Annotated in this window: 106 protein-coding genes and 1 other RNA gene (2 of these 107 running past the window's edge); 63 read left to right on the forward strand and 44 right to left on the reverse strand. The window is 48.7% G+C overall.

The features are described 5' to 3' along the window. The 4 genes from ASG24_RS07445 to pip all read right to left on the reverse strand — a co-directional run. Positions 1–523, reverse strand: partial view of a YfiR family protein gene (locus ASG24_RS07445; RefSeq protein WP_082488028.1) — the 5' portion only. 146 nt of this gene lie to the left of the window's left edge; the window shows 523 of its 669 coding nt (coding positions 1–523); the start codon lies at positions 521–523; the stop codon falls past the left edge of the window. 217 nt (positions 524–740) lie between these two features. Then, positions 741–2,246 carry a tetratricopeptide repeat protein gene (locus ASG24_RS07450; protein ID WP_055869719.1) on the reverse strand — a complete coding sequence of 502 codons (1,506 nt, stop codon included), beginning with the start codon at positions 2,244–2,246 and terminating at the stop codon, positions 741–743. Positions 2,247–2,365: 119 nt separating this feature from the next. Further along, on the reverse strand, positions 2,366–3,652 hold the full coding sequence (locus ASG24_RS07455) for a YhjD/YihY/BrkB family envelope integrity protein (RefSeq protein ID WP_055869722.1): 1,287 nt from the start codon (positions 3,650–3,652) through the stop codon (positions 2,366–2,368). 24 nt (positions 3,653–3,676) lie between these two features. Continuing rightward, positions 3,677–4,720, reverse strand: a complete 1,044-nt coding sequence (gene pip / locus ASG24_RS07460; protein ID WP_055869725.1) for a prolyl aminopeptidase — start codon at positions 4,718–4,720, stop codon at positions 3,677–3,679. A gap of 320 nt (positions 4,721–5,040) precedes the next feature. Here pip and ASG24_RS07465 point away from each other — a divergent pair, with 320 nt between their 5' ends. The 5 genes from ASG24_RS07465 (at position 5,041) to ASG24_RS07485 (ending at position 10,784) form a co-directional block, all read left to right on the forward strand. After that, positions 5,041–6,906 carry a PQQ-dependent dehydrogenase, methanol/ethanol family gene (locus ASG24_RS07465; protein WP_055828310.1) on the forward strand — a complete coding sequence of 622 codons (1,866 nt, stop codon included), beginning with the start codon at positions 5,041–5,043 and terminating at the stop codon, positions 6,904–6,906. 244 nt (positions 6,907–7,150) lie between these two features. After that, positions 7,151–8,029 carry a quinoprotein dehydrogenase-associated putative ABC transporter substrate-binding protein gene (locus tag ASG24_RS07470; RefSeq protein ID WP_055869729.1) on the forward strand — a complete coding sequence of 293 codons (879 nt, stop codon included), beginning with the start codon at positions 7,151–7,153 and terminating at the stop codon, positions 8,027–8,029. A gap of 221 nt (positions 8,030–8,250) precedes the next feature. Further along, entirely contained in the window at positions 8,251–8,733 is a 483-nt protein-coding gene (locus ASG24_RS07475) for a cytochrome c (RefSeq protein ID WP_055828306.1), read from the forward strand. A 144-nt stretch (positions 8,734–8,877) separates the two neighbouring features. Then, positions 8,878–9,390, forward strand: coding sequence for a cytochrome c (locus ASG24_RS07480; protein WP_055828303.1), 513 nt, complete (start codon positions 8,878–8,880; stop codon positions 9,388–9,390). A 68-nt stretch (positions 9,391–9,458) separates the two neighbouring features. Then, positions 9,459–10,784: an NAD(P)/FAD-dependent oxidoreductase gene (locus tag ASG24_RS07485; RefSeq protein ID WP_055828300.1), complete on the forward strand. Its 1,326-nt coding sequence runs from the start codon at positions 9,459–9,461 to the stop codon at positions 10,782–10,784. Positions 10,785–10,858: 74 nt separating this feature from the next. On the opposite strand, the gene lplT is transcribed toward ASG24_RS07485, so the two are convergent. The 8 genes from lplT to moaA all read right to left on the reverse strand — a co-directional run bounded on the left by lplT (position 10,859) and on the right by moaA (position 19,339). Continuing rightward, entirely contained in the window at positions 10,859–12,028 is a 1,170-nt protein-coding gene (gene lplT / locus ASG24_RS07490) for a lysophospholipid transporter LplT (RefSeq protein ID WP_055828297.1), read from the reverse strand. A gap of 21 nt (positions 12,029–12,049) precedes the next feature. Further along, the gene (locus ASG24_RS07495; RefSeq protein ID WP_055869733.1) at positions 12,050–13,444 is read right to left on the reverse strand and encodes a PhoH family protein; all 1,395 of its coding nucleotides are present in this window, start codon (positions 13,442–13,444) and stop codon (positions 12,050–12,052) included. An 11-nt stretch (positions 13,445–13,455) separates the two neighbouring features. Then, positions 13,456–13,917 carry a peroxiredoxin gene (locus tag ASG24_RS07500; RefSeq protein WP_055870446.1) on the reverse strand — a complete coding sequence of 154 codons (462 nt, stop codon included), beginning with the start codon at positions 13,915–13,917 and terminating at the stop codon, positions 13,456–13,458. 101 nt (positions 13,918–14,018) lie between these two features. After that, positions 14,019–15,497, reverse strand: coding sequence for a HAMP domain-containing sensor histidine kinase (locus tag ASG24_RS07505; protein ID WP_055869735.1), 1,479 nt, complete (start codon positions 15,495–15,497; stop codon positions 14,019–14,021). Positions 15,498–15,500: 3 nt separating this feature from the next. Further along, positions 15,501–16,292: an energy transducer TonB gene (locus ASG24_RS07510; RefSeq protein WP_055869738.1), complete on the reverse strand. Its 792-nt coding sequence runs from the start codon at positions 16,290–16,292 to the stop codon at positions 15,501–15,503. A gap of 86 nt (positions 16,293–16,378) precedes the next feature. Then, complete coding sequence (gene glp, locus ASG24_RS07515) at positions 16,379–17,647, reverse strand: gephyrin-like molybdotransferase Glp (protein WP_055869743.1); 1,269 nt, start codon at positions 17,645–17,647, stop codon at positions 16,379–16,381. A gap of 132 nt (positions 17,648–17,779) precedes the next feature. Beyond that, positions 17,780–18,328 (reverse strand): molybdenum cofactor guanylyltransferase MobA, encoded by a 549-nt coding sequence (gene mobA, locus ASG24_RS07520; RefSeq protein ID WP_055869746.1) that lies wholly within the window; start codon positions 18,326–18,328, stop codon positions 17,780–17,782. Beyond that, positions 18,329–19,339, reverse strand: coding sequence for a GTP 3',8-cyclase MoaA (gene moaA / locus ASG24_RS07525; protein WP_055870448.1), 1,011 nt, complete (start codon positions 19,337–19,339; stop codon positions 18,329–18,331). 121 nt (positions 19,340–19,460) lie between these two features. Here moaA and ASG24_RS07530 point away from each other — a divergent pair, with 121 nt between their 5' ends. The 5 genes from ASG24_RS07530 (at position 19,461) to ASG24_RS07550 (ending at position 25,648) form a co-directional block, all read left to right on the forward strand. Further along, positions 19,461–19,940: a formate dehydrogenase subunit gamma gene (locus tag ASG24_RS07530; RefSeq protein ID WP_055869749.1), complete on the forward strand. Its 480-nt coding sequence runs from the start codon at positions 19,461–19,463 to the stop codon at positions 19,938–19,940. Then, positions 19,933–21,498 carry an NADH-quinone oxidoreductase subunit NuoF gene (locus tag ASG24_RS07535; protein ID WP_055869752.1) on the forward strand — a complete coding sequence of 522 codons (1,566 nt, stop codon included), beginning with the start codon at positions 19,933–19,935 and terminating at the stop codon, positions 21,496–21,498. Before ASG24_RS07530 ends, ASG24_RS07535 begins: the two co-directional genes overlap by 8 nt. A 17-nt stretch (positions 21,499–21,515) precedes the next feature. Continuing rightward, on the forward strand, positions 21,516–24,437 hold the full coding sequence (gene fdhF, locus ASG24_RS07540; protein ID WP_055869754.1) for a formate dehydrogenase subunit alpha: 2,922 nt from the start codon (positions 21,516–21,518) through the stop codon (positions 24,435–24,437). After that, positions 24,437–25,333, forward strand: coding sequence for a formate dehydrogenase accessory sulfurtransferase FdhD (fdhD, locus tag ASG24_RS07545; protein ID WP_055869758.1), 897 nt, complete (start codon positions 24,437–24,439; stop codon positions 25,331–25,333). The genes fdhF and fdhD overlap by 1 nt, the downstream gene beginning before the upstream one ends. Positions 25,334–25,429: 96 nt before the next feature. Continuing rightward, a complete protein-coding gene (locus ASG24_RS07550; RefSeq protein WP_055869761.1) occupies positions 25,430–25,648 on the forward strand; it encodes a formate dehydrogenase subunit delta in 219 nt (72 codons plus the stop codon). A gap of 25 nt (positions 25,649–25,673) precedes the next feature. On the opposite strand, the gene ASG24_RS07555 is transcribed toward ASG24_RS07550, so the two are convergent. From ASG24_RS07555 to trxA, 4 genes are all read right to left on the reverse strand, one after another. Beyond that, the gene (locus tag ASG24_RS07555; protein WP_055869764.1) at positions 25,674–27,341 is read right to left on the reverse strand and encodes a glycosyltransferase family 39 protein; all 1,668 of its coding nucleotides are present in this window, start codon (positions 27,339–27,341) and stop codon (positions 25,674–25,676) included. Between the two features lie 135 nt (positions 27,342–27,476). Further along, complete coding sequence (gene rpmE, locus ASG24_RS07560; protein ID WP_055828263.1) at positions 27,477–27,677, reverse strand: 50S ribosomal protein L31; 201 nt, start codon at positions 27,675–27,677, stop codon at positions 27,477–27,479. A gap of 102 nt (positions 27,678–27,779) precedes the next feature. Then, positions 27,780–29,039: a transcription termination factor Rho gene (rho, locus tag ASG24_RS07565; RefSeq protein WP_055828259.1), complete on the reverse strand. Its 1,260-nt coding sequence runs from the start codon at positions 29,037–29,039 to the stop codon at positions 27,780–27,782. An 80-nt stretch (positions 29,040–29,119) separates the two neighbouring features. Continuing rightward, a complete protein-coding gene (gene trxA / locus ASG24_RS07570) occupies positions 29,120–29,446 on the reverse strand; it encodes a thioredoxin TrxA (protein ID WP_019883507.1) in 327 nt (108 codons plus the stop codon). Positions 29,447–29,696: 250 nt separating this feature from the next. Between trxA and ASG24_RS07575 the strand changes: the two genes are divergently transcribed. Then, on the forward strand, positions 29,697–30,218 hold the full coding sequence (locus tag ASG24_RS07575) for a TlpA disulfide reductase family protein (RefSeq protein ID WP_055869768.1): 522 nt from the start codon (positions 29,697–29,699) through the stop codon (positions 30,216–30,218). Here the strand turns inward: ASG24_RS07575 and ASG24_RS07580 are convergent. The 3 genes from ASG24_RS07580 to ASG24_RS07590 all read right to left on the reverse strand — a co-directional run bounded on the left by ASG24_RS07580 (position 30,205) and on the right by ASG24_RS07590 (position 31,556). After that, positions 30,205–30,498 carry a DUF3579 domain-containing protein gene (locus ASG24_RS07580; RefSeq protein ID WP_055828253.1) on the reverse strand — a complete coding sequence of 98 codons (294 nt, stop codon included), beginning with the start codon at positions 30,496–30,498 and terminating at the stop codon, positions 30,205–30,207. The two genes, ASG24_RS07575 and ASG24_RS07580, sit on opposite strands and share 14 nt — an antisense overlap. A 29-nt stretch (positions 30,499–30,527) precedes the next feature. Next, a complete protein-coding gene (locus tag ASG24_RS07585) occupies positions 30,528–31,097 on the reverse strand; it encodes a BON domain-containing protein (RefSeq protein WP_055828251.1) in 570 nt (189 codons plus the stop codon). Positions 31,098–31,199: 102 nt separating this feature from the next. After that, positions 31,200–31,556, reverse strand: coding sequence for a YraN family protein (locus tag ASG24_RS07590; RefSeq protein WP_055828248.1), 357 nt, complete (start codon positions 31,554–31,556; stop codon positions 31,200–31,202). 86 nt (positions 31,557–31,642) lie between these two features. Here ASG24_RS07590 and rsmI point away from each other — a divergent pair, with 86 nt between their 5' ends. Then, complete coding sequence (rsmI, locus tag ASG24_RS07595; RefSeq protein WP_055869771.1) at positions 31,643–32,491, forward strand: 16S rRNA (cytidine(1402)-2'-O)-methyltransferase; 849 nt, start codon at positions 31,643–31,645, stop codon at positions 32,489–32,491. A gap of 21 nt (positions 32,492–32,512) precedes the next feature. Next, positions 32,513–33,553, forward strand: a complete 1,041-nt coding sequence (gene pyrC / locus ASG24_RS07600) for a dihydroorotase (protein ID WP_055869775.1) — start codon at positions 32,513–32,515, stop codon at positions 33,551–33,553. A gap of 67 nt (positions 33,554–33,620) precedes the next feature. On the opposite strand, the gene ung is transcribed toward pyrC, so the two are convergent. Then, complete coding sequence (ung, locus tag ASG24_RS07605) at positions 33,621–34,304, reverse strand: uracil-DNA glycosylase (RefSeq protein ID WP_055869778.1); 684 nt, start codon at positions 34,302–34,304, stop codon at positions 33,621–33,623. A 93-nt stretch (positions 34,305–34,397) separates the two neighbouring features. Between ung and rnpB the strand changes: the two genes are divergently transcribed. After that, positions 34,398–34,765, forward strand: an RNA gene (gene rnpB / locus ASG24_RS09100) — RNase P RNA component class A. On the opposite strand, the gene ASG24_RS07610 is transcribed toward rnpB, so the two are convergent. Then, positions 34,760–35,089, reverse strand: coding sequence for a glutaredoxin family protein (locus ASG24_RS07610; protein WP_055869780.1), 330 nt, complete (start codon positions 35,087–35,089; stop codon positions 34,760–34,762). The genes rnpB and ASG24_RS07610 overlap by 6 nt on opposite strands. A 387-nt stretch (positions 35,090–35,476) precedes the next feature. Between ASG24_RS07610 and mraZ the strand changes: the two genes are divergently transcribed. The 21 genes from mraZ to ASG24_RS07715 all read left to right on the forward strand — a co-directional run bounded on the left by mraZ (position 35,477) and on the right by ASG24_RS07715 (position 58,722). Then, on the forward strand, positions 35,477–35,923 hold the full coding sequence (gene mraZ, locus ASG24_RS07615; protein ID WP_055869784.1) for a division/cell wall cluster transcriptional repressor MraZ: 447 nt from the start codon (positions 35,477–35,479) through the stop codon (positions 35,921–35,923). Next, positions 35,920–36,906, forward strand: a complete 987-nt coding sequence (gene rsmH / locus ASG24_RS07620; protein WP_055828233.1) for a 16S rRNA (cytosine(1402)-N(4))-methyltransferase RsmH — start codon at positions 35,920–35,922, stop codon at positions 36,904–36,906. Before mraZ ends, rsmH begins: the two co-directional genes overlap by 4 nt. Positions 36,907–36,915: 9 nt before the next feature. Beyond that, on the forward strand, positions 36,916–37,218 hold the full coding sequence (gene ftsL, locus ASG24_RS07625) for a cell division protein FtsL (RefSeq protein ID WP_055869787.1): 303 nt from the start codon (positions 36,916–36,918) through the stop codon (positions 37,216–37,218). A gap of 19 nt (positions 37,219–37,237) precedes the next feature. Then, on the forward strand, positions 37,238–38,965 hold the full coding sequence (locus tag ASG24_RS07630) for a penicillin-binding protein 2 (RefSeq protein ID WP_055828229.1): 1,728 nt from the start codon (positions 37,238–37,240) through the stop codon (positions 38,963–38,965). Further along, a complete protein-coding gene (locus ASG24_RS07635) occupies positions 38,962–40,389 on the forward strand; it encodes a UDP-N-acetylmuramoyl-L-alanyl-D-glutamate--2,6-diaminopimelate ligase (RefSeq protein WP_055869790.1) in 1,428 nt (475 codons plus the stop codon). The genes ASG24_RS07630 and ASG24_RS07635 overlap by 4 nt, the downstream gene beginning before the upstream one ends. After that, positions 40,386–41,768, forward strand: coding sequence for a UDP-N-acetylmuramoyl-tripeptide--D-alanyl-D-alanine ligase (gene murF, locus ASG24_RS07640; protein ID WP_055869793.1), 1,383 nt, complete (start codon positions 40,386–40,388; stop codon positions 41,766–41,768). Before ASG24_RS07635 ends, murF begins: the two co-directional genes overlap by 4 nt. Before the next feature lie 8 nt (positions 41,769–41,776). Then, positions 41,777–42,880: a phospho-N-acetylmuramoyl-pentapeptide-transferase gene (gene mraY / locus ASG24_RS07645; protein ID WP_055828222.1), complete on the forward strand. Its 1,104-nt coding sequence runs from the start codon at positions 41,777–41,779 to the stop codon at positions 42,878–42,880. A 36-nt stretch (positions 42,881–42,916) separates the two neighbouring features. Further along, entirely contained in the window at positions 42,917–44,287 is a 1,371-nt protein-coding gene (gene murD, locus ASG24_RS07650; RefSeq protein WP_055869797.1) for a UDP-N-acetylmuramoyl-L-alanine--D-glutamate ligase, read from the forward strand. Further along, positions 44,272–45,438 carry a putative lipid II flippase FtsW gene (gene ftsW, locus ASG24_RS07655; RefSeq protein ID WP_055869800.1) on the forward strand — a complete coding sequence of 389 codons (1,167 nt, stop codon included), beginning with the start codon at positions 44,272–44,274 and terminating at the stop codon, positions 45,436–45,438. Before murD ends, ftsW begins: the two co-directional genes overlap by 16 nt. Then, positions 45,435–46,535 (forward strand): undecaprenyldiphospho-muramoylpentapeptide beta-N-acetylglucosaminyltransferase, encoded by a 1,101-nt coding sequence (gene murG, locus ASG24_RS07660; protein ID WP_055869803.1) that lies wholly within the window; start codon positions 45,435–45,437, stop codon positions 46,533–46,535. The genes ftsW and murG overlap by 4 nt, the downstream gene beginning before the upstream one ends. Then, a complete protein-coding gene (murC, locus tag ASG24_RS07665; protein WP_055869806.1) occupies positions 46,532–47,926 on the forward strand; it encodes a UDP-N-acetylmuramate--L-alanine ligase in 1,395 nt (464 codons plus the stop codon). Before murG ends, murC begins: the two co-directional genes overlap by 4 nt. Beyond that, complete coding sequence (gene murB / locus ASG24_RS07670; RefSeq protein ID WP_055869809.1) at positions 47,923–48,813, forward strand: UDP-N-acetylmuramate dehydrogenase; 891 nt, start codon at positions 47,923–47,925, stop codon at positions 48,811–48,813. Before murC ends, murB begins: the two co-directional genes overlap by 4 nt. After that, positions 48,810–49,742: a D-alanine--D-alanine ligase gene (locus ASG24_RS07675; protein WP_055869811.1), complete on the forward strand. Its 933-nt coding sequence runs from the start codon at positions 48,810–48,812 to the stop codon at positions 49,740–49,742. The genes murB and ASG24_RS07675 overlap by 4 nt, the downstream gene beginning before the upstream one ends. Positions 49,743–49,745: 3 nt before the next feature. Continuing rightward, the gene (locus ASG24_RS07680; RefSeq protein ID WP_055828194.1) at positions 49,746–50,450 is read left to right on the forward strand and encodes a cell division protein FtsQ/DivIB; all 705 of its coding nucleotides are present in this window, start codon (positions 49,746–49,748) and stop codon (positions 50,448–50,450) included. 38 nt (positions 50,451–50,488) lie between these two features. Continuing rightward, on the forward strand, positions 50,489–51,727 hold the full coding sequence (gene ftsA, locus ASG24_RS07685) for a cell division protein FtsA (RefSeq protein WP_055828192.1): 1,239 nt from the start codon (positions 50,489–50,491) through the stop codon (positions 51,725–51,727). Between the two features lie 84 nt (positions 51,728–51,811). Continuing rightward, positions 51,812–52,981 carry a cell division protein FtsZ gene (gene ftsZ, locus ASG24_RS07690; protein ID WP_055829113.1) on the forward strand — a complete coding sequence of 390 codons (1,170 nt, stop codon included), beginning with the start codon at positions 51,812–51,814 and terminating at the stop codon, positions 52,979–52,981. Between the two features lie 79 nt (positions 52,982–53,060). Beyond that, on the forward strand, positions 53,061–53,996 hold the full coding sequence (gene lpxC, locus ASG24_RS07695; protein ID WP_055869814.1) for a UDP-3-O-acyl-N-acetylglucosamine deacetylase: 936 nt from the start codon (positions 53,061–53,063) through the stop codon (positions 53,994–53,996). 34 nt (positions 53,997–54,030) lie between these two features. Continuing rightward, positions 54,031–54,213 carry a hypothetical protein gene (locus tag ASG24_RS07700; protein WP_055869816.1) on the forward strand — a complete coding sequence of 61 codons (183 nt, stop codon included), beginning with the start codon at positions 54,031–54,033 and terminating at the stop codon, positions 54,211–54,213. 85 nt (positions 54,214–54,298) lie between these two features. Then, positions 54,299–56,302 (forward strand): transglycosylase SLT domain-containing protein, encoded by a 2,004-nt coding sequence (locus ASG24_RS07705; RefSeq protein ID WP_082488029.1) that lies wholly within the window; start codon positions 54,299–54,301, stop codon positions 56,300–56,302. Positions 56,303–56,490: 188 nt separating this feature from the next. Next, positions 56,491–57,450, forward strand: a complete 960-nt coding sequence (locus tag ASG24_RS07710) for a complex I NDUFA9 subunit family protein (protein WP_055869819.1) — start codon at positions 56,491–56,493, stop codon at positions 57,448–57,450. A 39-nt stretch (positions 57,451–57,489) separates the two neighbouring features. Further along, positions 57,490–58,722, forward strand: coding sequence for a multifunctional CCA addition/repair protein (locus ASG24_RS07715; protein ID WP_055828180.1), 1,233 nt, complete (start codon positions 57,490–57,492; stop codon positions 58,720–58,722). A gap of 3 nt (positions 58,723–58,725) precedes the next feature. Here ASG24_RS07715 and ASG24_RS07720 read toward each other — a convergent pair whose 3' ends face one another. The 10 genes from ASG24_RS07720 to ASG24_RS07765 all read right to left on the reverse strand — a co-directional run bounded on the left by ASG24_RS07720 (position 58,726) and on the right by ASG24_RS07765 (position 68,581). Further along, positions 58,726–59,670 (reverse strand): sensor domain-containing diguanylate cyclase, encoded by a 945-nt coding sequence (locus tag ASG24_RS07720; RefSeq protein WP_055828177.1) that lies wholly within the window; start codon positions 59,668–59,670, stop codon positions 58,726–58,728. A 203-nt stretch (positions 59,671–59,873) separates the two neighbouring features. Continuing rightward, positions 59,874–60,659: a DUF2189 domain-containing protein gene (locus ASG24_RS07725; RefSeq protein ID WP_055828174.1), complete on the reverse strand. Its 786-nt coding sequence runs from the start codon at positions 60,657–60,659 to the stop codon at positions 59,874–59,876. A 233-nt stretch (positions 60,660–60,892) separates the two neighbouring features. Continuing rightward, entirely contained in the window at positions 60,893–61,117 is a 225-nt protein-coding gene (locus tag ASG24_RS07730; protein WP_055828171.1) for a DUF2788 domain-containing protein, read from the reverse strand. Between the two features lie 201 nt (positions 61,118–61,318). Continuing rightward, a complete protein-coding gene (gene slmA / locus ASG24_RS07735; protein WP_055869821.1) occupies positions 61,319–61,912 on the reverse strand; it encodes a nucleoid occlusion factor SlmA in 594 nt (197 codons plus the stop codon). Between the two features lie 47 nt (positions 61,913–61,959). Then, positions 61,960–62,628: a pyrimidine 5'-nucleotidase gene (locus ASG24_RS07740; protein ID WP_055869825.1), complete on the reverse strand. Its 669-nt coding sequence runs from the start codon at positions 62,626–62,628 to the stop codon at positions 61,960–61,962. Positions 62,629–62,755: 127 nt separating this feature from the next. After that, a complete protein-coding gene (gene argB / locus ASG24_RS07745; protein WP_055828162.1) occupies positions 62,756–63,640 on the reverse strand; it encodes an acetylglutamate kinase in 885 nt (294 codons plus the stop codon). Positions 63,641–63,860: 220 nt separating this feature from the next. After that, positions 63,861–65,432 (reverse strand): amino-acid N-acetyltransferase, encoded by a 1,572-nt coding sequence (gene argA / locus ASG24_RS07750; protein WP_055828159.1) that lies wholly within the window; start codon positions 65,430–65,432, stop codon positions 63,861–63,863. A gap of 135 nt (positions 65,433–65,567) precedes the next feature. Further along, positions 65,568–66,740 carry a cyclopropane fatty acyl phospholipid synthase gene (gene cfa, locus ASG24_RS07755; protein ID WP_055828157.1) on the reverse strand — a complete coding sequence of 391 codons (1,173 nt, stop codon included), beginning with the start codon at positions 66,738–66,740 and terminating at the stop codon, positions 65,568–65,570. Between the two features lie 146 nt (positions 66,741–66,886). Beyond that, entirely contained in the window at positions 66,887–67,816 is a 930-nt protein-coding gene (locus ASG24_RS07760) for an AEC family transporter (RefSeq protein ID WP_055869828.1), read from the reverse strand. A gap of 30 nt (positions 67,817–67,846) precedes the next feature. Further along, positions 67,847–68,581: a 16S rRNA (uracil(1498)-N(3))-methyltransferase gene (locus ASG24_RS07765; RefSeq protein ID WP_055829108.1), complete on the reverse strand. Its 735-nt coding sequence runs from the start codon at positions 68,579–68,581 to the stop codon at positions 67,847–67,849. 262 nt (positions 68,582–68,843) lie between these two features. Here ASG24_RS07765 and ASG24_RS07770 point away from each other — a divergent pair, with 262 nt between their 5' ends. Then, positions 68,844–69,395, forward strand: coding sequence for a thioredoxin family protein (locus ASG24_RS07770; RefSeq protein ID WP_055869831.1), 552 nt, complete (start codon positions 68,844–68,846; stop codon positions 69,393–69,395). Between the two features lie 138 nt (positions 69,396–69,533). Here the strand turns inward: ASG24_RS07770 and ASG24_RS07775 are convergent, their stop codons facing one another. The 3 genes from ASG24_RS07775 to ASG24_RS07785 form a co-directional block, all read right to left on the reverse strand. Beyond that, the gene (locus tag ASG24_RS07775; RefSeq protein WP_055869833.1) at positions 69,534–71,042 is read right to left on the reverse strand and encodes a PEP-CTERM sorting domain-containing protein; all 1,509 of its coding nucleotides are present in this window, start codon (positions 71,040–71,042) and stop codon (positions 69,534–69,536) included. A 104-nt stretch (positions 71,043–71,146) separates the two neighbouring features. Then, entirely contained in the window at positions 71,147–73,060 is a 1,914-nt protein-coding gene (locus ASG24_RS07780; RefSeq protein ID WP_055869837.1) for an ATP-binding protein, read from the reverse strand. After that, positions 73,057–74,316 carry a transporter gene (locus ASG24_RS07785; RefSeq protein WP_055869841.1) on the reverse strand — a complete coding sequence of 420 codons (1,260 nt, stop codon included), beginning with the start codon at positions 74,314–74,316 and terminating at the stop codon, positions 73,057–73,059. Before ASG24_RS07785 ends, ASG24_RS07780 begins: the two co-directional genes overlap by 4 nt. Positions 74,317–74,440: 124 nt before the next feature. Here ASG24_RS07785 and ASG24_RS07790 point away from each other — a divergent pair, with 124 nt between their 5' ends. Then, positions 74,441–75,073, forward strand: coding sequence for a response regulator transcription factor (locus tag ASG24_RS07790; protein ID WP_055869844.1), 633 nt, complete (start codon positions 74,441–74,443; stop codon positions 75,071–75,073). A 114-nt stretch (positions 75,074–75,187) separates the two neighbouring features. Further along, entirely contained in the window at positions 75,188–76,201 is a 1,014-nt protein-coding gene (locus ASG24_RS07795) for a Gfo/Idh/MocA family protein (protein ID WP_055869847.1), read from the forward strand. Positions 76,202–76,262: 61 nt separating this feature from the next. Here ASG24_RS07795 and fae read toward each other — a convergent pair whose 3' ends face one another. Further along, on the reverse strand, positions 76,263–76,814 hold the full coding sequence (gene fae / locus ASG24_RS07800; protein ID WP_055828134.1) for a formaldehyde-activating enzyme: 552 nt from the start codon (positions 76,812–76,814) through the stop codon (positions 76,263–76,265). A gap of 272 nt (positions 76,815–77,086) precedes the next feature. Between fae and tkt the strand changes: the two genes are divergently transcribed. Next, complete coding sequence (gene tkt, locus ASG24_RS07805; protein WP_055828131.1) at positions 77,087–79,069, forward strand: transketolase; 1,983 nt, start codon at positions 77,087–77,089, stop codon at positions 79,067–79,069. 113 nt (positions 79,070–79,182) lie between these two features. Here tkt and ASG24_RS07810 read toward each other — a convergent pair whose 3' ends face one another. Further along, on the reverse strand, positions 79,183–80,043 hold the full coding sequence (locus ASG24_RS07810) for a transglutaminase family protein (RefSeq protein ID WP_055869850.1): 861 nt from the start codon (positions 80,041–80,043) through the stop codon (positions 79,183–79,185). Positions 80,044–80,063: 20 nt separating this feature from the next. Then, positions 80,064–80,861, reverse strand: coding sequence for a transglutaminase family protein (locus tag ASG24_RS07815; protein ID WP_055869853.1), 798 nt, complete (start codon positions 80,859–80,861; stop codon positions 80,064–80,066). 286 nt (positions 80,862–81,147) lie between these two features. On the opposite strand from ASG24_RS07815, the gene ASG24_RS07820 reads away from it, so the two are divergent. Beyond that, the gene (locus ASG24_RS07820; RefSeq protein ID WP_055869855.1) at positions 81,148–82,020 is read left to right on the forward strand and encodes a PA4780 family RIO1-like protein kinase; all 873 of its coding nucleotides are present in this window, start codon (positions 81,148–81,150) and stop codon (positions 82,018–82,020) included. Between the two features lie 159 nt (positions 82,021–82,179). Continuing rightward, on the forward strand, positions 82,180–82,515 hold the full coding sequence (locus ASG24_RS07825; protein ID WP_055869858.1) for a zinc ribbon domain-containing protein YjdM: 336 nt from the start codon (positions 82,180–82,182) through the stop codon (positions 82,513–82,515). A 107-nt stretch (positions 82,516–82,622) separates the two neighbouring features. Here the strand turns inward: ASG24_RS07825 and ASG24_RS07830 are convergent, their stop codons facing one another. Then, positions 82,623–86,324, reverse strand: coding sequence for an RNA-directed DNA polymerase (locus ASG24_RS07830; RefSeq protein ID WP_055869861.1), 3,702 nt, complete (start codon positions 86,322–86,324; stop codon positions 82,623–82,625). A gap of 273 nt (positions 86,325–86,597) precedes the next feature. Here ASG24_RS07830 and ASG24_RS07835 point away from each other — a divergent pair, with 273 nt between their 5' ends. From ASG24_RS07835 to ASG24_RS07845, 3 genes are all read left to right on the forward strand, one after another. Continuing rightward, the gene (locus tag ASG24_RS07835) at positions 86,598–86,777 is read left to right on the forward strand and encodes a hypothetical protein (RefSeq protein ID WP_055828113.1); all 180 of its coding nucleotides are present in this window, start codon (positions 86,598–86,600) and stop codon (positions 86,775–86,777) included. A 62-nt stretch (positions 86,778–86,839) separates the two neighbouring features. Beyond that, positions 86,840–87,115, forward strand: coding sequence for a hypothetical protein (locus tag ASG24_RS14405; RefSeq protein WP_082488030.1), 276 nt, complete (start codon positions 86,840–86,842; stop codon positions 87,113–87,115). Between the two features lie 45 nt (positions 87,116–87,160). Continuing rightward, the gene (locus tag ASG24_RS07845; protein WP_055869869.1) at positions 87,161–89,011 is read left to right on the forward strand and encodes a YbhB/YbcL family Raf kinase inhibitor-like protein; all 1,851 of its coding nucleotides are present in this window, start codon (positions 87,161–87,163) and stop codon (positions 89,009–89,011) included. 25 nt (positions 89,012–89,036) lie between these two features. Here ASG24_RS07845 and ASG24_RS07850 read toward each other — a convergent pair whose 3' ends face one another. Then, positions 89,037–89,315: a BrnA antitoxin family protein gene (locus ASG24_RS07850; RefSeq protein ID WP_055869872.1), complete on the reverse strand. Its 279-nt coding sequence runs from the start codon at positions 89,313–89,315 to the stop codon at positions 89,037–89,039. Beyond that, the gene (locus ASG24_RS07855; RefSeq protein ID WP_055828102.1) at positions 89,284–89,568 is read right to left on the reverse strand and encodes a BrnT family toxin; all 285 of its coding nucleotides are present in this window, start codon (positions 89,566–89,568) and stop codon (positions 89,284–89,286) included. Before ASG24_RS07855 ends, ASG24_RS07850 begins: the two co-directional genes overlap by 32 nt. 165 nt (positions 89,569–89,733) lie before the next feature. Between ASG24_RS07855 and pepN the strand changes: the two genes are divergently transcribed. Then, positions 89,734–92,340, forward strand: a complete 2,607-nt coding sequence (gene pepN / locus ASG24_RS07860; RefSeq protein ID WP_055869875.1) for an aminopeptidase N — start codon at positions 89,734–89,736, stop codon at positions 92,338–92,340. Between the two features lie 66 nt (positions 92,341–92,406). On the opposite strand, the gene asd is transcribed toward pepN, so the two are convergent. The 4 genes from asd to ilvB all read right to left on the reverse strand — a co-directional run bounded on the left by asd (position 92,407) and on the right by ilvB (position 96,757). Further along, the gene (gene asd / locus ASG24_RS07865) at positions 92,407–93,255 is read right to left on the reverse strand and encodes an archaetidylserine decarboxylase (protein WP_055869878.1); all 849 of its coding nucleotides are present in this window, start codon (positions 93,253–93,255) and stop codon (positions 92,407–92,409) included. A 172-nt stretch (positions 93,256–93,427) separates the two neighbouring features. Then, positions 93,428–94,444, reverse strand: coding sequence for a ketol-acid reductoisomerase (gene ilvC / locus ASG24_RS07870; protein WP_055869881.1), 1,017 nt, complete (start codon positions 94,442–94,444; stop codon positions 93,428–93,430). Positions 94,445–94,502: 58 nt separating this feature from the next. Next, on the reverse strand, positions 94,503–94,994 hold the full coding sequence (ilvN, locus tag ASG24_RS07875; RefSeq protein WP_055828089.1) for an acetolactate synthase small subunit: 492 nt from the start codon (positions 94,992–94,994) through the stop codon (positions 94,503–94,505). Beyond that, the gene (gene ilvB, locus ASG24_RS07880; RefSeq protein ID WP_055828086.1) at positions 94,994–96,757 is read right to left on the reverse strand and encodes a biosynthetic-type acetolactate synthase large subunit; all 1,764 of its coding nucleotides are present in this window, start codon (positions 96,755–96,757) and stop codon (positions 94,994–94,996) included. Before ilvB ends, ilvN begins: the two co-directional genes overlap by 1 nt. Before the next feature lie 198 nt (positions 96,758–96,955). Between ilvB and ASG24_RS07885 the strand changes: the two genes are divergently transcribed. The 18 genes from ASG24_RS07885 to ASG24_RS07970 all read left to right on the forward strand — a co-directional run. Beyond that, positions 96,956–97,264 carry a hypothetical protein gene (locus tag ASG24_RS07885; protein WP_055869884.1) on the forward strand — a complete coding sequence of 103 codons (309 nt, stop codon included), beginning with the start codon at positions 96,956–96,958 and terminating at the stop codon, positions 97,262–97,264. 78 nt (positions 97,265–97,342) lie between these two features. After that, positions 97,343–97,957 (forward strand): 30S ribosomal protein S4, encoded by a 615-nt coding sequence (gene rpsD / locus ASG24_RS07890; RefSeq protein ID WP_055828079.1) that lies wholly within the window; start codon positions 97,343–97,345, stop codon positions 97,955–97,957. A 205-nt stretch (positions 97,958–98,162) separates the two neighbouring features. Continuing rightward, complete coding sequence (gene hemP / locus ASG24_RS07895; protein WP_235562350.1) at positions 98,163–98,381, forward strand: hemin uptake protein HemP; 219 nt, start codon at positions 98,163–98,165, stop codon at positions 98,379–98,381. Between the two features lie 224 nt (positions 98,382–98,605). Then, positions 98,606–99,466: an energy transducer TonB gene (locus tag ASG24_RS07900; RefSeq protein ID WP_055869891.1), complete on the forward strand. Its 861-nt coding sequence runs from the start codon at positions 98,606–98,608 to the stop codon at positions 99,464–99,466. Positions 99,467–99,517: 51 nt separating this feature from the next. Continuing rightward, the gene (locus ASG24_RS07905) at positions 99,518–100,258 is read left to right on the forward strand and encodes a MotA/TolQ/ExbB proton channel family protein (protein WP_055828072.1); all 741 of its coding nucleotides are present in this window, start codon (positions 99,518–99,520) and stop codon (positions 100,256–100,258) included. After that, positions 100,255–100,674: a biopolymer transporter ExbD gene (locus tag ASG24_RS07910; RefSeq protein ID WP_055828069.1), complete on the forward strand. Its 420-nt coding sequence runs from the start codon at positions 100,255–100,257 to the stop codon at positions 100,672–100,674. Before ASG24_RS07905 ends, ASG24_RS07910 begins: the two co-directional genes overlap by 4 nt. Positions 100,675–100,696: 22 nt before the next feature. Continuing rightward, the gene (locus ASG24_RS07915; RefSeq protein WP_055869894.1) at positions 100,697–101,836 is read left to right on the forward strand and encodes a PepSY domain-containing protein; all 1,140 of its coding nucleotides are present in this window, start codon (positions 100,697–100,699) and stop codon (positions 101,834–101,836) included. A 54-nt stretch (positions 101,837–101,890) separates the two neighbouring features. After that, positions 101,891–102,085 (forward strand): hypothetical protein, encoded by a 195-nt coding sequence (locus tag ASG24_RS07920; protein ID WP_235562351.1) that lies wholly within the window; start codon positions 101,891–101,893, stop codon positions 102,083–102,085. A gap of 110 nt (positions 102,086–102,195) precedes the next feature. Next, positions 102,196–102,672 carry an azurin gene (gene azu / locus ASG24_RS07925; RefSeq protein WP_082488031.1) on the forward strand — a complete coding sequence of 159 codons (477 nt, stop codon included), beginning with the start codon at positions 102,196–102,198 and terminating at the stop codon, positions 102,670–102,672. A 442-nt stretch (positions 102,673–103,114) separates the two neighbouring features. Beyond that, complete coding sequence (locus tag ASG24_RS07930) at positions 103,115–103,663, forward strand: HugZ family protein (protein WP_055869899.1); 549 nt, start codon at positions 103,115–103,117, stop codon at positions 103,661–103,663. A gap of 2 nt (positions 103,664–103,665) precedes the next feature. Then, entirely contained in the window at positions 103,666–104,754 is a 1,089-nt protein-coding gene (locus ASG24_RS07935) for a hemin-degrading factor (protein WP_235562352.1), read from the forward strand. Next, positions 104,742–105,668, forward strand: a complete 927-nt coding sequence (locus ASG24_RS07940) for a hemin ABC transporter substrate-binding protein (protein ID WP_055869901.1) — start codon at positions 104,742–104,744, stop codon at positions 105,666–105,668. The genes ASG24_RS07935 and ASG24_RS07940 overlap by 13 nt, the downstream gene beginning before the upstream one ends. Beyond that, positions 105,665–106,732 (forward strand): iron ABC transporter permease, encoded by a 1,068-nt coding sequence (locus tag ASG24_RS07945; protein WP_082488032.1) that lies wholly within the window; start codon positions 105,665–105,667, stop codon positions 106,730–106,732. The genes ASG24_RS07940 and ASG24_RS07945 overlap by 4 nt, the downstream gene beginning before the upstream one ends. 3 nt (positions 106,733–106,735) lie before the next feature. Beyond that, on the forward strand, positions 106,736–107,542 hold the full coding sequence (locus ASG24_RS07950; RefSeq protein ID WP_055869904.1) for an ATP-binding cassette domain-containing protein: 807 nt from the start codon (positions 106,736–106,738) through the stop codon (positions 107,540–107,542). 65 nt (positions 107,543–107,607) lie between these two features. Then, positions 107,608–109,830, forward strand: a complete 2,223-nt coding sequence (locus ASG24_RS07955; RefSeq protein ID WP_235562353.1) for a TonB-dependent siderophore receptor — start codon at positions 107,608–107,610, stop codon at positions 109,828–109,830. A gap of 200 nt (positions 109,831–110,030) precedes the next feature. Beyond that, positions 110,031–112,250: a TonB-dependent siderophore receptor gene (locus ASG24_RS07960; RefSeq protein WP_055869911.1), complete on the forward strand. Its 2,220-nt coding sequence runs from the start codon at positions 110,031–110,033 to the stop codon at positions 112,248–112,250. A 179-nt stretch (positions 112,251–112,429) separates the two neighbouring features. Beyond that, a complete protein-coding gene (locus ASG24_RS07965; RefSeq protein ID WP_082488055.1) occupies positions 112,430–114,574 on the forward strand; it encodes a TonB-dependent siderophore receptor in 2,145 nt (714 codons plus the stop codon). 15 nt (positions 114,575–114,589) lie between these two features. Continuing rightward, on the forward strand, positions 114,590–115,343 hold the 5' portion of the coding sequence (locus ASG24_RS07970; protein WP_055869914.1) for a PepSY domain-containing protein. The gene runs 587 nt beyond the window's last position; the window shows 754 of its 1,341 coding nt (coding positions 1–754); its start codon is at positions 114,590–114,592; its stop codon lies beyond the right edge, outside the window.

The following is a 115,343-nucleotide window of genomic DNA, read 5'->3' on the forward strand; positions in this document are numbered from 1 at the left end:
TCCCAGTGTGCACGACCGTGAGCACCACGTCTTTTTGGATGGACTGTTGTAATTCAAGCGGCTTTTGAACAACAAAGTCTTGAATATACAGCAGATTGCAGCGTTTAACGTCAGCGATTGTTTTAAGCGGAAGCAAAGAGACCTGCAAGTTCTGTAACTTTTGCGATTGTAAAGTGCTTGATTGCAGGTAGCCGATATCCTCTTCGAAAGCGCATATATTATAAGCATCCTGCAATGTGCGATTGGGTGTCTGGCTAAGGAGGGCGAAGTTATAAATCAGTTCACTGGTGATTTCGCGCATGTCTTGCGGCGCAGAGGCCGCCCAGCTTACGCTGGCTGTTGCAAGGCCTAGTGTGAAAAGTAACCAGATGCGAAGAACACTTATGTGACGGGCAAGGGAATTGCCAATGCGGACGTTTACCCGGCTGCATGCTTCCAATTCTTCGAGGCGGGATTCAACGCTGGGAGTCAGTGAAATCACAAGGTTCAATGGTTGCGTCTTCCTGCAAAAGGTTGGTTTCATTTCCAGGCTGAACTCCCATGTGATGTTATCGGCGAGAGCTATTGACCATACACTTAAGAAAACATGCAGACAATCAGCACTTAATAGGAAACATCATACCTTGTGGCACAAAATCTACAATCCAAAAAACTGATAAATTCTGTATGCATTTGATAAGCAACTTATTGAATACTGGCTAAAAGCCGGGGAATGGATGTTGATGTAAGGTATACCGAAGTCAGTATTGACTGCGGGCGGTTTGCAGAACTGTTGCGGGTTTTAGGTCAAAGGCTACGCAGATGCGCTGTGCGTCTGCATTGAATGGAATGGTTCTGTGAAACAGGGAAGAAGGAAACAGGACAATATCGCCCACACTGGGCTTAATGAAATTGGTCGGGAAATTGTCGTGTAGTTTCGGGTAACCGTCCCCATGCGTGCCATATTCAAAAGCGCCTTCTTTGGGATCGTCTGTTTCGGGCATTGCAAGGTAAACTGCGCCACTGATCCAGCCAATTTCGTGGATATGCGCATCCAGGTGTCCGCCTTTTTGCATGTTGACATACCACGAGCTGGTAAATTCCAGTGTCTCGGGGAAATGCGTGATGAGGGCGCAGTCAGCTTTTTGAAATTTTTGCTGATAGTGACTAAATTCGCGTTTAACCAGATCACCTAAAGTCCGAAAGGCCGGTTCCGGGCGTTTGAAAAGATTGCCCGCTGATTGCTTGCCATTGGTTAAACGAGCTTGTTTGCGTTCGGCGATATCAGTCTGTGCAATATTGTCCAGCAGTTCTGCCAGCAACGGGCTGCCAGGCGCCAGTTCTGGAATTGAACGGTGGTAGACAAATTCAAACCCATTAGGACAAAACTGGTAAGGGTCTGCCTCGCCATGATTAATACTGTAGTGCGTGGACAAAGTAGCCATAAATGGGGCAGTGTGCGGCCCTTGTTGAATGACTTCATCACGCAACTGTTTAAATGCATCAAATTTTTCTGCCCGGTACAGGCAATACATCACACGGGATTGCCAGTCATCGAGGCGGGAGCGCTCAAAGTAAGGAATCGCTTCCTCAAAACGCTTGGCCAGATAAAGAAATTCACCCATATTATAATTGGCGCCGGCATGGTCAGGATTGCGCTGCAAAGCTTGTTGGTAATATTGCACCGCCTTGCCCATGTCGCCCTGGTCACGCCAGGTTTCCCCGAGATTGTTATAGGCATCCGTGTAATTGGGGAATAGTGCAATAGCACGCTCGTAACTGCCAACCGCTTCTTTTAACTGGCCCTTGTCACGTTGAGCGGTTGCCAGGTTGAAATGTCCGCGCGCATCCTGTGGTTGAATACGCAAGCCGGTTTGATAACAGCTAATCGCTTCATCGAGGCGGCCTTGCTTCTGTAACAAGGTGCCCAGATTGCCGTGCGCCTCAAAAAAAGATGGGTTGAGCGAAATGGCTTTGCGATAGGCTTGTTCTGCCTCTGTCGGCTGATCAAGCTGGGTTAAGACAATGGCATAGTTAAACCAAAGCTCAACGTGATTGGGCTGCAGTTTGAGCGCCTGCGCATATGCCTGTTTAGCCTCTGCATATTGCTGGCCCTGATCCAATGCCAATGCGAGCAGATGGTGCAATACAAACTCACGTGGATATTGTGCAGCCAACTGCCTGGCGCGATTTGCTACTTGGGCAAACTGGCTGGCATTCAGCTGTTGTATCAGCGCATTTATTTCCTGGGGAAGCGAAAGTGCCATTATGCAAAATTCCTAAGATAGTTACAATTTTGTAACATATCTTACAATTCTGCAATCTTTTAGCTAGCTAAAATTACCAATCCGAATGGCTGGTGTATAAAAAATAGATCTGAAAGAATCTAGGGGGTAGTGGCGTTTATTTGCGCATGATTCGATAGCTGTTTTAACAAGCGCACCGCAATTTTCGGTTCTTCCTGTAACAGATCTTCAATGGACTCTGCATAAATCTCAATTATTGACGCTTCTTCGGAAACAACAACGGCGCTGGCAGTTACCGGCTGGGCAGAAAACAAGGCAATGTCGCCAAAAAAATCACCATATTGCAAAATGCGGATGGTTTTTTCCGAATTATCCGCTTGGCGTTGAACCAGGTGCAGCGTACCCTCAACCACCATATAGTAATGATGATTTGTTTCACCCTGGTTAAACACGCAACTGCCTTGTGAGTAAGTTTTACCGTATTTATGCATTAATGTTTGCAGGTAATGTTGTTGATTAGGATGGTCATCAAATAACCCTTTCAGCAGCAGCACATCTTTTTGCCTGAGCGTTACCATCAGCTCGAAACCGATCAGGAAAATAGCAAAGTTCAGGTAAAGCCAGCTGATGGACACAAACATGGCTTTCATGCTGCCAAAAACAGCACCGAAGTTCTTGTTAACACTAAGAAATAAACCGAATGCTGGCCGCATGAGCAACCATAATCCGGCAGTCAAGAACGCTGATATCAGCAAGTGGCGCCATTGGACATGTAACGGGCAGAATGTCCGGTAAAACCCGGCAATCAACACCGTGGTCAATAATAAGGAAAGCATGCCACCCACAAAGTTGATGAATGCAGAGGGTAGATGCACCGCAAGAAACACAATGACCGACTCCAGCACAAACCCAGCTGCCGTAAACAGGAAAAAAACCAGCAACACACCCAATACAGCCAGTACATCACGGATTTTTTTGTTCCAGAACGACGGCACATCATGGCGGCTGGCAATCAGGTAAAAGCTGGATCGCATATTGGCCGCCAGCGGCGTGATGGTCCATAGCAGAATAAAGAAACCGACTGCGCCCCATGCTGCTTTGGTCTGCGTGTTGTTATAGACTTCAATCATGATGCGCTGGCTGAATTCCGGTAACAAATTGCTGGTGAGTATGGCCAGTTTAACAATCGCATAATCAGATGAGTACACCATATGGCTGATTAAAAAGAAGATAAGAATAATCAGCGGTATCAGTGCAAACAGTGCATAGAACGACAGTGCGGCCGAAAGGCCCATCAATCTATGTTTACTCACTCCTTGCAAGGTGGTTTTGATGACGAATAGTGGAGTGGAGTAAATGTAAGGTAAAAAATATTGCTTAAGTGCCAGCCACTGACTTTTGGCACGTTTTGCAATGGCTTTAAACATTAATTGGGTCCGTTAGATCAGTAGTTATAAAGGCGTCAGTGATTTGAACTGCTCGGTCGCAGCCAGCAATGCCTGGCAAGTGCCGGTCTCCATGGCGGAGTGGCCGGCATCAGGCACCATTACGAGTTTCGCCTGCGGCATGACATGGGAAAGCTCCCAGGCCGTTTGCGGTGGGCACACCATGTCGTAGCGGCCTTGTACGATAATGGTTGGTATATTTTGCAATGTCTTGGCTGCCGATTGAAGTAATTGATCGCCATCAACAAAACATAAATGCCGGATATAGTGAATCTGTACGCGTGCGCGTGCCAACTCGACTACACCATCTACAGACTGATTACCCTGACTGGGACTATCTTTAATTGAATCAGTTTGTTCCGAACTGTCTGCAATGGAGATCCCAGGTGTTGGACTGTTTTGTTTCGGAATTTCCTGTTTAGGGACCAGGCTCATAATGCTGGCTTCAAAAGCATTCCAGCGAATCGCTGCCGGTATGCTAATGGAGATATCAGCGTGAAATACCAGACCTGCGTAGTATTCCAGGATATTTTCCTGCTGGTCTCCAGGGACGTCTTGCAACAGGGTTTGCCAGGCTTCAGGGAAAAATAGCGCAACATTGCCCAGAAACCATTCGATTTCCTTTGGCCTGCTTAAAAATATACCTCTCAGCGTCAGGCTGATAATATTTTCAGCGTGCTTGATAGCATAAGCCAGCGCCAGTGTGCTTCCCCATGAACCGCCAAATACATGCCATTGCCTGATATTCAAGTGATTGCGAATGATTTCAATATCAGCAACCAGTGCCTGGGTGGTATTTTCTACGGTTTCGCCAGCAGGCTGGCTGCGGCCACAACCGCGTTGATCAAATAAGATGATGCGGTAATAAGCCGGGTCAAAAAATCGTCGCTGTGCCGGGTTACATCCGCTGCCTGGCCCACCATGCAAAAAAATAACCGGGACGCCGTCCGGGTTGCCGCATTGCTCAACATAAATAGAATGTATATCGCTAACTTTTAAAAGCTCACGGTAGAAAGGGGTGCATTCCGGGTAAAGACTTAAAAGATTCATCTTGCTTGGTTTTCTCAACTGTTTAATTAACTATATGATTTATTGAATATTTTTTCACAGAGATTTTAGTTGGAAAAAATAACAAAATCAAAGCTGAAAAAAGTGTAACCAATTTGTAACTAAAGTGTTGCAATTGAAAACAAATTGTTCTATATTGCAATCCTCACATGCGGCAAAGTGTGAATTTCTACAGTAAGTCGGGAATTTTTCCCTAGCCGAGAATGTGTAAAGTATGCGAACAATTTAGTATGCCAATCCTAGTGGATGCAAGTTGAGCGTGTACCTATATTAAACCCTTAGTTTCAACTTTGGAGATCAATATGCAAGTTAACAAAATCAAACTGGCTTTGGGCCTGGTAGCAGCATTGCCAATGGTCGCATTTGCCGCTGCAGACCAAGAAGCTGCAATGAAAGATTCAAACAACTGGACACACCCACGCGGTAACTATTCTAATCAAGGTTACAGCAACCTGTCACAAGTTAACAAAGGTAACGTAAAAAACCTGAAAGCAGCTTGGACATTTGCAACTGGTGTTAACCGTGGTCACGAAGGTTCACCAGTAGTTGTTGGTAACATGATGTATGTTCACACAGCTTTCCCAAACAACGTATACGCTCTGGATTTGAACGATAACCAAAAAATCGTTTGGTCCTATTTCCCAAAACAAGACCCAAGCGTTCAAGCAGTTTTGTGCTGTGACAACGTTTCTCGTGGTCTGGGCTACGGCGACGGTAAAATCTTCCTGCAACAAAACGACGGCGTTTTGATTGCTTTGGATGCAAAAACAGGTGCTAAAGTTTGGGATGTTAAAAACACCGATCCAAAAGTAGGTGCTACTAACACTAACGCTCCACACGTTTACAAAGACAAAGTATTGACCGGTTGTTCAGGTGCTGAATTCGGCGTACGTTGCTTTATCGCTGCATACAACATCAAAGACGGTTCTTTGGCATGGAAAGCTTACTCATCAGGTCCTGACGCTGAGTCATTGATCGGTGCTGACTTCAACAAAGAAAACCCACAATACAGCGCTCTGTCTGTATACCAAGATGTTAATGGTGGTAACAAAGAAGGCGGTTCTTTCAAAAAACTTCCTAACGACCAACTGAAAACAGGCGAAAAAGAACTGGGTACACGTACTTGGTTGAAACCACAGGCTGTTAAAGACGGCTGGCAACATGGTGGTGGTTCAGTATGGGGCTGGTGGCCATATGATCCAAAAACAAACCTGGTTTACTACGGTACTGGTAACCCTTCAGTTTGGAACCCAGATGTACGTCCAGGCGACAACAAATGGTCTATGACAATTTTTGCTCGTGATTTAGACACTGGTGTGGCTAAATGGGGTATGCAAATGACTCCGCACGATGAGTGGGACTACGATGGTATTAACGAAGTAATCCTGTTCGACAAAGGTGGCAAAACATACGCATGGCACCATGACCGCAACGGTTTCCTGTACACATGGCAAGCTGGTAACGGTACATTAGTTGCTGCTGAAAAAGTTCACCCATTCGTGAACTGGGCTACTGATGTTGACCTGAAAACAGGCGTACCAAGCAAATTGGCTACTGCTTCTACTCACCAAGACTACAACGCTAAGGGTGTTTGCCCAGCTGCTTTAGGTACTAAAGACCAACAGCCAGCTGCTTACTCTCCAAAAACAGGCTTGATGTACACACCATTGAACCACGTGTGTATGACATACGAGCCAGTTGAGTCTAAATATGTTGCAGGTCAACCATGGGTTGGTGCGACATTGACTATGTTTGCTGGTCCTGACGGCGTAATGGGTGGCTTCGGCGCTTATGATCCAATGACCAACAAAAAAGTTTGGTACAACAAAGAGAAGTTCTCTGCTTGGGGCGGTGCTCTGACAACATCTACAAATATCGTGTTCTACGGTACTTTGGATCGTTGGTTCAAAGCGGTTGATGCTCAAAACGGTAAAGAACTGTGGAAATTCCAAGTAGGTTCAGGTGTAATCGGTAACGCATTCACCTACGGTCACAAAGGTAAACAATACGTTGGCGTACTGTCCGGTATCGGCGGTTGGGCTGGTGTTGCGATGAACCTTGGTATGACTAACGACACCGACGCACTGGGTGCTGCTGGTGGCTACAAAGAGTTGACAAAATACAACGCTGCTCCTGGTGGCGGTGCATTGAATGTATTCTCACTGTAATTTGAAATTTATTTCAAGTTAACTTAAGAAATACGTTGACTCCTTAAACACCCTGCTTCGGCAGGGTGTTTTTTTTCATGAAATTCATGATTAGTAATAACAAAAGAAATTAAAGTAAGTTTTGGCTACAAATAGGAACTTATTCAAGATAAGATGATGCCTCTTGTCGTACGTTAGCAGAACTTTTGAGCTCAAAAAATACTCCAAAGGCGACAGGTGAAATTACAACAAGGATGAAATCAAGATGAAAATGACATGGAAGTTATTGGGTGCGATTGGATTGTTATGGGCAACACAGGCAACAGTATTAGCTGAGGAAATAGAGATTCCTTCTATCAACCCTGATGAAGGACGTATCGGAGAAGTGCGCCGGGTAGCTGATGAATCAGAGTTTAAGGTGTGTTCTGATCCTGACAATATGCCTTACTCCAATATCAAGTTGGAAGGCTTTGAAGACAAAATTGCAAAAGTGTTGGCGGACGATCTTGGTAAAAAGCTGACTTTCCAGTATGCCTATAACCGTCAGGGCTTTTTGCGCAATACGATTAATGCAATGCGATGTGATGTCATTATCGGTATGACTTCAGATTTTGATGGCCTGCGCACATCCAAACCTTATTACCGTTCCGGCCATGTCTTTGTATGGCGTAAAAACAGCAACTACGATATCACCAATTGGGATTCCCCGGATCTTAAAAAAGGCATAATTGGTATTGTTGGTCAAAGTCCTGCGACTATTCCTTTAAATGATCACAACTTGATGACCAATGCACGTCCATATCGTTTGCAGCGCGATTTGAACCTGCCAACCAGCTTTATGATTGATGATTTGGTAGCAGGCAAAATTGATGTGGCCATTATGTGGGGCCCGATTGCTGGTTATTATGCAAAGCAATCTAAAGAGCCTTTGGAAATCCGCATGATTCCTGAGTACAACAAAGTTAATTTAAAAGGTAAGGAATACTGGAATATCTCTGTTGCGGTCAGAATGAAAGACAAGGACCGCATCAAAATGATCAATGAATCGCTTGAGCGTAACAAGGATAAGATTGATGCAATCCTGAAAGATTATGGAATTCCAACCGTACCGGTAGTTGAAGGTGACAGTGTGTACAAAAAATAACACTGAATTGAAAAAATATTATAAACAGGCCTCGATTAATGACAATGGAAAAAAAACCCAGTAAAATCGACCACTTGTTTTGAAATGGCCACGTGAAAGATTCTGAATATAATTCGGAAATATTCGTCAACCGTTTCTGAAACGATTCGTTAAATGAGCATGCGTTAATTATTTGGTTATCTAATTAACGCCGCTCATTTTGTTTAGGATTAGGAGACAACATGTTAGGCAACAAAATTAAATCAGCTGTAATGATTTCTCTGTTGGCATTTGCAACAGGCGCCGTGGCTGATATAACTTTTTCGGCTACTCAAGACGGATCTACCATCAATATTGATAAAGCCATGTTTGATACCGATGCAGCCAAAGAGTTTTTGGCGACAGGTAAAAACCCATATATCGGCAACGAAGCTGCCATCAAAGCGGGTAAAAAGAAATTTAACCTGTATTCATGTGTAGCCTGTCACGGTGGTAAAGGTGAAGGCGCAGTTGGTCCTGGTTTGATCGGTGCTAACTTCCGTTACGCTAAAGATGCTACTAACAAAGGCATGTTTGAAACCATCTGGCACGGTACTAATGGTGGTATGGGCGCTAAAGGCTATGGCCTGATGGCTCCAGATGATGGCTTGAAACCAGATGAAGTGCTGCAAGTGATTGCTTTCATCCGTAGCAACAGCGTTGTTAAAGCTACTGGTAACGAATAATAATTAATACCAACTTAAAACGGTCACCTTGGTGACCGTTTTTTGTTTTTATGGCACAATGATTCAGTCGGTTTTATCTATAATTAAAACAATAAAAAACTGTTTAATTTCAAAGAATATCTAAGTAAACATATGGGGGCAATCATGAGAAGTTTGTTGTTAACGTCAGTTCTTGCTACGTTATTGGTGGCATGTAGTAATGGTGGTCAATCCGGTGCAGGATCAGAGGCAGCTGCAGAGGATATTAAGGCAATCAAATTTGAGGCTACCCAGGATGGACAGCCGTTGCAAATTGATGCAAAAATGTTCGATACACCAGCCGCAAAAGAATTTTTAAGCACAGGCAAAAATCCATATATTGGCAAAGAAGATGCAATCAAGGAAGGCAAAAAGAAATTTAACTTGTTTTCCTGCGTAGCTTGTCATGGTGGTCATGGCGAAGGTGCGGTTGGGCCTGGCTTGATTGGTGAAAACTTCCGGTATGCCAAAAATGCCACTAATAAAGGCATGTTTGAGACTATCTGGCATGGTACAAATGGCGGTATGGGTGCAAAAGGTTTTGGTCTGATGGCACCAGATGATGGTTTGAAGCCAGATGACGTATTGAAAGTGATCGCTTTTATTCGTAGCCATGCCAAAATCACAGGTAACGAATAGCGGTATAATGTAGTTGTTGTGCGCGCTTGGCAGTACGGCAGGCGCGCTTTTTTATTGAAGGATATAGTGTGACGGATGAAAATAATTTGCACCATGTCATCATCGTAGGTGGTGGCGCAGGTGGACTGGAGTTAGCAACCAAGCTGGGAGATTCCCTTGGAAAAAAGAACAAGGCTCTCATCACGCTGATTGATAGCACCAGAACACATGTATGGAAACCGTTATTACATGAAATCGCAGCCGGTAGCATGGATCCAGACCGTCACGAGCTGGATTACCTTGCACAAGCGCATTGGCATCACTTCAAGTTCCGCCTGGGGCGTATGGATGGCTTAAATCGCGCTACGCGTGAAGTGAGCCTGGCGCCATTTATGGACGAAGATGGCAATGAAGTCATTGCACGGCGTACGTTTAAATATGACACCCTGATTATTGCCGTTGGTAGTACGACTAATGACTTTGGCATCAACGGAGCACGTGAATACTCACTGGCATTAGACACTCACTCCCAGGCACAACGGTTCCACCGTTACCTGCACAACGCATTATTACGGGCGCAGACGCAATCTGAAGCATTGAAGCCTGGGCAGCTTGAAGTTGCTATCGTGGGTGCTGGTGCCACGGGTGTTGAACTGGCTGCTGAGTTGCATAACACCACACGTGAATTAACTGCCTACGGATTGGACAAGATTGACCCGGATCGTGATGTCAAAATTTCACTGATTGAAGCCAGCGACCGCATTTTACCGGCGTTACCGAATAAGCTTTCTTACGCTGTAGATGTTGAGTTGCGTAAACTGCGTGTGAACGTCTTTACTGGTGAGCGTGTGACTGAAGTGTCTCCTAAAGGGATTACCACACATAGTGGTCGTTTTATTCCTGCGGAACTGGTCGTGTGGGCAGCGGGTATTAAGGCACCGGATTTCCTAAAGGATATTGATGGCCTGGAGACGAATAGAATTAATCAACTAGTCGTTAACCAGCACCTGCAAACCACGCGGGATGAAAATATTTTTGCTTTCGGGGATTGTGCCGCCTGTCCATGGCTGGGCCACGACACGACGGTGCCGCCACGTGCGCAAGCTGCGCATCAGGAAGCATCATTACTGGTGAAAACAGTGAAAGCACGCGTGGCAGGCAAAGAAACGCTGCCAGAGTTTCATTACCGCGATTATGGCTCACTGGTTAACCTTGGTAAATACTCTACTGTCGGTAGCTTGATGGGTGCTGTGGCTGGCGGCAGCATGTATATTCAGGGCTTATTTGCCCGTGTGATGTACCGTAGCCTGTATAAAATGCATTTGATGGCATTGCATGGCGTGCTGGCGGTGATTGTGCATAGCATCGGCCGCCTGATATCCAGACGTACCGAACCACATGTGAAACTGCACTAATCACTCAGCATGTCAAAAAACAAAAAGGGCGCTGCAAGCGCCCTTTTTGTTTAGCCCCAAAGTGTTTAGTTTACTTAACGTTGAATATGTTTACGGTAAACGAATGTAATCAACGACATACTGACAATAATAAACACACCAAATATTGCCACAATGGTATTGATTTCGAACTTTGCACCCACCATCCAGGTATAGGCACCCAGTAACAGTAGTATGCCTATGTTTTCGTTAAAGTTTTGCACAGCGATCGAGTGCCCGGCACCCAGCAAATGATGGCCACGATGCTGTAGCAGAGAGTTCAGCGGCACTAAAAAATAGCCTGACAACACGCCAATCACAAACAGTAAAACAGCAGCTACAATCGGGTTGGTAATAAGTACCATACTGATCACCAGGATGCCCATATAAATGCCTGCTGGTAATACCTTAACGGCATTCTCCAGCTGGACATAGCGCGAGGCGATGACTGAACCGGCAGCAATGCCTACAGCCAGAATCGCGATCAGGTAAGTCGCTTCCTGCTGTGTAAAGCCGAGCTTCACGTCTGCCCATTTCAGCACCACAAACTGCAAAGTCGCCCCGGCGCCCCAGAACAGTGTCGTTACCGCCAGGGAAACCTGGCCTTGCGGGTCTTTCCACAAGGTAATAAATGCATGCCAAAAGTCCTTCAACAAGTACTTGAGCGTCTTTTGCTCTACCTTGTGGTCGATAGGTACTTTAGGGATGAAATAGTTAAACGCTGCTGCGAGTAGATAAAGCAGCGTAATAAACGCAATACCCACATAAGGGCTGGTCGCGGCAGCAATTGTAGATCCAAACACCGGTCCCAAAATAATGGCGGTCACTGTCGTGCCTTCCATCCACGCATTGGCTTTGATCAGCAGATGTGAAGGCAGCATTTCAGTCAGGATGCCGTATTTAGCCGGGGAGTACGCCGCAGCACCAATACCCACCACCGCATAGGCGTATAGTGGCGGTACACCAGCGAGCGCCAGCAAACACCCTGCGAACTTGAGGCCATTGCTTAAAAACATGACCCGGCCTTTGGGTAACGCGTCAGCAAAGGGGCCTACAAACGGCGCCAGCAGGATATAGGAGATGACGAAAAACTCGCGCAACAAAGGCTCGTGCCAAGTCGGGGCATTCAGTTGCGCGAGCAGGGCAATGGCTGCAAACAGGAGTGCATTATCGGCAATTGCCGATAAAAACTGGGCAATCAGTAGGGTATAAAAGCCTTTGACCATGGCAGCAGGGCAGACGAATGTCTACAACACCTCTGCCGCAAAATCAGCCAGGCGCGAACGCTCGCCACGAATCAGGGTGATGTGGCCGTTATGCTGCCAGTTCTTGAAGCGGTCAACCACATAAGTAAGGCCAGAGCTACCTTCTGTTAAATAAGGTGTATCAATTTGCGCAATATTGCCTAAACAGACCACTTTGGTGCCTGGGCCTGCGCGCGTGATGAGCGTTTTCATCTGTTTCGGCGTCAGGTTTTGCGCTTCATCAATGATCAGGAATTTATTCAGGAAAGTGCGGCCACGCATAAAGTTGAGCGACTTGATCTTGATTCTCGTACGGATCAAATCCTGTGTTGCAGCACGGCCCCATTCGCCGACATCTTCATCAGTCTTGTTCAGCACATCCAGGTTATCTTCCAGTGCGCCCATCCAAGGCGCCATTTTTTCTTCTTCAGTGCCTGGTAAAAAGCCGATATCTTCACCCACCGGTACGGTAACACGGGTCATGATGATTTCAGAATAGCGTTTTTTATCAAGGGTTTGCGTCAGGGCGGCCGCCAGGGTCAATAATGTTTTACCGGTACCTGCCTGGCCGAGCAAGGTCACGAAATCAATGTCAGGATCCATCAACAGATTTAAAGCAAAGTTCTGTTCGCGATTACGCGCAGTAATGCCCCATACATTGTGCTTGGGGTTTGCATGGTCATGCACCACTTCCAGCACCGCAGAATTATCTTCAAGTTTGCGCACTATCGCATGAAAAGGTTTGTTGTATTCATAAAACACAAATTCATTGATCAGGAGCGATTTCACAACCGGTCCGCTGATTTTGTAAAACATCCGGCCTGCTTCCTGCCAGGAATGCATGTCTTTGCTATGTTCCTCCCAGAAGTTTTCCGGTAGCTCTCGCAAGCCGGTATACAGCATATCGCTGTCTTCCAGCACTTTGTCGTTGAAGTAGTCTTCAGAAGGCACCCCCATGGCGCGTGCCTTGATGCGGATATTAATATCCTTGCTGACCAGGATGACGTTACGGTCAGGCGTTTGTTTTTTGAGCGCTAGAACAACACTGATAATCTGGTTGTCTGCTTTACTCCCTGCCAATCCTGGCAAATCTGTAGGCACATGCTCCGTCTGGAAAAACAGTTTTCCCGGCAGGTGGCGATTACCCTTGATCGCTAGCGAACAGCCAGCTTCCAAGTTGTCAGTATCGGCGCTACCCATGATTTCTTCCAGGAAACGGCTGGCTTGGCGCGCATTTCGGGCAACTTCCGTAAGACCTTTTTTGCCATTATCCAACTCTTCCAAGGTCACCATCGGTAAGTACACATCGTGTTCTTCGAACCTGAACAGCGATGAAGGATCGTGCATCAGTACATTGGTATCCAGAACGAACAGCTTAGTTTGTGGAGCACGTGCCATAGAAAATCACTTTATGAGTGGAAAGATTGGATACAGGCCAGCACTTCTGCGGCATGGCCATCGACCTTGACACCACGCCATTCGCGGACAATGGTGCCTTTTGGATCAATTAAAAACGTACTACGCTCAATACCACGTACCTGCTTGCCGTACATGTTTTTCATTTTAATCACATCAAACGCCTGACAGGCAAGTTCTTCGCTATCGGAGATTAACTCAAACGGAAACATGTATTTGGCTTTGAAGTTTTCGTGAGATTTAAGCGTATCCCGCGAAATTCCGAAAATCACGGCATTTGCGGCTGTGAACTCAGCATGCATATCTCGAAACTGGATGCCTTGAGTGGTACAGCCAGGCGTCGCATCTTTGGGATAAAAATACAAAACAATGTATTTCCCCAAATAGTCGCTGACTTTGAATTGAAGGCCGGAGGTGGCTGGCAAGGATAACGCTGGAGCAGGTGAATTCAACATAATATTCATGGCAAATGCTTAATCACATTGTTGATAAAAAACCAAAATTAAGCAAGCAGAAAAAGAAAATTAGTCGCTAACAAGCTTTTGTGTGGGCCAAGTTATTGAGGTAATGAAATAGTGATGCGGGTGCCATTGCCTGCCTGGCTGTCAAATTGCATGGCGCCGCCTAACTCTTCGCAGACTTTGAATGCAAAAGGAATACCCAGGCCGGTACCAAAGCGTTTGGTGGTTGGTCCAGGTGTGATGGCATGCGGATCTGGCTTAAACGGCATTCCGGGGCCCTGATCTATGATGACCAGCGTCAACGTATTATCTAAAAGTACACACTGAATATGAATCTCAGAGCCTTTCGGAGAGGCTTCAGAAGCGTTGAGCAATAAGTTATAGAGCATTTGTTCCAACAGGTGCTCATCAGTCAATATCAGGCGTTTTATATTGGCACTGTCTTCAATGATTTTGATGTTTTTTTCATTAAGTTTGGGCTGCAGCGTCATGATCGCGCCTTGCACAATTGACGACAGCATTAGCTGGTTCAGCATCGGTTTAATCGGGTGCAAATATGAGAGCAGGCTGCCAGTCCATCTTTCCAGGCGGTCTACAGTGTGTATGATCCCCTGCACAGATTCCTGGGTATCACGGTCCGGCGCATCAATCACCTGGGCTGTTGCGCGAATACTGGCGAGCGGATTGCGGATGTTATGTGCCAGCATCGGCACCAGCAGGCCGAGTGCCGCCTGTTTTTCACTTTTAACGAGGGCATCACGGCTTAAGGCCAGATCCTCGGCCATTTTATTAATCTCTTTAGATAGCACCGCCAGCTCTTCCGCACCTGCTTCAGGCACCTGGTGGCTCAGGTTGCCAGCACTGATCGCATTGGTAGCAATCATGATGTCATTGATTGGTTTGACGATGGACCGCTTTAAAATGCGCCTTGAATAAATAATCAGTACACAGGCCAGCAATAGTGGCAATGACAACACTGCAATTGAGCTGCTTCTGGCGTCTTCCAGGCGATTTTTGATCTCGCTTTGCTTGATCATCAACAGGTGCTCAGCGCGTTTGGATACTTCTTCGTAATGCGTAAAAATACCGGTTTCAATATCCTGGTAAATAGACTTCTGCGCCTGTTTGTTCGGGTTGTTCTGATAGCGGTAAAACAAGGTTGGTGCTTCATTTACCAGCTTGCGGTATTTACTTTCAATTTCGCTAAGCGCAGTTCTTTCTTCTTCATCAATCGCAATCTTTTGCAAGCGCTCCAAGTGCAACAAAATGGATGCCGTGTAGTGGTTATATTCGTTGAGCGCATTTTCTTCCTGCAGAAAAAAAGCATCGAATAACTCCTTTACCTGGCGATATAAATCGCCCCTGACCAGATAAATTTCCTGGATAACGATATTGATACGCTGGGATTGTTTGGAGGCTTTATCCCATAGATAAATGCCGTAGCCTCCGCTGGCCACCGCCAGAATAATCAGGGCAATAAAGTACAGGTCATGAAACAACAATAAGTGTCGAAGAGACTTGCCATAGGCTCTTTGCGTAAAAGCTTTTTTAAATTTTCCTTGGGAAAGTGCCATGTGCTAGCTGGACAATCTGAAGCTGACTGTCACTACAATATTGCTGATTTTACCGCGCAGAATCTCGTTAAAATGCGGTTTTAACTGCGATTTCTGTGCGGCTGCCAGTGCCGCCTCATCAATCGCTTTATTGCCACTGGACTCAAGCACTTCGATCCCTGTGATGTTGCCATGGTCATCAATGTTAATGCTCAGTTTGACATCACCTTCAATGCCCCTGTCTTGCGCAATTCTGGGGTAGCGCTGGTTTTTCTTTAGCTCCCTGTGTGCTGCGTTTCTAAACGCATTGCGCGCAGCTTCAATATCACCTTCACTAGGCCCCGTCGCTTTTGGGGGCTCCGGGGGTGGTGCAGGCGGTGCTGGCGGCGGCACAACTTCAGCTTTACTCTCGCTAGCGGTTGGTTTCGCCGTAATCACTGAAGGCGCCGGCGTTTCTGCAACTGTCCGGGTAGGTTCTACCGGTGGTTCCGGCAGAGGCGATGCCTTTTGCGGCAGGGTTGGTTTTTGTTCCGCAGGCTTAGGCTCTACCGGCTTAGGTGGTGGTTTTACCGGTTCAGGCTTGGGTGGTTCAGGTGTAGGTGGCGTTGGTTCAGGTTCGGCTGGAGGCGAAACCGCTGCTGGTGGCATCTCTTTCACGAGCTCGATTTGAATTTCCTGTTTCTGGACTGGGGGCTTTTCGTAAGTAGGTTTAGGAATATAAAGCATGATCAATGCATGTACCAGCAGCGAGCCAATCAGGCACCACTCCAATACATGTTTGAACTGTGTTTTTGATTCTTGTAGAACGGCTTGCACGCCTAAACCCTAACCTTAAAGCCCCATACGACCCGACACTATAAGCTATTTTTTAGCATTCCTGCCAGTGCCTGAAGGTTTGTTATCTAGCACACGCCATGGAAAGGTTGTACTTCTACCAAAGTCCCAGCTTCCAGTGCGCCGGTTTGCTCATTAAGCACAATAAAGCAATTGGCCCGGCTCATGCTGCTTAAAATACCAGAGCCTTGTTCGCCAGTGGTTTTCACTTTCCAGGTTTCACCTTGTTTAAACAATATGCCACGCTGAAATTCAGTACGTCCAGTGGCCTTTTTAATGGCGTTGACACATTCGACTTGAAAAGACGGTGTTGCCAGGTGAGCTGCTCCCATCAAAGTTTTGAGCGCTTCCTGAACAAACTGGTAGAAAGTGACCATGGCAGACACCGGGTTACCAGGCAGTCCAAAATAATGCGCAGTGCCGATTTTGCCGTAAGCCAGCGGCCGGCCTGGCTTCATGTTGATTTTCCAGAACAAGACCTGTCCATGTTTGGCTAGCAGTTGTTTCATAAAGTCTGCTTCGCCAACCGAGACGCCACCACTGGTAATTACTACATCGTATTCAGAGGCGGCTTCCAGCAAAGTTTTTTCCAAGGCAGCCGGGTCATCGGCCACATTGCCAAGGTCAGTGACTGACACACCAATTGCTTCTAACACACCCCATAAACTGTAACGGTTACTGTCATAAATCTGCCCTGGTTGCAAAGGTTTGCCGACGCTTACCAACTCATCACCAGTGCTAAAAAAAGCCACTTTTAATCGACGATAGACCTCAATTTCACCAATCCCCAAAGAGGCCAGCAGACCCATATCTGCAGGTTCAATGCGATGACCAGGCGTTAATACCGTTTGGCCTACCGCTATATCTTCTCCGGTCAGGCGGATATTGGCGCCCAAAGCCGGCAATTTTACCAGGGTAACCAACTCGCCTTCAGTTAAGGTTTGTTCCTGCATGATGACCGTATCGACGGTAGGTGGGATGACCGCTCCTGTCATGATTTTGATGCAGCAGCCGGCCGGAATTTCTGAAGTAAACGGAGCGCCCGCAAATGCAGTACCGATCACGTTGAGTGGATTTCCCCCTTCTGCATGCCTGAAGGCAAAACCATCCATAGCCGAATTGTTATGGCCAGGCACGTTCATGCCGGAAATCACCGGGGTGGCTAAAAAACGTCCCAAACTGTCTTTGAGTGTTACTGTTTCAGTTTCGCTGACTGGGCTTAAGAACTGCTGGATGTAGTAACGTGCCTGTGTCACTGACATCGCGTTCGGGTCATAGTCATCCATGCACGAGGCTTTTGACGCTAAATCGGATAGTTCTAAATCAGAAGATTGCATGACAAATATTCACCAATTGCAAAATCATTATTTTACAGGCTGTGGCGTCAGCCAGCATGTTAAAAATCAAGTCTGATCCAAGGTTGTTCGCAGTCCAGACGGTAGGCTATTTATATCTACTTGTGGATACCGCTAAAGTGCATGATTAATGTTAGTAAAGGCTAGCTCATCTTCAAAATCAACAAACACCGGTGTATGCCGTGCTTGCCAGGCACTGACGCGGCGCTGCCCCTCTTGCAGAAAAGCATCAAGATCGTTGCTTAAACTGCAATGAAGCAGGCAAAACACCGGATGGTCTCCGCTGCTACTACGTGCAATTGCTATCAAAGCATTTGAGTGGTTAATCGCTCGCGACATTCGCTGGCTTAAATCCAGCGGCAACAGGGGTGAGTCGCATGGCACTGTCAGTAGCCAGTCAGTTTGGGCATGTTTTAAACCTGCCTGAAAACCTGATAATGGACCGTCGAACTGCGTATTAGCATCTGTGACTACGGGAACGCCGAACTGGTGATAGGTCTCGAGGTTACGGTTTGCATTAATCATGACTTGCGCCACTTGTGGCTGTATGCGGTCAAGCACATGTGCCACCATCGTTTTGCCTTGATAATCGACTAGCCCCTTATCAATGCCACCCATACGCATACCACGCCCGCCGGCCAGGATAACTGCGGTAACCTGCATTTAACCGCCTGTATGCGACATAAATCGAATTACGGCTGGCGCTGCCCGCTGTAAATCAAAGTCATGTCCTTTGGGTTTGATGCGCATGCCTTGCAAGATAGCTTCAACCAATGGCATATCGTCTTTAGGGTGAGCGCGCAAAAGTGGCATCAGGTCAATTTTATGTTCTTGTCCCAGGCATAAGAATAATTCACCTTTACAGGTGATGCGCACACGATTGCAGCTTTCGCAAAAGTTATGGCTATGCGGGGAGATAAACCCGATTCTTGTTTTTTCGCCATTGACTTGCCAGTAACGCGCAGGGCCACCGGTTTTATGCATGCTCGGGGTGAGCGAAAACTTACTTTTTAATTGTGCCAGCGTTTCGTTATTACTGATGCAACTGCTTTCACGGTCATGGTTAACTTCACCTAATGGCATTTCTTCAATAAAGCTAATATCAATATGTTTCTGGATAGCAAAGTTGACCAGGTCGATGGCTTCATCATCATTAATGCCACGCATCAGCACAGTGTTAAGTTTGATATTGATGAATCCGGCTTGAATGGCATGCTCAATGCCGGACAGCACTTTTGGCAGTTCACCGACACGCGTGATCTTGCGGAAGCGTTCTTCATCCAGGCTATCTAGCGAAATATTGATACGGTTAACACCGGCGGCTTTTAAAGTCAGGCTGTGTTTATCCAGCTGGCTACCGTTAGTAGTGAGCAGGCATTCCTGCAGGCCTGGCAAATGACCTATCTCTTTAAAAAGCCACATGGCATTTTTGCGTACCAATGGTTCGCCGCCGGTAATGCGAACTTTCGTCACGCCCATACGGACAAACAATTTAACCAGTCGCGAACATTCTTCAAGGCTCAGCACTTCATTGCGAGGCAAAAATGTCATTTCTTCAGCCATGCAATACTGGCAACGGAAATCACAACGGTCGGTGATTGACAGGCGAATGTAGTCGACATGCCGGCCAAACTGGTCGATAAGCTGCGAGGGAATGTGAGTCGAAAATTGCATTGCGTCCATTAATTTTAAAGTAATCAATATTCTATGCCCTTTTCATGGTTTCACAAGGGATGAATAAAGCGTATGATTTCGGGGTGATAGAATGTAACTAAATTGTAACTGCGAGGTTAGTTTGGATCATTTATTAAGCCAGGAGCAGCAGACGCTCATAAAAGCACATATCCAAGCACATCAGCATGTGCCGGGTGGTTTGATGCCTCTTTTACATGCAATTCAGGATGATATCGGCTATGTTCCTGAGATTATTTATCCCGATATATCCAAGGCATTGGCACTTTCAGTCGCTGAAGTGCACGGTGTCGTCAGTTTTTACCACCATTTCCGTACTCACCCGATTGGCAAGCATGTGTTGCAGATTTGTCGTGCGGAATCCTGCCAGGCTATGGGTTCCGAAAAACTTGAGACTGAACTCAAATCCAGACTAGGCGTGGATTACCATCAAACAACCCAAGACGGCAAGGTCACATTGCTACCGGTGTATTGCCTGGGTAACTGTGGGTGCTCACCGGCGGTGATGCTGAATGATGAAGTGTATGGACGCATGAATAGTGAAAAGGTTTCTGAGCTGATTGCCGAGGTTTGCAATGGTTAAGGTATATGTGCCGATTGACTCGACCGCCTTGTCGCTAGGCGCCGAACGCACTGCCAAAGCCATAGTGGCAGAAGCGCAAGCAAGAGGTATTGATATACAACTGATCCGTAACGGTTCACGCGGACTGTTCTGGCTGGAGCCATTGGTGGAAGTGGAGCTTGCCGAAGGTCGCGTCGCTTTTGGCCCGGTGCAACCTAAAGATGTTGCCAGTCTGTTTGATGCAAATTTTATTAATGCACTGTCAGATTCTGCAAAAGGGCATCCTTTATATCTGGGATTAACCGAAGAGCTTGCCTGGTTGAAAAAACAGCAACGCCTGACATTTGCTCGCGTAGGGATAACCGATCCGGTATCGCTGGAAGATTATCTGGCCCATGATGGCTACAAAGGCCTGAAAAATGCACTGGCCTTGAGTGGGGCTGACATTGTGAAAGCAGTCACGGATTCCGGTTTGCGTGGCCGCGGTGGTGCAGCTTTCCCGACCGGCATTAAATGGAATACGGTGCTGAATGCGCCGGCAGAGCAGAAGTATGTGGTCTGCAATGCCGATGAAGGGGACTCAGGCACTTATTCTGACCGCATGATCATGGAAGATGATCCGTTTGTTCTGATCGAAGGGATGACGATTGCCGGTATCGCTGTCGGTGCTACCCAGGGCTATATCTATTTGCGTAGCGAATACCCGCATGCGCTCAAAACCTTGAATGAAGCTATCCGCCGGGCAAATATAGCTGGCTACCTGGGTGAAAATATTCAGGGTTCCGGTAAAACCTTTCATCTGGAAGTACGGCGTGCCGCCGGCGCCTATGTCTGCGGTGAAGAGACATCGCTGCTGGAAAGCCTGGAAGGCAAACGCGGCCTGGTGCGTTTCAAACCACCATTGCCTGCGATTGAAGGTTTGTTTGGCAAGCCGACCATTGTTAATAACGTAATTTCGCTGGCAACCGTGCCTATCATTCTGGATAAAGGCGCACAATATTATGCCGATTACGGCATGGGCAGGTCACGCGGCACCCTACCTATCCAACTAGCGGGTAACCTGAAGCAAACCGGATTGGTTGAACTGGCATTTGGTGCCACCTTGCGCGAGCTGTTGTATGACTATGGCGGTGGCTCGGCCTCAGGTAAACCTATCCGCGCAGTGCAGGTTGGTGGCCCATTAGGCGCATACCTGCCGGAAAGCCAGTTTGATACACCGCTGGATTATGAAGAATTTGGCAAAATCTGGGCGGTACTCGGTCATGGCGGCATCGTGGCGTTTGATGAAACGGCGGATATGGCCAAAATGGCACGTTACGCGTTCGAATTCTGCGCCATTGAAAGCTGCGGTAAATGCACGCCGTGCAGGATTGGTTCTACCCGTGGCGTCGAAGTGATGGATAAAATTGTGGCCGGTAAAAACCATCCGCAGAATGTGCAGTTGCTGCGGGACTTGTCGGACACCATGCTGAATGGTTCTTTATGCGCACTGGGTGGGATGACGCCTTACCCGGTACTAAGTGCGCTGAATCATTTCCCCGAAGATTTTGGTCTGAGTAATAAAGAAGCTGCTGCCTAGGCAGTAAAGGTGACATTATGGATGACATCAAATATACCCCTTCCCAACCTTCAGTATTGAAGTACGACGCGAACAAAGATTACGGCACACCAAAATCTGACAGCGATGTCATGGTGACGCTGAATATCGACGGCGTCGACGTGACTGTGCCTGAAGGTACTTCGATTATGCATGCGGCACAATTGGGTGGCGTAACCGTACCTAAACTGTGTGCGACCGATTCGCTGGAAGCTTTCGGCTCCTGCCGACTGTGCCTGGTGGAAATTGAAGGCCGTCGCGGTTACCCGGCTTCATGCACGACGCCTGTCGCTTCGGGCATTAAAGTCAAAACACAAACACCAAAACTGGCCGATGTGCGCCGTGGGGTGATGGAATTATATATTTCCGACCATCCACTGGATTGTTTGACCTGTGCCGCCAACGGTGATTGCGAATTGCAGGATATGGCAGGTGCAGTAGGCCTGCGCGAGGTCCGCTATGGCTATGAAGGTGAGAATCACCTTGGTCAGGCTAAAGACGAATCCAACCCTTACTTTACGTTTGATGCGTCAAAATGTATCGTCTGCTCCCGTTGCGTGCGAGCCTGTGAAGAAACGCAAGGCACCTTTGCCTTGACTATCCAGGGCCGCGGCTTTGACAGCAAAGTTTCCGCTGGTAACCAGGATTTCCTCGATTCAGAATGTGTGTCCTGTGGTGCCTGCGTACAGGCTTGTCCTACTGCTACCCTGATGGAAAAAACCGTGATTGCAGCAGGTACGCCAGAACATAGCGTGACCACCACGTGTGCTTATTGCGGTGTGGGTTGCAGCTTTGATGCCGAAATGAAGGGCGAAGAAGTGGTACGTATGACGCCGACCAAAGAAGGTGGCGCCAACCACGGACATAGTTGCGTTAAAGGCCGTTTTGCCTGGGGCTATGCAACCCATGCTGACCGTATCACCACCCCGATGATACGCAAGAGCATTCATGATCCATGGCAAAAAGTGGGCTGGGATGAGGCGATTAACTATGCTGCCAGTGAAATTCAACGTATCCAGGCTCAATATGGTAAAGATGCAGTCGGTGGCATTACTTCCAGCCGTTGTACTAACGAAGAAGTCTATGTGACTCAGAAGCTGATCCGCGCTGTATTCGGCAGTAATAACGTAGATACCTGCGCGCGCGTTTGCCACAGCCCGACTGGTTATGGTTTAAAACAAACACTGGGCGAATCTGCCGGTACACAGACCTTTGATTCCGTGATGAAGTCGGATGTAATTTTTGTCATGGGCGCCAATCCAACCGATGGTCACCCGGTGTTCGGCTCATTGATGAAACGCCGCCTGCGTGAAGGCGCCAAGCTTATCGTAGCCGACCCGCGTGCGATTGACCTGGTAGAAAATTCACCTCATATTCGCGCGGACTATCACCTCAATTTGCGCCCAGGTACCAATGTCGCACTAATCAGTGCATTGGCACATGTCGTAGTCACCGAAGGTTTGGTTAAAGAGGACTTTGTCAAAGAGCGTTGTGAATGGGATTCTTTCGTGGCCTGGCGTGACTTTGTTGCCAAACCGGAAAATTCACCTGAGGCGCTGGCCAAAGATTTAGGACTGGATCCGCAAAAGGTACGCGAAGCCGCGCGCCTGTTTGCGACTGGCGGCAACGCAGCCATTTACTATGGCTTGGGTGTGACCGAACATAGCCAGGGCTCAACCACCGTGATGGGTATCGCCAACCTGGCGATGGCGACCGGTAATATTGGCCGCGAAGGCGTTGGCGTCAACCCGTTGCGTGGACAGAATAACGTTCAAGGTTCTTGTGATATGGGCTCCATGCCGCATGAGTTCCCCGGTTATCGCCATGTGTCAGATGACGAAACGCGTGCATTGTTTGAAGCAGCGTGGGGGGTTCCTTTGAGCGCAGACCCAGGATTGCGTATTCCTAACATGCTGGACCTGGCGGCTGAAGGTAGCTTTAAAGCTGTTTATTGCGTTGGTGAAGATATCGCGCAATCAGATCCGGATACCCAGCACGTGACGCATGCGCTGGAGAATATGGAATGCGTGATTGTGCAGGACTTGTTCCTGAACGAAACAGCGAAGTTTGCGCACGTATTTTTCCCCGGTGCTTCTTTCCTTGAGAAAAATGGTACCTTTACTAATGCCGAGCGTCGTATCTCGCCGGTGCGTAAGGTGATGACGCCGAAAAATGGTCTCAGGGAAGATGGCAAGCACGAAGCTGGTTTGGAGGACTGGGAGATTACAGCCAAGTTCTCAGAGGCATTGGGTTACCCTATGCATTACAACCATGCAAGCGACATCATGGATGAAATTGCAGCGCTGACACCTACTTTTAAAGGCGTGAGTTTTAAAAAACTGGATGAACTGGGTAGTATCCAGTGGCCTTGTAATGATGAAGCGCCGACCGGTACGCCGACCATGCACGTCGAAGAGTTTGTGCGCGGCAAAGGTAAATTCTTCGTCACGCAATATGTGCCTACGACCGAACGCGTCAACGGCAAATTCCCGTTGATTCTGACGACCGGCCGCATCCTGTCGCAATATAACGTTGGTGCGCAAACGCGCCGTACTGAAAATGTAGTCTGGCATACGGAAGACAAAATTGAAATCCATCCACATGATGCTGAAGACCGCGGCATTCTGGAAGGGGACTGGGTAGGCATAAGCAGCCGTGCCGGCCAAACGGTGTTGCGCGCCAAGATCACCGAGCGCGTGCAGCCGGGCGTGGTGTACACTACTTTCCACCACCCTGAATCTGGCGCCAATGTGATCACTACCGATAACTCCGACTGGGCCACCAATTGCCCGGAATATAAAGTGACAGCGGTGCAGGTAACCAAGGTGAACCAGTTGTCAGAGTGGCAGAAAGACTACCGCACCTTCAGCGATACGCAAATCGAATTGTCGGGGATGGATCCGCAAACGGTTGTTTCCTGATGGCTCAACCAGCAATTGAATATGATGACTGCCCAATCGCGGACACAAGCAACGATTGGCAGCCACTCACTGCTTATCAAGCAGGCCACGAATTTGAAGTAACCCGCTGGCGTAATGGGCAACCACAAAGCGTGGTGGATACGCTTGCACAAGAAGTACCGGTCGCGCTGGTGTACAACGGCATTTCGCACGTGGTGATGCTTGCAACGCCAGCTGACCTGGAAGACTTTGCCTACGGGTTTTCATTTACCGAAGGCATTATTAGCGAGCGCGCGCAAATTTACGGAATTGACGCAAAAGCCATCCATCATGCCAATGGCCTGTTGAAGGGCATTGAATTGCATATCGAGTTAGCCACGGCACAGTTTGCGGCGCTCAAAGAGCAACGGCGTAACCTGACTGGCCGTACCGGCTGCGGTTTATGTGGTGCGGAAAGCCTGGACCAGGTTTTCAAGATTCCTTCACTGCCAACAACATCTAGGCCAAACCTTTCACTGCAAGCGATTGATACTGCCATAGCGCAACTCAAATCGCAGCAACCGCTACAGCAAATCACCGGAGCAACCCATGCGTGTGCAATCGTCAATGACCAGGGCGACGTATTGCATGTGCGTGAGGATGTCGGCAGGCATAATGCGCTGGATAAACTCATTGGATTATTGTTGCGCCAGAATCTTGAGTTTGGCGAGTTATGGAGCAAGCACTGGGTGCTGACAACCAGCCGCGCCAGTTATGAAATGGTACAAAAGGTCTCTATGACCGGTGGCCGGGCATTAGTCGCCATTTCTGCCCCGACAGCGCTAGCGGTGAATCTGGCACAAGAACAGGATTTTTTGCTGGTAGGGTTTGCCAGGCCAGCACAGTGCGTGGTTTACCATGGCGAATTAACAGGCTAGATTTAAATCGAATCGAAGAAAAGATGATTCTGCTTATTCGGTGTTGATATCTGTGATTGAACAGTTAACTGATTGTTGATTTGAAAAGAGCAAGCGATGGAAGTCGATAAATTAATCAAAATGGCCAACCAGATTGGCGATTTTTTTGAGGCAAATCCGGATGTGGAAGATGCCAAGCTGGAAATTGCCAGTCATTTGAAAAAATTCTGGAACTCGGTGATGATTAAATCGCTGGTGGCGCATGTGCAACAACAGCAGGGCACGGGCTTGCACCCTAAGGTATTGGCTGCCATTCAGCAACATATTCAAGCTTGAATCATTCTGCGTTAACGTCTATAGATTAACGACGCTGAAGCAGCCTGTAAGACTCTTTACTCTGGCGGCTTTGCTCACCCTCCCAAATCAACGACCACTCCGTGCCTGGTGAGGGGTGGCGCTTACCTGGCTGATCCTCAATTAGCAGCAAGTCACACCCTGCTGATTCTGCTGTTAGACGAATGCCGGCGTGGTAATGCAGCAAGTCTGCTTGTGAAGAACCAATATTGCGGCTGCTGATACAGCGGTAGTGTGCAGGCAAATGATTACGCATATCTTCAAAAATAGGCTGGTAAGTACGGGCCGCTTCTATCATCGGTAACCATAAACTCATAAATACAGTCCATGCGCAGGTCATGCCGATAGCCCAGTTAGTCGCACTGGAGCGGTTGGAGTGCTTGGAACGTATCACGCCGGATAACCAGATCAATGTCACCGCCACTGCAATGGCACCGTAAAGCACACTAAGCTGGATGGTTTGCAGGCCAGACAAGTAAGCCAGACGCTGATAAAGTCTGATCGGATGACCCGTTAGCATCGCCCACCACCCTAACCAGGCAATCGCGATCAGCAAGCCGAATAAAATCAGGCCAAACCAGTTTAATGCGCCCGCTGCGCCGCGCTTAAGGGTTTCTATGCTACCAGCCGCCAAAGCCGTTAGCGGTATCAGCAGCGGCAAGGCATTTACTTCGCTGCGATCACTGAAAAAACCGATTAGCACGAATGCCCATACAAAAAAAATCAGGCTGAGCTGAAAGCGGTAAGTGTTCAGCACTGCATGCCTGAAGCGCCAGATTCCCCATAATGCAAGCGGCAAGGCCGGCCAGGCGTACCAAGCAAGCGTCCGCATAAAATACAGATGGTTACTTGGTATTTGTACAGTCACCTGCGTTGCCCACCAGGCCGCCCACAAGCCATTTGCCCACTGCTGACATAACAGGCACCACAGTATAATGCCGGGTAATGCCAGTGTGATGCCAAGCAGTAAAGCACGTTTGGCCTCCATACGCTGCCGTATCACAGGCAAGAAAATCACCCCTGCAGTAGTCCCCGCAACCATGGCAGCGGGTAATAATCCTGCTGATAAAAAGGCAATCAGTAATCCGCCAGCAAGCAACCACATTGCCCGCACCGGTTTGCGTATCACCAGCGTCAATGCATAAAAGGCCATGCTGATGCCGCTGAGCGCAGCTACTTCCGGCATGATGGTATGTGCGCTGACCACTAGCCCCAGACAGCCGATAAATATAAAGTTGGTCTGGCGTCCTGCACCCAGGTTCCATAATTCACGGCCACTCAATCCCATCATCAGCAGCGTGACCAGCATCCAGATACCCACGCTTAAGCGTGCCGCATCATGAATCGTTAATAAAGGGGAGAGGGTTTGTGAAAATGCGGTAGCAACCCAGTAAAACAGCGGAGGCGTTTCAAGTGCTGGGTGCCCTGCAGAGACCGGCGCAATCCAGTGACCATCGGTCCAGCTTTGTGCTGATAAGAATGGGTGGTCAATCAGGCTTTGGATAATGCTGGCCGATTGCGATTCGAAAGGCTTCCATGGTGAGTGACCGATTAAGCCTACGCATAACCAGATGGTACATAGCAGAATCAGCAGGTGTGTTTTGGCCCGTTCCCCCACCTTGGCGCGCGGGGTGGCCATATTTTCCTGCCAATCGTGATCAATAAAAAACTGCATGTGTCTGCTGTGTGCTCGCGTTATGTTCCTATGCTGCTATCTAGTGTAAACCATCAGGGGTAAACAAGATAAAGTAGCATGCGTTAAAAACAAAAAAGGCAGCCATGCTGCCTTTTTAGAATACATCCCACCCAATTACATGCCGTATTTTTGGCGGAATTTCTCAACGCGACCAGCGGTGTCCACAATCTTCTGTTTGCCAGTGTAGAAAGGGTGGCATTGTGAACATACTTCGATGCTCAGATCTTTGCCGCTGGTAGAACGGGTTTTGAATTTATTGCCACAGCTACAGGTGACGTTAATTTCTGGGTATGTTGGGTGAATGTCGGCTTTCATGCTTTCTCTCTATCTTTAAGCAGTTGCGGTAAGCGCGCGATTATCACCCAATTCATTCTATTAATCAATAGATTTCTGGTAATAATTCAACGCTATCGAACATTAACCGCGGCGCATGCTGTCAAAAAAGTCGTTATTGGTTTTAGTGGCCTTGATTTTATCCAGCAAGAATTCCATCGCTTCAAGGTCATCCATAGGGTAGAGCAATTTGCGCAGTACCCAGATTTTTTGCAGTATATCTTTATCCAGCAACAACTCTTCACGGCGGGTACCGGATTTATTAACGTTAATGGCTGGATAAATGCGTTTCTCGGCCATGCGTCTATCCAGGTGGATTTCCATGTTGCCGGTACCTTTAAACTCTTCGTAAATGACATCATCCATACGAGAGCCAGTGTCTACCAGTGCAGTGGCTATGATGGTCAGTGAGCCACCTTCCTCCACATTACGTGCCGCACCGAAGAAACGTTTTGGTTTTTGCAAGGCATTTGCATCCACACCACCGGTTAATACTTTGCCGGATGATGGAATGACTGTGTTGTATGCACGGGCCAGGCGGGTAATGGAGTCTAAAAGAATGACTACATCTTTTTTGTGTTCGACCAGGCGCTTGGCTTTTTCGAGCACCATTTCTGCGACCTGTACGTGACGTGTCGCCGGTTCGTCAAAGGTTGAAGCGACCACTTCACCGCGTACCGAGCGGGTCATTTCTGTCACTTCTTCCGGACGCTCATCAATCAGCAATACAATCATCACACAGTCAGGATGGTTGGCTGTAATGGCATGTGCCACATTTTGCAGCATGACCGTTTTACCGCTTTTCGGGCTGGCCACCAGTAAGGCACGCTGGCCTCTGCCGATAGGTGCAATGATATCGATCATGCGGCTGGTGATGTTCTCTTCACCGCGAATATCACGCTCAAGTGTGAGCGGAATGGTTGGGAATAATGGTGTTAAGTTCTCAAACAGTATCTTGTGCTTGGTATTCTCTGGCGCTTCGCCATTAACGCTGTCTACTTTAACTAATGCAAAATAACGCTCGCCATCTTTTGGGGTACGAATCTCACCCTGAATGCTGTCCCCGGTATGCAGGTTGAAACGGCGGATTTGCGAGGGAGACACATAAATATCATCTGGACCGGCCAGGTAAGAAGTATCAGGTGAACGCAAAAAGCCAAAACCGTCTGGCAGCACTTCCAACGTCCCATCTCCAAAAATGCTGTCGCCTTTTTTTGCTTTGTTTTTCAAAATGGCAAAAATCAGGTCCTGCTTGCGCATGCGGCTAGCATTTTCGATTTCGTTACTGGTGGCCATTTCAACCAGTTCGGTAACGGGGAGATGTTTTAAGTCGGATAAGTGCATGAGTGACTCGCTAGATTGAGACGTCGGAGAATAAGAAGAGAAAACCCGGTTTCGAAGTTATTTGAAACCGGGTGAATGGATTAAATATTGCTGTCGATAAACGCGCTGAGTTGAGACTTGGAGAGTGCGCCTACTTTTGTGGCCTCTACATTGCCGTTTTTAAACAGCATTAAAGTAGGAATCCCACGAATGCCATACTTAGGTGGCGTATTCTGGTTATCATCGATATTCAGTTTGGCAACTTTCAGGCGGCCAGCGTATTCTTTGCTGATATCATCCAGAATAGGTGCAATCATTTTACAAGGGCCACACCATTCAGCCCAGTAATCAACCAGTACCGGAACCGTAGATTGTAAAACTTCCTGTTCAAAGCTGGCATCGCTTAAATGGGTAATGTTGTCGCTCATTATTGCCTCGTAAGAATGGGTGAAGAATTGATAGAGTGGAATTGCACAGAAAAATTCTGATGTTGGCGCTAAATATTGTTTGGCTAAAATAGTTTGAATTAGTAATTTGCTGAAAATATGAAATTACTAAAAGTGTTTCCAGCAAGTATAGCAACAGATTTCCAGCAGAATCAAGTTTTTTTCAAACATAGCCTTATATGTGTTCTATTGTGTGGTTTTCAATAGCAGAAAGTTCGAGTTAAAGGTAATTATGCGCGGTAACCGTTTTAGCTTATGCATAGGATTACTTGGCATGCTCTGGATGATCAGCCTGCAAGCTGACCCGCTCCAGACATGGGTCATGCAGGATACGGCAGGTAAAACACATAAATTATCTGGCTACCGGGGTCAATGGCTGGTGGTCAATTACTGGGCACCCTGGTGCCCACCCTGCCTGGAAGAAATGCCTGAACTGGTCGCATTTTATGATGAGCAACGGCTGAAAAATGTCATGGTGCTGGGTGTGGCAGTGCAATACAAAACTGAAAAGTCTGTGACTGACTTTGCGGAAGATATGCTGATTTCGTATCCCATTATCATGGGTAGTACGCAAAAGAAACCACTGCCGCAGCCCGAAGTATTACCTACTACCTATATCTATAAGCCTGATGGGCAATTGTATAAAGTGAAACGCGGCCCTGTCAGCAAGCGCTGGTTGGAGCAATTGCTAAAAGAGGCCGCATCTGGAGCTGAGTCCAGCGGTATTAATAATGTAAGTGCTAAGAGTCGATAGTGACCGCTTCACCCGCCGCATTGATAATGCTAAGCTGGTTTTCTGTAGCAAACTGGATCAGCTGTTCAAACCCTTCAGGATTGACCTGCTTCAATTTCATATCCACCGAGAGACTACGCACATTATTTACCAGCTTGGGTTTTAAATAAGGCGAGTAGCGTAATTTTTTATCAACACCAAAACTGGCGAAGGTGCTACACATGCGGTCTACCCAATCGCTGGGGCGAAAGGGTTTTCCGGCAAGCGTAATCCCTTGAATGATAATTTCCTGGTCTTCCATTCAGTTTCCTTAAAGCTTTATATAAAAAATTATTTGGTGTACTCAAAAACTTTGACTACTTTAGTTACGCCTTCGGTAGTTCGGGCGATTTCTACCGCATCTTCAGCTTCTTTTTCAGACACGATACCCATCAGGTAGACAACGCTGGCTTCTGTCACTACTTTTACCACATTGGATGGGAACAGGTTTTCACTAAGGAAGCGCGTTTTGACTTTGGTAGTAATATAAGTATCGTTGCTGCGATCACCAATTGACGAAGCCGGGCCGACAGTAATCGCATTGTGTATATCACGCACATTGGACACTTCACGTGTCAATGTTTCAGCTTGTGTCTGCTGCCCATTGTTTGGCACTTCGCCAGTCAGCAGCACAATGCGGTTATAGCTGGTCACATTAATATGGGATTCTTTATCCATGTATTGCGAAATGCGTTTCAGTGTTTTGAGCTCGATATTTTCATCTTCCACATAAATACCTGAAGATCGACGATCTGCAGCCATCGCGCCACCCGCTGCGGCACCACCTACAATAGCGGGAAAACAGCCACTCAGTTGTGTGCTGATTAATAACAGGGCAATGGCGGAGATTTTTTTATTCATGAAGTTTCCTTGATTTACAACACTAAGGTTTGCGAGAAAAACTAAGAAGATTGGTTATGGATAAATAATGGACAGCAGACGTTAAATAAAATTCTACGCTCTTTATGTTTCGATTGCATTACGAATCCAGTTTGGGGATTCAAAACTAGGCTCGTTAAACAGCACGGCATCAAAACGACACGGGCGATTAATGTCCTGGCTTTGCAGATAATACTGCGCAGCGCGAATCAATTTTTGCTGTTTATGGTGGTGAATGCTGTCCGCGGCACTGGTAAACTTCTGATTACTGCGAAGCCGGACTTCAACAAATACCAGTGTGCTCTTTTCCTGCATAATCAGGTCAATCTCGCCAAACCGGCAACTGTAGTTTTGCGCAACCAATACCAGGCCCTGCTGCTTAAGAAACCTGGCCGCTGCTGCCTCCGCAGCAATGCCTTTATTATTGAGGTTAAGTTTCATAGTTTGCGGGTAATGATCATCTTTTTAAATGCCTGGGGAAAACTATAGTGCTTAGCGAAAAGGTCGCGATGCCTTAAAATGGCGGCATGAGTGAGTTGGGTACATTATATGTGGTGGCGACACCGATCGGCAATTTGGGTGATATCACCCTGCGTGCGCTGGAGACGTTGAAACTGGTCGATGCGATTGCGGCTGAAGATACCCGGCACAGCGTTGGTCTCTTACGGCATTTCGGAATTAGCAAGCCCCTGATTGCAGTGCATGAACACAACGAACAACATTCTGCGGAAGCTTTGCTAAGGCGATTGCAGGCTGGTGAATCCATTGCGCTGGTGACAGATGCCGGTACCCCAGCCGTCAGTGATCCCGGAGCGGTAGTCGTGCAGGCGGTACTTGAGGCGGGCTTGAAAGTAGTGCCTATCCCAGGCCCCAGTGCCGTGATTGCAGCCTTGTCGGCCTCAGGCATAATGCAAACAGGGTTCTGTTTCGAAGGGTTTTTACCCGCCAGTGGCTCGCAGCGTCGCAAGCGGCTGGAGCTGTTAAAAGCTTATCCTTCCACATTGGTGTTATATGAGGCGCCACACAGGATTATCGAGTGCGTACAAGATCTGCAAACAGTATTTGGCGGGGCGCGTTTGCTAACCATTGCACGCGAGCTGACCAAGACCTTTGAAACCATACATGTCAGTAGCTTGACAGAGGCTGTAGACTGGTTAGAAGCAGACAGTAATCAGCAGCGCGGCGAATTTGTGTTGCTGGTTCATCCTGCGCCTCAAGTCAAAGCGGAAGGGCTGGATGATGAAACCCAGCGTATTCTTAAGCGCTTGTTGCAAGAGCTGCCTTTGAAACAGGCCGTTGCGCTTGCGACAGATATTACCGGGCACAAGAAAAACGAACTCTATGAGGCGGCGCTGGCATTAAAAGACGCCGTTTAAACTTTCAATATATTATTCAAGATGACAACCCAACTGACGATTACCCGCCCGGATGACTGGCACTTACACCTGCGCGATGGCGAGACTTTAAAAGCAGTATTGCCGGATACGGCGAGACAATTTGCCCGCGCCATCGTGATGCCAAACTTGCGCCCACCAGTATCAACCGCTGATGCCGCACGTGCTTATTATGATCGCATCAGGCAGGCATTGCCTGCTACGCTGATTTTTGAGCCACTGATGACGCTGTACCTGACCGACAATATGGCGGCTGAAGAAATTTCGCGTGCGCATCAGGATGGCGTAGTCAAGGCGGTGAAGTTGTATCCGGCAGGTGCTACTACCAATAGTGATTCCGGCGTCACCAGCCTGGCAAAATGTGCCGCTGTGTTAGCTGAAATGGAAAAGTCTGGCATGCCATTGTTGATACATGGCGAGGTGACTGATGCCGAGATTGATGTGTTTGACCGCGAAAAAGTGTTTATTGAGCGACACTTGCAGCCTTTACTGAAAGACTTCCCTGGCCTGAAAGTTGTATTCGAACATATCACTACCAAAGATGCTGCTGAGTTTGTGGCGCAAGGTTCGGATAATCTGGCAGCGACTATCACTGCGCATCACCTGTTAATGAACCGCAATGCCATGTTTACCGGTGGCATTCGCCCGCATCACTACTGCTTGCCGGTGCTTAAGCGTGAAACGCACAGGCAGGCTTTAGTCAAAGCGGCGATCTCAGGCTCGCCAAAATTCTTTCTTGGCACCGACAGTGCGCCGCATCCAAAATCGGCGAAAGAGGCAAGTTGCGGATGTGCCGGCATGTACACCGCACATGCCGCGATTGAGTTGTATGCCGAAGCTTTTGAAGCAGCGGGCGCGCTGGACAAGCTGGAAGGGTTTGCCAGTTTTTATGGGCCGGATTTTTACCATCTGCCACGCAACACTGACAAAATCACCTTATGTAGAGAGGAGTGGCTGGTGCCGGAGTCAATCCCCTTCGCCGATGATGTGTTAGTGCCGCTGCGTGCCGGGCAGACTATCGCATGGAAACTGGCAAAAGGTTGATAGTGACTTGCGGTATACATGAATCTGCATAGGCCAGGTTCAACCTGCCGGCAGCATGGTAACTACCCTAAAGCTGCCATGAAATTGGCGATTGTCCACGCGAAACCAGGTAATCGTTGATTTGGGAAAATTGACGGTTACCAAAAAAACCGCGATGCGCCGATAGTGGCGACGGGTGCACAGACTTTAAAATTAAATGTTTGTTGGGGTCTATCATGGCTCCTTTCTTTTGCGCATAACTTCCCCACAGCACAAAAACCAGTCCTTCCCTGTAAGCATTCAGGGCGGCAATCGCCGCATCGGTAAATTGCTCCCAGCCGCGGTTCTGGTGCGAACCCGCAGTTGCCATCTGCACAGTCAGCGTGGCATTCAGTAATAGAACACCCTGGTCTGCCCAAGGTGTTAAATCACCACTGCCACTCATGCGGATGCCAATGTCTGATTCGATTTCCTTAAAGATATTCATCAGTGATGGCGGTAAAGCCACGCCCGCCTGTACCGAAAAACTCAAGCCATGCGCCTGCCCCGGCCCATGGTAAGGGTCCTGCCCGATAATCACCACACGTACCTGGTCAAACGGGGTGTGATTAAATGCATTGAAAATTAGCGGCCCGGGCGGGTAAATCGTTTTACCCGCAGCTTTCTCCTGCTGCAAAAAAGCCTTGAGAGATTGCATGTAAGGCTTATCAAGTTCTTCGCCTATCTTGGCTTGCCATGAAGGGTCTAGTTGGCCGGTTTTTTCTTGGGACATATTATGTTGTATGTAAAAGAGTTGGTTGTGAAATTATACGACGCTCTTGCATCTGACGAGTGTCGCTAGCTTGTGGCATGTTAAAATGACCATGAAGCCAACCAGACAGTCGCCGCTTGGCATTTGCTAGGGGGAGGAAAGTCCGGGCTGCACAGAGCGGGATGACGGCTAACGGCCGTACGCTGAAAGCTGGAAACAGTATAAGGCGAGGAATAGGGCCACAGAGACGAGTCGGTTCGACCTGGGAGCAACTTGTTGCGAGCTTGCGTCGAAACGGGTGAAACGCGGTAACCTCCATCTGCAGCAATATCAAATAGGCTGGCATTTTACGCAAGTAATAAGGCGTGGCTCGCGCTGCCAGCGGGTAGATAGCTTGAGCGTGTGAGTAATTGCACGCCTAGAGGAATGACTGTCAGCTACGCAAGTAGTTACAGAACCCGGCTTACCGGTTGGCTTTACTCTTCCTGTTTTGTTTCCAGTTTGTTTTGAACCTGGCTGCCTTGCCATTGCGCTAGCGCAGCAACAATATTATTTTCATTAAATCCGCGCACCACTTCTCCATCAATCAATAACACCGGCACACCTTTACCGGCCAGACGCTGATATTGATCTCTACCTTCTTCTGACGTTTCAATATTGTATTCCTTATATGGCACATGCAATTGCTCAAGCAATGCGCGCGTTTTTGCGCAATAAGGGCACCAGTCAGTTGCGTAAAGGGTGACTTTGCCCTTGCCAAAATCCGGTGGCGGCGATAAGTAATAAAGTAAAGAACGCCATTCCATGGCTAACAAAATAGCTGTTCCTATCAAGAAAAACTTCAGTTTTCGCGACATATATATGTTGGATAAATGTGTGTATTTAAATGCTGGTTATTCGACCAATTGTCACGGTAGTTAATGCAAAAAATAACTTAAATATTAATATTTTTTAATTATTCAATATTTTCAATGGGATAGCTATTTTTATTAAACAACATTGTGTATTCATTGCTGCAATATGTTGATTTGAATTGGTTTGTTAAAATGTCGTAAGTCTTTGTCTTTAAAGAAAATTTTCCATGAAAGTGCTTGCCAAGCACTTTTAATTTATCTATAGTGTGCAAAAGGGTGATTTTGTGTTGAATTGTGGGAAATTTTCTCATAAACGTACAAAAAGGTGATCAGTTAACCATGTTTCGCGGGGCAGTACAGTTAAGTTTGGATGCTAAAGGGCGGCTCAGTGTGCCGGCCAAGCACCGTGACGCCCTGACCGCAGGCGGTCAAAGCGAAGTTGTGTTGACTGCGCATCCGCATCGCTGCCTGATTTTATATCCGCAAGCGGCTTGGGAGCCTATTGAAACCAAGCTGACCAGTTTGTCCAGTTTCAATCCTCAAATCAGTGGTATCCAGCGCATGATTGTCGGCCAAGCGGATGTGATGTATCTGGATTCTGCCGGCCGTTTATTGGTGAATGCGGTGCTGCGCAAATTTGCCGGGCTTGATAAAGATGTGATGATGGTTGGCCAGGGTAGCCATTTCGAGTTGTGGGATGTAGCTGCCTGGGATCAGCAGTTGGAAAAGCTCATGGCTACCGATCAATTACAGATTCCTCAAGAACTAGAGGGATTCTCACTATGATGGCGGGCGCGAAGTCAGCGCCCGCGTCTTCGACGGAAACGTCTGTGTCGCCAGCCGCCAGCCACATCACGGTGCTTTTGCATGAGGCAGTCGATGCGCTCAATGTACGTGCCGATGGCGTTTATGTGGATGGCACATTCGGGCGCGGCGGTCATAGTCGCCTGATACTTTCCAGGTTAGGTTCACAAGGTCGCCTGATTGCGCTTGATCGCGATCTGGCGGCAATTGCCCATGCAAAAAGCATCTCCGATACGCGTTTTAACATCGCGCATGCCCATTTTTCCGGCATGACAGAGGTGCTGGCGGAGTTGGGCGTGGAAGCGGTGGATGGCATTTTGCTCGATTTGGGGATTTCTTCCCCGCAGATTGATGAAGGTGAGCGTGGATTCAGTTTCCGTTTTGACGGGCCGCTGGATATGCGTATGGATCAGAGTCGTGGCAAAACCGCCGCCGAGTGGTTAGCGACAATTTCAGAGAAGCAATTGGTTGAGGTGATAAGGGACTATGGTGAAGAACGGTTTGCTAAGCAGGTTGCAAGGGCGATTGTTAAGGAGCGCGAAGATGGGCATGCCATCACCACTACGGGACAACTTGCCAAGATCGTGGCAGGCGCCATCCACAAGGTTGAGCCGGGCCAGAACCCTGCAACGCGCACATTTCAGGCTTTACGGATTTTCGTCAATCAAGAGCTTGAGGAACTCTCGCTAGTGTTGCCTGACTGCTTGCGCTTGCTGCGTGAGCGTGGCCGTCTGGCAGTGATCAGCTTTCACTCGCTGGAAGACCGTATCGTAAAGCGTTTTATCCAGTCTGAAATGGACAGGGATAATTTGCCGGCGGGTTTGCCTGTGCGTGCGAAGGATATACCACAGCCGCGCCTGATTTCAGTAGGTAAGGCCACTAAGCCAAGCCAGGCTGAAGTGTCTGCAAATGTGCGTTCACGCAGTGCGGTGTTGCGCGTGGCAGAGCGCACAAGTGTTCAGTGACGGTTTTGAATGATACGGCTGAACCTGATTTTATTTGTATTGACGATTGCCATGGCATTAGGGGTGGTCACCGCGCAATACAAGGCACGCAAGTTGTATTTTGAGCTTGACCGGCAGGAAATGCTGACCAAGCAATATATGACTGAGTATGACCAGTTGCAGATTGAGCAAAGTACCTGGGCCATGCATTCGCGGCTGGAAGAGTTCGCCACCGCACGTTTGCATATGCACAGCCCTAGCATGCAGCAAACGCAGGTCATCGTAGTGGATGTATCGACGGCGCCTATTGTTGTGCCGGCAGCGACTAAGTAGTGTGAATTAGTGAACGGTCATGCTGCTTAAAGAGAGTCAACATAAGCTGGTGAAATTGCCGGCCTGGCGTAGAAGAACGCTGCTGGTGCTGTTGTTGTTGGGTTTTGTATTGTTGCTGGGTCGCGGGTTTTACCTGCAAACCCTGCACAAGGATTATCTGATTAAAAAAGGTGAAGCCTTTTCACGGCGTAAAGTGGAATTGATGCCTCACCGCGGCAAGATTTATGACCGTAACTTCAAGCCATTGGCAATCAGCCTGCCGGTGGAGTCGTTATGGATGAACCCGACCGATGTCAATATCTCGGCGGCGCAGTTGAAGCAAATGGCCAAGTTGCTGGAAATGCGGCCAAAAGAGTTGCAGCAAAAAGTGCAGCAAAAGAAAAAAGAATTTGTATATATCAAACGGAGAGTAGCGCCCGATGTGGCAAAACTGGTGATGGCGATGAAAGTGCCCGGCGTATTCAGTCAGAAAGAATACAAACGCTTCTACCCTGCGGCAGAAGTGGCGGCGCATATCGTCGGTTTCACCGGGGTGGATGATACTGGTGTTGAGGGCATGGAGCTCTATCGTAACAGCGTCTTGTCCGGCACTTCCGGCAAGCGCGATTTTGTGCGAGACCGCAAAGGCCATGTGGTTGAAGACCTGGTCGCGATTAAACTGCCACATGATGGCCAGGATCTGGTGTTGAGCATAGACCGCACCGTGCAATATGTAGTGCACCGAGAGTTGTTGCGCGCGGTTGAGAAACATAAAGCCAAAGCAGGTGCCGCAGTGGTACTGGATGCCAAAACCGGCGAAGTGCTGGCGCTGGTGAATATTCCCACCTACAACCCGAATAATCCGGGCAATGTCGCCAGTAAACTGCGTAACTCAGCCATCGTCAATATTTTTGAACCTGGCTCTACCATGAAGCCGGTCACCGCAGCCGCTGCCATGGAATTCGGGCCTTACCAGCCGGATACCAAAATCCAGACCGCACCTGGCTATTTACGCGTAGGAACAGCCACCATTCACGATGCGCACCCTAACCAGATGCTCAGCGTGTCGCAGATCATCCAGAAATCTTCCAACGTCGGCTCGGCCAAAATGGCGCTGGAACTCAACCGCGAACAGTTATGGAATACCTACATTCAGCTCGGATTTGGCTCGCCGACAAAAATCGGTTTTCCGGGCGAGGCTTCTGGCAAGGTACGCGATTACAAAACCTGGCGTCCTATCGAGCAGGCCACCATGTCTTATGGGCACGGCATCAGCGTGACTTTATTGCAATTGGCTCGTGCCTACACTGTGTTCGCCAATGAAGGCGAATTGCTGCCTGTGACGCTAACCAAACTATCTGAGCCACCAGTAGGCCGTCAGGTATTTTCTGCCAAGGTAGCAAATGCAGTCAAAGATATGCTGGAACTGGTGGTGCAGCCAGGCGGCACCGCATTGAAAGCACAAGTGACCGGTTATCGCGTCGGCGGTAAAACCGGTACTGCGCACAAACTGGGCGCTCATGGTTATGAGCATGACAAATATGTAGGTTCTTTCGTCGGTATGGTGCCCGCTTCTAACCCGCGCCTGATCATGGCGGTGATGATAGACGAGCCAAACAATGGCGAATATTACGGCGGCAGCGTGGCTGCGCCGGTATTCAGTGCTGTCATGAACGATGTATTACGTATGCTGGCGGTTCCTCAGGATGGTAATGCTTTGCCTTTGGCCACACCTGCAGAAGCTGCAGCGGTACCGGAGGCCATGTGAGTAAGTACATTATTCCAGCGCCGGTACACGGGATCACGGCTGATAGCCGCCAGGTGGAGAAGCATGGCTTATTCCTGGCATACCCGGGGCAGCACGGCGATGGCCGCGACTATATTCCGGATGCGATTGCCAAAGGTGCCAATACGATTATCTGGGATAGCCTGGGTTTCGACTGGAATCCGGAGTGGACTGTACACAATATCGCGATTCCAGACCTGAAGTCGCAGGTGGGCCATATTGCGAGCCAATTCTATAAAGACCCGACCGAGCAATTATGGTGCATTGGCGTCACCGGTACCAATGGCAAAACCACTGTTACCCACTGGCTGGCACAGGCTTACCGTTTCCTGCAACGTAAATCGGCAGTGATTGGTACTTTGGGCAACGGTACGCTGGATGATTTGCAACCTACGCAAAACACTACACCAGGCCCGGTCGAGTTACAGAAAATACTAGCCAATTTCTTGCTGGAAGATGTGCAGATGGTCGCCATGGAAGTTTCATCGCATGGCCTTGATCAGGGCCGTGTCAATGGCGTGTCGTTCGATGTTGCTGTATTCACCAATCTCACGCGTGATCATCTTGATTACCACGTCACCATGGAAGCGTATCAGTCGGCCAAGCAAAAATTGTTTGACTGGCAGACGTTATCTGCGGCTGTGATCAATGCAGATGATGCGTTCGGAGTCGAACTGATTGACCGCCTGCGTAAACAGGGCAAGCTGGTGTTGAGTTATGGCATGCAAGAGGCGGATATATGTGCAACCGCCGTCACCATGCATGCGACTGGTTTTGAAATCCAGGTGCGCACGCCTCAAGGCAATGGTCTGGTGCAACTGCATGCCCTGGGACAATTTAATGTTTATAACGTATTGGCCGTGCTTGGGTGTTTGCTGGCTAATGACGTGGCCCTGCCAGCGGCTTTACAGGCAGTTTCTGGTCTGGTGCCGGTCGCTGGTCGCATGCAGATGTTCGGTGGTGGTGACCTGCCATTGGTCGTGGTGGATTATGCACATACGCCTGACGCGCTGGAAAAAGCCTTGCAGACTTTGCGTATCCAGGCACGCGGAAAACTGAGCTGCGTATTTGGTTGTGGTGGTGACCGCGATGCCGGCAAACGCAGTGAAATGGGCCGTATTGCCGGTGCATTAGCTGATAGCGTGGTCGTTACCAATGACAATCCGCGCAGCGAAAATCCTTATGCAATTATTGCTGCCATTTCCGAAGGCATGACCCGCGAATTCAGCATGGAAACCGACCGTGCCAAAGCAATTGCATTAGCAGTCATGCGTGCAAACAAGGGCGATGTGGTGGTGGTGGCAGGCAAAGGTCATGAGGATTACCAGGAAATACAAGGCATACGCTATCCATTCAGTGATGCTGAGTGGGTGCTGAATGCGCTGAAAAAGAGGGCGCAATCATGATGACCTTGCAAACCATCGCCAACGTATTGCACGGCACATTACATACGCTGCACAGGCAAAATGCCGAGATTACAGTGACCTCTGTAGATAGCGATAGCCGCCGCGTACAGCCAGGCCAGTTGTTTGTGGCTTTGCCTGGTGAAAAGTTTGATGGACATGATTATTTACCACAGGTAACCGCATTAGGTGCAGCGGCTGCATTGGTCAGACATCCAGTCAAAACCGAGTTGCCAACAATAGAAGTAAAAGATACACGCCTGGCCATGGGCCAGCTGGCGGAATATTGGCGCCAGCATCTGGGCACGCCCATGATCGCGATCACCGGCAGCAATGGCAAAACCACTACCAAAGAAATGATTGCCGCCATTATGCAAGTACATGTCGGCGGTGCTGACAAGGTATTAGCGACTGCCGGAAACTTTAACAATGATATCGGCATGCCTTTGACGCTGCTGCGCCTGCGTCCTTTTCACCGTATTGCGGTGATCGAGATGGGTATGAACCATCTGGGTGAAATTGATTACCTGACCCGTATCGCCCGCCCGAATGTGGCTGTGATTAACAATGCCGGCACCGCCCATATCGGCGAACTGGGGTCGCGTGAAAATATTGCCAGGGCCAAAGGCGAGATTTTTACCGGACTGGCTGAAGACGGTATTGCAGTGATCAATGCGGATAGCGAGTTTTTCACTTACTGGCGCGGTTTGAACCAACAACGACGCGTGATGACTTTCGGTATGAGTCCTGAAGCTGACGTTCGCGGCGAAATGGTAGCAGGTGAATCATCTTCATTCAGTGTGCATTATCAGAATGAAGGTGTTGTTGTGACATTGGCCGTGCCCGGTACACACAACATCATGAACGCTTTAGCTGCCGCTGCTGCCAGCATAGCAGCTGGCGCCAGTCTGCAAGAAGTGGCACAAGGCCTGCAAGGGTTCGGTGGCGTAAAAGGCCGCTTGCAACAAAAAACTGCCGCTAACGGCGCCAAAGTGATTGATGACACTTACAACGCCAATCCTGATTCGATGAAAGCAGCACTGGATGTGTTGCGTAACTACAAACTACGTACCGTATTTGTGATGGGCGATATGGGTGAACTGGGCGATGCCGCCGAAGCCATGCATGCCACGGTTGGCAGTTACGCAAAAAATAATGGTATCGATGCGATGTATGCCTTGGGTAATCACACCCAGGCAGCCATTAAAGCCTTTGGCGAGCAAGGCCAGCATTTCGATTCAATAGAAAAATTAATTGCCGCATTACAGGCAAACACATCCGCAGAAGACATCGTACTGGTGAAAGGCTCGCGCTTCATGCAAATGGAGCGGGTAGTCAATGCATTGGTGGAAACACAAGCCGCCGAACTGGTGGGGAAATAGGGAAGCTTATGTTATTGGAATTGGCAAAGTGGTTGTCGTCGGATGTGCGTGGATTTCACGTATTTGATTACATCACGCTGCGCGCCGTGCTGGCAACACTGACGGCACTGGCCATCTCGTTCCTGGTCGGGCCAGCCATGATCCGCAAACTGACTGAATACAAAGTCGGCCAGTCCGTACGTGATGATGGTCCGCAAACACACCTTGTGAAAGCCGGCACACCGACCATGGGGGGCGCGTTGATCCTGGTGGCGATCGCGATTTCCACACTGTTATGGGGCAATCTGCATAACCGGTTTATCTGGGTGGTGTTAATTACCACATTGGGTTTCGGCGCTGTTGGCTGGGTGGATGACTATCGCAAAGTGGTTTACAAAAATCCTAAAGGCTTGTCTGCCAAAGAGAAATATTTCTGGCAAAGCCTGATCGGCTTTGGCGTGGCAGCGTTTTTATACGCAACTTCCACCACGCCGGTTGAAACCACCCTGATCGTGCCGTTTTTCAAACACCTGGCACTGCCGTTAGGTGCGGTGGGTTTCATCGTATTAACTTACCTGGTCATCGTCGGCAGCAGCAATGCCGTCAACCTGACCGATGGCCTGGATGGCCTGGCCATTTTGCCTACCGTGATGGTCGCGGCTGCACTGGCGCTGTTCTCATATGTGGCTGGCCACATCGTATTCGCCAAATATCTCGGTATTCCCTATGTTGAAGGCGCCAGTGAGCTGATGGTGTTCTGTGCGGCGATGGCAGGCGCCGGTTTGGGGTTCTTGTGGTTTAACGCCTATCCGGCAGAAGTGTTTATGGGCGACGTCGGTGCGCTGGCACTCGGTGCGGCGTTGGGTGTGGTGGCCGTGGTGGTACGCCAGGAAATTGTGCTGTTCATTATGGGTGGCGTGTTCGTGATCGAGACTTTCTCGGTCGCGGCACAGGTACTGTATTTCAAGTACACCAAGAAAATGACCGGGACCGGCAAGCGTATTTTCCTGATGGCGCCGTTGCACCATCACTATGAGCAAAAAGGCTGGAAAGAGACACAAGTGGTGGTCCGTTTCTGGATCATTACCATGATGCTGGTACTGGTTGGCTTGTCCACCCTGAAACTGAGATAACAAGATAAAGCGGAAATTCTGTCGAGCGTAGAGACAATGAAAAAACAATTTGAACAACAGCGCGTAGGGGTAATAGGACTGGGTGACACCGGCTTCTCTGCTTTGCGCTGGCTGCGTCAAATGGGTGCAGAAGTGGTGATGTTCGACTCACGTTTACATCCACCCGGACAGGACCGTTTGCTGGAAGAATTTCCTGATGTGGAATGCCATCTGGGGCCTTTTAATGCTGCCCTGTTATCCGGCATGGATACCATAGTGACCAGCCCAGGCGTGTCACTGAAAGAGCCCGTGTTGCAACAGCTGATTGCGCAAGGCAAGAACGTAATTGGCGATATTGAGTTGTTTGCGCGTTTCCGAGCCCCGTACGCCAAGGTGATTGGCATCACAGGGTCTAACGGTAAAACCACGGTGACTACCCTGGTCGGTGAAATCTGCAAACAGGCAGGCCTGAACACCATTGTGGCTGGCAACATCGGTGTGCCAGTGCTGGATACGTTGCAAATGACAGCGCCAGATGTGTATGTGCTTGAGCTTTCCAGTTTTCAGCTGGAAGCGACACAACAATTACAGATAGACGCAGCGACCATTTTGAACCTGTCCGAAGATCATATGGATAGATATTCCGGCATGGAAGATTATGCACAATCCAAGGCGCGTATTTACCAGCATGCCCGTATCGCGATTGTGAACCGTGATGATCCTGCCAGTGCCGCATTGGCTGGCCAGTTACCACAGGTTTCATTCGGGGTGAACCCTGCACCAACCATCAATGATTATGGCTTGAATGATCTGGGCTGGTTGTGCGCCGGTCATCGTCACTACATTGAGGCCGATAGCCTGCATATCCGTGGCAAGCACAATATTGCCAATGCGCTGGCAGCGATTGCATTAACGCAGGCGATAGGCATAGATAAAGTATCCATCCTGCATACCGTGCAGTCATTCACAGGTTTGCCACACCGTGTGGAATGGGTTGCCAGTATTGAAGACGTCGATTTTTACGATGACTCCAAAGGCACTAACGTGGGTGCGACTACGGCGGCGATCAGCGGCATGCTCAAACAGGGTAAACCACAAAAAGTGGTGTTAATCGCGGGTGGCGATGGCAAAGGCCAGGATTTCAGCCCGTTGCGGGATGCCGTTATCCAGCATGCCAGGGCAGTCGTACTGATCGGGCGGGACGGGCCAAAAATTCAGCAGGTTTTGCAAGATATTCAAGTGCCGGTAGTGGATGCAGTCGACCTGACCGCTGCCGTGCATATCGCAAAAACGCTGGCGGAACCCGGTGACGCGGTATTGCTGTCACCTGCCTGCGCCAGTTTTGATATGTTCAGGAATTATGAGCATAGAGCGCAGGTATTTGTTGAGGCGGTCAAAGCCATGGAGGACGCATGCTTGGTCCGCTAATGATGACGCGTGAGCGCTACAACTCGCCCAGTTACGACTTGTCGCTGGTTTGGGTAGTGCTGTCATTACTGGCATTCGGCATGGTGATGGTCTATTCCGCCTCAATCGCTTACGCCGATGCAAGCAAGATGTTTGGGCACAACAGCACCTATTTCCTGATGCGCCAGGCCTTGTATGTGGCTGTGGGGCTAGTAGCCGCCGTCGTTGTATTCCAGGTGCCTATGGCCTGGTGGCAGAAAATGTCGCCTTATCTGTTCGTGTTCGGCATTGTGTTGCTGGTGCTGGTGTTGATTCCCGGTATCGGCAAAGTGGTCAACGGCAGCCGCCGCTGGATCTCATTGCTGGTCATGAACCTGCAACCTTCGGAATTAATGAAGCTGTTTATTGCCATGTATGCCTCTGATTATGCGATCCGCAAGGCCAGCAATATGCACAGTTTTACCAAAGGCTTTTTGCCTATGCTGGGTGTGATGGTATTCGTCGGCGTGCTGCTGTTACGCGAACCGGATTTCGGCGCATTTGCGGTGACCGCGTCGATTGCGTTTTCCATCATGTGGCTGGGTGGCGTGCATATCAAAATATTTCTTGCCATGCTAGGCGCACTGCCGCTGGCGGTGGTGGGATTAGTCGTGATGGAACCTTACCGCCTGGAGCGTATGAAAGGTTTCCTGAATCCTTTTGATGACCCGTTTGATACCGGTTACCAGCTGTCGCACGCGTTGATTGCTTTTGGCCGGGGTGAATTCTGGGGGGTAGGCCTGGGCGGCAGCGTTGAAAAATTATTGTACCTGCCGGAAGCACATACCGATTTCCTGCTGGCAGTGGTAGCGGAAGAGCTCGGTTATGTCGGTGTGATGGTGGTCGTACTGCTATTTGCATGGCTGGTGATCCGCGCATTCAGTATCGCCAAGGAAGCGGTAGCAAATGAGCGTTATTACGCTGCATTGCTGGCACAGGGGATCGGCGTCTGGATGGGTGTGCAAGGTTTTATCAATATGGGCGTGAACATGGGTTTACTGCCAACTAAAGGCTTGACGCTGCCACTACTGTCTTATGGCGGTAGCGGCATCCTGGCTAACTGCATTGCCTTATCTGTGCTGTTACGCATCGATTTTGAGAACAGGCGTTTGCAGAAAGGGCTGCAAACATGAGCCGCCAGTACACATTGATGGTGATGGCTGGAGGCACTGGGGGGCATGTCTATCCTGCAATTGCAGTGGCTGATGCTTTGCACGCGCAAGGCTGGAAGATCGTATGGCTGGCGACTGAAGGCGGTATGGAAAATCGTCTGATTGCCGGCAAGCCTTATGAAAAAGCCATGATGACCATGCAAGGGGTGCGTGGCAAAGGTCTGCAAGGCTGGCTGACTTTACCGTTGAAGTTGTCACGCGCATTTGCACAGGCTAAAAGCGCGATAAGCCAGCATCAACCCGATGTGGTGTTGGGCATGGGTGGTTTTGCGGCATTCCCTGGCGGCGTGATGGCGAAAATGGCAGGCATTCCGCTGGTGATTCATGAGCAAAATTCTGTCGCCGGATTGACCAACAAGGTATTAGCAAGCATTGCAAACCGTGTATTGACCGGTTTTCCCAATGCACTGGGTAAAAAAGGCGAAACGGTTGGTAATCCTGTACGTGAAGAGATTACCACCTTGCAGGTGCCAGAATTGCGTTTTGCAGATCATCATGGTGTGTTGCGCGTACTGGTTGTGGGCGGCAGTCTGGGGGCCGCGGCATTGAATACGTTGTTGCCAAAAGCCTTTGCCCAATTGCCGCACAATACGCGGCCACAGATTATTCATCAGGCGGGTGAAAAACATATTGAAGCACTGAAAAAAGCCTATGCAGAAGCCGGCGTTGCAGCTGATTGCCGCGCATTTATCCAGGATATGGCTGAGGTGTATGCCTGGGCTGACCTGGTAATTTGCCGTGCCGGGGCATTAACGATTGCCGAGCTGGCGAATGTAGGGGCTGCCAGCATTCTGGTGCCATTCCCGTTTGCGGTGGATGACCACCAAACTATCAATGCAGCCTATCTGCAGCAGGCAGGCGCCGCGCTACTGATCCAGCAAAGAGATCTGGATGTGAGTCAGCTGGCGAATACCTTGCAAGCGCTGGACCGTAATATCTGTCTGGTGATGGCGCAAAAGGCACGTGCCCTGGCACGGCCACAAGCCACACAACAAGTGGCAGAAATTTGCCAGCAGCTGGCAACAGCAAATACAAATGAGAAACAACGAGCAGCATGAAACATAAAGTCAAAAAAATTCATTTTGTCGGCATAGGCGGTTCTGGCATGAGCGGGATTGCCGAGGTATTGCTCAACCTTGGCTTTGAGATCAGCGGCTCAGACCTGGCCAGCAATGCGACTACTAAACGCTTGCAAGGCTTTGGCGCCAAAGTGTACCAGGGGCATGCGACCGAACATTTGGGTGATGCCGATGTAGTGGTGGTATCCAGTGCAATTAACGAAGAGAACCCGGAAATTATCGCGGCCCGCGCACGCAAGGTCGCGGTGATTCCACGTGCACTGATGCTTGCCGAATTAATGCGCTTCAAGCAGGGCATTGCCGTGGCAGGTACGCATGGCAAAACCACGACCACCAGCCTGATTGCCAGCATTCTGGCTGAAGCAGACATGGACCCGACCTTTGTCATTGGCGGCAAGCTGGAAGCAGCCAGTGCCAACGCCAAACTGGGTACGGGTGAATGGATAGTGGTTGAGGCAGATGAATCTGATGCGTCCTTCCTGCACCTGAATCCGGTGCTTGCTGTGGTCACTAATATTGACCAGGACCACATGGATACCTATGAGCATAGCTTCGACAAGCTGAAAACGGCGTTTGTTGAATTTTTGCAGCAAATCCCATTCTGGGGCATGGCCGTGATGTGCATTGACGATGCCAATGTGCGTGAAATCCTGCCGCGCGTGACACGTCCGGTGACTACTTATGGCACGCATGAAGATGCCAGTATCCGTGCTGAAAACATCGTCGCTGATGGCGGCAAAATGCATTTCACGCTGATCCGGAAAAACGGCACGACGGTACGCAATGAAGTCACCCTCAATCTGCCAGGGCATCACTATGTGTTGAATGCACTGGCGGCGATTGCGATTGCGACAGAATTGAATGTGCCGGATGCGGCCATCCTGAAAGCACTGGCCGAGTTCAGGGGCGTAGGCCGCAGGTTTGAGCGCTATGGCGAAATCCCGGTTGCCGATGGTCATGCGACTCTGATTGATGATTACGGTCACCACCCGGTTGAAATGCAGGCTGTAATAGCTGCCGCACGTGGTGCGTTTCCGGAGCGTCGCCTGGTGTTGGCTTTCCAGCCGCATCGCTATACCCGCACCCGCGACTGCTTCGAGGATTTCGTCAAGGTATTGTCAACTGTTGATGCGCTGTTGCTGACAGAAGTGTATTCGGCTGGCGAAGCGCCGATTGTCGCGGCTGACACCCGCAGCCTGATCCGTGCAATCCGTGTGAACGGCAAGGTAGAACCAAGATTTGTGGAAACCACAGATGAGTTGCCGGCCACCATATTGGATAGCGTGCAGGCGGGAGATGTGGTGGTTGTGATGGGCGCTGGCAATATCGGTAACGTCGCGGCCAAAACGCGGGAGCTGGCGACGCGATGAGCGCAACAGGATTAAAAGTGCTGCAGCACGAACCGCTTACTCGTTACACCAGCTGGCGCGTGGGTGGCGAGGCTGACCAGCTGGTGCTGGCCGATAATGTCGAGCACCTGCAGCAATTCCTGCAACAGTTGCCGGCGGATGAGCCGCTGACCTTTATTGGCTTGGGCAGCAACCTGCTGGTGCGGGATGGTGGTGTGCGTGGCACGGTAGTGGTCATGCATCAGGCCTTGCAGCAACTTGAAATGCAAGGCGAACGGGTGTATGCCGATGCCGGTGTTACCTGCGCCAAGCTGGCACGTTTTGCTGCCAGCCACAATCGCGCTGGTGCCGAATTTATGGCGGGTATCCCCGGAACGGTTGGCGGTGCGCTGGCGATGAACGCCGGTTGTTATGGTGGCGAAACCTGGCAATGGGTAGATCAGGTAAAAGCCATACATCGCAGTGGCGCGGTACAAGTGCGAAATCGTGCTGACTATACGCCGGCCTATCGCCACGTAACACACCCGGTGGCAGATGAATGGTTTCTGGGCGGCTGGTTTGCTATCCCGCAAGGCGATGGCAAAACTTCTGCCGAACAGATCAAACAGTTGCTGGCAAAACGCCTGGCGAGTCAGCCGCTAAATATGCCGAGCGCAGGATCCACTTTCCGCAATCCGGAAGGCGACTTTGCGGCACGCTTGATTGAAGTATCTGGCTTGAAAGGCGCCATCATTGGTGGTGCACAGGTTTCAGAAAAGCATGCCAATTTCATCGTGAATTTGGGCAATGCGAGCGCAGCAGATATTGAAGCATTGATAGAGCGTGTCAAAACCACCGTGCATGAAAAGCAGGGCGTGGAATTGATACAGGAAGTGAAAGTCATTGGGGAAAGCGTTTTAAAAGCATGAGTGCAGCACAGCAAAAATTTGGCAAGGTAGCCGTGTTATTCGGTGGACGTTCTGGCGAGCGTGAAGTGTCGCTGAAAAGCGGCTCTGCGGTGTTGGCCGCCTTACAGCGTCAGGGTGTCGATGCGCATGCATTCGATCCGGCCACGCAAGAATTGTCTGCCTTGAAAGGGTATGACCGCGCCTTTATCGCCTTGCACGGCCGCTTTGGTGAAGACGGCACCATACAGGGCGCATTGGAACTGATGGACATCCCTTATACAGGCAGCGGCGTCATGGCATCTGCGCTCGGTATGGATAAATGGCGTACCAAATTACTGTGGACAGCTGCTGGTGTAGTAACCCCTGATTTTGTGCTGATGGATGAATCGACAACTACCGAGGAAGTCGTCGCGACGCTGGGATTGCCCGTCTTTGTGAAACCTGCCAACGAAGGTTCAAGCATAGGCGTGAGCAAGGTCAAGCAGGCTGCCGAACTGGCTGCGGCTTATACCCTGGCTAAAGCCTCTGATCCCCTGGTGATTGCCGAACAGTTTGTTGGTGGTGGTGAGTACACCGTCGGCATCCTCGGCGATACCGCGTTGCCGGTGATAAGGATTGTGCCGAAAAACGAATACTACGATTACGAAGCCAAGTACCTGCGTGACGATACCGAATACCGTTGCCCGAGTGGCTTGTCTGCCGCACAGGAACAACAGATCCAGGCAGAAGCTTTGCAGGCGTTCAGGGTGCTGGGTTGCAGTGGCTGGGGCCGCGTGGACTTTTTGATGGATGAGGCGGGAAAACATTATTTCCTTGAAGTAAATACCAGCCCCGGCATGACAGACCACAGCCTGGTGCCGATGGCAGCCAAAGCGGCTGGGCTGGATTTTGATGCACTGGTCATAAACATTTTGCAGCAAACATTGAAGGCCTCAAACGGGAACGCATAGACGATGTGGCATAGACCGACATTGCTGAACTGGACTGCCAATCTGCTGTTTTCACTGGCAGTGGTGCTGATGCTATACGCCTTATTGTTTGTGGTGTTGCATCTGCCTATCTTCCCGGTCAAGCATGTGCAGGTTGAAGGCAATCTGGATCATGTCAATCACGAGCAGATTCAACTGATTGTCAGCAAATATTTAAAAGGTAATTTTTACACACTGGATCTGCAACGCACCCGCACCGCGTTCGAGAAGCTGCCATGGGCGCGCAAGGTCAGTGTCCGTCGCCAATGGCCTGACACCATTGTGGTGCAGATTGAAGAGCATCAGGCCATTGGCCGCTGGGGTGGGGTGGCATTGGTGAACCGACATGGTGAATTATTCCAGGCAGCCTCTGATGAGCAATTGCCGGTGTTCTATGGCCCGGGTGATGCGGTGAAAGAACTCGCGCAAGGTTATGCCAGTTTTGCGCAGACATTGTCAGTGACCTCATTGCAGATTCAGCAATTGAGCTTGTCGTCACGACGCGCCTGGGAGATCAAGACCGCTGATAAACGGCAAATGATGCTCGGACGTGAAGCAGCTAAACAAAGGTTACAACAATTTGTAGCAGCCTACACCCAGCAGCCGGCGATCGCTGAAAGTGACTGGCGGTATGCAGATTTACGCTATCCAAATGGCTTTGCGTTGCGTATGCCGCGCAACGGAGCCTGATAAGAAATTGCCTGAAGCAAGATGTGCAAGGAAATGAAATGAGTAGAGCAAGAGAAGATAAAAATTTAATCGTGGGCCTGGATATCGGCACCTCCAAGATCGTGGCCATCGCGGCCGAGATTTTGCCAGAAGGCACCTTGAAGGTGATTGGCGTTGGTCAGCATGCTTCACGCGGCCTGAAAAAAGGCGTGGTGGTGAATATCGACTCCACCATGCAGGCGATTCAGCGCGCAATTGAAGAAGTCGAGCTGATGGCTGACTGCAAAATCAACACCGTGTATTCAGGGATTGCCGGCAGCCATATCAAAAGCCTGAACTCACACGGCATGGTGAAAATCAAGGAAAGCGAAGTTTCGCAAAGCGATATTGACCGCGTGGTCGATACTGCCCGTGCGATTGCCTTGCCAGCGGATCAGCAGATTCTGCATATCCTGACCCAGGAATTTATTATCGATGGCCAGGAAGACGTGCGCGAGCCATTGGGTATGAGCGGCATCCGCCTAGAAGTGCGTGTGCATATCGTGACCGGTGCGATTGCGGCGGCACAGAATATCGTCAAGTGTATCAAGCGCTGCGGCCTGGAAGTCAGCGACCTGATTCTGCAACCACTGGCTTCCAGTGAATCAGTGCTGACTGAAGATGAAAAGGAACTGGGCGTTTGTCTGGTGGATATCGGTGGCGGGACTACCGATATTGCGGTGTTCAAGAATGGGGCGATTCGTCATACGGCTGTCATCCCAATTGCCGGAGACCAGATTACCAATGACATCGCGGTGGCCTTGCGTACTCCCACGCAGTCAGCGGAAGAAATCAAGGTCAAGCATGGCTGTGCCTTGCGTCAATTGGCGGACCCGCGTGAAGTGGTTGAAGTACAGGCGGTTGATGGCCGTGAGCCGCGTCAATTGTCATGCCAGGCATTGACTGAGGTGATTGAAGACCGCGTCGAAGAGATTTACGAGTTTGTACAGCAGGAACTGCGCCGCAGTGGTATGGAATCCATGATCGCTTCCGGGATTGTGATTACTGGTGGCGCTGCACAAATGCGCGGCATGGTGGAGCTGGGAGAAGAGATTTTCCACACACCGGTGCGCCTCGGTATCCCGCGCTATGTGGAAGGTTTATCTGAGGTGGTGGGTAATCCTCGCTATGCCACCGGTATTGGCCTGTTGCTGATGGCTAAGCAGCAGGTGGAAAAGCAAATGGTGGGGAATCTGCAGTCTGGCTCGGTGGGCAGGTTGCTTGAGAGAATGAAAAGTTGGTTTACAGGTAATTTCTAGTTTTTGGGTAATTTTTAACTGTGTTTAGGGCGAGTGTGCGGGGCAACCCAATCCTTAAAAAGTTAGGCAAATGGAGAGTGAATGATGATTGAAATTTTTGACAAAGAGAACGAAGGTGCAGTGATCAAGGTAATTGGTGTGGGTGGTTGCGGTGGTAACGCCGTTGAGCACATGATGACCAAGATGGTGCCGGGCGTAGAGTTTATTTGCGCTAATACGGATATGCAGGCTTTGAAAAAGAGCAATGCCAAAGTGGTACTGCAAATTGGTGCCGATATCACCAAGGGTCTGGGTGCTGGTGCCAAGCCGGAAATCGGACGTGAAGCCGCACTGGAAGACCGTGACAGCATCGCGGAAACCATTGATGGCGCAGACATGCTGTTTATCACTGCAGGGATGGGTGGCGGTACCGGTACCGGCGCGGCCCCTATCATTGCAGAAGTCGCACGTGAAATGGGCATCCTGACTGTTGCTGTGGTGACCAAGCCGTTTGCTTTCGAAGGCAAGCGTGCAAAAGTTGCACAAGAGGGTTTGGAAGAACTTTCCCAGTACGTTGACTCTCTGATTGTTATCCCTAACGAAAAGCTGATGGATGTGTTGGGTGAAGATGTAACCGTGATGGAAGCGTATCGTGCAGCTAATGACGTGTTGCAAAATGCGGTGTCCGGTATTGCCGAAATCATCAACTGCCCGGGTACCGTGAACGTTGACTTTGCTGACGTACGCACCGTGATGTCTGAAATGGGTATGGCAATGATGGGTTCCGCTGAAGCAACTGGCCCTAACCGTGCCCGTATCGCGGCTGAACAAGCAGTAGCCAGCCCGTTGCTGGAAGATGTTAACCTGGCCAATGCACGTGGTGTATTGGTCAATATTACCGCCAGCAGCAGCTTCAAAATGCGTGAATACTATGATGTGATGAACACTATCAAAGAATTCACGGCAGAAGATGCGACCGTGATTATCGGTAACGTGATTGACGAAGAAATGGCTGATAACCTGCGTGTGACCATGGTTGCCACCGGCTTGAACGGCTCCATCGGCAAGCGTCAGGCGAAACCTGAGTTAAAAGTCATGACGACGACTACACTGCGTGACGGTACTACTAACCAGCCTATTTTCCAGAATACAGTTGAGGAAGATGAGCCGGCAGTATTTACCAGCAACAGCCGTCGTGCACAGGTTGAAGCCATGAAGAATTCCGGTATTGAAGAATATGATATTCCGGCTTTCCTGCGTAAGCAGGCTGATTAACCTTCAGGCAGTGATTGCTTGTCGGTTTGCAAGTGGGATTGGCTTATAATAGGGTCAATCACTGATAAAAGAGAAAACCATGTTAAAGCAACGCACGCTTAAACAACAGATTAGCGCGACCGGCGTAGGGCTGCACAGCGGTGAGAAAGTCACCCTGACGCTTAAACCGGCACCTGCTGATCATGGTGTAGTGTTCAAGCGCATCGATTTGCCCGATACGCCTGCCATGCGGGTCACCCCGACGGCAGTTAACGACACCCGCCTGAGCTCAGCCCTAGAGTTTTCAGGTGCGCGCGTTGCCACTGTGGAGCATTTGATGTCCGCCCTCGCCGGTCTGGGGGTGGATAATGTATTGATAGAGTTAACGGCAGCCGAAGTGCCCATCATGGATGGCAGCTCGGGGCCGTTTATCTACTTATTGCAAACGGCCGGCTTAGCCGAACTGGAAGCGCCGAAGAAATTTGTGCGCATCCTGAAACCGGTAGAAGTACAAGATGGTGATAAATGGGCAAAATTTACACCGCATCATGGTTTCAAAGCCGAATTTACGATTGATTTCGCACACCCTGTGTTTGAATTCTCAGGTAAAACGGTGAATATTGATTACGATAGCCAAAGTTATGTAGACGAAATCAGTCGTGCGCGTACCTTTGGTTTTATGCACGAAGTGGAGTACCTGCGCGCGAATGGTCTGGCCAAAGGCGGCAGTCTCGATAACGCGATTGTGCTCGATGAATACAAGGTACTGAATGGCGGTGGTTTGCGCTACGACGACGAGTTCGCCAAACACAAAGTACTGGATGCCATTGGTGATCTGTATATCCTGGGTTATCCCATCGTCGGCCAGTTTTCTGCTTTCAAGTCCGGGCATGCCTTGAATAACCAGCTGCTACGTGCCTTGTTGAAAGACGACACTGCCTGGGAATACTGTACCTTTGAAGATAGCCAAGCCCCGGTCGGTTTTGTGCGTCAACGTGACTACTTTAGTCCGGCACCATTTTTACCAGCTGCCTGATTAGCAAGCCTAACTAACAAGAATAGACGAGACTATGTGGTGGATACGGATATTATTTGCAGTGCTGGTGCTAAGTACTCTGGTGCTGGCACTGCTAGGCTGGCAAACCGGTAACTCGCGCTACTGGCAATGGCTTAAAAAAGTATGGAAAGCCGGCTTCGTTGTAGTGCTACTCCTGTTGCTGTTTTTCTTTCTGAGTCGCCTGGCCAGAATTTGATTGTGACCCCCTAAATCCACGTGATGAGTCAGGTGCACTTGCGAGTGCTCACGTGAGCATAGTAAGACCCTGTGATTATTGACTCATGAAGACTAAATTCCGTCATCTCCTTTCGATTGCTGCCTGTGTGTTGGTACCGTGCCTGCTTGTGTTTGCCACGCCGGCATACGCTGGCGATACTGAAACTTATCTGCAAGCCAAACAGGCTTACCAGACTAAAAACCTGCCGCTGCTGACCGAGTCGCTGGAGACCCTTAAGCAACGCAAGTCACCGCTCGCACCATATTTGCAATACTGGCAGATGATCCTTACCATGGATCAATTATCCTATTACCAGGTGCAGGCTTTTTTACAGGAAAATAACGAATCATTGTTATCCCAACGCGTGCGCGAACTTTGGCTAAAACGCCTGGGACGCGTCCAGTTCTGGGACCAGTTTGTCGAAATCCGCGCTCAGATTCCCAACTATTACAGCTTGAATGACACAGGCAACCAGTGCTTCCAGGTGCAGGCTGGAATCGCGCTGGATGACCCGATTGCTTACGAAGATGGCAAAACCTTATTGCTGTCCGGTAAAGAATTACCTGCCGACTGCCAGGGAATGCTGGAAGCCTTGCAGCAAGTGGGCGTGCTGGACGAGAACTTACTGCTCACTGTCTACCGAAATGCCTTGTTTGCCAATAAACCGGGTTTGGCTAAAGTATTGGCAAAGCGTAGCCGGAAAACCGATGCTACTTTGCTGAAGCAGATCGATGAAGTGGCACAAAACCCTGCCCTGGTTTTGAAAAAGAATAATGTTCAGGATAAATCAGCTTATGGCCGTGCGCTTTATCTCTTCGCCATCCATCGCCAGGCCAAGGCAGATATTGCATTGGCACAAACCAGCTACCAGAAATACAGCGGGCTTTTGTCCAATGAAGAGCGGCAACTGATACAAGCTTATATCGCGCTGGAATCCGCCAGAAAACATGAGCCTGAAGCAGTGAGGGCATTTGCCAAAGTCGAACCTGCAATCCTGAATAATGAGCAATGGGAATGGTATGCCCGTAGCGCATTGCGGGAGCAGGATTGGAATACTTTGCTGAAGATTATTAATAGCATGCCCAACGCCTTATCTGAAGAGCAGACCTGGCGCTACTGGAAAGCACGTGCGCTGAAAACCAAGGGCCAGGCACCGGAAGCTAATTTGTTATTGGCAAAACTTTCCCAGGAACGTCATTTTTACGGCTGGCTGTCGGCTGAAGAGCTGGGGCCGGTCGCAGGTGAACCGTTGGCAACCTACCAGCCTGCCGATGACGAAGTCCGCCAGTTTGCACGCCTGGCCAGCATCAAGCGCATAGAAGCGTTGTTTGATGCCGATGCACGCTATGAGGCCAGGCTGGAGTGGATGTATTTGCTTGAAGGATTGGATGATTCCTCCCGTATCGTGGCGGCGCAATATGCCTTGCTGAAAGGCTGGTACGATTTGACGGTATTGGCGGCCGATAAAACCAGTCGCACCCATAATTTTGAATTGCGCTACCCTACGCCTTACCGTGATTACCTGCAAAAAGCTTCAAAAGCGCGTGCAATTGACGAGGCCTGGGTATATGGCATTATCCGGCAGGAAAGCCGTTTTATGCACTATGCCAAATCCTCGGTCGGTGCCGGCGGGTTGATGCAGGTCATGCCTGCAACCGCCAAGTGGATAGCCAAAAAACTGGGCTGGAGTAGCTATAGTGATGCCATGCTGCACGATATAGATACCAATGTGAACCTTGGTACCTATTACATGCGCTACACCCTGGATACCTTCAACGGCCAGGAAGCGATGGCGACTGCCGCCTACAATGCCGGCCCCAGCCGCGCCCGGCGCTGGGCAGCGAACGTGCCACTGGAGGGCGCGATTTATGCCGAAACCATTCCCTTCAGCGAAACACGCAATTATGTAAAAAAAGTACTGGCAAACGCCCACATGTATGCACCCAGGCTGGGGTTGCCGGTCATCACGCTTAAAAAGCGTTTGGGCACTATTCCGGCGCGTAATAGTGGTGCCGTGGCTGATGCTGAAAGCGTGATCACGACCATCACAATTACAGATCAAGAGTAGGCACACTTTTTTCTGTACAATATCTTTAAGCAAGCTTTATGAAGTGCGGCTTGCAAGTAACCAGGTAAGTGAGGTCAGGCGCGATAATTAGATTTTACGCGCACCCTTGTTTGAGCAAAAAGTTTGGTGACTAAATTTAGTTTAATCAAAGCTTTCTTTAATACGAACATGCATCAGGAACAAGCGATATGAAGACAGTCACAGTATTGGGCGGTAGCGGTTTTGTAGGGAGCAGTGTGGTAGCCGGCTTGGACCAGGCAGGGTACCAGGTCAAGGTGTTGACACGCCGCAGGGAAAAAGCCAAACACCTGATTTTGTTACCCTATGTGCAAGTGGTTGAGTGCGATATCAACGACCATGCCGCACTGAAAGCGCAGCTGGCAGGTAGTCACGCTGTGATCAACCTGATCGGTATTCTGCACCAGACCAGTGATAACGGCTTTGAAAAAATGCATCACCAGTTGCCGCGTCGTGTGGCGCAACTTTGTGTTGAATTAGGCATCCCCAGATTGCTGCACATGAGCGCATTGCAGGCTTCAGTGAGCGCGCCTAGCGAATATTTGCGTAGTAAAGCGGCTGGCGATGAGGCTGTGATGGAATCCAGCAAAAAATTGCATGTGACCATATTCCGCCCATCAGTAATATTTGGCGCGCGTGACAGCTTTATTAATTTATTCGCCAAGCTGATCCAGTATGTGCCAGTACTGGTGCTGGCAATGCCACAAGCCAAGTTTCAGCCGATCTGGGTTGAAGATGTGGCGACCGCTTTCGTGACGGCTTTAGATGAGTCAGCGACTTATGGCAGGATTTATGAGCTTGGTGGCCCGGCGATCATGACCTTGCAACAGGTGATGGAAGCTGTGATGAAAACGATCGGTGTGCAACGGCGGATTATTGGGTTGGGCCCAAAAATGTCGCTATTACAAGGCAGTTTTATGCAGTTGCTGCCAATCAAGTTGTTATCGCGCGACAATGTGAAATCCATGCAGGTCGACAATGTCTGTCAACAACCGATGGCGAATGAGCTATGCGTAGTGCCTACCGATATGTTCGCTGTGATCTCCGGCTACCTGGTGGAAAATAATCCGCGTGGTGCTTATGATGATTTTCGTGCAGCGGCAGGTCGCGTGATTAACGCCAGGCGTTAACAGCGTCATTTCTTCGTGTTTTTCTATGGATAATTGCATATGCAAATCTATCAGGTAGGCGGCGCTGTCCGCGACGGCCTGCTAGGTCTTCCGGTCAAAGACAGGGATTATGTGGTTGTAGGTGCCACGCCAGAACAAATGCTGGCGGCAGGCTATCGTGCAGTTGGCAAGGATTTCCCGGTATTTCTTCACCCTGAAACGCATCAGGAACATGCGTTGGCACGCACGGAACGTAAAACAGGCAAGGGCTATAAGGGTTTTAGTGTCTACGCCGCCCCGGAAGTGACGCTCGAGGAAGATCTCGCACGACGTGACTTTACGATGAATGCCATCGCCCAGGCCGAAGACGGCCGCCTGGTTGACCCTTTTCACGGGCAGCAGGATATTCAGGAAAAACGCTTAAGGCATGTCACTGAAGCGTTCAGCGAAGACCCGGTACGTATTCTTCGCGCAGGCCGCTTTCTCGCACGTTTCACCGAATTTAGCGTCGCGCCGGAAACCATGGCGTTGATGCGTGAGATGGTGGCAGACGGTGAAGTAGATGCACTGGTACCGGAACGGGTATGGCAGGAAATCGCTAAGGGCCTGATGGAAAAAAAGCCCAGCCGAATGTTTGAAATGCTGCTTGATTGCGGCGCCTTGCAGGTGATTTTTCCCGAACTGGCTCGCTTGTGGGGCGTGCCGCAAACAGCTATTTATCACCCTGAGGTTGATACCGGCGTGCATGTCATGATGGTGATTGATTATGCCGCCAAGCAAGGTTTAAGCTTGCCGGTGCGTTTTGCTGCGCTAGTGCATGATCTGGGTAAAGGCACGACACCGGCAGATGTATTACCGCGGCATATCGGCCACGAGTTACGCAGTGTGGACCAGATTCGCGATGTAGTTGCACGCCTCAAAGTGCCTAACGATTGCAAGGACCTGGCGCTGGTAGTGGCGAAATACCATGGCAAATTGCACGCTGCCCGCGAAATGAAAGCCAGCACTTTGCTGAATTTCTTGGAGGAGCTGGATGCTTTTCGTCAGCGCACGCGCTTCGATGATTTTCTGCTGGCGTGCGAGTGCGACAGTCGCGGAAGGCTAGGGCTGGAAAATTGTCCGCTGGATGATGCCGAGCATCTGCGCAAGGCATTGCAGGCAGCGCTATTGGTCGATGCAGGTGCCATTGCCAAAAACTATGCTACCCCAACGGAAATTAAACAAGCCGTGGCAGATGCCAGAACGCAAGCCATTGAAGCGATGCTGGCGCTGAGTCGCAAGCCTGTTTTGTAGAGTCTATTTGCTACCTTGCTGAATGCGGTTGCGCCCCGCATTCTTGGCCTGATATAAAAGGCTATCTACAAACTCCACAAACGCTTTTGGTTCAAGGTTGCTTACCGGCACGGTGCTGGAAACACCCAGGCTAATTGTCAGAATCTGGCTGATTTTTGAACCGGCATGCGGGATTTGCTCCTTGAAAATCAGGTTGCGGCAGCGCTCGGCAATCTTGATTGCCGAGGCTGCGTTAGTTTCCGGCAGAATCAATGCAAACTCCTCCCCACCAAACCTTGCGAAAAAGTCCTTGGTACGTAATCCGGCACTATTCAACGTCCGGGCAACGCGCTTTAACACTTCATCGCCTTGCAGATGACCGTACACATCATTGTACTGTTTGAAGAAATCAATATCGATCATTATCAGTGACAAGGGCTGCTGATGACGCTTTGCTTCCAGCCATTCCTGTTCCAGTAACGTATCAAACATGCGGCGGTTAGCCACTTCGGTCAGGCCGTCTTTGTATGAGTACTCTTCGAGCTGTTTTTGCAGTTCCAACAATTGCTGTTCGGTTTTTTTACGCTCGCTGATATCAAACATAAAACCTATCAGTGCTTCGGGTTCACCTGTTGGCGTGCGTACCACATGCACTACATCCCTGATCCAGACATAGTCGCCATGTTTGGTCAGCGCGCGGTAATCGGCCTCATGGTCCTGACCCTGTAATGAACGTTCCACGCAAAAATTAACGATACGCTCCCGCTCATCTTCATGAATGCGGGTGGCCCAGTCTTCCACTGTTTTCCAGCTATCCTGCGACCAGCCAAGCAACTGCTCAATCTGCGGGCCTATGTAGGCAAACTGTTTGCTGGCCCAGTCGATCTTCCAGGGAATGGCTTTAGTGGATTCCAGCAGGGTTTTGTAAATGGTGCTGTCGCTATCGGGAATGGGTGTAGTGGTCGTCATTGCGAAAATCTTTATCACTGCATGTAATGCAGGGTACCTAACTGGCATGCACTTCGCAATAGCCCGGCAATGTCATTCAGGTAAGAAAGCGTTAACCTGATTTGCCAGTGAAGGCTCTCTAGCTGGTAGCGGGAAGAGGAGTTATAGCGACATGCACAAAAGTGCATGGCTACCATCATCACTTACGGCGCTTTAGGGATGGATTATGGTTGAATCTCGATCACATCACGATATACATGCCAGCTGGCATGGCCTGCTACCGGCATGGTCACGATCAGTCCAAGAAAGCTGGTTGCAAAGCCTACGCCTATCAGTACCACAATGCACAATGCCCAAAGAGACATGACACCAGGGTTACGCAAGCAAACGCGGAAACTAGCCCATGCGGCAGCTCCGGCACTGGTGTTGCTATCCAGCATCAATGGGATGGCAATCACGCTGATAGCAAACGTCAGCGCTGCAAATATCCCCCCGACAGAAAAGTATACCAGAGTGAAAATCGGTTGTTTGAAGGAAAGGACGTTAAATACAATATCGATAAAAGTAGGCAACTGGTGGTTAAAGTAATAGGCAAAAATGATAAAAGACAATTGCGTCCAGGCGACCAGTGCTGCCAGGAGAATAACAGCGAACAGGGCAATGTTTACCAGGTTGGGGCGCCAGGCGGTCAGGCTTGGCAAGAGTGAAGGTGTCTGGCCCAACGCAATACGGCGGCTGATGTCATAAAGACCAGTCGCCAGAAACGGGCCAATGAGAAAAAATCCAGTGGTGAGGCCGGCTAACAGCCAGTAGTTTTCAGCAAAAAAAGCATGGATCAGTATACCGGTGATGGTGAAGGCAAGACCATAAAACAAGCTTGCCCATCCTCCCAAGTGGGTATCTTCTACCCCTGCATGCAACCAGTCGATCACCATTGCTGGATGTAAGTTTTTTTTAACCCTGACCTGCACACCCACATTGCCGGCTTCTATTACTCTGCTTCTGCTCATAACCCTGCCCCCATGTCATGTTTCATGTTCCGCTAATGGCGCATTCTCGAACATCAATCAATCTGCGTCGCAGCGGGCGTTGCTTGTGCAATTGCTTAAATTAAAATGTAACACATTTGTAACTGGATGACACAAAGGTGTGACACATATTCACGCACTCAATGCATAGTTTGGCATGACAGGTAGCGCTAGTGCCGATGGCTATGTAACACGCAAGCAGTGTCCAAACAGGTTTAGCGGATATTCAAATAATACTGGATGACATATTTGGCGATAAAGCCCACCAGGCCAAGGGTGAGTGCCAGAAATAGTGCAAAGGTGCCGGTTTTGCCTGCCTTGGATTTGCGTGCCAGGTTGCCTACAATCAGCAGCATCAGCAGCATGAGTCCGCCAACACCGTAGGTCATGCCCAGTTCTGTGATCTGGGCTTCATTCATGCCAAAAATGGTGGCTTCCATTGTGTTTCCTGCTTTAGGTGACGCACCAGTGCGCCGGGTGATAAAAATACTTGTTGCCCGCGGAGAGATTCAGATGTGCGCTAGCATATCGTAGTCATGGTCCTGAAATAAATGGGATAGCTTTCTACAACCTTATGTTGGGCCCATGGTCGGGAGACACAAGGGGGTCATTCTGCCGTTGAGGGACATATGGATTAACGCTTATTGCAAACTGCCAGTAATAAGCAGTGACAAATGTTGTTCAATCTGGTCGCTTGGCTTACGTTTAAAACCGCTCTTCGCAAAACTGTGCCAGCGGCCAACCACAAAGCTGATCATGGTATTTGCCGCCATGCTGGCGTCAGTGATTTTGTTGCCTTGTGCTTCTGCAATACGCAGCGATTGTTTGATACTGGCCTCCAGGCGATCCATCAACTGATTGATGCGCGCCTGCAGCACTTCGTCTTCATTGACCAATGCATCACCAATCAGCACGCGAGACATGCCCGGGTTACGTTCGGCAAATTTAAGCATGGTCGTGAGCATGAGTTGTACTTGTTTAAGGCCATCAGTTTCATCGCTGGTGATTTTATTAATCACGCCAAAAAGCGCGCTTTCGATAAATTCAATCAGGCCTTCGAACATTTTGGCTTTATTGGCAAAGTGGCGGTATAAGGCCGCTTCCGAAACTTCCAGCTTGCCAGCCAGTGCAGCAGTCGTGATTTTTTCACCACGTGGCGTTTGCAGCATGCTTGCCAATGTTTCGAGGATTTGTTGTTTGCGGTTTGCTCTTACTTCTTTGTTGATAGTGGCCATGATGTGTTCCCAAGTCCCGACATGCGTGTTGTTATTTTGAGGCTATTTTAACCGGATTCGCCAAGGGCGGGAATGCATGATGGCTGTTTTTTCAGCGCGCTGTGAGTGAGTGCCAACACATGCGGTAATCTATATTGCACAAAGTTTGGTTTATGTAATCTGTGGCTGATCCATACTGTACGCATCCCAAGTCGTTTAGCAGTCATTAAGGCCGGCAGGCTATCTTCAAACAAGGTGCAATCAGCCGCACAACAACGCAACTGGCGTAACAGCATACGAAAACCGCGCATCGAAGGTTTAGCGTGGAAGCGTGAAGATTCCACACTGAAGACCAGCGTAAAACAATCACTGATGCCTAATACATTGAGTACCTGCATGGCATAGGCACGCGGGGCATTGGTGAATACACATTTACGTCCCGGCAGGCGCTGCAGCAACTGGCGTAATTGCTTGGTTGCCTGCACCATATCATCGGTTAAAAATGCATGTGTTTCTGCCAGGAAATGGTGGGGATTGACGCCATGGTGACGCATCAGTCCCTTCAAGGTCGCGCCATAAATACGCCAGTAATGCTGGCGGAGCAAATGCGCTGCGGGTTCTTCCAGTGTCAGTAAATCCATGATGTAACGCGTCATGGATTGATTCATTACCGGGAAGATATGGGCGGAAGCGTCATGCAGGGTATCGTCCAGATCGAAAATCCATACCAGAGGCAATTACTCCAGCTCCCGTTCGAATTTAAGGCAATGCGGCAGCGACTGACTGACGCACACAGTGCACATGGCACGGCAATGAGAAAGCGTAGCGGTCAATGCAGTATCAACGATGAATTGGAGAGCGGACTTATTTGGCTTTAATTAAAGTGCCGACGCCTTCATCTGTAAGTACTTCCAGCAATAAGGCATGTTCGACGCGGCCATCAATAATATGCACTGTTTTCACACCACTGCGTGCAGCATCCAGCGCAGAGCTGATTTTTGGCAACATGCCGCCACTCAACGTGCCATCGGCAACCAGGTCATCAATCTGCCTAGGTGTCAGTCCGGTCAGCAATTGGCCTTCTTTGTCCAGTACACCTGGGGTATTTGTCAATAGAATCAATTTTTCTGCATTGAGTATTTCTGCCAGTTTGCCGGCCACTACATCGGCATTAATGTTATAGGTTTCACCCTCCCGACCAACACCAATCGGGGCTACCACAGGGATAAAGTCACCGCTATCCAGGAAGGTGATAATGCTGGGGTCAATTGCAGTGATTTCGCCAACCTGACCCACATCGATCATTTTGGTCGGGTCTTTCAGATCTTCCATCAGCAGTTTTTGCGCATGGATAAAGTTGCCATCCTGGCCGGTCAGGCCTACCGCTTTGCCGCCGTGGCGGTTAATCAGGTTGACGATTTCCTTGTTGACCTGGCCACCCAATACCATTTCCACCACATCCATGGTTTCCTCATCAGTCACGCGCATGCCCTGGATAAATTCGCCTTTCTTGCCCAGTTTATCCAGCATTTCGTTGATCTGCGGACCACCGCCATGTACCACGACTGGATTCATGCCAACCAGTTTCAACAAGACCACGTCTTGCGCGAAACACTCTTTCAGGCGTTCATCGGTCATCGCATTGCCGCCGTATTTGATGACAATGGTTTTATCGAAAAAACGTTTGATATAGGGCAGGGCTTCAGACAGGGTTTGCGCCTTTTGGGCGGCTTTTGAAATATTCATCATATGGATTAGCTATTAAGGATATGTGTATTCTATCTGCTGAGGGTTAAACAGTGAATGACTGTGCGTGAATTTTACTGAAGATGTTCAATAAGAAATGGTTTTGCAGACTTTGTTCAGATTTTTCAGTAATAAATAATGACAGCAAGCGTTTATTTGCAGGCAAAAAAATGGCTGACGCGTACATCAGCCATTTTTAGTTAGATTATCTTGAAAGTAACGGCTAGGTCAGCACTTTCACAAATACTTTGGATTTCCGCTGCAGATTATAAAGCTGCTGCTTTTCTTGCGGCAGTTGATCGACACTTTGTTCAGTAAATCCACGCTCCAGAAACCAGTGCTCTGTGCGTGTCGTCAGGCAAAACAACGCTGTATTACCCATGGCTTTTGCCTGTTCCTGGCAATAGTTAAACAGTTTGTCACCGCGTCCACCACCGCGATAAGCGGGATCAATCGCCAGGCAGGCGAATTCGACCATTTTCTCGGCGGGGAAAGGGTACAAGGCGGCACAACCAATTACGCGGTTATCGTGTTCCATTACGTAGAAATAGTTGATTTCCATTTCAATCCGTTCTCGCCCGCGCCGTACCAGAATGCCTTCATTTTCCAGTGGCTCAATCAGCATTAAAATTCCACCGACATCATCAATATTGGCCTGACGCATGGTTTCCAGCGGTAGCTCGGTGATCATGGTGCCTATGCCCTTGCGGGTAAACAGCTCCTGGATAATGGCACCGTCAATATGGCGTGAAATCAGGTGCGTTCTGGCAACACCATGCTCACAGGCACGCACTGCCGCAGGCAGGTAATAATTTACATCTTCGGAAAAATTGATCGGCTCATCGCTTTCCTGCACATTGCGCAGTAGGTTCTTCGCTTTGGCCGAAGTCATCTCGCGCAGTAATTCGCCGCGCAAGTTATGTATGCCCTCAGAACCCATCAGGAAAATCAGTTTTTCCGCATCGAGTGCGATAGCGGCGCTCACTGCTACATCTTCCAGCGTCAGGTTGAATATTTCTCCGGTAGGCGAATAACCCATAGGGGAAAGCAACACCAGTTCACCGTCATCCAGCCGTTTCTGGATACCTATTGCATCTATCTTGCGTACTTCGCCGGTATGTTGCAGGTCTACGCCATCACGCACACCCAATGGTTTAGCGGTGACAAAGTTACCGCTGGCGACGCGGATATCGCTACCTGCCATGGGTGAGTTGCTGATGCCCATCGACAGCAGTGATTCGATCTCTACCCGCACCGTGCCATTGGCTTCTTTCACCGCTTCCATTGCGGTGTCGTCGGTAATACGTAAGCCGTTGTGCATTTTGGGGATGAGATGATCGCGTTTTAACCTATGCTCAATTTGTGGCCGTGCGCCATGCACCAACACCAGCCTGACTTCCAGGCTAGCCAGTAGGTTCAAATCATGGGATAGCGCAACGAACTGTTGTTCACTGACCACTTCGCCGCCGAACGCTATGACAAAGGTGCTGCCACCAAAAGCATGGATATACGGCGCTGCTGAGCGGAACCAGTGTACAAAGTCTTTGCTGTTGGCGCTGGAGAGGATAGCCGGTGGCGTATTGGTCAGGTTGCTCGGCGTTAAATCGGCATCGTATAAACGGCCAGGCGTCGTGCTTAATGCCTGGGCAGCAGCACGTAACAATGCTTCAGATATGCCGATTTCGCCGCGCTCTATCCGCGACAGATTGCTGGTATCAGTACCCATGCGGGAAGCCAGTTGCTGCAATGTTAGATTTTGCGATTTTCGCAAATTTCTGATGTTTGAGCCGAGCATTTGTTGAATTTTCTATATTAATTTGCAAAACAATAAATCAATATAGATTTTTATGCAAATTAAACATAAAAATTCGGCTGGTGCTACTTACTGGTCGTCATGTTAAATATGTCAGGAGGAGGCACCATGGTTACATCAACTTGTAGTGCCGGGACGTACCGAGCGGTAAATACGGTTACTTTGCCGCTTGCTCAATATCAGTTGCCATAGTTGACCCTGCCGCGAACGGAAATAACCTGCGCAACACATCAGGTAGTATTTCCACATGCGGTAAAAACTCTCGTCATATTTAAACTGTAATTCAGGCCAGGCTCGGCTGAATTTATCCCACCAGGCCATCAGTGTGCGGTCATAGTCGGGGCCGAAATTATGCCAGTCTTCAATCAGGAATTTCTTCTCAATCGCGCTGCTTATTTCGACGGCGGAAGGCAGTTTTCCATTGGGGAAAATATAACGATCTATCCAGGCATCGGTATACAGCGCAGTTTTGTGATTGCCAATAGTGTGCAGCAAAAACAGCCCGTTATCATTTAATAAACGATGCACGGTTTCAAAATAAACCGGGTAATTTTTCGGGCCTACGTGTTCAAACATACCTACGGAAACAATTTTGTCGAATTGCCCTTCCAGCTCTCGGTAATCCTGCAAGCGGATCTCGACAGGTAATCCTGCGCAGCGTTCTTTGGCAATGGTTTGCTGTTCTACTGATACGGTAATGCCGAGCACTTCTACGCCGTAGTGCTGTGCCATATGTTTGGCAAGGCCGCCCCAGCCACAGCCAATTTCAAGTACACGTTCTCCGGGTTGTAAGTCCAGTTTGCGGCATATCATATCCAGCTTGTGCGTCTGTGCTTCTTCCAGCGTCTGCGCATGTTCCCAATAAGCGCACGAGTAACTCATGCTGGAATCCAGCATCGCTTCGAATACATCGTTGCCAATATCGTAATGGTGTTGCGCGACCTGGAAAGCGCGGTTTGGTGCCTGCAGGTTGAAGAGTGTATGGCGCAGAATATCGCCCAGCAGTTGCAGCTTGCCCCATCCGCCCAGTTCTTCATCAATATCCGCGCGCATCACACGGGTGAAAAACTCATCCAGGCGGGGGCAATCCCAGCGGCCTTCAATATACGCCTGTCCAAACCCTAGCGTGCCGCGGGTCAGCACATCTCGATAGACGGTTTCATCATAAACCTGCACATCCCATGGCGCGTTGCCATTGATCGTAATGCCAGTTTCATCCAGTAACCTGACCAAAGTCTCCGGCGGCGAGGGCGGGCGTTCGATAAAATGATTAAAAGTAGTTTTTGGCATCGCGGTAAAACTCCTCCAAAACGTATAAAAATCACAAAGGACTCAGGCACATATTAAGCAGTAGATGAAAGCCTGAAAACTCGTTATATAACGTAACAAGATTGACCAGGGATTGTGCGATTTGTTCTAACTGCGGCAGATGACCATTAATGGGAGAGAAGCTGAAACCACACAGGCAGGGTGAGCATACTTAGTAGTGTGGTAAAGAACACCGCGGCTGCATACAACGCACCATCTAAATGGTAGCGCTCGCAGATGATCACACCAAATACCATGGTCGGCATGGCGCTTAATAAGGTGACGGCTGTCAGTGTATGCCCGCCAAGCCCCAGGCGTTCAGCCACAAGCATGGCGGTGAGGGGGGCAACCACTAGGCCGATGAGGCAGAGCGGCAACAGTTTAGGGATAAGTGCAAACTTGAAGGTATCCCAACGGATGCTCATGCCCAGTGCAATCAGCATCAGGGGGACTACCCCGCCAGCCAGTGTGTGTAAGGCATGGCCTATCATTTCAGGTTGCGGTACTTGCCCCAGGTTGAGGATACAGGCGAGCAGCAGTGCCCACAATGGCGGTACGCGTAGCAGTTCTCTGAATGGATTTGAGCGAGGTTCTGCGTTGCCATAGGCTTGCGCCATCAACATGCCTACTGATAATAAAATCGGTGTGCAGGCGAACAAGTCAAATTTGAGTACCATTTCCTGTGCCCAGTCACCCAATACTTCGCTAGTCACTGGTAACCCTAGATAGGTTGCATTAGGAAACGTGGCTGCCAGCATCAATGCACCTTCTTGTGCACGCGAAAGAGGTTTAAAGCGATTGAATACGTGCAAGGTTATCCACATTAAACCTGCTGCTGTGGTTAACCGGGTGATGGCTGTAAGCTGGATACTGAATGTGTCGGCATCCAATGGTGCCTGCCACAGGACATCGATGACTAAAGCAGGCAGCAGGATATAAAACACCAGGTCTGTCAGTGCTCTGCGATGGGAAGTCGCGGAAATATGGTCAGGCGCAAATCGCTGCCAGGCGATGCCGGCCACAATCAACAGAGCCATTTGCAGCATAACGTTAAACATGGGTAATCACTTTCTTATCACCAGCATGTCCTAAAAGTCACCCCAAAGCGTTTGCATGCTGGAAATTGCAGTCAGGGCCGCAGTTTCGGTGCGCAAGATTCTTGGCCCCAGCACTATCGATTGAAAGTTATTGTGGTTGGCTAGCTCAATCTCGCCAGGGCTTAAGCCACCTTCAGGACCAATCAGGAGATGAATCCGGTTTTCCGGTTTTGTTAATTGGGCCAAAGTTTTTGCCGCAACCGGGTTGAGCAACAAATTCAGGCTTTGCTGGGTATCGTGCTGGCTCAGCCATTGCGCGAGAGTTAGCGGAAAATGAATTTTAGGTAACACTGCGCGCCCGCTTTGTTCGCAAGCAGCTATCGCCACGCCTTGCCAATGCTCGACCCGTTTCTCGGCGCGGTCGCCGCTCAGCTTGGTGACACTACGTTCTGTGCTTAACGGGAAGATTTCAGTCACCCCAAGCTCAACTGCCTTCTGGATGGTGTAGTCCATACGATCGCCGCTGGAAATCCCCTGTAACAGCCGCATATTGAGTGGCGATTCATTGTTGATTTTTTCCTGGCTGAGTACTTCTACACTGGCAGTTTTCTTTTCCACACTCACCAGCGCACATTGGTAATCAACGCCGTCGCCACAAAACAAAGTGAGTGTATCCCCCACTTTTAAACGCATCACACGCGTAGCATGTGCCGCTGCATTTTCACTCAGTGCAGCGGTCACACCGATGGTCAGCTGGCTAGGGCTATAAAATCTTAAATTGCTCATGTCAGGCATTGTAACCAAAATGCCGAAGGCTGACTTCAGTGTTCCGCATTAAGTACTGGCATTCACCTGCAAGCCTTAATCACGTACCATAGGACTTTAATTGTGTATAAACACCGGAGAATAAAGATGGCAAGTATTAGCCTACCTGGCTGTGATTTTGGCGAAAGCCGCTTCGCTTAACATCGGTTTCACCGAGTTAGCCTTCGCCGGAATTGCACAAAGTTATATAGTGACAGTCTAGAAAGTTTTTGAAAGGAATCACATGGCTAGTATCAATCCCCCAGCATGCAATTTTGGCTGGAAAGCGCCTGAATTTAACCTGCCGGACGTCAACGGCAAGCTGGTAAACCTGCAGGAAAGTATGGGCCCCAAAGGCCTGCTGGTCATGTTCATTTGCAATCACTGCCCCTATGTCAAAGCGATCCTGCCGCGCCTGATCAAAGATGTTGAAGAGTTGAAAACCCTGGGTGTCAACACGGTCGCCATCATGTCAAACGATCCTTCCGATTACCCGGAAGACAGCCCTGAAAACATGAAAAAAATCGCAGAAGAACTGGCATTTCCGTTTCCATATCTTTTGGATGAAACACAGCAGATTGCCAAAAATTATGATGCGGTTTGCACACCGGACTTCTTTGGCTTTAATAAAAACTTTGAGCTGCAATACCGTGGACGGTTTGATGAAAGCCGCAAGGAGACAGCACCGGAAAGCACACGCGATTTATTCAGGGCAATGAAGCAGGTCAGTCAAACCGGGCATGGGCCTAAAGATCAGGTACAGAGCATCGGTTGTTCTATTAAGTGGAAAGAGTAATGTTTCGATACGCTTGCAAATGCAGCGTTACCCGGATTGTTAGTGAGAGAAAAGCTGCAAACGTTAAGCAGGCCGCAAGTGCCTGCTTAACGTTTGCTTGAGGTGAATACAACCAGTTTATTATTATTAGTTTGAGTGTCAGTTACTCTTTTTCATACGCCCGATCAGCACCAGGCCAAACAATAGCAGGCACCATGCACTGGGCTCTGGTACGGGTGTGACGGCCCAACTGGCAACGACTAACAATTGATTGTTGTAGAAGTTGTTTAATTGCAGTCGAGAGGCCGTCTGGCTACCGCTCAAATAAAATAGTTCGTCACTGTATATTTCACCGACATATTGTTCATCTCCCAGACGAATCTGAGTGCCATCAGCATTACCGCCAAGGACGGTGACGCCATCCTCTGCACCTTCCAGAAAGGCTATCCTGTCGAAACTGTAAGCGGTGCGCCACAGTGCATAGCGATCTGCAGCGGCGAGTTCAATTTCGACCCGGCCATTGCTGGCACCCAAGTAAAACACTGACATCGTCGCGCCATTGAGTCCAAGCAGTGAACCGTCAAACGATAATAGCGGGGCTGAACCAGTCGATGGGTTACTCAACGCATTGTCAACGCCAGCCACAAAACTGGCATCATCTGCGCCATTCAGCAACATGCGCAATACTTCGACTTCTGCGGCTACATTTTGGTTAGAGAAAGTTTCACTGTTGCTTCCCGCCAGGCTGCGTCCCAGAGCGGGTTCAGCCGTTGCAGCTACATTCCACAGTTGCCGTGTGAGTGCGAATTCAGAGCTAAAGCTGGCGCCAACTGCGTTGCCAGTCGTTAATATGGTTGCACCGTCGCGGGCAATAGCGAGTAAACGGTGGGCTGCTTCCAATTCAGGTGTTTTGCTGACTTCCAGATTGTTGGCGACTGCCACGTCTGTCAAACTGCCATTGCGCAGTGACTGAATGTCGTTAGCGGCGGCACCCCAACGCTGATTGCCTGTGGTACCAGAAGTCGCCACCAGTGCATCATGCACATACTGGGTTGATGATTTGGCGGTAAACAGTGCATTCACCTGCAAGGAGCCGTTTAAGTGAACCTTGCCATAATTAAGTGTGTAATTCTCTGTCAGCGGTGTCACTGCCGTAATGCTGGATTGCAAGCGAATCGGTGTGAGTAATGTGGTTGAGTCTATGGCCAGGTTAAACGTTTGCGTACTGTTTCTAACCGTACTAAATGCTTCATTACTAGTGCATTGCAGTGTGGTGTTCTTGCAAAACCAGGTAGCGCCAATATTGAGTGAGGCAGCATCAGGTAGCAATCCACCACTGGCTGTTGCACTGCCACTGACTTGAAAAAGGTTTCGATCTTCAGCTGGGAGCGTGGTGACGCCGGGGTCAATGATAGAAACGCTGTGGTTCGCGTTAAAAACAAACACTGCGTTGCCGCTACTAAAAGTGCCTAAACGATTATTCAGCAAGCGCGCGTTTACTTTTGCCGCATCCAGCGTGATTAACTTGTCTATGCCATCACTGAAATCGGCTGTTTCATTGAAGGATAACTGGATGTTTGCTGCAATTTCGCTGGCACTGACTGAGAGTGGGTTTAACAGGCTTAATGCAACCCCCAATAGTGATATGCCACGTGTTGTGAAATTCATGTTGCCTTCCTCTCTCAAAAGTAACCATTAGCATTTTTCTAAGTTGCAATAAGACTACCGGAGGGTGAGGCTAACGTGTACCCCGAGAACGGGGGGGTAACGCATTAAGGGTATGAACTGCTTTGTTGTGAGAACTGGGCTGATTGACGTGAGATCAGCTGCCAGGGCAAGTACAGACTTAGCTTTAAGCCGCCACTGGTACTAGGTGCGAAGTGCACTTCACCACCAAGCAAGGCTGCACGTTTCTGAATATTGCTTAAACCCCGACCCGCCGATTTATCGCTGCTTGGAGCCAAACCAACCCCATTGTCCTGAATCTGCAGCAACAAGTGTTGTGTGGTTTGTTGCAAGGTGACGCTGACCTTTGTTGCTTGCGCATGGCGGATCACATTGGAGATCGCCTCACGGATGATCCGGCCCAGGTTCAGAGCCTGCGGTTGCGTTAGCTGCAAACTGTCGTCTTCAATCTGGTTATCCCAAACCAGTTGTATCTGCACGTCGCCCAGTCGTTTTTCGCACTCGATGCGGTAATCGGCCATGATGTCATTCAGCGCGCTACTTTCATCGCCGGCGCGTGACACGACATCGCGTAAATCCTGTAGCGCTGAACGTGCCAGCTCGGCATTATTCGGGTTTTGCGCCCTGTAGACCAGCGTCAACAGTTTGGCGCCCAGGTCATCGTGCAAATCCTGGTAGATACGTTCGCGTTCTTCCAGCGTGGCCTGTTCTTTAAGGATAGTTTGCAGTTGCTGGAAGTTATCGTTGAGCTCCTGGTGTTTGGAAACCACGCGCTGCTCCAGTTCCTGGTTCAGTTGCTCATAGTTGTTGAGCGCACCAACGTACCGTGAAGTCATCATCAGGCCGACAATCAGGAAAAGCACCGGTGCTGAAAACTGCATCAGGTATTCTTCGTCTGTAATCAGCCAGGCATTGATACCGGGGACATTGGTATGAATCAACCAGTCATGAAACGCAAACAGCAGGATAATGCTCAGCGTCAGCAACAATAATTTGGCATCTTTGTTGCGGTGTACAAAGCCGGTTTTTGCCAGCAAGGCCAACCCGAAAATCACCACTATCATGGTGATCAAATGCCAGAAGTCGGTAGCCAGCATAAAGTGATTCGCTGGCGTCAGCAGCAATGTCACCGGTGCTAAAATCAAAATCGACCATAGCAACTGATTAAACCGTTTTAAGCGGATGCCGACAAAGTCGAGCAGCGAAATCAGCCACAAGGTGGCAATCGCCTGGAAGCTGGCATTGACCAGTATCTCCCACAGTGCAGTGGGAAGCGGTGCAGTAATGATGTAAAAATTAAGCGATTGCAGTGCCCAGACAAACGCCGCAAGCCCAAACAGGCCGTATGCCGTGTCCTGTTTTCTGCGCCACCACAGGCTGAGCATCAACATACCGATGCCGACAATCAGCAGGCTGGAGGTCTGGTTAAGCGTGATGCGGATAAACCGGGCTTTCTCATATTCCGGCTGCAAGGTATGCAGCAGGTTGATCTTTGGCGGGTAAAGCATGCCCTGCGAGTGCTGCGGTGCAATCACCCGGATATACAGCGTGTTATCTGTCGCTTTCAAGGTGTCGGGTGGAATGGTGAATAACAGCGGGCGGTTCCAGTTACGCGAAATGGGTTCGGTGAATGAGCCACCGGAGCCTATCTTCTTGCCATTCAGGTAAGCCTCGGCATTCAGGCTCATGCGTGAAAGGTACAAGGCGTAAATTTCATGTGCATTCAGGCCTGGGTAATCAAACTGAAAGCGGTACCAGCCAGTGCCGAAGGCATCAGGGTGGGTCAGCTTCCAGATATCCGGCAAGCTGGTCGATGACCAGGCCGGCTGTGTTGAAGGTGGTGTTTCACTGGCGCTGAGTACAAATGATCCCTGGCTTATTTCTATCCCTTGAGCATTCGCTGCTGCGACATTAGCCAGAGCGGCATTTATACAAAGCAAAAAGCCTGGCAACCAGCCAAGTATGAATATCCAGGATTGAAATGGCGTGCGATTTTTCATTTAAACAGGGTGATAACTTGCAGGTAAATATCCTGCACATCAACAAAGTTACGGCCGCCATAGGTATCCTGGAATTCCAGTTTCACGATCACCGGCAAAGGCAGTTTACCCTGTTGCCATGCTTGTACACCACTCCAGGTCGCGCTGATGCGATATTGATCTGCCCGCCTGTCGGTATAAACCTCCAGTGCTGAAGTGTCGGTACCAAAACGGGAGCTGTAGTCATCCGATTTTTTCTCAAAGCGATGCCAGGTCGTAGCAAAGCGCCAGTTGGTCCAGCGATAGCCTAATTCAATATCCGCCTCGTAATAATCACCCAGGTCACGCTCCAGTTTTTGTTTAGAGCTGGCCAGCGCCAACCCCTGGCTAGTCGCCGGAATCCGCATGCGGGCTTTGTCTGAAAACTGCCAGTTGTAATCGGCCAGCAAGCGCAAATCAAAGTTAGCGCCGAGATCATAAAAGTATTCGGCCCGCGTGCGGATGTCGGTGCTGCCATCACCCAATGGCGTATCCAGCAAGTTGTCCGGATCTTGTTTCTTTGCCAGGCCCATGCGCAAGCCAAGCCCGAGAATCAGGCTCTCGCCTGGCGATTTCATGGCACGCCACAATACGCCCAAGGTCGGATCACTAAACCCTTCGTTGCGTGTATCTTTAAGTGCTTTGTATTGATAACCGAAAGCCGGATTGGTCAGGATGTTTTGCACACCGGCAGCTCCCATGGTCGGAATGCCCCCACCTGCCGGGGCAAATGGGAAGTTGCCAGCCCCTATCGGCTGGTTGGCATTGAACGCCGGGTTAAAGCCTACGTTGCCGCCATCGACGTTGAAATTTACCCGCGATTGCGTCACGCCATAAGGAATAATTGCGCCCACGGTCAGGTCGGGTGTCAGGCCATAGCCTATGGTCAAAATGCTGATCCGGTTATCGGTTTTATGATCGAATCGCGTGGTGCCTAATGAGGCGCCGGGTCCCAGTGCCGCGAGCGCCGGAAACATACTGGCATCCAGGTTCAGGTTGTTAAAGCTGCTGCCTAGTGGTGATAAGTGGCCACGGTCATCATAACGCTCATCGAAATGGCTGCTGCGTTGCTCAAAGCGGATCGCCCAGCTGCTTTCGGGTGCCATGGTATCCAGCGCGAAATAGGATGCTGTGGGAATATTCTGGCCAGCCGTCGTATCGGTTACCGCGAATGAAGACGCCAGTAGCATCAGCCAGGCGGTCGGATGACTCTTAGAAATGGGCAAAAGATCCGTCATAGTGCTTTGAAGTACTCATGATTCTTTTTGTGGTGTTTGATACCCCTGTTTGTGGGGAGTGTATTCTTTTTAAATTCGTATATAGTCATTCATATTACTTTGAGCGCATACGCACTAACCACCAATGAAAACTGCTTTCATACTTGAAGATACGCCGGAGTCACAACTGTGGTTATCAGAAGTATTACACAATAGCTTTCCGGGGATTGCGATTAGTTCTGCAAATAATATTGCACAAGCCATTGCTTTGGTGTCTACCAGCCTGCCGATTGATATCGCACTGATAGATTTAAGTCTGCCAGATGGCAGTGGGATCACGGTGATTGAATGGTTCAACCGGCACTCGCCCCATACTATTTGCGTGGTTGCCAGCATTTTCGACGATGATAGACATATTTTCCCGGCATTACGCGCCGGTGCACATGGCTATTTGCTGAAAGACCAGCCACAAGCTGCGCTGGTGCAAGCGTTGAATGGCATTGTGACCGGGCAGCCGCCGTTATCACCCGCGATTGCAAGAAAGCTGCTGCGGCATTTTCATGAACCCTATAGTTTGCAGCCACAAGAATCACTCACCGAACGTGAAAAGGAAGTGCTGTCGATTATTGCCAAAGGCATGACCATGGCCGAAACCGCCAGTATGCTTGGCCTCAAGCGCAACACCATTGCCGGCTATGTCAAAGAAATCTACCGCAAGTTAAATGTATCCTCCAGGGCTGAAGCCGCTATCACTGCGCAGAAAATGGGCCTGATTTAAGATTGCAATGGCACTAACGCTAGCTGGCTTTTGTCTTCCATTCATAAGCGTTAAATATCCCGCCATTTTTTGCGGGGTATAATCAGCCAAAATTAGCAGACAGGAAAGATACCTATGACTACAAAACTCAAATGGGGCATTTTAGGTGCCGCCCGCGTCAATGAGCGCTTATTGCCGGCCATTGTTGAAGCCTCAAATTCGCAACTGGTAGCCATTGGCAGTCGCCGTCCGGGCGCAGCAAAAGCTATCTTGGATAAATATGCGCCGAATACTGACGGCGTGACTTGTTACGACGATATGCAAAGCCTGATCACTGATCGCAATGTGCAGGCGATTTATTGCCCGATGGCAAATGAAGAGCATGCCGAATGGGCGTTGAAAGCGATCGAAGCTGGCAAGCATATCCTGATCGAAAAACCGATGGCGACCAGCCTGGCAGATATCATCAGCATTGAAGCAGCGGCTAAAGCCAACGGTGTGACAGTGATGGAGGGCTTTATGTATCGCTTTCATCCCCAGCATGCCAAAGTGAAAGCGTTGATCGACTCAGGATTGATTGGCGATGTGCTCTCTTGCCGCGCCAGTTTTTCTTTCCTGATGGCACCTGCCCGCATGTACCGCATTACGCGTGATATGGCGCATGGGGGTGGTGCGATGTGGGATATCGGGCCTTATGCCATTCACGCTTTGCGCTGGTGTTTCGAGAGGAATGGCGAGCCTGCCGAGCCGGTCAATGTCGTTGCCTATGGCAAGTTGAATGAACATGGCGCCGATGTGGTAGCGAGCGGCATTCTTGATTTTGGGCACGATACCCATGGCCGCGCGCGTTACGGTCACTTTGATGTGAGCTTCGAGCGCGGGCGCAAAGCTGAATATGAAATCATCGGTGATAAAGGCTGGATCAGATGCCACAATATGTGGAGCTATCCAGTGGATGATCCTGTGATCAGCTGGGAAGCGGGCGGCAAGTCAGAAACCATCGTATTGCCCAAAGCCAATCACTTCAATCTCGAAATCGAGCATTTTGGTGACTGTGTGCTGAATGGCAAATCACCGTTGCTGACGTTTGCGGATGCCAAGGGCAATTGCAGGGCGATTGAAATGGTGATTTCAGCATTGAACAAATAAAAAGCGCGGACACAAAAAAAGGATGCTCAGGCATCCTTTTTCTTTTTGCAGCATGGGAAGACTAGATTTTATTGTCCAGGCCCATCTGATAATACTTATGCACAATTTTCTCCTGGTTTTCCAGCAGCCAGTCTATGCTGGGCTCGTTGCGCAAGGCTTTTTGAATTGCTTTGAAAGTCGCTTCACGGTGAATATCAAACAAGGCTTTATGGTCGATTTTGTCTTGTTCCAGAATCGCCGGGCTTAGCCAGACAGAAACAATAATGCCGAGGTCGTTGGCTTTTTCCTTAGGAATATCGCCGCTGCGGACTGCATCCAGTACGCCATTGGCAATCGCGCCTTGTACCGTACCCATCAGAATATTGGTGTAACGCGGGTCTTTTACCGTCACCTTGCTCACCATCAACGTCGCCGGGCGTACCATGATGTCGGTATTCATGATTGCCAGCACACGGGTGTGACCTTTGACCTGGTCACCCAATAAGTTGGCAAATGCAGTCCCCATAGGGCCGTTCATCTCGCCAATCGCGACTTCGGGTTCTGCTGCCGTTCCGGGTGGGCCGCCAGCAACCAGGGCTTCACCGACACGCATAATGATTCTATCGTCAGACATCTACATACTCCTTTGTGATCAATGTTTTTTTACATGGTAGGGGAAAACGCCAGGCATGGCTATCGCGGACATTGAATTAGCAGGTTTTTGATTTCACTGCTACCGCTTGCCACGATAATTAAATACTCATTAACCCTTGATGAAAAACGGGTTCTAAGGAATAATCTACCCTTTCCGTAAAAGGGCTGGTTTCTCGCCTTTTTTAAAGAATTCAATCAAGGTTTTGCAGCTTTTTGTGTAAGACCGCTCTTATTTTCATTTGGGAGAAAACAATGGCAACACGTGTCGACTTGTGCAACGCTATTCGTGCTTTGAGCATGGATGCTGTACAAAAAGCAAACTCCGGTCACCCAGGCGCTCCTATGGGCATGGCGGAAATTGCTGAAGTGGTTTGGAACCACAATTTGAGCCACAATCCTACAAATCCACAATGGGCTAACCGTGACCGCTTCGTGTTGTCAAACGGCCACGGCTCAATGCTGATTTATTCATTGCTGCACCTGACAGGTTACGATTTAGGTATCGAAGATATCAAGACTTTCCGTCAATTGCACTCACGCTGTGCTGGTCACCCGGAATTCGGCTACGCACCAGGCATTGAAACCACTACCGGTCCATTGGGCCAAGGTATTGCTAACGCTGTTGGTTTCGCAATGGCTGAAAAACTGCTGGCTAACCAGTTCAACAAGCCAGGCCACGACATCGTTGACCACTACACTTACGTGTTCCTGGGTGACGGTTGTATGATGGAAGGTGTTTCTCACGAAGCATGTGCACTGGCTGGTACCTGGGGCCTTGGCAAACTGGTTGCTTTCTGGGATGACAACGGTATTTCTATCGACGGTCATATCGAAGGCTGGTACACAGACGACACAGCAGGCCGTTTCAAAGCTTACGGCTGGCACGTTGTTTCAGTAGATGGTCACGACCAGGACGCGATTCAAAAAGCAATCGACGAAGCGAAAAAAGTTACTGACAAGCCTTCATTGATCTGCTGTAAAACAATCATCGGTAAAGGTTCACCAAACAAATCCGGCTCACACGACTGCCACGGTTCCGCACTGGGCGACGCAGAAGTTGCTGCAACACGTGCTGAAATCGGCTGGGCACACGAGCCATTCGTGATTCCTGCTGACGTTTACGCTGGCTGGGATCAAAAAGTGAAGGGTGCCAAACGCGAAGCTGACTGGAATGATAAATTCGCAGCTTACGAAAAAGCATTCCCGGCTGAAGCTGCAGAGTTCAAGCGTCGTATGAACAACGAGCTGCCAGCTAACTGGAAAGCAGAAACAGACAAAATCATCGCTGCGATCAACGAAAAAGCAGAAGGTGTTGCTTCACGTAAAGCTTCACAAAATGCGATCGGTGCCTTGGCGCCATTGTTGCCAGAATTCCTGGGCGGTTCAGCTGACTTGACTGGTTCTAACCTGACTTCAACTGGCAGCTTCGTACATGTAAACGCGAAAGAACCAGGTAACTACATCTCTTACGGTGTACGTGAATTCGGTATGGCTGCGATCATGAACGGTGTTGCACTGCACGGTGGCCTGTTGCCATTCGGCGGTACATTCCACATGTTCTCTGACTACATGAAGAACGGTATGCGTATGTCTGCGTTGATGCATCAACGTGTGATCTACGTGCTGACCCATGACTCTATCGGTCAAGGCGAAGACGGCCCAACTCACCAACCAGTTGAGAACACTTCTGGCTTGCGTTACATCCCACGTATGGATGTATGGCGTCCAGCTGATGCGACTGAAACTACCGTTGCATGGGTTGCTGCAGTTGAGAAGAAAGACGGCCCAACAAGCTTGGTTCTGTCTCGTCAAAACCTGCCAGGTATCAAACACGAAGCTAAAGACTTCGATGCAATCCGCAAGGGTGGCTACGTATTCTCCGACGTTGCTGGCGCACAAGTGATCATCATCGCTAACGGTTCCGAGCTGGATCTGGCTGTGAAAGCTGCTGCTGAGTTGAACGCTGCCGGTACTAAAGTACGTGTGGTTTCAATGCCATCTACTAACGTATTCGACCGCCAAGACCAGGCTTACAAAGACAGCGTTCTGACTCCAGGCGTTGTTCGCGTAGCGGTTGAAGCTGCTCACCCAGACTTCTGGCGTAAGTATGTAGGTTTAGAAGGTGCTGTGGTCGGTATCGACACATTCGGTGAGTCTGCTCCTGGCGGCGCACTGATGAAGCACTTCGGTTTCACTGTTGAAAACGTAGTCAACACCGTTAAATCTGTACTGTAATTAAACAGATTTGCAGTTTAAAAAACCGCTTCCTAGGAAGCGGTTTTTTTATTTGTATGGATAGCTGCGCAGATATTAATACTATGGAATCAGCTCAAAGTAATGACTTATCTCTATGCGGTGAGTAAATTGACCTGCACATCCACCCGCAGTATGGGCTTCACATTGGGGCCGATAAAACTCCCCGCAACTGGAGGAACTGCTTCCGGGTTGCGAGACACGGCTACCGCGATATGGTGCGTCCCTGTGACAAGGCCAGAGGTCGGGTCAAACCCTTTCCAGCCAGTACCCGGCAAATAAACTTCAGCCCAGGCATGTGTTGTTGCATTGCCTGCCTCAGTGGCAGGTGCGTGCAGATAACCGCTGACAAAGCGGCTGGCAAGCCCCATTTTTCGGCAAGCTTCGATAAACAGGGTTGCATAATCCCGACAGGAGCCGCTGCCATATTGCAGGGTGGTAGCTGGCGTTTGTACACCTGATGCCTCACGAGCCTGATAACGGAATTGCGTATAGATCGCCTGATTCAAGGTGGTTAGCAACTCAAACGTATTGCGCTGTCCATTCAGCAAACCAAGTTGCTGCAGCCATTGATTAACTTGAGGCTCGTCTTGTACAAACACCGGACGCTGAAACGCTGCCAGATCTGCCCATTCGGCTTCCGCATAAGAAAATGGATAGTTCACGGCATAACTCTCCATCCAGAAATCAAGCGGAGCCTCTTCGTAATGTTGTATCACCACTTCGCTAGCGATAGTCAGCTTGTCACTAGCCTGTGAAAAGTTGACAGTCGCCAACGAATTATCAAACACATCCCGCGACCATCGGATCTGATAAGCCGGCGAGATGTTAAGAATCGAAGATTCGATACGCAAGTCGTGTCCTTCCCGCGGACGTATCAGCAAGCGATGTTGTTGCAGCGTCACCGGAGAAGAAAAAACATACTCGGTAAGATGTTTGATTTTAAGACGTTTCAAGGTATCTATATCAGGTCACGTTAACCAGGGGCACCTGGAAGTTGGGTCATGCGTACTGACATCTCTTCAGGATACAATGCAGGACCAAACTGGGTAAAAATAGCCACATCGGCAGCATCGTGCCCATAGGCAACTGTTACACGGCCGCCACGAGGAGAAGGTTGTGTAGGGTCAAAGGTATACCATCGACCATTCACATAAGCCTCAAACCAGGCATGGAAATCCATTGGTTGCAGCTCATACAAAAATCCCACCACCATCCGCGCCGGAATACACAAGCCACGACATAGGGCGATCCCCAGGTGCGCCAGTTCGCGGCAGACACCTTCACGCGCCTGGTTCACCTCCACCGCAGAGAGCTGATAATGCGGAGAGTCTGTGTTGTAGTTGATGTTTTGCCGAATCCATTGCTCTATCGCCATCACCTGGTCATAGCCTGGCTGCGCATTCGCCACTATCTGCTGGCCCAGATCAATCAACTTGTCCGATTCGCAATAACGCGAAGGCAACAGATAGGTGAGCACATCATCTGGCAGATTTTGCACATCATTAAACGGCGCACCGGGGGCGGTATCGATCCCGTCCGCGGTTAAAATATCAGCAGAGGTACTAATACTAAATTTGCCTACAGGTGCCATCAGCCGCTGGCAAAGGTTGCCATAAACATCGGTATACTCAACCACCGGCACGCTCGGGTTAAGTGTATAAGACTGTTGCGCGACCCATTGCTGCACACCGCTACGCGGTCGCAGCATCAAAATAAATGGGGTAGGGATACTCACATTAAATGTGATGTCACATTCAGTACGTAGCCACATTGCGTGAATCCTTATGTGGTTTATTCAGTTTCATTCTATTCTTCTTTGATAAACACTGCGCATCGTTTGAATTCAAGTGTATTGAACCCGCCAGTTACTCTCATGCCGTATTATTATCAGGAAACAGCCGTACAAATGCGTTCACCTGGATAATTTTTATATGGATAAATTGCTCATGACCTTTACATGACGCACATACGATTCAAAAAGTTCGCTTGATTTGCAAGACTTGCCCCGTTTTTTTCATTTAATGGTAGTCTGAGCACACCTCTTATTAGCTAGCCTTATGAAAACCCCGCAAAGATTAGAACCCCTCATCGAAGACGGCATTATTGACGATGTCATCCGCCAGCTAATGAGCGGCAAAGAAGCCACCGTATATGTAGTGCGCTGTGGCGAAGAAACCCGTTGCGCCAAGGTCTACAAAGAAGCTAACAAACGCAGCTTCCGCCAGAGTGTCGATTACACCGAAGGCCGCAAAGTCAAAAGCAGCCGTCAGGCACGTGCCATGGCTAAAGGCTCCAAATATGGCAAACAGGCACAAGAAGAAGCCTGGCAAAGCGCCGAAGTGGATGCACTGTATCGGCTAGCCGCCGCTGGAGTCCGCGTACCAACCCCGTATCAATTCTACGAAGGGGTATTGATTATGGATTTAGTCGCCGACGCTGAAGGTAACGCCGCGTCCAGGCTAAACGACATCGTGTTTACCGCTGAAGAAGCTCGCCTGCATCATCAAACACTACTCAGAGAAGTCGTGCGCATGCTGTGTGCCGGTATCGTGCATGGTGACCTTTCTGAATTCAACATTCTGCTGAGTGAAAACGGACCGGTGATCATCGACTTACCCCAAGCGGTAGATGCCGCAGGCAACAACCACGCCATGAGCATGCTCGAACGTGATGTTCGCAACCTGGCCGACTTTTTCGGCCAATTTGCGCCTGAGTTACTCAATACAGAATATGGCAAAGAGATTTGGGCACTTTACGCGCATGGCGACCTTACCCTTGAAACGGAGCTGACCGGCAGATTCAAGCAAGACAACACACCGGTAGATTTAAAAAGCGTGGTGCGCGTGATTGACGCCGTTCGCGATGAAGAAGCCGCCAAACAAATGCGCCTGGCAGAAGCAAAGGCGGCATTGCCAAAAGCTGGGCGATGATTGCTTATCAGTCGTTAGCTGTCAGTTACAAAACCGCCTTTTGCAGGCGGTTTTTCTTTGTTGGTTACTAATCGCCTGGGCAAGTTTGATCAATAACAAAGTTATTCAATAATAACCCTGTAAAATATAGGTTTTGCTAATCGCCTCACGAAAGTTCTTATGTCCTACCCAGCCTGCCCGCAATGCCAATCTGAATACACTTATGAAGATGGTGACAACTACGTTTGCCCGGAATGCGCGCATGAATGGAGCAAGACAGCAGTGTCAGATTCAGAAGAAGCAAAAGTCATTCGCGATGCCAATGGCAACGTGCTGCAAGACGGCGACACGATTACCGTGATTAAAGATCTCAAAGTGAAAGGTTCTTCGTCAGTGGTGAAGGTCGGCACTAAAGTGAAAAATATTCGCTTGGTCGATGGCGATCATGATATCGACTGCAAGATCGATGGTTTTGGCGCGATGAAACTGAAGTCGGAGTTTGTGAAAAAGGCCTAAGGTAGATTTATATTAATTCGTTTTTAGTTGATTATGTTTGAATATATCTATTAGAAATTGCAGTTACCGATAGGCACACAGAGTTTCCAGAAAAATATAAAAATGCATTAATTAAATCCTTGTCTTTTAATTCCGGCTGGCCTCATTTTTCGCAGCTTTGAATATTCTTCTGATTTTGTTGATACTTTATCTTCCATCAAAGACATCATGTCGATTTCAAAAATAGAAATGGCAATTTGATTGTTGCCATGATTGTGCACAATTGTTCGGTGGTGAGGTAGTTTAAATGGTGCTTTAGCTGCACTTCCACCAAACTCACCTGTATTTACTAAAAGAACATGTTGATACATATGATAGTGGAGTGCATCTATCATATTATCAAAGGTTGTGATGTCATTATTTAATGCAACTACGACATATGCATCGGAAATATCACGCAAATCTGAGGTTAACTTCATATCTGTTGCGTCATAGCATACTGAACCAGATAGTCTATAACCTCTCTCCATTTTTTCACTCAAACTATCTTTCAACTCAATTATTAATTGGTATGGCCTCCACGGAATGATATGACCATCTTTTTCTTCCTTAGTCATATTTTGCTTTCCTTGCCATCTTTTAATCCAGCGAATTCCTTTCTCCGGGGTTAGATAAGGTATTAACCATAAAGCGCGATTAATTAACTTTCCTTCGTGTTCATGAAAAACAATCCCTGCAAAGATTATCGCTTTTGTCGTAGCTGATAACGATTCCAATAAATCAATATCGTCTTGATGCACAGATAGTTCTGGAAAAATTATTAAGTTAGCTTCACTTTTGTTGTTTTGTTCCCTTGTTGATACGGTTTTATTTATTGCAGAATCAGTAGCTTCAAGTTTTTTTAGAGTTAATTTGCAAATATCTGCTAGGTGATTTCGATGAATTATTCTTAAATCTTTATGATCCTGTTTAAAGTCTTTTTTTAGGCTTTCATTGGTTGGATACAATGTTTGCACATTGATTACTCGAAGACTCCCGTTTATCGGCGATGCTGTTTTGATCCTTTCAATGTAAAAGGGTGTGTTAGATGCAGCTCCATAAATACTTTGTTGATGTTTTTTTCTATCCTTCAGTGTTTTAAACAATGCTTCAAAAGTTATTTCTTTAGGCCAAGCATATTCCATATGCTCTAACTCTAAACCTGGCCACTGTAATAAATTAAATAGCAATTCAGTAACCCAACTAGACATAGGAGCCGTTTCTCCTACCAATGATTCTGGAGAATGCATCATGCTAGTAGTTCTTTTAAACCAGCTACTCTTTATTCCGTAATAAACGTTTAGATCCTGCCGAAATAGTGTTTTTTGCGATGTGAAGTCACAATCCCCTATCGTACAAGCTCTCAATAAACATCCCAATTCATACAGTTTGAGAGCGTCTTCATTTTTATTTAGCCATGTTGGAGATTTGTATCGTGGATCTTTGGCAGTATTAGAAGCATTCTCAGATATTTGCAAAAAGGAAATCTGTGGATTTTGAACATTTGACCAGTCATTACTCTTAATCAAAAGTGCTTGAGGGGTTAAGTTGATTTTGGAATTATGTTTTATTGCTTCTATTAAATGAATAGCAAGTTCAATAAGAGCATTCTCATGAACAAAAGGATTTGATGGTGATTTTATAACCGATGCAAGTTGAGCGTTATTACTCCATAAAGTTAGATCTGGTGGGAGAGGAACATTATTCATCCCTAGAGTAGCTCTGACTTTCTGTAGCTCATCATTTCCTTTTTCTTTTGGAGTTATCTCTAGTTGATTAAATAAACTGGGATCGTTTTCCGCAATAAGGATTAATGCGTTGTAATTTTCCAAGCTTTCTAGATTAGCAAGCCACCGGCACAGAGAGCTAATGACTTTATCTGATTTTGTTATTTGCCACGCAACGATGGTAGCGGGAAGAATTTCTCTACTTTGACCTACAACAGTTTCACCAAATGCGATTTGCATTGCATAATTCAGAAGCCCCTCGCCATCATCTTTTATAGAGGGTACTTTTCCGATTAAAAGAAGCCCTATCTGTTGTTTAACATACCAAGGTATTTGGTGGTTTTTTAAAAGCTCTCTTGCTGCTCCATCTAGCCATTCAAAATAATCTTGAATAAGAAGTAATCTTGGTAGATCTCTTTGCAACACTTTTTTTAGGTCAGTCGCTGAAAATCTACAAATTTCGGCTAAGCAATAATAGGCAATATTTCTTTCGCAGATAGGTGTTTCAACATTAATTTTTTGTAGCAAAGAATTCCATACTGTTTCTAGTAAGTTTTTCTCAGGAAAAAGTTGAAATCCTTTTTTTAATAGGAGGGTTAATGCCGGATTTCTAGACCAGCTAGCTACAAATCGCCTAGCTACAGACTCTTGTGCTGCATCTAAGATAATTAACTCTTTTTGATTAGTTAGCTTCCTTCGCGATTTGAATAGTTTAGTCCAACGATTTGCCACAAATCTTAATAAAGTATCTTCACGCACTTCAAGTTTCGGTTGGTGTACGGTTGCTAATGGATGTTGAGTGCTATCTTCAGTAAATTGAGACGTTTCTGCGCGAGTAAATAAGTTGTCTAGAGAGTTCTCTGCGAACTCCAATGAATCCATGTCAATGGGCCCGCTGGCCAAAGATTGTATTCCCTCCATTTGCCTAACGGTTTCCCCTTGCTCACCTTTCCATGGAATAATTTTTGTTTTATCCGGATTAAGAGTAATTCCTATAGGTAGTAATTTTTGTAGTTTTTCTACTAATTGTTTTTTAATTTCATCTTCAGATATCTCTTTACTGATATCAACAGAAATAATAAGTCTAAGGTCGTCTACATATCGACAATAATCATGGATTGAGAAGTCTGATTGCCGAACACTCTGCAGTGACTTACATGCTTTATCAAAAGCGATTAAATAAACATTCGCAAGAAAACCACTAGCAACTAATCCTTGCGGCAGACCATCGTTTTTCAGTTTAACTTTTAAGCAATCATTTAATGAATAATCATCTTTGTGCCATTCCCAATTAAATGCTTTCTCAACGACATGCCAAAAACTATCAGTTTCCTTTTTAGGAATTTTATAGAAAGTGTCGACTAGTTGTCTAAGTTCTAGTATCAATTGTTCACGATGGATTGAATCATAGAACGCAGACATATCAAGATGAATTTCATATAAGGTCTTTTCAGAGTCGAATATATCTAAGAATAGTTTCTCGTTCGCAGCTCTTTCATAAGAGCGTTCAAGAAATCTTTGATAGTCTTTATAGTACTTACTGTAAGTGCTACTATTTCCCCACCGAAAAGTTGCTTTTGTTCTTTCGTCATCCCATTTACAGAGTAATCGATTTCCATAATTGCTAACTTTTTTCTTGTCTACAGTAGGGCCCTGAATCGATTCGACTGCGTCAGCTACGCACATCATTATTGCAGTTGCAATTGTCTGATCTTTAATGCAGATGTGTGCTAATGGTCGCAAAGCCTCGCTGCCTGAGTCTTTTTTGGGCTTCCAATCCCAACGATCTTGTTTCTTTTCGAAGTCCCATATATCTGCTTTGGGTGCGGGGACTAAACGCATAGGCGAGGGTTTGTAAGTTTGATTCTTTAACTCTTCAGACCAATCATTGATACTTTGTTCCAGATTGAAGGTTGACGCATCCAGTTCTAAAGTATCTGCATACCAATTATGTGATCGGATGTAACTATGGCTTTTTTTCCAAGCCTGTGCCAGCACAACTGGGTCAGATAAATATTCCAGCGTTGGCTTAAGTTGTCCGTACTTGGGATTAATTAAACTCATAATTTAAGCTAGCGCCTCAATCATCAAATGTCAGAAATTACTTTTTAGTTAATAGATCTAGATTTATATCTTTACATCCAAACACAAAGCGCTAATGCTCCAAAACATTTATAAGAAAAATAAAGCGCAATCACATTAGTCTTGCGAAACATAAGAACCTGATTCTAACGAATTTCCACTTTTCCTACACAATTTTCAGCACATGTCTGATACCGCAATACTTCTTAAAAACTATGATTTAGTTACTTATAAAAATTAAATTATGGAGGTTGTATGTCATCGTTTGTTCTGTATCTTATTGGTTTCGCAATCCTAATTGGCGGTATTGCATGGGCGCTGGTTGAAGCTGGTGTGCCGCATACATACATCATTATTGCTTCCGTGATTCTCACGGGTATTGGCATATTAAAAGCGGTGTCACACACCAGAACTAAAGATATTTCTCGCAACTAAGTGACTTCGTAGTTATCAAACAGGTTTAACCGCTGCAAAGTTAACTTTCTGAATCGAATGTAATGAACAATTTTAATAAAACAGATCTCCACCTTGATGGGTTGGAGATCGCTGGCTTGTATCTTGAAGATGTATTTTCTGTATGGGAACACTACGATAAAAACGCTAATAAGTACTTCACCGTTTTTATGATTAACAATTCCCGCATTACCGTGCCCGCTACTGAAGCTAATGTCGGATTGCTTTATCAGGGCGGGCATCCTGTTTCTGAATTTGTGATTAACGACGGCGTTGTGGATGAGATTGAAGTCAAAAGAAACCATGGAGTGGCTATTTAAAGCCGCCTGCCTCAGTTTTAATTCACCGTATTAAGGATTGTTTTAATGTCATTGCATTTATCTCACAAGCCGTTACTCCGTAAACCAGCAATCAGCAAAATGGGTGTAGCCGCTTTGCTATCGCAAGTGGTTTTCACTGCTCATGTGGCAATGGCAGAAACAAATGTTGCGGCAAAGGTGGCTCTGCCGGTTCAAAGTTACATTTTGCAGCCTGCTGAATTGCCACCTCCTGCCATCAGTGAGCTTAAAGTACCGCAAGGTTTTTCAGTCAGCAAGGTAGCGGAAAGCCTGGGCAATGCACGTGTGTTGGCGATATCACCGCAAGGCAATCTCTACGTGACCAGGCGTGAGCAGGGCGATGTATTGATGTTGCCAAAAACGGGTGATACGTATGGCAAGCCGGTGCGCGTCGCTAGCCGTTCCGGCATGCATGGCATCGCTTTCCGAGGTGATACGGTTTACATGGTGACAGTGAAAGAAGTGTTTACTGCACCTGTGTTGGCGGATGGTCGTTTCGGGCCGTTGAAAATGATCATCACCGATTTGCCGGATGCGGGGCAACACCATGACCGCACGATTGCGATCGGGCCTGATGACATGCTGTATATCTCAGTCGGCTCCACCTGTAATGAGTGCATAGAAACCAATATTGAGAATGCGACCATGCTACGCAGTACGCTGGATGGCAAAAAGCGCGTCATTTTTGCTTCCGGTTTGCGCAACACAATCGGTTTCGACTGGAACCCGCAGACCGGTGAGTTATGGGGCATGGATCATGGCATAGACTGGCTGGGCGATGATGTGACGCCTGAAGAAGTCAATAAAATAGAGCAGGGCAAGCGTTATGGCTGGCCATATATTTTTGGTAACAATGTAGAGAATCCGAGACTGGTTCCTTCAGGCAAGCTTGAAAAATCGGAATGGAAGAAAACCAGCGTGCCTATGGTGCTTGGCTATGCTGGCCATGCGGCCCCCATGCAGATGGCGTTTTACAATGCGGGCCAGTTTCCTGCCGAATACCGCAATGATGCCTTTGTCGCGATGCACGGCTCCTGGAACCGCCAGACCCCTTCCGGCTATGAGATCGTACGTATCCATTTCGAGAATGGTAAAGCTGTCTCCATCGCGCCTTTTCTGACAGGCTTTGTTAGCAATAAAGGCCAGAGCGGCCGACCATTCGGACTGGTGACTGATAAGCAGGGCAATCTACTTTTCAGTGATGACCTCAACGGTGTGATTTATAAAGTCAGCTACAAAGGCGATGGAAAAGCAGCGGCGAATCCACCTTCAGCCATTCCTCCGGATAGTATGAAGCAGCAAGCAGCGCAAGGGTCTGGTGTGCAGATTGCCACTTTGCGTAGTGAAACCGAAATCGCAGGAAAACAGGCAGCCAAGTTAACTGTGAGCAGTCCTGCATTCGCCAATGGCGAAAAAATACCGGATAGTCATTCCAGCTATGATCAGGATGCCAGCTTTGAGTTGAGCTGGAGTAAGGGGCCATCGGCTATGCAATCTTATGCCATTATTATGGAAGACCCGGATGCCAAACCCATCACTCCAGTCGTGCATTGGGTGGCATGGAATATAGGCAAAGAAATCACTACCTTGCGTGAAGGCCTGCAAAAGCAGGACAGGCTGGAAGATAAAGCTGAACGCATGGATGGACTGATGCAAGGCCAAGCGACCACCGGGAAAATCGGCTATGTTGGCCCCAAACCACCAGCAGGTGACCCACCACATCATTACCATGTGCAGGTGTTTGCACTGGATACCGTGCTGCAAATTCCCCCGGGTGCAAATCGCGATACCTTGCTTAAAGCGATGGCAGGCCATGTTGTTGCCAAAGGTGAGCTGGTGGGTACATTCCAGCGGCCTGAGAAGCCGGCCAAGCCTTAATTATGTAATTAAGTGGCAGATTCTATTAGGCTACATTTACCTTTTTTAGTACCTCGTTAATGCGCGTCTGCCAGCCCGCACCCGTCGCCTTAAATTTTTCTACAACTTCATTATCTAGCCGGATATGTACCAGTGTTTTATTACTACCAACAGGCCTACCCCGCATTTTCTTGAATTGTGCATCGCTAACTTCAAATGTGTCAGGGTCGGCTGCTATTCCTGCATTGATGCGCGCTTCTTCCGCAGCATCCGGCAACTCTAATTTCAACCCTTTAGGTTTCAATGTTTTTGCGTGATTTGACATATCTGTTCACTTCCCTGGTATTTGCTTTTCGTAAGCTAATCACATGTATTGCTTCACTACGTTCTGTATAGACGACGCAATACAAGCGGTTTGCAATAGGTGCAAATCCTATTAAACGTACTTCACCATAGTCTTCGCGTTCATCTTCGATAAATAACAGCGAGTTCCAATCAAGCAATTTGGCATCAGCGAGCGAAATGCCGTGCTTTTGTAAATTGGTTAAATTTTTATTTTTAGAATAACTGAATCTCATATTATTGTAATTACATAAAATAATTAGTCAATGGTAAATTTTAATTATAAATTAACATATGTTAACCATATTATGTCGAATCATTTGTTTACAGTTGAATTAAACCAATTCGCATAAGCCAACTCTCAAATATAATCCCTATTAATACTTTATTCAGGTCATCCCATGCGAACCGAAAACGCTGTTGCACCAAAAACCATTTACCTTAAAGACTACACACCGGCGCCTTACCTGGCGCAACAGGTCAATTTAAGTTTTAACCTGTTGCCGGGTAAAACTATCGTCACCTCTGAAGTGAAATATGCGAAAAATCCGGCGGGCGTTTCGAATGACCTGGTGCTGGATGGTGAAGAGCAGAAAATTCTTTCGGTAGCGTTGAACGGTCAGCGATTTGATAGCTATTCGGTTGCCGATGGGCAAATGACCTTAGTGAATCCTGGCGATGAATTCACGTTAACCATCACCAGCGAGATCGATCCTGCGGCGAACACGGCGCTTGAAGGCTTGTATCAATCGCAGGGTAACTATTGCACGCAGTGTGAGGCGGAAGGCTTCCGGCGCATCACTTATTACCAGGACCGGCCGGATGTGCTGAGTATTTTTACCGTACGCGTTGAAGCGGACGCCAAAGCTTATCCGGTGTTGCTGTCTAACGGTAATTTACAGGATTCTGGCAGCTTGCCGGATGGCCGTCATTACACTGTCTGGCATGACCCTTTCCCTAAACCATGCTATTTGTTTGCGCTGGTGGCAGGCGATCTGGTGCGGGTGGCGGATACCTTTACCACCATGTCTGGCCGCAAGGTGGATTTGCATATTTATGTGCGGGCAGGGGATGAAAAACAGTGCGGTCACGCGATGGAGTCACTGAAAAAATCCATGAAGTGGGATGAGGAAGTGTATGGCCGCGAGTACCAGCTCGACTTGTTCAATATTGTCGCGGTGAGTGATTTTAATATGGGCGCAATGGAAAATACCTCTCTCAATATTTTTAACACCGCGCTGGTGCTGGCACATCAGGAAACCGCCACCGATAGCGATTTTATGAGCGTGGAAGGCGTGATCGGGCACGAGTATTTCCACAACTGGACCGGTAACCGCGTGACCTGCCGTGACTGGTTCCAGCTGTCATTGAAAGAGGGCTTTACCGTATTCCGCGACCAGGAATTCAGTGCTGACCTGAACTCGCGTGCCGTGCAGCGGATTGATGATGTGAACGGTTTGCGCCGCTTGCAGTTTCCTGAAGATGGCAGTCCGCTGGCGCACTCTGTGCAGCCGGATCAGTTTATCGAGATCAGCAACTTCTACACTAAAACAATTTATGAAAAAGGGTCTGAACTGATCCGCATGCAGCATACCTTGCTCGGCGCCGAGACTTTCCGCAAAGCCACCGATCTGTATTTTGACCGTTATGACGGTCATGCCGTCACTTGCGATGATTTTGTGCAATGTATGGCGGATGCGTCTGGCCGTGACCTATCGCAGTTTTTCCGCTGGTACAAGCAGGCGGGAACGCCAACCTTGCAGGTCAGCAGTCAGTACGATGCAGCGCAGCAAAGTTATACACTGACCTTTAAGCAATCGCAGCCGGATACGCCTGAGCAAAGCAACAAGCAGCCCTTACATATTCCAGTCGCGGTTGGCCTGTTGGATGCCAGTGGTAAAGAGATTCTGCCAACCCGCGTGCTGGAAGTGACTGAGCGAGAGCAAACATTTACTTTCGCTGACTTGACCGGCAGGCCTGTGCCTTCCATTTTGCGTGGCTTTTCAGCACCAGTGAAACTGGAAACCGATTTAAGCGACGATGACTTGCGTTTACTGCAAGTGCATGACACCGATGGTTTTAACAAATGGGAAGCCGGACAGACATTAGCATTGCGTACTATTCAGCGCGTGATGGAAAAACCAGAGACCGATATTTCGCAATTCGTTGTCGATGTCGGCACCTTGGTTGAGCAAGGCCTGGCGGGGCAGGGTGATAAAGCCTTGTTGGCACGCGCATTAAGCTTGCCTTTGCTGGGCGTGATTGCGCAGCATCAGGCGGTGGTGGATCCGGCAGCCATTGATGAAGCGCGCACTGCGATTCTCAAGCAAATCAAAAGTACGCATAAAGATGCTTTGGCTGCGTTATATGATGCAAACCGCAACACAGGTGAGTTCTCCATTACACCTGAGGCGATGGGCCGCCGTGCGTTGCAGCATGCAGTGCTGGACATTCTCACTGTGACTAATGGTACCGTTTGCGCGGCACGCTCAAAAGCGCATTACGATGCGGCGGATAATATGACAGACCGCGTGACAGCGTTGGCCTGTTTGTCAGATAGCAGCCAGCCACAACGCGCAGAAGTCTTTGCCGATTTTTATACCCGCTTCAAGAATTATCACTTAGTCGTGGATAAGTGGTTCTCACTGCAAGCAATTGCCAACCGTGAACAGATTTTTGATGACCTCGCCATGTTGCGCAACCATGCAGATTTCAATATCAAAAACCCTAACCGTGTGCGTTCACTATATAGCGCATTTGCAATTAACAATCCGGTGAAATTCCATGATCCTAGCGGCAAAGGCTATGCCTTCTTGCGCGATGTGATTATCGAATTGAACACCATCAACCCGCAAATCGCTGCGCGCATGGTGACGCCATTACGTGAATGGAAACGTTATACTCCGGCATTGCAGGCACAAATGAAAGCAGCCCTGGAAGCCATATTGGCAACGCCAAACTTGTCCGGGGATGTGTTCGAGATTGTAAGTAAGAGCCTCAACGGTTAGTGAGCAATGGATGGTATAAAAAAGGAGGCAATCGCCTCCTTTTTTATACCCCTGCAAAAATTCGTTTTAGCGCCCCATGGCTTCACCTAAGCGGATCGGTTTACCCGCGTGCCAGCTCTCGTTGAATTTCAATACATCTTTTTCAAACAGCATGACCACGGTAGAACCCAGCAGAAAGCGGCCCATTTCTTCACCTTGTTTCAGGCTGATGTTTCGGTCGCTGTAATCCCAGTGCAGAACCTTGCCTGGACGTGGCGGGTTAATGATCCGGTCTTTGGCGTCATGCCAAACGGTGGCCATGCTGCCGACAATGGTTGCGCCCACCAACACCAACACAAAGTTGCCGTGCGCGGCGGATTCAAATGTACACACCACTCGCTCATTGCGCGCAAACAGGCCTGGTACATTTGCGGCAGTGTCTGGATTCACTGAAAATAAATCGCCTGGCACATAAGTCATCTGCAACAGTTTTCCCTCGCAAGGCATATGGATGCGGTGGTAATCCTTGGGGCTTAAATACAGGCAGGCAAAGCTGCCGTTGTCAAACTTGGCGGCTACTGTGGCATCGCCACCAACTAAAGCTTGTGCCGTGTAATGATGACCCTTGGCCTGGAAAATCTGGCCTGACTTGATATCGCCGAACTGGCTGATGGCACCGTCTACCGGACAGATAAAAGCATTGCTTTCCAATGGCCTGACGCCTGGCCTCAGCGGACGGGTGAAAAACAGGTTGAATGAGGCGTAACTGGCAATATCACCGTTGAGCGCTTCTTCCATATTGACGTGGTACTTGCGCACAAACCAGCCGATAAAAGCCGTAGTCAGGGCGCCAGCCTGCCAATGCGCCAGTTTGCCAGCAGCGGCAGTCAGCAATTGTTTGGGTGCGATGTATTGCAGCAGAATAGAGAGTTTCACTTCATTCCCTTATTGGCTTGTACGGTTTCAATCTCGAACAAGAAGTTTTTATTTTTTGTGCGATGTTAAATAAAAAAGCACAGGCGATATTACATCGGCCTGTGCTTTTTGCCTATGGCTGGTTAATGTGTTTTAAACGCAACCAAAAGGCTTGATCAATTCACCAGGAATATTAGTTCTTGCTTTGATCAACCAGTTTGTTTTTCGCGATCCAAGGCATCATGCCGCGCAGTTTGTTACCCACTTGCTCGATTGGGTGAGCAGCGTTCAAACGACGGCGTGCAGTCATTTCAGGATAGTTGGTACGGCCTTCCAGGATGAACTGTTTCGCGTAGTTACCGTTCTGGATGTTAGCCAGGCACTCACGCATGGCATCTTTGGATTGGCTGTTGATCACGCGTGGGCCAGTCACGTACTCACCGTATTCCGCATTGTTGGAAATAGAGTAGTTCATGTTGGCGATACCGCCTTCGTACATCAGGTCAACGATCAGTTTCAGTTCGTGCAAGCACTCGAAGTAAGCCATTTCTGGCGCGTAACCAGCTTCAACCAGTGTTTCAAAACCGGCTTTAACCAGCTCAACTGCACCACCACACAGAACAGCCTGTTCGCCGAATAAGTCAGTTTCTGTTTCTTCACGGAAGTCAGTTTCGATCACGCCACCTTTGGTGCCGCCGTTAGCAGCAGCGTAAGACAATGCGATGTCTTTGGCTTTACCGGAAGTGTCCTGGTAAACCGCGATCAGTGAAGGCACGCCGCCACCTTTCAGGTATTCGGAACGTACAGTGTGGCCTGGGCCTTTAGGGGCAATCATGATCACGTCCAGGTCAGCGCGTGGAACGATCTGGTTGTAATGGATGTTAAAGCCGTGGGCAAATGCCAGCGCAGCGCCTTTTTTCAGGTTAGGTGCGATTTCAGCGTGGAAGATTTCTGCCATGGTCTCATCCGGCAGCAATACCATCACTACGTCAGCTTCTTTCACTGCAGCAGCGATTTCCAGTGTTGTGTGTTTAGCACCTTCTGCTTTAGCCCATGAACTGCCGCCTTTACGCAAACCGATAGTGACGTCTACACCGCTGTCGCGCAAGTTTGCTGCGTGTGCGTGACCTTGTGAACCGTAGCCCACGATAGTCACTTTTTTGCCTTTAATGATGCTTAAGTCGGCGTCTTTGTCGTAATAAACGTTCATGTCTGCTTTTGCCTTTCAATACAAATGCTTTGGTATATATATGAAGAAATAGGGATGTTTAAACTTTGAGGATGCGGTCGCCACGACCAATGCCGGACGCGCCGGTACGCACGGTTTCCAGAATCGCGCTGCGGTCTATGGCTTCGATAAATGCATCCAGTTTGCTGCAAGAGCCGGTAAGCTCAATCGTATAACTGTTGTCGGCCACATCGATAATACGGCCGCGGAAAATGTCGCACATACGCTTCATTTCGTCTTTATAAACGCCGGTGGCTTTAACCTTGACCAGCATCAATTCGCGCTCAATGTGCTTGCCATCGTTGAGGTCCAGCACTTTGACCACGTCAATCAACTTGTTGAGTTGCTTGATAATTTGTTCAATCACGTCATCGGAGCCGGTGGTGACTATCGTCATGCGGGACAAGGTTGGATCCTCGGTCACGGCCACGGTGAGTGATTCAATATTGTAACCACGTGCGGAGAACAGGCCTGCCACACGTGACAGGGCACCCGCTTCGTTTTCCATCAGCAGGGAGATAATGTGGCGCATTATTGCTCTCCCTTCAGGCGTGAACCGCTCAATGGGCTTAAGACCATTTCTGACAAGCCTTTGCCGTTCTCAACCATAGGGAATACGTTCTCGGCCTGGTCGGTTAAAAAGTCCATAAATACAAACTTATCTTTTCTGGCGAACGCTTCTTTCAATGCGCCTTCCACGTCTGCCGGATTGGTGATTTGCATACCGATATGACCGTATGATTCCGCCAGTTTCACGAAATCCGGCAGGCTATCCATGTAAGACTCGGAATAGCGGTTCTCATAGAAGAACTCCTGCCACTGGCGCACCATGCCCAGGTAACGGTTATTCAACAGGATCACCTTGATCGGTAATCCGTATTGCGCACAGGTCGAGAGTTCCTGGATATTCATCTGGATACTGCCCTCGCCGGTAATACAGGCCACTTGTGCATGCTTGTCAGCAAACTGACAGCCCATTGCGTATGGCAAGCCAACGCCCATGGTGCCGAGGCCGCCTGAGTTGATCCAGCGACGTGGCTTGTCAAATTTATAGTATTGCGCCGCCCACATCTGGTGCTGACCTACGTCAGAAGTCACGTAGGCTTCGCCATTGGTCACTTCCCACAACTTCTGTACCACATACTGAGGCTTGATCACGGTGTCTGAATAAGTGTAATCCAGCGATTGCACGCCACGCCATTCATTGATCTGGTCCCACCAGTCAGCAGTGTCTGTGGTTTTGTTTTCTTCCTGCGCCAGAATTTCTACCATATCAGCGAGCACAGACTGTACGTCACCCACGATAGGCACATCCACTTTTACGCGTTTGGAAATGCTGGAAGGGTCTACATCAATATGAATAATGGTGCGTTTCTGGCCTGAAAAGTGTTTCGGGTTGCCGATCACTCGGTCATCGAAACGCGCGCCAACTGCCAGCAACACGTCACAGTGCTGCATCGCCATGTTGGCTTCGTAACTGCCATGCATACCGAGCATGCCGACAAATTGTTTGTCAGTCGCAGGGTAGCCACCCAGCCCCATCAGTGTATTCGTTACCGGGAAGTTGAGCGCTTTGGCTAATCTAACCAGTTCAGCTGAACCATTACCCAATACCAGGCCGCCGCCGGTGTAAATCATCGGACGTTTGGCACCCAGCAGCAATTTAACTGCTTTCTTGATCTGGCCGCTGTGGCCTTTCAAAATCGGGCTGTAAGAGCGCATCTCTACCGTTTTCGGGTAGATAAAGTCGGCAATGTGCGCAGTAATATCTTTAGGAATATCTACCACTACCGGGCCTGGACGGCCGGTTTTGGCGATAAAGAACGCCTTTTTAATCGTAGGCGCGATATCTTTAACGTGTTTAACCAGAAAGTTATGTTTTACACAGGGGCGGGTGATACCAACCATGTCCACTTCCTGGAATGCATCCATGCCGATGGCCGGAACCGGTACCTGTCCACTGATCACAACCAAGGGAATAGAATCCATGTAAGCAGTGGCAATGCCTGTCACGGCATTGGTGGCACCAGGACCACTGGTCACCAGGGCAACACCTACATCACCTGTCGCACGCGAATATGCATCTGCGGCATGTACGGCAGCCTGCTCGTGACGCACCAGAATGTGCTTGAAGCCATTCTGTTTGTAGAGTGCATCATATATATGCAAGACAGCACCACCCGGGTAGCCAAATACGAATTTGACTTTTTCTTCATTCAGGCAGTTGATGACGATATCAGCACCAGTCATGGATTTGGTGTGAGAGTCGGTCGCAGAGTGGGCTGAAGAATCCATAAAATCTTGATTATTATGCTAATTAATGTTGAACCCTATACATTAGCTTGCTTTGATAGTTTGGTCAAGATTATCGCGGTTTACACAATGTATTTGAAACAGTGGGTGGATAATTGCAAAGAGTTTGCAAATAATTGTTGACTTCCTAAATGAGAAACATTATCATTTAACCACTGATTTAAGAAAGTTAACCAAACGATGCAAACTGAATTAGCTGTAAAAGCAAGTGATCTTTTTGATCCTGACCTGCCAACAGCCAGTGCAGTACTTGTATCGTTGAGTTGTGTAGCAACCCGCTATGCGGTCAATCCTTCCGAAGACCTTGCATTGTTGGGATGCAGTTTGGCGCAGACATTAAACGCGCCAGAGTATGCGGAAAGCCATTTGATTGAATCGGCGGCGAAGCAGTTGTTACAGGATTGGCAGGCGCTTTTACAGGCGCATCGTGAATTTTCGTTGCAGCAGGAAGTCACGGATTTTGTCACCCCCTCTTCAACTTTACAATAATACGCTACAATATAGGGTTTACTAATTAGTAGCGACTAATTTTCTTCATTTCAGATTTTAAAGGAAAGGCTTTAAACAATGAGAACCACAGGACCAAGATTAAAGATTATGCGTGCGTTGGGTATTGAATTACCTGGCTTGTCACGCAAGTCTATTGAAAACCGCCCAAATCCACCGGGCCAGCATGGCAATCAGGCAGCGCGTCGTCGCCGTTCAGATTTTGCTGTGAAATTGGTGGAAAAACAAAAGATTCGTTTTAACTACGGTGTGAGCGAAAAGCAAATGCGTGGTTTGATGCTTGAAGCCCGTAAAGGTAATGAGCCTACTGGTGAAAAATTGATGTCTTTGCTTGAGCGCCGTTTAGATAACGTTGTGTTCCGTGCAGGGTTTGCGCCAACTGGTATTGCAGCTCGCCAATTGGTAAGCCATGGTCATATTTTGTTGAACGGTAAATCAGCAAATATTCCATCTATCCGCTTGAAAGTGGGTGATGTGGTGACGTTGAAAGAGAAAAGCCGCAAGATTCCGATGGTGGTTGAAGCGTTAGCTACACCAAGCCTGGCAATTCCTGAGTGGGTGTCTGTTGATTCGACAACTGCTTCTGTGAAAGTTGGACATTTGCCTTCGATTGAAGATGTACCATTCCCGCTGGATGTTCAGCAGGTTGTTGAGTATTACGCTAACCGCGTTTAAGAAATGCTTCGAGCAGCCCGGAGGCTGCTCGAATAAGAGTTTGAGCAATGCTCCTAACCCCAACATGTCATTGCTCAAATAGGCGTTGTTTTTTATGCGCCAAATTACCCCTGGTAAGGGTGTTCCTTGAAATCTGATGCCGCTGTGCTTTTGCATGTAAGTCGGCTTTTTTTTGGGGTCCAATCATATAGGAATGAATAGCCAAATGCAACCTTTGTCTGGCAAAAACCCATCGCTGGTACAGGTTTCGGGCGCGCCTCTGGCTGTGATCGATGCCGTGCAACTTCTGGGTAATGCGTCAGGGGTGGTTATTTTGCATGGCAATGAGACCTATAAACTTACGCGTACCAAGCAAAACAAATTATTGTTAACCAAATGCCACCATGAAATTGTGGATGGCAGCCTTGGTATTCATCAATTATAAGTTTTGTGATCTGATTTAATTCCTGGTTGTCTTGGTAATGTAGCCGAGAGGTTGCTGCTAAATGACTAACCTTGCTCTAGTCATAGATAACGTTGTTGGGCAAAGTCACTGAATAATTTTACTTTTAACGAACTCAATGTCATTCTTTGAGTAAATTGATATGATAATGATGCGCATTAACTTGCCTTCTGGCTATTTTTCTACAAGTATGAGGATGGGTGTGGATGTTTCAGCGTGAATTGATAACAGGGTTGCCCCTAAGGCCTGCGCAGCAACGTGTGCCCAAGGTTCCTGAGCTGAGCTTGCATCATCGTCAGCCTGCACAATTGGCAGGCATTTTTAGCTGGCCAAGCCTGGCGACTGAATCCTGGTTAAGACAAGATAAAGGCCAACGCTGGTCTATTGTAGGTTTGCTGACCGTCATTTTGCTACATGCAGCCCTGGTCTGGTGGATGTTTATACACGCCGAAACGCCAATCAAGCCACCTAAACCAGAGCCGATCACGGTTTCCCTGATTACCCTGCCAGCAAAAAAAGAAGAGGCGCCTGCGCCAGAAGTAGTCCCTATCATCAAGCAAAAACCGGTTGAAAAACCTGTCATCAAACCCAAAGAAACACCGGTTAAACCAGTAGAGCGTCCAGCGCCCGTGGTTGAGCGGATTGTCGAGCCTGTAGCGGATCAGCCAAAGTTTGAAGCCAGTACCCAGCCCGCAGCACCACCAATGGAAGCGCCAGTCGCGGCTTCAGCCAAACCGGCACCAGCGCCAGCTGCTCCTCCCAAGCAAGAAGTTGTTGAAGAAAAAGAAGAGCCGCCTAAATTCGGTGTGGCTTACCTGAATAATCCTCCTCCCGAATATCCCAAGCTGGCCAAACGCGCCGGCGAAGAAGGGCGTGTATTGTTAAAAGTACTGGTGTCAGCCGAAGGTCGTCCGGAAACGGTAGAGGTTTCAAAAGGCAGTGGGTTTGAACGCCTGGATACCGCGGCCTTAAATGCAGTGAAGCAATGGCGGTTTGAACCGGCGCGCAAAGGTGGAAAAGCATTGAGTGCTTATGTCATTGTGCCATTAGCATTTACGTTAAATTAATTATCAAGTTTGTACTAAATATTAAAAGTTTGATTGGAAAGGAATTTTTTAATGGAATCTACGAGCGGATTGGCTTTTATCACTGAAGGTGGCGTTGTGTCAGTGATCGTGGCGCTGATTTTACTGACGATGTCAGTATTAAGTTGGTATTTTGTGGTTGTGAAATCCTGGCAGGTGTTCAAACACAAACGCCAGGTTTCTGAGTATGTGCGTCAGTTCTGGCGTAAATCGACATTGCAGGAAGCAATGCAGGAAACACAGCATCATTCTCCAGCTTATAAACTGGCGCAGACAGCCGTAGAGTCTACCCAGCATCACCAGCAATATGCGGCACAATCATTAGGTGCTGCATGCAGCCAGGATGAGTTTATTGCCAGACAATTGCGTCGCACCTTGTCGCAAGAGCAGGCCGGACTGGAGAGCGGCCTTTCCGTACTGGCTTCAGTTGGTAGCGTGGCGCCATTTGTAGGTTTGTTCGGTACTGTGTGGGGTATTTACCACGCGCTGACAGCCATTGGTCAATCTGGGGTTGCCACTATCGATAAAGTGGCCGGCCCGGTGGGTGAAGCATTGATTATGACGGCGATTGGTTTGGCTGTCGCTATCCCTGCAGTATTGGCATACAACGCATTTATTAAAGCGAACCGCGGCATTATGGCTGAGCTGGAAAGCTTTGCCCAGGACCTGCATACCTTGCTGACGACCGGGGCGCCGCTGATGATAAAGCCAGGCAGTAAGTCCAATGTCCGCGAGTTACACACCAGAGTAGTGAATAAAGGTGGCAATCCATGATCGGTAATAATCCATTCAGCGCGGGCGAGCACACGCAGCCGATGAGCGAGATCAACACCACGCCGTTAGTGGATGTGATGCTGGTGCTGCTGGTGATTTTTATCATTACTGCCCCTTTGCTGACGCATGCAGTAAAAATTGACCTGCCGCAGGCGACTTCACAACCGCTGGAAGAAAAGCCGGAAGTGATAGACCTGGCTGTAGATGCCGATGGCAAGATGTTCTGGAACGATACGGAAATTGATCAGGCTACCCTGGTGACGCGTATGAAGGACGAAAGCGTGAAAAAAGAGCAGCCGGAGTTGCAGATACGTGCCGATAAAAATACCCGGTACCAGGTGCTGGCTGAAGTATTGGCACAAGCGCAAACCGCAGGGATGAAAAAAGTTGGTTTTGTCAGCCAGCCACAGCAGTAAATAGAATTACAGATAGATGACTATGACGCAGCAATCCATCCGGCGTTGGGCCTGGATCCACAAATGGTCCAGCCTGGTTTGTACAGTATTCATGTTATTGCTGTGCCTGACCGGATTGCCGCTGATTTTCAGCCATGAAATTCACGATTGGCTGGGCGATCATATCGTCACCCCTGATATACAGCATAACGGGACTATGGCCAGCATGGACAGCCTGGTGGCGACAGCAAAGAAACAGAATCCCGGATTTGTTCCCTTGTACATGTACCGCGATGATGATGAGCCATTACAGTGGACTATCAGCATGGCCAAAACTACAGATGCCACCAGTGGTTTTAAATATGTAGTGATGGATGCCCGCACTGCAAAAGTGCTGGGTGAACCACCAGCAGAAGAAGGCTTTATGTATATCGTCTTCAAACTGCATGTCGACATGTTTGCAGGTTTGCCAGGCATGCTGTTTTTAGGGTTGATGGGTTTTCTGCTGGTGATTGCAATTATTTCCGGCGTCGTGCTTTATGCCCCATTCATGCGCAAACTGGCGTTCGGTGAAATCCGCCACCAGCGTGGTGAAAAACTCAAGCGGCTGGATATCCATAATATGCTCGGCATTGTCACCCTCAGCTGGTTTCTGGTGGTGGGCGCCACGGGTGTAATTAATGCCTGGTCAGACTTACTGGTGAAATACTGGCAATTTGACCAGATGTCGCAAATGATTGCGCCTTATAAAAACTTGCCGCCGCCCACACAATTCGCTTCGTTACAGCAATCGCTTGAGGTTGCCCAGAAAGCCGAACCAGCCATGCAATTAGGCTTTATTGCTTTCCCCGGCACGGCGTACACCAGCCAGCATCACTATGGCATCTTCATGCGCGGCGACAGCCCGCTCACCAAGCGTTTATTTAAACCGGTATTGATCGATGCCCAAACCGCTACCTTAACCGACAGCCGTCCTTTGCCATGGTACCTGGTCGCGTTACTGGTTTCGCAACCGTTGCACTTTGGTGATTACGGCGGCATGAGCCTGAAGTGGATTTGGGCGGTGTTAGATGTGCTGAGTATTATCGTTTTATGGACCGGTTTGAAACTTTGGTGGAAAAAACGGCGTCAATACCTGCCAGTGACAAGTAAGCGCCCGATATTACATAAAGCCATCTCTTAATCGGTTTTGATCAATGAATGCTAGCAAGCAAATACCATGATGGAGTGTGTATTCATGCGGAATAAGTCATTAACACAAATTTTTTTATGGCCTACGCTGATTGCGATTGTGTCATTCACCGGTTTATTAACAGCGTTGCTGGTTGATGATGCACGAGAGTTGATTTCAGATGCGGCTGTGGCATTGCCGATACTGATTGCCGCTTATTACTATTGGATCAAGCCAGGCACTAGCGCACAGAAATCTTAAAGTTAATGTTGCCTGAAACATTATGCTTCGGGCAGTTTTAAAACCTGAGCCAGCCAGGAAGTGGAAACTTCGGTAGCCAGCTAATTTTTTGTTATGGATGAAACGGAGAAATGATGAATTTGAAACGTACACAATGGCAACAATTACTGGCTGTGGCTGGTAGCGCAATCTGTTTGCTGCAACAACCTGCGCAAGCGGCTGACAAATGTGATGTGAGTGTAGATGCCACTGATCAGATGACATTCAGCGTGAAAGAAATTGCTGTGCCCAAAGCCTGCAAATCGTTCACTATCAACCTGAAGCATGCAGGCGCCATGAAAAAAACAATCATGGGTCATAACCTGGTCGTGAGCAAGCAGGCTGATGAACAGGGCGTTTTGCAAGATGGTAGTAAAGCAGGAGCGGCGCAATCCTATGTGAAACCACAGGATCCACGCGTAGTCGCTGCAACGACTGTCATCGGTGGTGGTGAGACGGCAAGTACCTCTTTTGCCCCTTCCCAGTTGGATGCTGCTGGTAACTATGTATTCTTCTGTTCATTCCCTGGCCATGCTTCCTTGATGAAGGGCACGCTTAAACTGATCTAAATGTTTATTTAGCTCATCAAAAGCCAATATTGTAAAGCTCCGCTATCTGCCAAGGTAGTGGAGTTTTTTTATATATCACTTGTCGATGGATTGTGTAGCTTCAAATTACCTGGTGCAGATCCAGTTAGATGCGATCTGTATTTTGCAAGCGGCTATGTCTATGGTTCATGAATTTTTTGGCGCATACTTCATGTTAGCAATGGCAAAGACGCTGCCAGTTTTGATGTGTTCTACTTGAAAATGGGAATGCTTCTCATGTAGAATAGGCTTTGTCAGAATTTATTACTATCCATCGTTAGTGACAGCTTGTCTGTCAGATTTTAGAGCTTTAACGCAACATAATTAGTCTGAATCAAACGTGCTTATCGCGCTAAACCATTACTCCCGCAGCCTTTGTCACCACATCGATGCCTCTGTAATTAATGTATTTTAAGGAAATAAGATGACCGATCAGGAAAAACTTCAGTCAGTGGCTAAAGAAGCCATTGCGTTCAAAGGGCAGTTCAAAACAGTGCAACTGGCCAGCGTTAATGCGCAAGGGGTGCCTGAGGCAAGTTATGCCGCGTATGTTGAGCGTGATAACAAGTTTTATATCTATGTGAGTGAACTGGCAACACATTGTGCCAACCTGCGCGAAACCGGCCTGTGTTCCGCAATGTTTGTTGAGAGTGAAAAAGACGCAGGCCATCTTTTCGCCAGAAAACGCCTGGTGTTCAAATGCACAGCACAGGAAGTTGAACGTAGCTCAGCCAAGTTTGATGAAGTGATGGCGCTTTTCTATGAAAAATTCGGCAACTTCATGGATGCGATCGGTAAGTTGACCGATTTCCATATGATTGAGCTAATGCCAACGCATGGCAGTTACGTTGCAGGTTTTGCTAAAGCCTATCACCTGAATGGCCAGGATTTGTTACAAATCACACATCGTAATGACCAGGGCCATGCTGCACCAGACGCATCTGCACAGCAGAAACTGGATGAGCTGGCATAACGGTGACTGAATCTCCAATCAGCATTGGCCACGCAAGCATACGTGAGCAATTTGTCATCGAACGCCAGGCGGGTAAACGTCATCGCGATATTGCTGAGAAATTGCAAATATCCGAAGGTGCGCTGATAGCTGCCCATGCCGGCGCACAAGAAGAGGCTTGGTTACTACAAGCCACCCGGCTGCAGGCAGACTGGCCAGTATTGATAAAGTCGCTTGAGCCTCTGGGCGAGGTAATGGCGCTGACGCGCAATATTTCGTGTGTGCATGAAAAAACTGGCGTTTACAAGAATGTAAGCGATACCGGGCATGTCGGGCTGGTGCTTGGTGGTGATATTGATTTGCGCGCGTTTTACAGTCATTGGGCGCATGGTTTTGCGGTGTCTGAGACGGTCGACAATGGTGTTCAGCAAAGCCTGCAGTTTTTTGACACGCAAGGTGCTGCCATTCACAAGGTATTTATTAAACCGCAAAGCTATGTCGAGGCTTATAAAGCCTGCGTCAAACACTTTGCAGATGAGAACCAGAAACCCGGTATTACCACCGTGCCTGCACCGCCGCTGCCAGTAGATAAAGCTGATAGCGAGATTGATGTAGCAGGATTCCAGGCCGCGTGGCGCGCTCTGCAAGACACGCACGACTTTTTTGGCTTACTTAAGCGGTATGGCATTTCACGGTTACAAAGCATGCGACTTGCCGAAAAGCAGTATGTGCAGCAGGTCAACCAGCAAAGCGCACGTGAGTTGCTGGAAACGGCGGCCAATCAAGGCGTTGCATTGATGATCTTTGTCGCTAACCCTGGCATGGTGCAGATTCATTCCGGCATTGTTAAAAAGGTGGCGGTGATGGGACCGTGGCTGAATGTGCTAGACCCCCGCTTTAACCTGCATTTGCGTGAAGACCATATTGCCAGTGCCTGGGTTGTGCGCAAGCCAACGGTGGATGGCCTGGTCACTGCGCTGGAGCTGTTTGATGCTGAGGGTAATGTGATTGCCATGTTCTTTGGTGAGCGCAAGCCCGGTAAACCTGAACTTGCCGAGTGGCGTGCGCTGGTAGAAACGCTGCTCAAGGATCACGAACCATGTCTGAATTAAATAAGCATATGCATGATGTAGAGTCTTCACCGACCCGACGTAAATTCCTCCTGCAAGTAGGTGCGTTGGCCGCTGCTACTTGTTTGCCGCAGACTTGGGTCTGGGCCGCTGAGAGTCAGAAAAAAACGGCAAGGCGTATTGTCAGTATCGGAGGTGGCCTGACCGAAATCATTTATGCGCTGGGTGCCCATAACGAATTGGTCGGTGTTGATACCACGTCGCTTTACCCTGAAGCGGCAACAAAACTGCCTAGTGTTGGGTATGCCAGAACATTATCCAGCGAAGGCATACTGGCACTGGCGCCCAACCATGTGCTGGCGACTGAAGATGCAGGTCCGCCAGCAGTCTTGCGGCAAATCAATGCCGCGGGTGTGCCTGTCACAGTGCTATCCGCTAATGATAAATTTGAAGGTGTGCTGGATCGGGTTACGCGCATCGGCGCCTTGTTAGACCGCCCCACACAAGCCAGCCAGCTGGTGGAAAAAATGAAAACAGACTGGCAGAAAGTGCGTGAGCCCATTATTGCGCGTAAAACGCCGGCACCGCGTGTGCTGTTTGTGCTATCGCATAGCCCAAGCCAGATCATGGTAGGCGGCAAAGGCAGCAGTGCTGAAGCCATGATGCATTATGTAGGCGCGCAAAATGCGGTACAGGGATTTAATGGTTTTAAGCCATTGACGCCTGAATCCGTGATTGCTGCGCAACCGGATATCGTGTTGTTTACCGATCAAGGCCTTGAAGTGGTCGGCGGCATTGATGGCGCATTGAAACTGCCTGGACTGGCGCAAACGCCTGCCGGGCAAAAGCGTCGTATCGCTTCGCTGGAAGCCATGTTTATGCTGGGCTTTGGTCCGCGCCTGCCGCAGGCGGTCGCATCACTGAATAACGCACTGCTGAAAGCGATGAACGGATGAGTGCCTCAAGCAACGTGATGCCGTTCGCATCACGTTTAACAGCTGGCCTGATGCATCGGCCAGCTTTGTTTTTATGGGTGACCCTGATTATTTGTATCTGGGTAGCGGCGTGGGCGGGTGCAGTGAATGTAATGCCTGCCGACTGGCTGGCACTGCTGCAAGCAGGCGATGAACAGCCGCTGACCGGCGGTGCCTATGTGCTGTGGAATCTGCGTCTGCCACGTATATTGTTTGCTGCATTGATAGGCGCTGCATTAGGCCTTTCTGGTGCACTGACCCAGGGCTTGTTCCGTAATCCTTTGGCTGACCCGGGTTTGCTGGGCGTTACCAGTGGTGCGGCTTGCGCGGCGGCTTTAACCATTGTGTTATTAGCCAACAGTGATATCCATATCCCCATCTCACTCCGCTACTGGATATTACCGGTCACGGCTTTTGCAGGCGCGATTGGTGTATGTTTTTTATTAGATACTGTCGCCCGCTGGTTAACGGCTGATTCAATTGCCGGGCTGTTATTAACAGGTATTGCACTCAATGCTCTGGCCACGGCGGTGATCGGCTTATGTACTTATCTGGCTACCGACGAACAACTACGTAGCCTGACCTTCTGGACCCTGGGGTCACTTGCGGGCGCCAGCTGGCCCTTGCTGCTGGCATTGCTGGCGTTGCTGTTAGCCGCCGTCTGGTATGTACGCCGCCTGGTGAACGAGATGAATGCACTGGCATTGGGCGAAGCCACGGCAGCGCATGTGGGTGTCAATGTGCGTCATTTACGTGCGCGGGTCATTACACTGGTCGCCTTGTTGTGTGGCTTTGCCGTCGCCTGGTGCGGCATGATAGGCTTTATCGGCCTGGTGGCTCCCCATATTGTACGGCTGGTGATAGGGCCTGATCAGCGGCGTCTTGCACCACTGTCCATGCTGGTCGGTGCCATTATTCTCCTGGTGGCCGATACCGCTGCGCGTACCGTGGCTATTCCGGCTGAAATCCCGGTGGGTATCTTTACCGCCTTGCTTGGTGCACCGTTCTTCCTGGTGTTGCTGGCCGGTATCCGGAAGGGAACGTAATTCATGTCTCTTTCAACGAATCACGAGACTTTGCTTGCCCTGCAAAATGTCACTATTGATCTCGGCAAGCGTACTTTCGGACCCTTTACGTTATCCGTTCAAGCAGGTGAGCGTATTGCGGTGCTGGGCCCTAGCGGCGCAGGCAAATCGACCCTACTCAAATTGCTGGCACGGGAATTAATCCCCGCCAGCGGGCAGGCTACTTTTTGCCAACGTCACCTGAAAGAATGGTTGCTGGCTGACTTAAGCCACCGCCGCGCCATTTTGCCGCAATCCCACGAAGTTGCTTTCGGGCTACCCGTTGAACTGGTCATCGGGCTGGGCCGTGTTGCCAGAGCTTATGATCCTGACATCAGGAACATTGTCCGCCAGGCAGCGCAACTGGCATCTGCCGGACATTTATTAGAACGCCGCTTTGATACCTTATCCGGTGGAGAAAAGGCGCGCGTGCAAATGGCAAGAGTGTTTGCGCAACTGTGGGATGTTGAAAAAGGCCTGTTGCTGGTTGATGAACCACTCGCTGCACTGGATCCCGGTCTGCAATTCAGTTTAATGGATGCCATCTATACCTTTGCCGCACAACGTGGTCATGCCATTCTGGCGATTCTGCATGATATCAACCAGGCATTGCAGGGCTTTGAGCGGCTGATATTCATTAAGGATGGCTCTATGACGGGGGACTATAGAAGCCAGCAGATGACCATTCCCCTATTAGAAACTCTTTACGACGTCAGCCTGATCAGCGCAGTCAGTGAGAGCGGTGAAGTGATCGTCGCACCTAGCAAATCGCAAAAGCATATTAGCAAATAAAGCTTCCATTCAAATCTTGTAGTCGAGTCTTTAGCAGGCACTCTGATACCTTCTTGAGTAATTGAATGATAATTGTTATCATTCTCAACCTTTCAAGATTTGCTCACCATAGAGTTTTATTCCAGGTGTCAGCAGACGTGTTTATCGGAGCCTTTATGCACCCTCATCGTATCAATGCGATTACGTTCGCCTTAATGTTAGCGTTCCCATCAATTTCAGTGTTTGCAGAAGAGCAGGTCAATAACGAAAAAGTTGATGCTTTGCCTGAAGTCAAAGTGACTTCCAAAGCCGAAAAAGACCAGCCTTCGGAAAAAACAAAGTCATACACAGTTGACTCTACATCAACCGCTACACGATTGAATACCAGCATCCGCGAGACACCACAATCCATTTCGGTAATTACTCGGGAGCAGTTGGATGATTTCCGCGTTCTGACTGTGAATGAGGCTTTGTCTTACGCAACTGGTATCAAAGTTGAGCAGTTTGAGTCTGAGCGTACTCAATATACTTCACGTGGTTTTAATATCACTAATTTTCAGATAGATGGCTTGAGCACGCCTATCAGTTTTAGTGGGACTAACTATGGAGATCTCGATATTGCACTTTATGACCGTATCGAAGTATTGCGCGGTGCTAATGGATTATTAACTGGGTCTGGAAATCCCTCGGCGACTATCAATTTTATTCGCAAACGCACAACACGAGATTTTCAAGCAAAAGCAAATGCTTCAATAGGTTCTTGGGATAACCGGCGTCTGGATGCCGATGTCTCAGGCTCGCTTAATGGAGACGGTAGTATCCGTGGGCGGTTAGTATTGGCTCATCAGGAGAAAAATTCATATCTTGACCGCTATAGCAGCGAAAGAGATGTTGTTTACGGCATCATAGAAGCAGATCTAACAGAGAGTACTAGTCTTGCGATTGGTCATACTTACCAAAGAAATGATGCTAGCAGCAACATGTTTGGTGGCTTGAATTTGCTATATTCCGATGGTAGTAAACGACATTACAAAGCATCTGATTCGACGGCACCAGGCTGGAGCTATCGAAATGTTGACACCAACATCAGTTTTGCAGAGTTGACGCATTATTTTAATAATGACTGGAAAATTAAAGGTCAACTCACACAAAAGGCAGTGACTTCAGCGGGCCCCCACAATTATGTAGATGGTAGCGAAAACCGGATCACTGGTCTGGGTTTAACAAACAACCCTTTCTTTTATACCTTTAAGACGCAAGATTATGTGGCGGATATTTATGCCAATGGTCCATTTGAGTTGGCTGGACGCAAGCATGAGTTGGTAGTCGGAGCCACAATGAGCAGGGTCGCTATGAGGGAGTTTTCTCGTTCGACGGCGACCACAGCGCTCACCAGTTTTGATGCTGCAGGGGATGTGCCTTACCCCGCGTTTAGTCCTGAAAGCAAAAGTTCTGATTACAGAACAAGAGCCAGTAACTTATACGCTGCCGCAAAGCTGAACCCGATTGATGCCTTAAAAGTCACTTTGGGTGGTAGTTTATTCAGCTATAAATTAACTGGAGAGAGTTATACAGTCCCGCAAGATGCTAAGGAAAATAATAATTTCGTTCCTTATATTGGCGCAGTATATGACTTGGACAATGCGCATTCAGTCTACGCAAGCTACTCTAAGATCTATATGCCCCAGAATGATATTGGCGTAGATTTGAAGGCTTTGGCGCCACTTGAAGGCAAAAACTATGAGGCCGGTATTAAGAGCGAGTGGCTAGATAAGAAACTGAATAGCACATTCTCGCTGTTCAGGACAGAACAAAAAAATCAACCGCTGCAAATTGGAACCTCCGGCACCAGGTCTATTAATGAAGGCATTGAAGCGACCACTAAAGGCTATGAATTCGATTTAGCAGGTGAACTAACGGATCGCCTGAGCCTGAATGCAGGATATACACGATTGATGAGTATCAAAGGCGATCAGGGCCAGAGTGTAAACACGTTTACGCCTAAGCATCTGGCGCATGTGAGTGCCGTATACAAGCTTCCATACATTGAAAACCTGAAAGTAGGCGCCAGCCTTAACTGGCAGAGCGGGGTTCATGTAGATATTGGTACGGTGCGTTATGCACAGGATGGCTACGCCATACTCAACTTAATGGCGCAATACAAAATTGACGATCATTGGGATGTTGCTGTTAACTTGTATAACGTCACAGATGAAAAATATTTATCGAGCTTGCGGTATTCGTCTTCCGGCCAGGGCTATTACGCGCCACCTGTAAATGGGCTAGCTACGCTTACTTGGAAGTATTGATAGGTGTCACCGAGTTGGATTTATACAACATTGATTATCGAAGCAGCTATTTCCCTATGGAAAAGTTTGCTTAAATAAATGATAATTATTATCATTACATTTAAGTTTATAGCCGAACAACCAAGCTTCTATAAAAGGCTGCTGAGAGATCAGTGGCCTTTTTGTTGCCAGTGCGTTTTTATTAAATATTGAGAGATTTGATGATATTAACAAGTAAATATGGCAGCTCCACAATCAAGCTGCTACCTAAAAAGGCTGCAATCGCTGTCATGCTGGCGTTTGCAGCTGGCACTGTGTTTGCACAAGATGCACAATCAGAAAAAGACGGCACCGTGGAGCTGGAAGAAGTGAAAGTAAGTGCATCGGCTGACGCCAATGCAAAAGGTTTAATGAAACCTTACGCCGGTGGTCAGGTGGCTAAAGGTGGTCGGGTGGGCGTCTTGGGTAATAAAGATGCTATGGATACACCATTCTCGATTAATGCTTACACCAATGCGCTTATTCAGAACCAGCAGGCGCGTAGTGTCGGCGATGTATTGTTGAATGATCCTTCTGTGCGTGTTGCCCGTGGTTTTGGTAACTTTCAGGAATCCTATTTCATCCGTGGCTTTATTTTAGGCTCCGACAGTGTTACCTATAACGGGCTGTATGGCATCCTGCCACGGCAATACATCGCAGCTGAATTATTTGAGCGCGTGGAAGTATTACGCGGCGCATCAACTTTCCTGAATGGTATTAGCCCTGGCGGTGATGGCATAGGCGGTTCTATTTCGCTATTGCCTAAACGTGCGCCAAATGATCCATTGAATTTATTTACTGCTGGTTGGAGTTCAGGTAATCAACAACTGTATTCCGCAGATGTCGCCAGACGTTTTGGGCCGGATGACAGTGCAGGTGTTAGATTGAATGTCTCCCGCCGCGATGGCGGTACTGCGATCCATAAAGAGCATGCAGAAGTGGATTTAGTGTCGCTTGGATTAGACTGGCGTGGAGAAAACCTGCGTCTGTCTGCCGACCTGGGCTATCAGGATAACAAGCTGAGAGAGACGCGTACCAATGTAACGATCACAGGTCTGGCTTCTGTGCCACGCGCACCAAGCAGTAATTCCAATTGGGCGCAGCCGTGGACATTCTCCAATGAAAGAGATACGTTCGGTACTTTGCGTGGTGAGTATGACTTAAGCAGTAATGTGAGCGCATACTTTGCTGGCGGCTTTCGCGAAACTAAAGAAGTAAACTCCCTAGCAAACTTAACAGTCACCGATTCTACATCCGGTGCAGGAAACATGTCCAGATTTGATAATAGCCGCGAAGAGTCTGTAGCGACTGGTGAAGTCGGTTTAAAAAGTAAATTTGAGACTGGTGAAGTCGCTCATGATGTGGTGCTTAATGCCAACGTATATCATGCCGATAGAAAAGGCTCTTATGCATGGGATTTCTTTAATACATTCCCGACGAATCTTTACGTGCCTGTAATGTATGAACAGCAGCCTGCATTCTCAGCTGGTGCGTTTCAGGGCAATGTCAACGACAGAAAAAAAACCAATAAAACCATATTGCGCAGTATCGCTCTGGCCGATACCTTATCCATCTTAGATAATCGGTTATTGCTCACTTTGGGTGCCAGACAACAGCAAATCAACATCACCGATTACGCTTGGAATACACAAGCTGCTACCGGATATGACAGGTCACAACTGAGTCCGATGTTTGCGGCTGTGGTTAAACCATGGGATGGGATCTCATTGTATGCAAATTATATTGAGGGCTTGAGCCCAGGTGCAACCGCACAATCGCCTGCAGTTAACATAGGTCAATCACTTGCTCCGTATGACTCAAAGCAAAAAGAGGTGGGGGCTAAGTTTGACTTTGGTAAGCTACGTGTTACCACGGCCTACTTTACGACTGACAAGCCATTAGGTGTATTAGGACCCGGCAACATCTTTTCTGCACGAGGTGAAGAAGATCATCAGGGGGTTGAATTAATGACCTATGGCCAACTGCTATCTAACCTGAGGGTATTAGGTGGGGTAACCTGGCTAGATACAAAACAACGCAATACCAATAATGCCGCAACAGAAGGTAACCAGGCCATCGGTGTACCTGATAGACAGGCTAATTTAGGTGTGGAATGGGATGTCCCTGGCGTATATGGTTTTACACTTGATGCGCGCGTAATTGCTACTGGCAGTGTATATGCCAATGCTGAAAATACACTGCGGGTGCCAGGGTGGTCGCGCCTTGATATCGGAGCGCGTTATGCTACTGATATTAAAGGGCACTTAGTTACTTTACGCGGACGTATAGATAATGTCGCGGATAAAGATTATTGGGCATCTAGCGGTGGTTTCCCTGGGAATGGTTATCTGGTCTTAGGTGCACCACGCACTGTCACTGTCAGTGCACAACTTGATTTTTAATGTTCAAGTATGAGCGTTAGAGGGCTGGCGCAATAGTATTTATATCTAAAATTAATTGCATTGTTTAATAATAATCATTATCATATAAACGCTGATCTATAAGTAATCTACAAAAGGCTGCTATCCAAAGGCGGCCTTTTTCTTTTGTTTTAATCAAGTCATTCCACGAGAGTATGTTGATGTTGTTTACACCGAAAAAAATTGCAGTTTCCGTATTTCTTGCCATGAGTGTTAGCCATGTGATGGCTCAAGAAAAGAAAGGGGCTACCGATTCTTCAGCCCCTGAAACTTTAAGCGAAGTAGAAGTTAAATCAGTTGCGGATAAGAATGCACTGGCAAAACCTTATGCCGGTGGTCAGGTAGCAAAAGGCGGCAGTTTGGGTGTGTTAGGTAATCAGGATGTGATGGACGTGCCTTTCAGTACCGTGAATTACACTTCTGAATTGATCCAGAACCAACAAGCCAGAAGCGTTGCCGATGTGGTGGTGAATGATGCTTCGGTGCGGGCGCTCACGGCACCTGGTGGTTTCGGTGATCAGTTCCAGATCAGGGGTTATACCGTTGGTAACGAAGATACCGGTTTGAATGGATTGTTTGGTCTGACCTCAACCACGCGCGTCCCTCTCGAAATGGTGGAGCGCGTGCAAGTGCTTAAAGGCCCGGGTACTTTTGTGAATGGTATTCCACCCAGTGGCAGCATTGGTGGTTCGGTGAATCTGGTCACCAAGCGTGCGGGCAATGACCCGCTAACGAGATTGACCACTTCTTACCTGGGTGAATCGCAATTTGCAGCGCACATTGATGCCGGCCGCCGTTTTGGCCAAAACAATGAATGGGGTGTGCGCGTGAATGCCTTGAAGCGTTCCGGCGAGGGCACTATCGATAAAGGGAGCCAGCAAACAGGCTTGGCGAGTTTAGGGCTTGATTATCTGGGTGAGAAATTGCGCTGGTCTTTTGATGCACTGGTGCAAGGGGATGATATCCGTGAATTCCGGCCACAAGCGACAATTGCGAGTAGCCTGACCCGAATTCCATCGGCACCGGATGCTAGAAAAAACTTTTACCCGGGGACAAAGCTGGATTACAACGGTAAAACGTTTTTGAGTAATCTGGAATACGATGTGAATTCAAACGTGACTCTTTATGGTGGAGTTGGTTACACTGATTTCTCCTATAAACAGAATTTCCCATCGGCAGCGGGTGGGATAGGTGCAGGTGGCAACTTTACCTTAAGTAATGCCAATTATGATTTTTACAGCAAAACTTTTGTTTCAAATGCCGGGGCACGGTTTAAATTTGCGACCGGAAATGTGGGGCATACGCTGACTTTGGCTGCCAATCGCTTAGATCAGGAAACAGGGTATTTTTATGCGCAGTCTGCAGGCACAGTCGTATCCAATATCCGCAATCCGGCCGCATTGCCGCCTATCGTCGGTACGAGAAACTCTCCTGAAAGAAGCCAGGAGCTGACTCTTACTAGCTATGTGCTGACAGATACCTTGTCTTTCCTTGATGAAAAAGTGCTGCTCACCTTGGGTGTGCGAGATCAAAAGGTTGAGCAACTAAGCTATGACCCAACCAGCGGTGTTAAAACAGGCACTTATGATGAGAGCGCTGCATCGCCTTTGGCGGGGATAGTGATCAAGCCTTTAGATAACGTTTCTGTGTACGCGAATCACACTAAAGGCTTAACACAAGGAGAGGTCGTTGGTGCCGGATTCCAGAATGTAGGGCAAGCGCTTGCTCCTTATAAATCCACTCAGAATGAGGTGGGTGTTAAAGTGGATTTTGGCCGCATCACTACGGTAGTGAGCGTCTTCCAGATCGAAAGGCCTAATCTTGAGACTGATGCGGTGACTAATCGCAGGGAATACTCTGGTGAACAACGTAACCGCGGGCTTGAAATTTCCGCCTATGGTGAAGTGACCAGCGGTTTGCGTATGATGGCGAGCACTACTTTCACCGATCCAAAAGTGAAAAGTAATTCTGCCACCAGTGATGGTAAAGATGCGATTGGTGTGCCTGACTTTACCGCTAATCTGGGGTTGGATTGGGATACGCCCTGGGTTGATGGCCTGAGTTTCAATGGCAGGGCCATTGGTACCGGTTCCGCCTATTACGATAGTGCCAATACAGTCAGTGTTCCCGGTTGGACACGTTTAGATATTGGTGCCCGTTATATTACAAAGGCAGCCGGCAAACCAGTTGTACTTCGCGCTAATCTTGAAAATGTACTGGACAAAGATTACTGGCTTCAAAGCGGCACTTTCCTGACTGTCGCTGCACCACGAACCTTATTATTATCGGCAACTATCGATTTCTAATTTTTGTTAAACACTATGCAATTAACAAGCCCAGCCAAAGATTCACTGCGACAAACTTTACTTATTTGCCATCGCTGGCTGGGCCTAGCCAGTGCCTTGTTTCTGCTGATCACCGGCCTCACTGGCGCGGTGATCTCCTGGGATCACGAGCTGGATGAATTACTGAATCCGGCATGGATGCATAGCGACTCGGTAGGGGCGCATCAGTCTTCTCTGGTTCTTGCAAAGCAGGTGGCAGAACGCTACCCGCAAGTACAAGTAAGTTCCATCCCGCTGACGGTGGAGTCTGGGCATACACTATCTTTAGGTGTCAGGCCGTTGCCTAACCTGCCGGACGGGCTGGAATCTGTCAAATTTAACCAGGTGTTCGTCGACCCGGTGACAGGCCAGGAATTAGGCAAACGTGAGTGGGGAGCGGTTTGGCCGGTAGACCGAACCAATGTGATTTCCTTCCTATACAAACTGCATTACAGTTTGCACCTGCCTGAAATGTGGGGTATAGACCGCTGGGGCATCTGGCTGATGGGTGGAGTGGCGATCATTTGGCTGATAGATAGTTTTGTGGGCTTTTACCTGACATTGCCTAAATCCGGCAGAAAACCGCAAACGCGCCTGCATAAGGCGCAAGCGACGCATTCTGCAAATCAGGCTTCGTTCTGGAAGCGCTGGTGGCCGGCATGGAAAATGCGATGGAACAGCAGTACCCATAAACGCTATTTCGATATGCATCGCGCATTTGGCTTATGGACCTGGGTTCTATTAATTATTC

Source organism: Methylophilus sp. Leaf414 (genome assembly GCF_001425425.1).
GTDB lineage: Bacteria > Pseudomonadota > Gammaproteobacteria > Burkholderiales > Methylophilaceae > Methylophilus.

Coding starts and splice junctions, on each gene's coding strand:
- ASG24_RS07450 (WP_055869719.1), bottom strand. CDS start 2,246: ATGGCACTTTCGCTTCCCCAGGAAATAAATGCGCTGATACAACAGCTG.
- ASG24_RS07455 (WP_055869722.1), bottom strand. CDS start 3,652: ATGTTTAAAGCCATTGCAAAACGTGCCAAAAGTCAGTGGCTGGCACTT.
- pip (WP_055869725.1), bottom strand. CDS start 4,720: ATGAATCTTTTAAGTCTTTACCCGGAATGCACCCCTTTCTACCGTGAG.
- ASG24_RS07465 (WP_055828310.1), top strand. CDS start 5,041: ATGCAAGTTAACAAAATCAAACTGGCTTTGGGCCTGGTAGCAGCATTG.
- ASG24_RS07470 (WP_055869729.1), top strand. CDS start 7,151: ATGAAAATGACATGGAAGTTATTGGGTGCGATTGGATTGTTATGGGCA.
- ASG24_RS07475 (WP_055828306.1), top strand. CDS start 8,251: ATGTTAGGCAACAAAATTAAATCAGCTGTAATGATTTCTCTGTTGGCA.
- ASG24_RS07480 (WP_055828303.1), top strand. CDS start 8,878: ATGAGAAGTTTGTTGTTAACGTCAGTTCTTGCTACGTTATTGGTGGCA.
- lplT (WP_055828297.1), bottom strand. CDS start 12,028: ATGGTCAAAGGCTTTTATACCCTACTGATTGCCCAGTTTTTATCGGCA.
- ASG24_RS07495 (WP_055869733.1), bottom strand. CDS start 13,444: ATGGCACGTGCTCCACAAACTAAGCTGTTCGTTCTGGATACCAATGTA.
- ASG24_RS07500 (WP_055870446.1), bottom strand. CDS start 13,917: ATGTTGAATTCACCTGCTCCAGCGTTATCCTTGCCAGCCACCTCCGGC.
- ASG24_RS07505 (WP_055869735.1), bottom strand. CDS start 15,497: ATGGCACTTTCCCAAGGAAAATTTAAAAAAGCTTTTACGCAAAGAGCC.
- glp (WP_055869743.1), bottom strand. CDS start 17,647: ATGCAATCTTCTGATTTAGAACTATCCGATTTAGCGTCAAAAGCCTCG.
- mobA (WP_055869746.1), bottom strand. CDS start 18,328: ATGCAGGTTACCGCAGTTATCCTGGCCGGCGGGCGTGGTATGCGTATG.
- moaA (WP_055870448.1), bottom strand. CDS start 19,339: ATGCAATTTTCGACTCACATTCCCTCGCAGCTTATCGACCAGTTTGGC.
- ASG24_RS07535 (WP_055869752.1), top strand. CDS start 19,933: ATGGTTAAGGTATATGTGCCGATTGACTCGACCGCCTTGTCGCTAGGC.
- fdhF (WP_055869754.1), top strand. CDS start 21,516: ATGGATGACATCAAATATACCCCTTCCCAACCTTCAGTATTGAAGTAC.
- fdhD (WP_055869758.1), top strand. CDS start 24,437: ATGGCTCAACCAGCAATTGAATATGATGACTGCCCAATCGCGGACACA.
- ASG24_RS07550 (WP_055869761.1), top strand. CDS start 25,430: ATGGAAGTCGATAAATTAATCAAAATGGCCAACCAGATTGGCGATTTT.
- ASG24_RS07555 (WP_055869764.1), bottom strand. CDS start 27,341: ATGCAGTTTTTTATTGATCACGATTGGCAGGAAAATATGGCCACCCCG.
- rpmE (WP_055828263.1), bottom strand. CDS start 27,677: ATGAAAGCCGACATTCACCCAACATACCCAGAAATTAACGTCACCTGT.
- rho (WP_055828259.1), bottom strand. CDS start 29,039: ATGCACTTATCCGACTTAAAACATCTCCCCGTTACCGAACTGGTTGAA.
- trxA (WP_019883507.1), bottom strand. CDS start 29,446: ATGAGCGACAACATTACCCATTTAAGCGATGCCAGCTTTGAACAGGAA.
- ASG24_RS07575 (WP_055869768.1), top strand. CDS start 29,697: ATGCGCGGTAACCGTTTTAGCTTATGCATAGGATTACTTGGCATGCTC.
- ASG24_RS07580 (WP_055828253.1), bottom strand. CDS start 30,498: ATGGAAGACCAGGAAATTATCATTCAAGGGATTACGCTTGCCGGAAAA.
- ASG24_RS07585 (WP_055828251.1), bottom strand. CDS start 31,097: ATGAATAAAAAAATCTCCGCCATTGCCCTGTTATTAATCAGCACACAA.
- ASG24_RS07590 (WP_055828248.1), bottom strand. CDS start 31,556: ATGAAACTTAACCTCAATAATAAAGGCATTGCTGCGGAGGCAGCAGCG.
- rsmI (WP_055869771.1), top strand. CDS start 31,643: ATGAGTGAGTTGGGTACATTATATGTGGTGGCGACACCGATCGGCAAT.
- pyrC (WP_055869775.1), top strand. CDS start 32,513: ATGACAACCCAACTGACGATTACCCGCCCGGATGACTGGCACTTACAC.
- ung (WP_055869778.1), bottom strand. CDS start 34,304: ATGTCCCAAGAAAAAACCGGCCAACTAGACCCTTCATGGCAAGCCAAG.
- ASG24_RS07610 (WP_055869780.1), bottom strand. CDS start 35,089: ATGGAATGGCGTTCTTTACTTTATTACTTATCGCCGCCACCGGATTTT.
- mraZ (WP_055869784.1), top strand. CDS start 35,477: ATGTTTCGCGGGGCAGTACAGTTAAGTTTGGATGCTAAAGGGCGGCTC.
- rsmH (WP_055828233.1), top strand. CDS start 35,920: ATGATGGCGGGCGCGAAGTCAGCGCCCGCGTCTTCGACGGAAACGTCT.
- ftsL (WP_055869787.1), top strand. CDS start 36,916: ATGATACGGCTGAACCTGATTTTATTTGTATTGACGATTGCCATGGCA.
- ASG24_RS07630 (WP_055828229.1), top strand. CDS start 37,238: ATGCTGCTTAAAGAGAGTCAACATAAGCTGGTGAAATTGCCGGCCTGG.
- murF (WP_055869793.1), top strand. CDS start 40,386: ATGATGACCTTGCAAACCATCGCCAACGTATTGCACGGCACATTACAT.
- mraY (WP_055828222.1), top strand. CDS start 41,777: ATGTTATTGGAATTGGCAAAGTGGTTGTCGTCGGATGTGCGTGGATTT.
- murD (WP_055869797.1), top strand. CDS start 42,917: ATGAAAAAACAATTTGAACAACAGCGCGTAGGGGTAATAGGACTGGGT.
- ftsW (WP_055869800.1), top strand. CDS start 44,272: ATGCTTGGTCCGCTAATGATGACGCGTGAGCGCTACAACTCGCCCAGT.
- murG (WP_055869803.1), top strand. CDS start 45,435: ATGAGCCGCCAGTACACATTGATGGTGATGGCTGGAGGCACTGGGGGG.
- murC (WP_055869806.1), top strand. CDS start 46,532: ATGAAACATAAAGTCAAAAAAATTCATTTTGTCGGCATAGGCGGTTCT.
- murB (WP_055869809.1), top strand. CDS start 47,923: ATGAGCGCAACAGGATTAAAAGTGCTGCAGCACGAACCGCTTACTCGT.
- ASG24_RS07675 (WP_055869811.1), top strand. CDS start 48,810: ATGAGTGCAGCACAGCAAAAATTTGGCAAGGTAGCCGTGTTATTCGGT.
- ASG24_RS07680 (WP_055828194.1), top strand. CDS start 49,746: ATGTGGCATAGACCGACATTGCTGAACTGGACTGCCAATCTGCTGTTT.
- ftsA (WP_055828192.1), top strand. CDS start 50,489: ATGAGTAGAGCAAGAGAAGATAAAAATTTAATCGTGGGCCTGGATATC.
- ftsZ (WP_055829113.1), top strand. CDS start 51,812: ATGATTGAAATTTTTGACAAAGAGAACGAAGGTGCAGTGATCAAGGTA.
- lpxC (WP_055869814.1), top strand. CDS start 53,061: ATGTTAAAGCAACGCACGCTTAAACAACAGATTAGCGCGACCGGCGTA.
- ASG24_RS07700 (WP_055869816.1), top strand. CDS start 54,031: ATGTGGTGGATACGGATATTATTTGCAGTGCTGGTGCTAAGTACTCTG.
- ASG24_RS07705 (WP_082488029.1), top strand. CDS start 54,299: ATGAAGACTAAATTCCGTCATCTCCTTTCGATTGCTGCCTGTGTGTTG.
- ASG24_RS07710 (WP_055869819.1), top strand. CDS start 56,491: ATGAAGACAGTCACAGTATTGGGCGGTAGCGGTTTTGTAGGGAGCAGT.
- ASG24_RS07715 (WP_055828180.1), top strand. CDS start 57,490: ATGCAAATCTATCAGGTAGGCGGCGCTGTCCGCGACGGCCTGCTAGGT.
- ASG24_RS07720 (WP_055828177.1), bottom strand. CDS start 59,670: ATGACGACCACTACACCCATTCCCGATAGCGACAGCACCATTTACAAA.
- ASG24_RS07725 (WP_055828174.1), bottom strand. CDS start 60,659: ATGAGCAGAAGCAGAGTAATAGAAGCCGGCAATGTGGGTGTGCAGGTC.
- ASG24_RS07730 (WP_055828171.1), bottom strand. CDS start 61,117: ATGGAAGCCACCATTTTTGGCATGAATGAAGCCCAGATCACAGAACTG.
- slmA (WP_055869821.1), bottom strand. CDS start 61,912: ATGGCCACTATCAACAAAGAAGTAAGAGCAAACCGCAAACAACAAATC.
- argB (WP_055828162.1), bottom strand. CDS start 63,640: ATGATGAATATTTCAAAAGCCGCCCAAAAGGCGCAAACCCTGTCTGAA.
- argA (WP_055828159.1), bottom strand. CDS start 65,432: ATGCTCGGCTCAAACATCAGAAATTTGCGAAAATCGCAAAATCTAACA.
- cfa (WP_055828157.1), bottom strand. CDS start 66,740: ATGCCAAAAACTACTTTTAATCATTTTATCGAACGCCCGCCCTCGCCG.
- ASG24_RS07760 (WP_055869828.1), bottom strand. CDS start 67,816: ATGTTTAACGTTATGCTGCAAATGGCTCTGTTGATTGTGGCCGGCATC.
- ASG24_RS07765 (WP_055829108.1), bottom strand. CDS start 68,581: ATGAGCAATTTAAGATTTTATAGCCCTAGCCAGCTGACCATCGGTGTG.
- ASG24_RS07770 (WP_055869831.1), top strand. CDS start 68,844: ATGGCTAGTATCAATCCCCCAGCATGCAATTTTGGCTGGAAAGCGCCT.
- ASG24_RS07775 (WP_055869833.1), bottom strand. CDS start 71,042: ATGAATTTCACAACACGTGGCATATCACTATTGGGGGTTGCATTAAGC.
- ASG24_RS07780 (WP_055869837.1), bottom strand. CDS start 73,060: ATGAAAAATCGCACGCCATTTCAATCCTGGATATTCATACTTGGCTGG.
- ASG24_RS07785 (WP_055869841.1), bottom strand. CDS start 74,316: ATGACGGATCTTTTGCCCATTTCTAAGAGTCATCCGACCGCCTGGCTG.
- ASG24_RS07790 (WP_055869844.1), top strand. CDS start 74,441: ATGAAAACTGCTTTCATACTTGAAGATACGCCGGAGTCACAACTGTGG.
- ASG24_RS07795 (WP_055869847.1), top strand. CDS start 75,188: ATGACTACAAAACTCAAATGGGGCATTTTAGGTGCCGCCCGCGTCAAT.
- fae (WP_055828134.1), bottom strand. CDS start 76,814: ATGTCTGACGATAGAATCATTATGCGTGTCGGTGAAGCCCTGGTTGCT.
- tkt (WP_055828131.1), top strand. CDS start 77,087: ATGGCAACACGTGTCGACTTGTGCAACGCTATTCGTGCTTTGAGCATG.
- ASG24_RS07815 (WP_055869853.1), bottom strand. CDS start 80,861: ATGTGGCTACGTACTGAATGTGACATCACATTTAATGTGAGTATCCCT.
- ASG24_RS07820 (WP_055869855.1), top strand. CDS start 81,148: ATGAAAACCCCGCAAAGATTAGAACCCCTCATCGAAGACGGCATTATT.
- ASG24_RS07825 (WP_055869858.1), top strand. CDS start 82,180: ATGTCCTACCCAGCCTGCCCGCAATGCCAATCTGAATACACTTATGAA.
- ASG24_RS07830 (WP_055869861.1), bottom strand. CDS start 86,324: ATGAGTTTAATTAATCCCAAGTACGGACAACTTAAGCCAACGCTGGAA.
- ASG24_RS07835 (WP_055828113.1), top strand. CDS start 86,598: ATGTCATCGTTTGTTCTGTATCTTATTGGTTTCGCAATCCTAATTGGC.
- ASG24_RS14405 (WP_082488030.1), top strand. CDS start 86,840: ATGAACAATTTTAATAAAACAGATCTCCACCTTGATGGGTTGGAGATC.
- ASG24_RS07845 (WP_055869869.1), top strand. CDS start 87,161: ATGTCATTGCATTTATCTCACAAGCCGTTACTCCGTAAACCAGCAATC.
- ASG24_RS07850 (WP_055869872.1), bottom strand. CDS start 89,315: ATGTCAAATCACGCAAAAACATTGAAACCTAAAGGGTTGAAATTAGAG.
- ASG24_RS07855 (WP_055828102.1), bottom strand. CDS start 89,568: ATGAGATTCAGTTATTCTAAAAATAAAAATTTAACCAATTTACAAAAG.
- pepN (WP_055869875.1), top strand. CDS start 89,734: ATGCGAACCGAAAACGCTGTTGCACCAAAAACCATTTACCTTAAAGAC.
- ilvC (WP_055869881.1), bottom strand. CDS start 94,444: ATGAACGTTTATTACGACAAAGACGCCGACTTAAGCATCATTAAAGGC.
- ilvN (WP_055828089.1), bottom strand. CDS start 94,994: ATGCGCCACATTATCTCCCTGCTGATGGAAAACGAAGCGGGTGCCCTG.
- ilvB (WP_055828086.1), bottom strand. CDS start 96,757: ATGGATTCTTCAGCCCACTCTGCGACCGACTCTCACACCAAATCCATG.
- ASG24_RS07885 (WP_055869884.1), top strand. CDS start 96,956: ATGCAAACTGAATTAGCTGTAAAAGCAAGTGATCTTTTTGATCCTGAC.
- rpsD (WP_055828079.1), top strand. CDS start 97,343: ATGAGAACCACAGGACCAAGATTAAAGATTATGCGTGCGTTGGGTATT.
- hemP (WP_235562350.1), top strand. CDS start 98,163: ATGCAACCTTTGTCTGGCAAAAACCCATCGCTGGTACAGGTTTCGGGC.
- ASG24_RS07900 (WP_055869891.1), top strand. CDS start 98,606: ATGTTTCAGCGTGAATTGATAACAGGGTTGCCCCTAAGGCCTGCGCAG.
- ASG24_RS07905 (WP_055828072.1), top strand. CDS start 99,518: ATGGAATCTACGAGCGGATTGGCTTTTATCACTGAAGGTGGCGTTGTG.
- ASG24_RS07910 (WP_055828069.1), top strand. CDS start 100,255: ATGATCGGTAATAATCCATTCAGCGCGGGCGAGCACACGCAGCCGATG.
- ASG24_RS07915 (WP_055869894.1), top strand. CDS start 100,697: ATGACGCAGCAATCCATCCGGCGTTGGGCCTGGATCCACAAATGGTCC.
- ASG24_RS07920 (WP_235562351.1), top strand. CDS start 101,891: ATGCGGAATAAGTCATTAACACAAATTTTTTTATGGCCTACGCTGATT.
- azu (WP_082488031.1), top strand. CDS start 102,196: ATGATGAATTTGAAACGTACACAATGGCAACAATTACTGGCTGTGGCT.
- ASG24_RS07930 (WP_055869899.1), top strand. CDS start 103,115: ATGACCGATCAGGAAAAACTTCAGTCAGTGGCTAAAGAAGCCATTGCG.
- ASG24_RS07940 (WP_055869901.1), top strand. CDS start 104,742: ATGTCTGAATTAAATAAGCATATGCATGATGTAGAGTCTTCACCGACC.
- ASG24_RS07945 (WP_082488032.1), top strand. CDS start 105,665: ATGAGTGCCTCAAGCAACGTGATGCCGTTCGCATCACGTTTAACAGCT.
- ASG24_RS07950 (WP_055869904.1), top strand. CDS start 106,736: ATGTCTCTTTCAACGAATCACGAGACTTTGCTTGCCCTGCAAAATGTC.
- ASG24_RS07955 (WP_235562353.1), top strand. CDS start 107,608: ATGATAATTGTTATCATTCTCAACCTTTCAAGATTTGCTCACCATAGA.
- ASG24_RS07960 (WP_055869911.1), top strand. CDS start 110,031: ATGATATTAACAAGTAAATATGGCAGCTCCACAATCAAGCTGCTACCT.
- ASG24_RS07965 (WP_082488055.1), top strand. CDS start 112,430: ATGTTGTTTACACCGAAAAAAATTGCAGTTTCCGTATTTCTTGCCATG.